The organism is Acinetobacter sp., assembly GCF_039596015.1.
Classification (GTDB): Bacteria; Pseudomonadota; Gammaproteobacteria; order Pseudomonadales; family Moraxellaceae; genus Acinetobacter.
On the sequence record NZ_JBCNKN010000001.1, the window covers coordinates 1 to 115,343 of the forward strand.

At 39.5% G+C, this 115,343-nt stretch carries 86 protein-coding genes, 1 tRNA gene and 1 CRISPR repeat array (1 of these 88 running past the window's edge); of the genes, 50 read left to right on the plus strand and 37 right to left on the minus strand.

Annotation, left to right across the window (positions count from 1 at the left end):
• Window positions 1-551: 551 nt before the first annotated feature.
• Both htpX and ABDV70_RS00010 read right to left on the minus strand, forming a co-directional pair.
• Entirely contained in the window at window positions 552-1,457 is a 906-nt protein-coding gene (htpX, locus tag ABDV70_RS00005; RefSeq protein WP_343594451.1) for a protease HtpX, read from the minus strand.
• A 155-nt stretch (window positions 1,458-1,612) separates the two neighbouring features.
• Window positions 1,613-2,407 (minus strand): lytic transglycosylase domain-containing protein, encoded by a 795-nt coding sequence (locus ABDV70_RS00010; RefSeq protein ID WP_343594893.1) that lies wholly within the window; start codon window positions 2,405-2,407, stop codon window positions 1,613-1,615.
• A 528-nt stretch (window positions 2,408-2,935) separates the two neighbouring features.
• Between ABDV70_RS00010 and ttcA the strand changes: the two genes are divergently transcribed.
• A complete protein-coding gene (gene ttcA, locus ABDV70_RS00015; protein WP_343594452.1) occupies window positions 2,936-3,841 on the plus strand; it encodes a tRNA 2-thiocytidine(32) synthetase TtcA in 906 nt (301 codons plus the stop codon).
• Window positions 3,842-4,105: 264 nt separating this feature from the next.
• Window positions 4,106-4,489 (plus strand): SCP2 sterol-binding domain-containing protein, encoded by a 384-nt coding sequence (locus ABDV70_RS00020; RefSeq protein ID WP_343594454.1) that lies wholly within the window; start codon window positions 4,106-4,108, stop codon window positions 4,487-4,489.
• A 39-nt stretch (window positions 4,490-4,528) separates the two neighbouring features.
• Here ABDV70_RS00020 and ABDV70_RS00025 read toward each other — a convergent pair whose 3' ends face one another.
• Window positions 4,529-5,641, minus strand: coding sequence for a transglycosylase SLT domain-containing protein (locus ABDV70_RS00025; protein ID WP_343594456.1), 1,113 nt, complete (start codon window positions 5,639-5,641; stop codon window positions 4,529-4,531).
• A gap of 379 nt (window positions 5,642-6,020) precedes the next feature.
• Complete coding sequence (crp, locus tag ABDV70_RS00030; RefSeq protein WP_343594457.1) at window positions 6,021-6,710, minus strand: cAMP-activated global transcriptional regulator CRP; 690 nt, start codon at window positions 6,708-6,710, stop codon at window positions 6,021-6,023.
• 136 nt (window positions 6,711-6,846) lie between these two features.
• On the opposite strand from crp, the gene ABDV70_RS00035 reads away from it, so the two are divergent.
• A complete protein-coding gene (locus tag ABDV70_RS00035; RefSeq protein WP_343594458.1) occupies window positions 6,847-7,269 on the plus strand; it encodes an OsmC family protein in 423 nt (140 codons plus the stop codon).
• A 260-nt stretch (window positions 7,270-7,529) separates the two neighbouring features.
• Here ABDV70_RS00035 and ABDV70_RS00040 read toward each other — a convergent pair whose 3' ends face one another.
• Window positions 7,530-8,345: a peptidoglycan DD-metalloendopeptidase family protein gene (locus ABDV70_RS00040; RefSeq protein WP_343594459.1), complete on the minus strand. Its 816-nt coding sequence runs from the start codon at window positions 8,343-8,345 to the stop codon at window positions 7,530-7,532.
• Between the two features lie 351 nt (window positions 8,346-8,696).
• Between ABDV70_RS00040 and clpB the strand changes: the two genes are divergently transcribed.
• Window positions 8,697-11,276: an ATP-dependent chaperone ClpB gene (clpB, locus tag ABDV70_RS00045; RefSeq protein ID WP_343594460.1), complete on the plus strand. Its 2,580-nt coding sequence runs from the start codon at window positions 8,697-8,699 to the stop codon at window positions 11,274-11,276.
• Between the two features lie 132 nt (window positions 11,277-11,408).
• The gene (locus ABDV70_RS00050) at window positions 11,409-12,710 is read left to right on the plus strand and encodes a DUF945 family protein (RefSeq protein WP_343594462.1); all 1,302 of its coding nucleotides are present in this window, start codon (window positions 11,409-11,411) and stop codon (window positions 12,708-12,710) included.
• Between the two features lie 92 nt (window positions 12,711-12,802).
• Here the strand turns inward: ABDV70_RS00050 and rlmKL are convergent, their stop codons facing one another.
• Window positions 12,803-15,004 carry a bifunctional 23S rRNA (guanine(2069)-N(7))-methyltransferase RlmK/23S rRNA (guanine(2445)-N(2))-methyltransferase RlmL gene (gene rlmKL / locus ABDV70_RS00055; RefSeq protein WP_343594464.1) on the minus strand — a complete coding sequence of 734 codons (2,202 nt, stop codon included), beginning with the start codon at window positions 15,002-15,004 and terminating at the stop codon, window positions 12,803-12,805.
• A gap of 156 nt (window positions 15,005-15,160) precedes the next feature.
• Between rlmKL and ABDV70_RS00060 the strand changes: the two genes are divergently transcribed.
• A complete protein-coding gene (locus ABDV70_RS00060) occupies window positions 15,161-16,177 on the plus strand; it encodes an aspartate carbamoyltransferase catalytic subunit (protein ID WP_343594465.1) in 1,017 nt (338 codons plus the stop codon).
• A gap of 11 nt (window positions 16,178-16,188) precedes the next feature.
• The gene (locus ABDV70_RS00065; RefSeq protein WP_343594466.1) at window positions 16,189-17,430 is read left to right on the plus strand and encodes a dihydroorotase; all 1,242 of its coding nucleotides are present in this window, start codon (window positions 16,189-16,191) and stop codon (window positions 17,428-17,430) included.
• Window positions 17,431-17,559: 129 nt separating this feature from the next.
• Here the strand turns inward: ABDV70_RS00065 and ABDV70_RS00070 are convergent, their stop codons facing one another.
• Window positions 17,560-20,163, minus strand: a complete 2,604-nt coding sequence (locus ABDV70_RS00070) for an ATP-binding protein (protein ID WP_343594467.1) — start codon at window positions 20,161-20,163, stop codon at window positions 17,560-17,562.
• A 181-nt stretch (window positions 20,164-20,344) separates the two neighbouring features.
• On the opposite strand from ABDV70_RS00070, the gene ABDV70_RS00075 reads away from it, so the two are divergent.
• The 3 genes from ABDV70_RS00075 (at window position 20,345) to rpmE (ending at window position 23,342) form a co-directional block, all read left to right on the plus strand.
• Window positions 20,345-22,495, plus strand: coding sequence for an MFS transporter (locus ABDV70_RS00075; protein ID WP_343594468.1), 2,151 nt, complete (start codon window positions 20,345-20,347; stop codon window positions 22,493-22,495).
• 22 nt (window positions 22,496-22,517) lie between these two features.
• Window positions 22,518-22,919: a lactoylglutathione lyase gene (gloA, locus tag ABDV70_RS00080; RefSeq protein WP_343594469.1), complete on the plus strand. Its 402-nt coding sequence runs from the start codon at window positions 22,518-22,520 to the stop codon at window positions 22,917-22,919.
• A gap of 198 nt (window positions 22,920-23,117) precedes the next feature.
• Complete coding sequence (gene rpmE / locus ABDV70_RS00085; RefSeq protein ID WP_343594470.1) at window positions 23,118-23,342, plus strand: 50S ribosomal protein L31; 225 nt, start codon at window positions 23,118-23,120, stop codon at window positions 23,340-23,342.
• A 65-nt stretch (window positions 23,343-23,407) separates the two neighbouring features.
• On the opposite strand, the gene ABDV70_RS00090 is transcribed toward rpmE, so the two are convergent.
• The 3 genes from ABDV70_RS00090 to epmB are packed head-to-tail and all read right to left on the minus strand — an operon-like array spanning window position 23,408 to window position 28,287.
• The gene (locus tag ABDV70_RS00090; protein WP_343594471.1) at window positions 23,408-25,501 is read right to left on the minus strand and encodes an EAL domain-containing protein; all 2,094 of its coding nucleotides are present in this window, start codon (window positions 25,499-25,501) and stop codon (window positions 23,408-23,410) included.
• The gene (locus ABDV70_RS00095; protein WP_343594473.1) at window positions 25,498-27,255 is read right to left on the minus strand and encodes a GTPase; all 1,758 of its coding nucleotides are present in this window, start codon (window positions 27,253-27,255) and stop codon (window positions 25,498-25,500) included. Before ABDV70_RS00095 ends, ABDV70_RS00090 begins: the two co-directional genes overlap by 4 nt.
• A 15-nt stretch (window positions 27,256-27,270) precedes the next feature.
• Window positions 27,271-28,287, minus strand: coding sequence for an EF-P beta-lysylation protein EpmB (gene epmB, locus ABDV70_RS00100; protein WP_343594474.1), 1,017 nt, complete (start codon window positions 28,285-28,287; stop codon window positions 27,271-27,273).
• A gap of 70 nt (window positions 28,288-28,357) precedes the next feature.
• On the opposite strand from epmB, the gene efp reads away from it, so the two are divergent.
• From efp to ABDV70_RS00120, 4 genes are all read left to right on the plus strand, one after another.
• Window positions 28,358-28,927 (plus strand): elongation factor P, encoded by a 570-nt coding sequence (gene efp / locus ABDV70_RS00105; protein ID WP_343594475.1) that lies wholly within the window; start codon window positions 28,358-28,360, stop codon window positions 28,925-28,927.
• 161 nt (window positions 28,928-29,088) lie between these two features.
• Complete coding sequence (locus tag ABDV70_RS00110; protein ID WP_343594476.1) at window positions 29,089-31,209, plus strand: carbon starvation CstA family protein; 2,121 nt, start codon at window positions 29,089-29,091, stop codon at window positions 31,207-31,209.
• A complete protein-coding gene (locus ABDV70_RS00115) occupies window positions 31,206-31,505 on the plus strand; it encodes a YbdD/YjiX family protein (RefSeq protein WP_343594477.1) in 300 nt (99 codons plus the stop codon). Before ABDV70_RS00110 ends, ABDV70_RS00115 begins: the two co-directional genes overlap by 4 nt.
• A gap of 169 nt (window positions 31,506-31,674) precedes the next feature.
• Window positions 31,675-32,853: an aminotransferase class I/II-fold pyridoxal phosphate-dependent enzyme gene (locus tag ABDV70_RS00120; protein WP_343594478.1), complete on the plus strand. Its 1,179-nt coding sequence runs from the start codon at window positions 31,675-31,677 to the stop codon at window positions 32,851-32,853.
• 174 nt (window positions 32,854-33,027) lie between these two features.
• Here ABDV70_RS00120 and arsH read toward each other — a convergent pair whose 3' ends face one another.
• Genes arsH through ABDV70_RS00135 form a run of 3 tightly spaced genes read right to left on the minus strand, consistent with a single transcriptional unit; the run spans window position 33,028 to window position 35,100 of the window.
• On the minus strand, window positions 33,028-33,732 hold the full coding sequence (arsH, locus tag ABDV70_RS00125) for an arsenical resistance protein ArsH (protein ID WP_343594479.1): 705 nt from the start codon (window positions 33,730-33,732) through the stop codon (window positions 33,028-33,030).
• A 6-nt stretch (window positions 33,733-33,738) separates the two neighbouring features.
• Window positions 33,739-34,779 carry an ACR3 family arsenite efflux transporter gene (gene arsB, locus ABDV70_RS00130; RefSeq protein WP_343594480.1) on the minus strand — a complete coding sequence of 347 codons (1,041 nt, stop codon included), beginning with the start codon at window positions 34,777-34,779 and terminating at the stop codon, window positions 33,739-33,741.
• A gap of 3 nt (window positions 34,780-34,782) precedes the next feature.
• On the minus strand, window positions 34,783-35,100 hold the full coding sequence (locus ABDV70_RS00135) for a metalloregulator ArsR/SmtB family transcription factor (protein ID WP_343594481.1): 318 nt from the start codon (window positions 35,098-35,100) through the stop codon (window positions 34,783-34,785).
• Window positions 35,101-35,182: 82 nt separating this feature from the next.
• Here ABDV70_RS00135 and arsC point away from each other — a divergent pair, with 82 nt between their 5' ends.
• Window positions 35,183-35,620: an arsenate reductase (glutaredoxin) gene (gene arsC / locus ABDV70_RS00140; protein ID WP_343594482.1), complete on the plus strand. Its 438-nt coding sequence runs from the start codon at window positions 35,183-35,185 to the stop codon at window positions 35,618-35,620.
• Between the two features lie 84 nt (window positions 35,621-35,704).
• The gene (locus ABDV70_RS00145; RefSeq protein WP_343594483.1) at window positions 35,705-36,340 is read left to right on the plus strand and encodes a CatB-related O-acetyltransferase; all 636 of its coding nucleotides are present in this window, start codon (window positions 35,705-35,707) and stop codon (window positions 36,338-36,340) included.
• A gap of 104 nt (window positions 36,341-36,444) precedes the next feature.
• On the opposite strand, the gene ABDV70_RS00150 is transcribed toward ABDV70_RS00145, so the two are convergent.
• Both ABDV70_RS00150 and ABDV70_RS00155 read right to left on the minus strand, forming a co-directional pair.
• Window positions 36,445-37,434 (minus strand): ABC transporter substrate-binding protein, encoded by a 990-nt coding sequence (locus tag ABDV70_RS00150; protein ID WP_343594485.1) that lies wholly within the window; start codon window positions 37,432-37,434, stop codon window positions 36,445-36,447.
• 3 nt (window positions 37,435-37,437) lie between these two features.
• Window positions 37,438-38,025 carry an ANTAR domain-containing protein gene (locus ABDV70_RS00155; protein ID WP_343594486.1) on the minus strand — a complete coding sequence of 196 codons (588 nt, stop codon included), beginning with the start codon at window positions 38,023-38,025 and terminating at the stop codon, window positions 37,438-37,440.
• A 577-nt stretch (window positions 38,026-38,602) separates the two neighbouring features.
• Here ABDV70_RS00155 and ABDV70_RS00160 point away from each other — a divergent pair.
• The 3 genes from ABDV70_RS00160 to nirD are packed head-to-tail and all read left to right on the plus strand — an operon-like array spanning window position 38,603 to window position 44,142.
• On the plus strand, window positions 38,603-39,943 hold the full coding sequence (locus ABDV70_RS00160) for an MFS transporter (RefSeq protein ID WP_343594488.1): 1,341 nt from the start codon (window positions 38,603-38,605) through the stop codon (window positions 39,941-39,943).
• A gap of 27 nt (window positions 39,944-39,970) precedes the next feature.
• Window positions 39,971-42,508, plus strand: a complete 2,538-nt coding sequence (gene nirB, locus ABDV70_RS00165; protein ID WP_343594490.1) for a nitrite reductase large subunit NirB — start codon at window positions 39,971-39,973, stop codon at window positions 42,506-42,508.
• A gap of 29 nt (window positions 42,509-42,537) precedes the next feature.
• Window positions 42,538-44,142, plus strand: coding sequence for a nitrite reductase small subunit NirD (gene nirD, locus ABDV70_RS00170; RefSeq protein ID WP_343594491.1), 1,605 nt, complete (start codon window positions 42,538-42,540; stop codon window positions 44,140-44,142).
• Between the two features lie 241 nt (window positions 44,143-44,383).
• Here nirD and ABDV70_RS00175 read toward each other — a convergent pair whose 3' ends face one another.
• Window positions 44,384-48,550: a bifunctional nitrate reductase/sulfite reductase flavoprotein subunit alpha gene (locus tag ABDV70_RS00175; RefSeq protein WP_343594492.1), complete on the minus strand. Its 4,167-nt coding sequence runs from the start codon at window positions 48,548-48,550 to the stop codon at window positions 44,384-44,386.
• Window positions 48,551-49,010: 460 nt separating this feature from the next.
• On the opposite strand from ABDV70_RS00175, the gene ABDV70_RS00180 reads away from it, so the two are divergent.
• Window positions 49,011-49,595 (plus strand): YceI family protein, encoded by a 585-nt coding sequence (locus ABDV70_RS00180; RefSeq protein ID WP_343594493.1) that lies wholly within the window; start codon window positions 49,011-49,013, stop codon window positions 49,593-49,595.
• Between the two features lie 310 nt (window positions 49,596-49,905).
• Here ABDV70_RS00180 and ABDV70_RS00185 read toward each other — a convergent pair whose 3' ends face one another.
• The 3 genes from ABDV70_RS00185 to ABDV70_RS00195 all read right to left on the minus strand — a co-directional run bounded on the left by ABDV70_RS00185 (window position 49,906) and on the right by ABDV70_RS00195 (window position 52,823).
• Window positions 49,906-50,883 carry a ketoacyl-ACP synthase III gene (locus ABDV70_RS00185; protein WP_343594494.1) on the minus strand — a complete coding sequence of 326 codons (978 nt, stop codon included), beginning with the start codon at window positions 50,881-50,883 and terminating at the stop codon, window positions 49,906-49,908.
• A 244-nt stretch (window positions 50,884-51,127) separates the two neighbouring features.
• Entirely contained in the window at window positions 51,128-51,847 is a 720-nt protein-coding gene (locus ABDV70_RS00190; RefSeq protein WP_343594496.1) for a glutamine amidotransferase, read from the minus strand.
• A gap of 163 nt (window positions 51,848-52,010) precedes the next feature.
• Window positions 52,011-52,823: a 5'-methylthioadenosine/S-adenosylhomocysteine nucleosidase gene (locus tag ABDV70_RS00195; RefSeq protein ID WP_343594498.1), complete on the minus strand. Its 813-nt coding sequence runs from the start codon at window positions 52,821-52,823 to the stop codon at window positions 52,011-52,013.
• A gap of 629 nt (window positions 52,824-53,452) precedes the next feature.
• Between ABDV70_RS00195 and tsx the strand changes: the two genes are divergently transcribed.
• Entirely contained in the window at window positions 53,453-54,304 is an 852-nt protein-coding gene (tsx, locus tag ABDV70_RS00200; protein ID WP_343594499.1) for a nucleoside-specific channel-forming protein Tsx, read from the plus strand.
• 208 nt (window positions 54,305-54,512) lie between these two features.
• On the opposite strand, the gene ABDV70_RS00205 is transcribed toward tsx, so the two are convergent.
• Window positions 54,513-56,024 carry an aldehyde dehydrogenase family protein gene (locus ABDV70_RS00205; RefSeq protein WP_343594500.1) on the minus strand — a complete coding sequence of 504 codons (1,512 nt, stop codon included), beginning with the start codon at window positions 56,022-56,024 and terminating at the stop codon, window positions 54,513-54,515.
• Between the two features lie 156 nt (window positions 56,025-56,180).
• On the opposite strand from ABDV70_RS00205, the gene ABDV70_RS00210 reads away from it, so the two are divergent.
• Window positions 56,181-57,362 carry a transcriptional regulator gene (locus tag ABDV70_RS00210; protein WP_343594501.1) on the plus strand — a complete coding sequence of 394 codons (1,182 nt, stop codon included), beginning with the start codon at window positions 56,181-56,183 and terminating at the stop codon, window positions 57,360-57,362.
• A gap of 375 nt (window positions 57,363-57,737) precedes the next feature.
• Here ABDV70_RS00210 and ABDV70_RS00215 read toward each other — a convergent pair whose 3' ends face one another.
• Window positions 57,738-58,910, minus strand: coding sequence for an iron-containing alcohol dehydrogenase (locus tag ABDV70_RS00215; RefSeq protein ID WP_343594502.1), 1,173 nt, complete (start codon window positions 58,908-58,910; stop codon window positions 57,738-57,740).
• A gap of 313 nt (window positions 58,911-59,223) precedes the next feature.
• Between ABDV70_RS00215 and ABDV70_RS00220 the strand changes: the two genes are divergently transcribed.
• Together ABDV70_RS00220 and ABDV70_RS00225 are read left to right on the plus strand one after the other, a co-directional pair.
• Window positions 59,224-60,939: an AAA family ATPase gene (locus ABDV70_RS00220; protein WP_343594504.1), complete on the plus strand. Its 1,716-nt coding sequence runs from the start codon at window positions 59,224-59,226 to the stop codon at window positions 60,937-60,939.
• A gap of 15 nt (window positions 60,940-60,954) precedes the next feature.
• Complete coding sequence (locus ABDV70_RS00225; RefSeq protein ID WP_343594505.1) at window positions 60,955-61,320, plus strand: 5-carboxymethyl-2-hydroxymuconate Delta-isomerase; 366 nt, start codon at window positions 60,955-60,957, stop codon at window positions 61,318-61,320.
• A gap of 66 nt (window positions 61,321-61,386) precedes the next feature.
• Here the strand turns inward: ABDV70_RS00225 and thiM are convergent, their stop codons facing one another.
• The 4 genes from thiM to ABDV70_RS00245 form a co-directional block, all read right to left on the minus strand.
• Complete coding sequence (gene thiM / locus ABDV70_RS00230) at window positions 61,387-62,205, minus strand: hydroxyethylthiazole kinase (protein ID WP_343594506.1); 819 nt, start codon at window positions 62,203-62,205, stop codon at window positions 61,387-61,389.
• 106 nt (window positions 62,206-62,311) lie between these two features.
• Window positions 62,312-62,785: a LysE family translocator gene (locus tag ABDV70_RS00235; protein ID WP_343594895.1), complete on the minus strand. Its 474-nt coding sequence runs from the start codon at window positions 62,783-62,785 to the stop codon at window positions 62,312-62,314.
• A gap of 44 nt (window positions 62,786-62,829) precedes the next feature.
• Window positions 62,830-63,987 carry a hypothetical protein gene (locus tag ABDV70_RS00240; RefSeq protein ID WP_343594507.1) on the minus strand — a complete coding sequence of 386 codons (1,158 nt, stop codon included), beginning with the start codon at window positions 63,985-63,987 and terminating at the stop codon, window positions 62,830-62,832.
• A gap of 217 nt (window positions 63,988-64,204) precedes the next feature.
• Window positions 64,205-64,459, minus strand: a complete 255-nt coding sequence (locus tag ABDV70_RS00245; protein ID WP_343594508.1) for a hypothetical protein — start codon at window positions 64,457-64,459, stop codon at window positions 64,205-64,207.
• 315 nt (window positions 64,460-64,774) lie between these two features.
• On the opposite strand from ABDV70_RS00245, the gene pepN reads away from it, so the two are divergent.
• The 6 genes from pepN (at window position 64,775) to ABDV70_RS00275 (ending at window position 69,607) form a co-directional block, all read left to right on the plus strand.
• A complete protein-coding gene (gene pepN / locus ABDV70_RS00250; RefSeq protein WP_343594509.1) occupies window positions 64,775-67,381 on the plus strand; it encodes an aminopeptidase N in 2,607 nt (868 codons plus the stop codon).
• Between the two features lie 432 nt (window positions 67,382-67,813).
• The gene (locus tag ABDV70_RS00255; RefSeq protein ID WP_343594511.1) at window positions 67,814-67,993 is read left to right on the plus strand and encodes a hypothetical protein; all 180 of its coding nucleotides are present in this window, start codon (window positions 67,814-67,816) and stop codon (window positions 67,991-67,993) included.
• 189 nt (window positions 67,994-68,182) lie between these two features.
• A tRNA-Met gene (locus tag ABDV70_RS00260) sits at window positions 68,183-68,259 on the plus strand.
• Between the two features lie 184 nt (window positions 68,260-68,443).
• Entirely contained in the window at window positions 68,444-68,662 is a 219-nt protein-coding gene (locus ABDV70_RS00265; RefSeq protein ID WP_343594513.1) for a transposase, read from the plus strand.
• A gap of 177 nt (window positions 68,663-68,839) precedes the next feature.
• On the plus strand, window positions 68,840-69,058 hold the full coding sequence (locus ABDV70_RS00270; protein ID WP_343594514.1) for a cold-shock protein: 219 nt from the start codon (window positions 68,840-68,842) through the stop codon (window positions 69,056-69,058).
• A gap of 204 nt (window positions 69,059-69,262) precedes the next feature.
• On the plus strand, window positions 69,263-69,607 hold the full coding sequence (locus ABDV70_RS00275; protein ID WP_343594515.1) for an SMR family transporter: 345 nt from the start codon (window positions 69,263-69,265) through the stop codon (window positions 69,605-69,607).
• On the opposite strand, the gene leuE is transcribed toward ABDV70_RS00275, so the two are convergent.
• From leuE to ABDV70_RS00290, 3 genes are all read right to left on the minus strand, one after another.
• On the minus strand, window positions 69,604-70,263 hold the full coding sequence (gene leuE / locus ABDV70_RS00280) for a leucine efflux protein LeuE (RefSeq protein ID WP_343594516.1): 660 nt from the start codon (window positions 70,261-70,263) through the stop codon (window positions 69,604-69,606). The two genes, ABDV70_RS00275 and leuE, sit on opposite strands and share 4 nt — an antisense overlap.
• A 112-nt stretch (window positions 70,264-70,375) precedes the next feature.
• Window positions 70,376-71,356 carry a transaldolase gene (tal, locus tag ABDV70_RS00285; protein ID WP_343594517.1) on the minus strand — a complete coding sequence of 327 codons (981 nt, stop codon included), beginning with the start codon at window positions 71,354-71,356 and terminating at the stop codon, window positions 70,376-70,378.
• Window positions 71,357-71,452: 96 nt separating this feature from the next.
• Window positions 71,453-72,334, minus strand: a complete 882-nt coding sequence (locus ABDV70_RS00290; RefSeq protein WP_343594518.1) for a LysR family transcriptional regulator — start codon at window positions 72,332-72,334, stop codon at window positions 71,453-71,455.
• 96 nt (window positions 72,335-72,430) lie between these two features.
• Between ABDV70_RS00290 and aceI the strand changes: the two genes are divergently transcribed.
• Window positions 72,431-72,853 (plus strand): chlorhexidine efflux PACE transporter AceI, encoded by a 423-nt coding sequence (aceI, locus tag ABDV70_RS00295; RefSeq protein ID WP_343594519.1) that lies wholly within the window; start codon window positions 72,431-72,433, stop codon window positions 72,851-72,853.
• A 62-nt stretch (window positions 72,854-72,915) separates the two neighbouring features.
• On the opposite strand, the gene ahpC is transcribed toward aceI, so the two are convergent.
• On the minus strand, window positions 72,916-73,479 hold the full coding sequence (ahpC, locus tag ABDV70_RS00300; protein ID WP_343594521.1) for an alkyl hydroperoxide reductase subunit C: 564 nt from the start codon (window positions 73,477-73,479) through the stop codon (window positions 72,916-72,918).
• A 324-nt stretch (window positions 73,480-73,803) separates the two neighbouring features.
• Here ahpC and hrpA point away from each other — a divergent pair, with 324 nt between their 5' ends.
• Window positions 73,804-77,658 (plus strand): ATP-dependent RNA helicase HrpA, encoded by a 3,855-nt coding sequence (gene hrpA, locus ABDV70_RS00305; protein WP_343594523.1) that lies wholly within the window; start codon window positions 73,804-73,806, stop codon window positions 77,656-77,658.
• A 24-nt stretch (window positions 77,659-77,682) separates the two neighbouring features.
• Window positions 77,683-78,792, plus strand: a complete 1,110-nt coding sequence (locus ABDV70_RS00310; RefSeq protein ID WP_343594524.1) for a beta-ketoacyl-ACP synthase III — start codon at window positions 77,683-77,685, stop codon at window positions 78,790-78,792.
• A gap of 67 nt (window positions 78,793-78,859) precedes the next feature.
• On the opposite strand, the gene ABDV70_RS00315 is transcribed toward ABDV70_RS00310, so the two are convergent.
• Window positions 78,860-79,582 (minus strand): pirin family protein, encoded by a 723-nt coding sequence (locus tag ABDV70_RS00315; protein WP_343594526.1) that lies wholly within the window; start codon window positions 79,580-79,582, stop codon window positions 78,860-78,862.
• A gap of 247 nt (window positions 79,583-79,829) precedes the next feature.
• Between ABDV70_RS00315 and cas1f the strand changes: the two genes are divergently transcribed.
• The 5 genes from cas1f to cas6f all read left to right on the plus strand — a co-directional run bounded on the left by cas1f (window position 79,830) and on the right by cas6f (window position 86,662).
• Window positions 79,830-80,810, plus strand: a complete 981-nt coding sequence (cas1f, locus tag ABDV70_RS00320) for a type I-F CRISPR-associated endonuclease Cas1f (protein WP_343594528.1) — start codon at window positions 79,830-79,832, stop codon at window positions 80,808-80,810.
• Entirely contained in the window at window positions 80,807-83,857 is a 3,051-nt protein-coding gene (gene cas3 / locus ABDV70_RS00325; protein WP_343594529.1) for a CRISPR-associated helicase Cas3', read from the plus strand. Before cas1f ends, cas3 begins: the two co-directional genes overlap by 4 nt.
• A gap of 186 nt (window positions 83,858-84,043) precedes the next feature.
• Window positions 84,044-85,015: a type I-Fv CRISPR-associated protein Cas7fv gene (gene cas7fv, locus ABDV70_RS00330; protein WP_343594530.1), complete on the plus strand. Its 972-nt coding sequence runs from the start codon at window positions 84,044-84,046 to the stop codon at window positions 85,013-85,015.
• A 12-nt stretch (window positions 85,016-85,027) separates the two neighbouring features.
• A complete protein-coding gene (gene cas5fv / locus ABDV70_RS00335; protein ID WP_343594532.1) occupies window positions 85,028-86,050 on the plus strand; it encodes a type I-Fv CRISPR-associated protein Cas5fv in 1,023 nt (340 codons plus the stop codon).
• 9 nt (window positions 86,051-86,059) lie between these two features.
• A complete protein-coding gene (cas6f, locus tag ABDV70_RS00340; protein WP_343594533.1) occupies window positions 86,060-86,662 on the plus strand; it encodes a type I-F CRISPR-associated endoribonuclease Cas6/Csy4 in 603 nt (200 codons plus the stop codon).
• A 141-nt stretch (window positions 86,663-86,803) separates the two neighbouring features.
• Window positions 86,804-92,175: a CRISPR direct-repeat array (repeat unit 28 nt; unit sequence GTTTGACGCCGCACGGGCGTCTTAGAAA).
• A gap of 259 nt (window positions 92,176-92,434) precedes the next feature.
• Here the strand turns inward: cas6f and ABDV70_RS00345 are convergent.
• Window positions 92,435-92,878: a universal stress protein gene (locus ABDV70_RS00345; RefSeq protein WP_343594534.1), complete on the minus strand. Its 444-nt coding sequence runs from the start codon at window positions 92,876-92,878 to the stop codon at window positions 92,435-92,437.
• A 374-nt stretch (window positions 92,879-93,252) separates the two neighbouring features.
• Between ABDV70_RS00345 and ABDV70_RS00350 the strand changes: the two genes are divergently transcribed.
• The 10 genes from ABDV70_RS00350 (at window position 93,253) to ABDV70_RS00395 (ending at window position 105,082) form a co-directional block, all read left to right on the plus strand.
• A complete protein-coding gene (locus tag ABDV70_RS00350) occupies window positions 93,253-93,942 on the plus strand; it encodes a GntR family transcriptional regulator (protein WP_343594536.1) in 690 nt (229 codons plus the stop codon).
• Entirely contained in the window at window positions 93,942-94,826 is an 885-nt protein-coding gene (prpB, locus tag ABDV70_RS00355; protein WP_343594538.1) for a methylisocitrate lyase, read from the plus strand. Before ABDV70_RS00350 ends, prpB begins: the two co-directional genes overlap by 1 nt.
• Window positions 94,827-95,205: 379 nt before the next feature.
• Window positions 95,206-96,363, plus strand: coding sequence for a 2-methylcitrate synthase (gene prpC / locus ABDV70_RS00360; protein WP_004795430.1), 1,158 nt, complete (start codon window positions 95,206-95,208; stop codon window positions 96,361-96,363).
• Window positions 96,363-98,969 carry a Fe/S-dependent 2-methylisocitrate dehydratase AcnD gene (gene acnD / locus ABDV70_RS00365; protein ID WP_343594539.1) on the plus strand — a complete coding sequence of 869 codons (2,607 nt, stop codon included), beginning with the start codon at window positions 96,363-96,365 and terminating at the stop codon, window positions 98,967-98,969. The genes prpC and acnD overlap by 1 nt, the downstream gene beginning before the upstream one ends.
• Window positions 98,970-99,053: 84 nt before the next feature.
• The gene (locus ABDV70_RS00370) at window positions 99,054-100,613 is read left to right on the plus strand and encodes a DUF4365 domain-containing protein (protein WP_343594540.1); all 1,560 of its coding nucleotides are present in this window, start codon (window positions 99,054-99,056) and stop codon (window positions 100,611-100,613) included.
• Between the two features lie 300 nt (window positions 100,614-100,913).
• The gene (locus ABDV70_RS00375; protein ID WP_343594542.1) at window positions 100,914-101,801 is read left to right on the plus strand and encodes a DMT family transporter; all 888 of its coding nucleotides are present in this window, start codon (window positions 100,914-100,916) and stop codon (window positions 101,799-101,801) included.
• Between the two features lie 407 nt (window positions 101,802-102,208).
• Complete coding sequence (locus ABDV70_RS00380) at window positions 102,209-102,712, plus strand: DUF2867 domain-containing protein (RefSeq protein WP_343594543.1); 504 nt, start codon at window positions 102,209-102,211, stop codon at window positions 102,710-102,712.
• 82 nt (window positions 102,713-102,794) lie between these two features.
• The gene (locus ABDV70_RS00385; protein WP_343594545.1) at window positions 102,795-103,496 is read left to right on the plus strand and encodes a DUF1003 domain-containing protein; all 702 of its coding nucleotides are present in this window, start codon (window positions 102,795-102,797) and stop codon (window positions 103,494-103,496) included.
• Between the two features lie 244 nt (window positions 103,497-103,740).
• On the plus strand, window positions 103,741-104,406 hold the full coding sequence (locus ABDV70_RS00390) for an RluA family pseudouridine synthase (protein ID WP_343594896.1): 666 nt from the start codon (window positions 103,741-103,743) through the stop codon (window positions 104,404-104,406).
• 304 nt (window positions 104,407-104,710) lie between these two features.
• On the plus strand, window positions 104,711-105,082 hold the full coding sequence (locus tag ABDV70_RS00395; protein ID WP_343594547.1) for a ribonuclease E inhibitor RraB: 372 nt from the start codon (window positions 104,711-104,713) through the stop codon (window positions 105,080-105,082).
• 59 nt (window positions 105,083-105,141) lie between these two features.
• Here ABDV70_RS00395 and ABDV70_RS00400 read toward each other — a convergent pair whose 3' ends face one another.
• Complete coding sequence (locus ABDV70_RS00400; RefSeq protein ID WP_343594549.1) at window positions 105,142-106,449, minus strand: MFS transporter; 1,308 nt, start codon at window positions 106,447-106,449, stop codon at window positions 105,142-105,144.
• 339 nt (window positions 106,450-106,788) lie between these two features.
• On the opposite strand from ABDV70_RS00400, the gene ABDV70_RS00405 reads away from it, so the two are divergent.
• Complete coding sequence (locus ABDV70_RS00405; RefSeq protein WP_343594898.1) at window positions 106,789-108,039, plus strand: carbohydrate porin; 1,251 nt, start codon at window positions 106,789-106,791, stop codon at window positions 108,037-108,039.
• A 129-nt stretch (window positions 108,040-108,168) separates the two neighbouring features.
• Window positions 108,169-109,356: a 2-methylaconitate cis-trans isomerase PrpF gene (gene prpF / locus ABDV70_RS00410; RefSeq protein WP_343594550.1), complete on the plus strand. Its 1,188-nt coding sequence runs from the start codon at window positions 108,169-108,171 to the stop codon at window positions 109,354-109,356.
• 41 nt (window positions 109,357-109,397) lie between these two features.
• Here prpF and ABDV70_RS00415 read toward each other — a convergent pair whose 3' ends face one another.
• The 5 genes from ABDV70_RS00415 to dnaE all read right to left on the minus strand — a co-directional run.
• Window positions 109,398-111,410: an alpha/beta fold hydrolase gene (locus ABDV70_RS00415; protein WP_343594552.1), complete on the minus strand. Its 2,013-nt coding sequence runs from the start codon at window positions 111,408-111,410 to the stop codon at window positions 109,398-109,400.
• A 170-nt stretch (window positions 111,411-111,580) separates the two neighbouring features.
• The gene (locus ABDV70_RS00420; RefSeq protein ID WP_343594554.1) at window positions 111,581-112,504 is read right to left on the minus strand and encodes a hypothetical protein; all 924 of its coding nucleotides are present in this window, start codon (window positions 112,502-112,504) and stop codon (window positions 111,581-111,583) included.
• A gap of 104 nt (window positions 112,505-112,608) precedes the next feature.
• Window positions 112,609-113,415: a serine O-acetyltransferase gene (gene cysE / locus ABDV70_RS00425; protein WP_343594555.1), complete on the minus strand. Its 807-nt coding sequence runs from the start codon at window positions 113,413-113,415 to the stop codon at window positions 112,609-112,611.
• On the minus strand, window positions 113,408-114,250 hold the full coding sequence (locus ABDV70_RS00430; protein WP_343594556.1) for an RNA methyltransferase: 843 nt from the start codon (window positions 114,248-114,250) through the stop codon (window positions 113,408-113,410). The genes cysE and ABDV70_RS00430 overlap by 8 nt, the downstream gene beginning before the upstream one ends.
• A 13-nt stretch (window positions 114,251-114,263) precedes the next feature.
• Window positions 114,264-115,343 carry the end of a DNA polymerase III subunit alpha gene (gene dnaE / locus ABDV70_RS00435; protein WP_343594558.1) on the minus strand. 2,493 nt of this gene lie beyond the right edge of the window, so only the last 1,080 of its 3,573 coding nucleotides appear in the window; the start codon falls outside the window, past its right edge; the stop codon is at window positions 114,264-114,266.

Genomic DNA, 115,343 nt, shown 5'->3' on the forward strand with positions numbered 1-115,343 from the left:
TTAAATCAAATATTTAAACTTTGAACAACTGCGTGATTTTGATTATGTTATATAATTTATTATATTAATTATTGGTTTAGTGAGTATCTCTAATCGCATAATCTTCTACGTTATTTAAAAAAATTATGTCATATATATTAAAACAAAAGTGGAATTTAAAGCATGAATATGAAAAATGCATTGACCAATAAGATGTGCATATTAGAGAAAATGAGTAATCGTATTTAAAATAAGATTAATTCGCTCTTGTTCAAATTTTTTGAGCTAAACTTGTATATTAAATGAAAAATAAAAAGCAAAAAAAAAGCCATACTCTGTCAGTAAGGAGTATGGCCAAAATAGGAAACTACAGCAGAATTCCTATTTTTATAGGATAAAAGGATAAACTTAAAATATCCTTAATTTTTTATGAAATTAGGAATTAAATAAAATTTTTGTATATGTGAAAGGGAGTCGGTCGATCTTTATAATCTAAATGCGGAACAAGATAAAAAATGACGAAAATACTGAAAAGAAAAAAGCCTCCGAAGAGGCTTTCATACGAGGGCTATTTAAGGGCAATTTAATTGCTGCAAAGCCGCAACACGTTGTTCAATTGTTGGGTGGGTCTGAAAGAGGGCAGCCAAGCTAAATCCCTGTTCCTTACCTTCCGCAATTGCAAAGGCTTTCATTTCTTTTGGCATTTGATCAGGCATTTCAGATTCTGTTTGTAGTCGTAACAGTGCAGAAATCATCGCCTGTTTACCCGCTAAACGTGCGCCTGCTTCATCTGCACGGTATTCACGATAACGAGAGAACCACATCACAATAGCAGAGGCCAAAATACCAAATACAATATCAAGTACCATCGTGATGATGAAATAACCCATACCTGGGGCTTCATCATCTTGGCGACCAAAGACATTGCGGTCAATGAAATCACCTACAACACGTGCAAAGAACATTACGAAAGTGTTCACAACACCTTGTACCAGCGCAAGTGTAACCATATCGCCGTTGGCAACGTGACCAATTTCATGGGCTAAAACAGCGCGTAACTCATCTTTATTCATGCGTTCAAGCAAGCCTGACGACACTGCCACCAACGCATCATTTTTGTTCCAACCTGTTGCAAAGGCATTAGACTGGTAAGATGGGAAAATCCCAACCTCAGGCATACGAATATTAGAGCGTTGAGCCAAGTCTGAAACAGTTTGCAATAACCAAACCTCAGCTTGGTTACGAGGAGCGTTAGGGTCAAGCAGTTCTGTACCTGTGGTCTTTTTAGCCATCCATTTTGACATGAATAATGACATTAAAGAGCCAACCATACCGAATACAAAACACATTACGAGGAGATTACCTAAACGTAATCCTCCTGCGCCATGATAGCTTCCGACACCTAAGACTGACAAAATAAGACCAGCGACAACCAGTACCGCGAGGTTGGTAAGCAAAAACAAACCAATCCGCATCATTGAGAGAATCCTCTTATAATAAAAAGAAAATATAACTTATCTATCAGATAAATCATGGATTCTAATATGAGACCATACGTGCAGAAATTCAAGAATGAATCTGTGAAAACATGCAAAATATGTTGCGAATTGACAATGCTAGCTCTAGTTCACGATTAATTTCGCACGATCACATCGGTATATGTTCCATCAGACAGTTGAATAATATCACGTGATACAGGTTTTTTATTTTTGGCAGTCATGACTTTATCTGCTGTCTTGTTGTGAGTAGGCTGTGATGGTGAAATTGTACTGCTTACAGGTGTTTTATTTTCCGCTGTATTAATTTGAATATTGTTGGCATATAAATGGTTATAACGGTTTAAAACCCGATGTACATAATCTTGAGTTTCACGAAAGGGCGGAACTCCACCGTATTTGTCGACATTGCCCTCACCTGCATTATAGGCGGCTAATGCCAGTTGAGTATTTCCGTTATAGCGTTTTAATAAGAAACTCAGGTATTTTGCACCACCTAAAATGTTCTGTTGTGGATCAAAACTATTATTGACGTTAAATCGTTTTGCAGTAGCGGGCATAAGTTGCATTAGCCCCTGAGCGCCAACGGGCGATTTAGCATGAGTGTTAAAACCTGATTCAGTGTGCATCACCGCTTTAATTAAACCTGCTGCCAAGCCATGCTGTTGTGCTGCTTGGTGAATAATGTCATTAAAAGCATCTTTATTTTTACTAAAGCTTGGTAAAACCGATGACTCGCTAGATCCCCAATTTTGGTAATGATGGATATTGCTGTCGGCATAATAGGTCACTTTTACTTTTTTAAGATGTGACCCAATTTGTGGACGGTTGGTCAATAAAGGCACGCCATTACGATCTTCATAGGTATACATTTTTCCTGCATGTGCAGGCGAGATGATGATTGTTCCCCAAAAATAAATCGCAACAAACATGGCTTGATGGAGATTGAGTTTTTTCATTTTAATCGCTTTTACTTACAATCAAGCTTGATTCGTTCAAGTTTTAGATTTTAGCAGAAAGTTCACAAAAGGTGCTTAAAAAGTTAAAAGTTCTTTAACAATCCCATTTTAAAAAATCAAGCAATTTTGTTGGGGATTTAATCAAAAAAAAATTAAATTTTTTTTCATTAGATAAACTTGACTTGAGTAAGACATTGATTTTTATTAAATAAAACTTTAGGTTAAAAAATGATCAATTCGTATATAAGCCTTAATATTCGGACAAAACCTTTTGTCAACCCTAAACAAATCCACAAATTTATCCACAGCTTTTGTGGAAAAGCATAAAAGGGTTTAAATAATAGGCATTTGATGGGGAAAAGTGACTTATTTAGCATATCATTCATTTTCTACAGTGAGATGACATGAAAAAATATTACAAGAAAATGGAAACGATTAATGCGAAGACGAGCTGAATCGGCTAAAATTGGCCGACATTTTTTCTAAGGGTGAATCTTGTCTATGTACTCGCCGGTTGAGTCCAATCAAGGATTTAATTTCAAACCTGAACTTCCTACAAGTTCGGCATATTATCGCTTGTTGAAGAAACTGCGTCGCCAAGTGGGTCATGCCATTCGCGACTTTAAAATGATTGAAGATGGCGATAAAGTCATGGTTTGTATTTCCGGAGGGAAAGACAGCTATACCTTATTGGATATTCTGTTACAGTTTAAACGTATTGCACCGATTAACTTCGATGTTGTTGCAGTAAATCTGGATCAAAAACAACCCGGATTTCCTGAAGATGTTTTACCACGTTATTTAGAAGAAAATAATATTCCTTATTATATTCTGGAAAAAGACACGTATAGCATTACCAAGCGTTTAACTCCTGAAGGTAAAACATACTGTGCGGTATGTTCGCGTTTGCGCCGTGGTTCTTTATATGGTTTCGCACAAGAAATTGGCGCAACTAAAGTGGCTTTAGGTCATCATCGTGACGATATTATTGCGACATTCTTCTTAAATTTATTCCACGGTGGAAGTTTAAAAGCAATGCCACCGAAGCTGTTGTCATCGGATAAAAAGAATATCTTGATTCGTCCGTTGGCATATGTGGAAGAAAAAGACATCATCAAATACGCCGAAATGCGTAAATTCCCGATTATTCCATGTAACTTATGTGGTTCACAGGAAAATTTACAACGTGCAATGTTGAATGAAATGTTACGTGACTGGGATAAACAATATCCAAAACGTTTACATAGCATTTTTGGCGCACTTCAAAATGTTTCGCCGTCTCAGTTAGCAGACCGCGAATTATTCGATTTTGAAGCGCTTGATTCACAACGTGAGTTTGATTTGAAAGATCCAGAAGAAATGAAAAATCGTTTGGATGTTGTTAACTTGAGTTTTGCAGCAGAATAATCTTTTCAAATGAAAGATGAGAAAGCAGGATAGAAATATTCTGCTTTTTTATTGGCAGAATCATGTGATGATGAAACTTTACCCTAAAGAAGGTTTGCTGTTTATTTAAGGTATTAGCAGATTATGACTTGTGTGTAAATTGAACCATTAGTTTGCAAAAAAAGCATCATTATCGTCTGGTTCATGTTATAACAACTTTTAAGCTATTTAGTCGGCAACGTTGTTTGTACAACATTCAGAACATCATTATTTAGAGGATATATCATGCCTGCTTTTCTATCAGAAGATTGGTTTTCTACAGTAGAGCAACTGAGTGCACAAGCGGGGGATTTAAATTTACCACCAGCATTACAGAATTTGGCAGTCAACTTTGTAGTGTCTGATGCAGGACAGAATACAGAATTATCTCTTGCAGCAGGGAAAATTCAGAAAGGTTTGGTTGGCGATGCAAAAACCACATTAAATATGGATGCAGAAACTTTACGTAAAGTTTTTCTAGAGTTTGATTTAACTGCTGCAATGCAAGCGTTTATGACAGGCAAAATAAAAGTACAAGGGGATATGTCACAATTGATGGCATTACAAACAGCAAAACCAAGTACAGAACAAAAAAGCTTATATAAGCAAATTTTGCAGCAAACATCATAATATAGTTGTAAAGAAGGATGACGTTTAGGTCATCCTTTTTTAAATATCAATGACTTCGTTATTTTGAATACGTTCTAAATAAGCCCGAATTCGTACAACATACTGTATGGCTTGAATATAACGCGAATTTCTTGCCTTATGTTGCTGTAAAAATGCATAGAGGCTCACCCAATCATTTGGGTTTTTACCTTGTTGTGTCAATCGTTGCTGGATAGATGAGACAGCACCTGGCCCCATATTATAAGCGACCAACGCAAACCAGTATCGATCAGGTAGGGGAATATCTGCATATTGTGCCAATAGCTGGTCAAAATATTTTGCACCGCCTTGAATACTTTGCTCAGGGTCATTGCGGTTTTGAATTCCCATTTCCTTCGCTGTACCAGCAGTGAGCATCATTAAGCCACGAACACCTGTCGGGGAAATTGAGTCAGGTTTCAGGTAAGACTCCTGATATCCCATGGCAGCCAATATATGCCAGTCTAAATCGTACTGTTCTGCTGCACGTTTAAAACTTGCTTTATAAATTGGCATTCGCTTTTTCAAATCTTTTTCAATGCTATTCCATGATGTTTCAGACACAACATTATGGTTATAAAAAGAAGCTAAATGATTTAATGCGCCATTTTGTTTGGTCTGACAGATATAACCACTTGCAGTTTGAGTCAGCGGATCTTCAGCCTGTTTAAAAACAAGATTGAGCTGTGAGTCTAGCCCATTCTTTTGTAAAGTCTGATCATCGCCGCAACTCACAGAAAATGTGGTGAGTTTGCGCTGTTCTATCATAGATAGATCCGCATTGGTCAATGCCATATTGGCTTTACCTTTTGCAACCCACTGCAATGCTGTCGCATTATCATCTACAACTTTAAAGTTTAAGTTAACATTTAAACTTTGTGCATAGTTACGAATTAAGTCATATCCGAAACCATGTGAATATTGTCCATCATCAAAGACAGTGCTTGGGCTACGAACCGCAACGACAGTCAGTGTGTTTTGATGCATGACCTCTTCATATTGAGATGTAGGTTTACTTGCATTAATTGTAAAAGGTAACATTGCTGCACTAAATGCAAGCAGTTGAACTGGGAGATAATTAAAAAAGTTCTTTAGGCGTAAACGCCTCGTACTCTCTAAAGGTTGAGTGTGCATGGTGACTCCGAAACAGAGATTAACTACCCAAATAGGTGATGAAATAAACCAAAACCATTTAGTTTGCTAAGGTGCTGAGGGGGCAGTCAGAGCATCATTGATATGATGAATGAATAAAAAAATAACGGCATCTAGGGAGATGTAGTTTAAAAAACAAGCAAGGTTATAAAAGAGTCGCGCATATTATCGACATAAACAATAAAAGTCAAATTTTAAATTGAACTTTATATTGATCTGTACGTTGCGAAACGTGCTGAGATTTATACAGATAAATGATAGAAAAATTGTGTGGAAAATATATTTCTGTGTAATTTTTAATCGAAACTTATGTTGAAAAATAAAAAAAGCAAATTCGAAAATTTGCTTTAAGTTGCTGATTTTATTTTACATTGTGATCTGAGCTTTCAAGTGCACTATCGTAAATCAAAATTGCCTTACCTTCAGTTTGAATCATACCCTGATCTTCAAGTGATTTTAGAACACGCCCTACCATTTCACGGGAACATCCAACAATACGTCCAATTTCCTGACGGGTAATACGGATTTGTCGACCATTAGGTAAAAGCATTGCAGAAGGTTGATTTGCAAGATCAATTAAACAACGTGCAATACGCCCCGTGACATCGATAAATGCAAGATCTGTCATTTTACGGGTGGTATTTTTTAACCGACGTGCAAGCTGTGCAAATACTGCATAGTTTAGGTCTGGATATTGATGACTAAGCTCTATAAAGTCCTTATAAGAAATTTCAGCAATTTCGCTGATTTCACGTGTACGTACTTCTGCCGTACGATGTGGTTCTGTTTCAAAAAGCCCCATTTCGCCAAAAAAATCACCAGCATTTAAGTATGCGACGATGATTTCTCGTTCATCATCTTCTCTTAAGACAATGGATACTGAACCTTTTAAAATGAGATATAACGATAGTGATTCGCTGCCTGCTTCAACAATCGTTGTTCGCTTTGGGTAACGATTGATACTTGCTCGCTTTAATAATGCTTTCACTGACTCTGGGAGTTGATTCGGAGAGAGAGCATCATTAGCAAAAGGAAAAAGATTAGCCGCCATGATTTCTGTTCCAAAATAAGACAAAAAGGACAGGTTTGCTTTGCTGCCTATGCAAAATTAGAAAATTCCTTCTCTAAAAGAATTGTGTTACTGTACAAGTAACACAGTAATCTATATTTTTTTTAGGTAAGTTGCAATGCGATCAACGGTTCAATGGCTAGAGAATGTTGCATTTGAAGCAAAGTCAGAAAGTGGACATAGTGTAATGATGGATGGCTCTCCAGCATATGGTGGAGAAAACCGTGGTGCACGTCCAATGGAACTGATTTTGATGGGGCTTGGTGGATGTGCGTCATTTGATCTTGTGACCATTTTGAAAAAAGCACGTCAAGATGTAACCGATGTTCAATGCCAGTTACAGGCTGAACGTGCGGATGCAGTTCCAGCAGTTTTCACAAAAATTCATCTTCATTTTGTGGTAACAGGTAAGGGCATTAAAGAAAAGCAAGTTGCAAAAGCAATCGAGCTTTCGGCAGATAAATATTGTTCTGCAAGTAAAATGCTGTCAGAGGGTGGTGTTGAAATTACCCATGACTTTGAAATTATCGAAGCTGAGTAAGGTTACTAATATTTAGTTATTCTAAACAATATGTTTGGAATATAGAGTGTACTGGTTCTAAAAATAGGCTGACGCTGATTTTTATTCATACTTCATGGATTTGAACATGGTTAGTTTTGCTTTGGACTGAGTTATTAGGATCCCCCTAGATATTTTTGCAAATATTCAGGGGTGTCACGATTTTTCAAAACCTGAGTATGGAAAAAGACTCAATGCAGCTTTTTACGCTGTGTCGTATTTTAAATATATCTTTGCCTTAATTATTCGGAACTAAGGAATAATTGAGGATCGACACGAGCATCATTTAGGCTCATGCCCCAATGTAAATGTGGCCCTGTGACACGACCTGTTTTTCCAACAAGCCCAATTTCTTCGCCTTGATGGACGATTTGTCCTGGATGCACTTTAATTTTACTTAAATGACAGAACATGCTGATTAAACCTTGTCCATGATCAATTAAAATTGTATTGCCATTAAAGAAATAGTTTGCCGTACCGACCACAATGCCATTGGCTGGAGCAACGACTTTTTGACCAATAGGCGCTGGAATATCTAACCCAGAATGTGGTGCTCGTTCCTCGCCATTAAAAAAGCGTTTACGCCCGAAAGAATTACTGAATTTGCCTTGGGTCGGTCGAATAAACTTTGGAAAGTGTTGCCATTGGCTTGTGGTGAAACTTTGATAAATAGTGTTTTGTTCTTTCGCTTCGTGTTGGTAACGTGCCAGTTGTTCGGGTGATGGACTGACAAAATCCTGATTTTTTAAGGTAATGTGCTGCTCTGCGTAAGGATAGCTGTGAAGCTGAATGGAAATCGGTTGTTGGTTGGTGGTGAGCTGAATTTGACCACTGCTTGGTGCTGAAAGAGGAATCCCCAAAACGGCATATTTTTGTCCGTTTTCTTGTGTTATGAGTACTGGATGATTTTGATATTGAACATTTTGAACCTCTGACGCAAGTGGAATAACCGCAATGCCACCTGGTCTACGTGAATCTTGTGGAAGCTGTGCCAGAGTTTGGGCAGAGTAAATGAGCGCACAACAATAAAACACATTTTTAAGGATGGATTTTTGCATTGTTTCAATCAAAAGTAATAATATTGTTTTACATTAAATCATGCTATTTCTTAAACGAACTTAATCGCTGTAGATTTTTGTAGTTTGGATGCGTCAAAATGGTTAGCGCTAAAGAGGATTAGGTTTGGTCTAAATAAGGCGAATAGGTTATCTCATTGTGTATGTTGAAATAATGTACAATAAAAAGCCAATAAAGATCTTGAAAAAATAAAATTAGCGCTTATATTTATATAGAGCTCTATCTAAAAAATATTATTTAATATATTGAAAATTATCATTATTTTTCTTGAAAAAAACAATTGAACACCCATCTAGTAATCAAGTTAAAAATAATTGTGAGGTATAACAATAATGCGATTTGAAAAGTTTACGAATCGATTGCAACAGGCTCTCTCTGATGCACAGTCCCTTGCTGTAGGTAAGGATCATACTGCGATTGATGGCATTCATATTTTATCGATTTTGCTAGAAGAGCCTTCAAATTTAAGTTTATTGCAACAATCTGGCGCAAGACTGCCAGAGTTAAAACAATTGCTTGATCAGGCTTTAAAAGATGCACCAACACTGCAAAATCCGACAGGAGATATCAATTTAAACCCTGAGGCAGTAAAAGTACTGAATTTGGCAGACCGCTATGCCCAAAAGGTTGGAGATGAATTTCTTTCGACAGATTGGGTGCTGTTGGCATTAACAGAGTCTGGAACCACCAAAAGTATTTTGAACAAGGTTGGTGTTACCACTGAAAGTTTACGCAAAACCATTGATTCTATTCGAGGCAATGAAAAAGTTATGAGTAATAATCACGAAGACCAACGTGACTCTTTGAATAAATATACAATCGACTTAAATGAGCGTGCCTTGTCTGGGAAACTTGATCCTGTGATTGGTCGTGATGATGAAATTCGTCGTACTATTCAGGTGTTGTCACGCCGTACTAAGAACAATCCAGTCTTGATTGGTGAACCGGGTGTCGGTAAAACAGCGATTGTCGAAGGTCTGGCACAACGAATTGTGAAAGGTGAAGTACCAGAAAGCTTAAAAGGCAAACGTGTTTTATCACTAGATTTAGGCTCGTTATTGGCAGGTGCTAAATATCGTGGTGAGTTTGAAGAGCGTTTAAAAGCCGTGTTAACGGATTTGGCTAAACAAGATGGTCAGGTCATCTTATTTATTGACGAGTTGCATACGTTAGTTGGTGCAGGTAAAACCGACGGTGCAATGGATGCGGGGAATATGTTGAAACCTGCTTTGGCGCGTGGCGAGTTACGCTGTGTGGGTGCAACAACATTAGATGAATATCGCCAATATATTGAAAAAGATGCTGCGCTTGAACGCCGTTTCCAAAAGGTGTTGGTGGATGAACCTAGTGTAGAAGACACGATTGCGATTTTACGTGGTCTAAAAGAGAAATATGCGACCCATCATGGGGTGCAAATTTTAGACTCAGCAATTATTGCTGCGGCTAAAATGTCGCATCGTTACATTACAGACCGTCAATTGCCCGACAAAGCTATTGATTTAATTGATGAAGCAGCTTCACGGATTAAGATGGAGCTGGATTCAAAACCTGAGGCATTAGATCGGCTTGAAAGCCGCTTAATTCAGTTGAAAATGCAATTTGAACAGGTGAAAAAAGAGGAAGATTCAGGGTCTAAAGCACAAGCAGCATTGTTAGATCGCCAGATTACAGAAGCTCAGAGAGAATATAATGATCTTGAAGAGATCTGGCGTGCTGATAAAGCTTTGGTTGAGGGTAATAAAGATATCCAGATCAAACTGGATCAGGCTCGAATTGCGTTAGAAAAAGCACAACGTGAAGGTGATTTGGCAGAGGCGGGACGTTTGCAATATGGCGTTATTCCCGATTTGCAAAAGCAACTTGAACGAATTGAAGTGGCTGAAGAAAATGAAGCACCAAAACTGTTGCGTAATAAAGTCACTGAAAATGAAATCGCTGAGGTGGTGAGTGCTGCAACAGGGATTCCTGTCGCAAAAATGCTACAAGGTGAACGTGAAAAACTACTTCATATGGAAGAGTTTTTACATAACCGTGTAGTTGGGCAAGATGAAGCGGTCGTTGCGGTGTCTAATGCAGTGCGTCGTTCACGTGCTGGGTTATCTGATCCAAACCGTCCGAGTGGTTCATTCTTGTTCCTTGGACCAACTGGTGTGGGTAAAACAGAGTTAACCAAAGCGTTAGCAAACTTTATGTTTGACAGTGACGATGCCATGATTCGGATTGACATGAGTGAATTCATGGAAAAACATGCTGTGAGTCGTTTGGTGGGTGCACCTCCGGGCTATGTCGGTTATGAAGAAGGTGGTGTGTTAACCGAAGCTGTACGTCGTAAGCCTTATAGTGTGGTGCTGTTTGATGAGGTTGAAAAAGCACATCCAGACGTGTTCAACATCTTGCTACAAGTGTTGGATGACGGGCGTTTGACTGATTCGCAAGGTCGAGTGGTTGACTTTAAAAATACGGTGATTGTGATGACCTCAAACCTCGGTTCTCAAGATGTTCGAGAATTAGGTGAGAGTGCAAGTGATGATGAAGTGCGTACAGTTGTAATGTCCGCAGTGAGTCAACATTTCCGTCCTGAATTTATCAACCGTATTGATGAATTGGTAATTTTTCATTCACTCAAAAAAGCACAGATTCGTGGAATTGCAGATATCCAATTGGATCGTTTACGCTCTCGTTTATATGACCGTGAAATTGGTTTAACGATTGACGATAGTGCATTTGATTTGTTGATTGATGCAGGCTTTGACCCAATCTATGGTGCACGTCCTTTAAAACGTGCCATTCAACAACAAGTTGAAAATAGTCTGGCTCAAAAAATCTTGGCTGGTGATTTTCAGGCTGGAGATACCATTGTAGTGAAAGCCGAAGATGGTCATTTGGTGTTTGATAAAATAAAATTAAGTTAATTGTTTTTTTAATAACCAAAACTGCATACTTTTGAGTATGCAGTTTTTTTATATATTTGATTTTTTGTATAAAATAGATGTGCTTTAGATTAAAAATCGAAATTGATAAAAATGAAACAGAGAAGAAAGAGTATGGGTAAAAAAATTGTTATTTTGTCTGTGATTGGGATAATAATTACCGGTGGTATTGGCGTTAATTTATACGCAGATCAAAGATTGAAAAATTACTATCAAATGCCTGAAAAATTGAGTCAGTTGGTTGATAAACAACAGTCAGAATTCAAAATGGGGGTATTGTCTGGTGATGCACAGTGGGCATATCGTTTAAGACCTGATCCATGTCAGCCGAATAAAGAAATTATTCTTAAAGGGGTTGATCATATTCAGCGTAGTTGGAAGGGTTATGATATTACATCAAAGATAAATTTAGATATAAAAGGAAAGGATTTTCAGGAGTATAAAAAGATTCTAGGAGGTAAAGATCTATTTACTGTGAATTCAAATTTGAATTGGTTGGGGACGGTAAATATGAAAATTCAAAGTCCAGCCTTGGAAAAAAATGAAGGTCATGATCAGATTGTCTGGCAGGGGGGAGATGGAGCTGTAACATTTAGGATGCAAGATGGGGAATATATTATGACCAATGCAAATGTGCAGTTTCCAGGATTTGTTGCCCAAGATAAAAATTCCTATTTAAAATTTGAAGGCATTCGTTTTCAGACAGATCAATCCGTTTCAGGAGAGGCTTTAAGATCTGGTCAAAGTGAATTTTCATTGCAAAGAATGGTTATTCGTAGCCATAAATTATCTTCTTTAAATATTTCTAATATTGATTTAGATCAGTTATCACTGAAAACAAAATTGGACGTTCAAGACAAATTGTCTGCTATTCAGCTGCGTTGGAAACTGCAACAAATGCAGGTGAATCATCAAAATTTTAATAATATTAATTTTAATTTTGATATAAATGATATGGATACGCTGGCACTAAAAGAATTCGTTAAAATTGTAAATCAACAGCCTAGAGTGTGTGATAGTCAGCAACAAAATGCACAGGAAACGGTGTTAGAAACCCAGATGTTGGCTATTTTTAGACATGGATTTAGTTTTACATCTAATGACAACAATATTGAGCTTGGGCAAGGAAAAGCAACTTTAAATGTTCGGGGAAAATTCAAACAGAATCAGATTAAAAATATTCAGGATGCTAAATCAGAACTCTCACAGGTAGTGGAATATCAGGCAGATATGAAATTGGATAAACAATTTCTACAGAATTCGATACGTTTAACCAATCCATCAAGCCAAAGTTTGTCACCGCAAGAAACTGAACAGGTGATGATTCAAATTGCACAAAAAATGCATGGAAGAGTTCGTGGTAATCAAGTTGAGGTGGGTATTTCTTATCGCGATGGAAAATCGATGTATTACTAAAGATTTTATGATTCAAATAGGCATCGCAATTATACGTTCGTAATTAAATGCTAAAGTAAAAATCGAGCCATTTGGCTCGATTTTTAATTGGATTATACGGCTTGATGCTGAATTTTCCATGAACGGTGGATTTTTTGGTTTCGTTTAAAATCCAGACCAATGGTTTCATTGGTGATTTCCACCACATTAAACATAGCCTCGATTTCTTCATCCATCTCGAAACCACGGTAGTTGTTCGAGAAGTATAAGGTTCCATCTGAACTTAGGCGGTTCATCGCTCGTTTCAGCAATGACACATGGTCACGTTGTATGTCAAAAGTTCCATAGAACTTTTTCGAGTTAGAGAAGGTTGGTGGGTCAATAAAGATCAGGTCATAATTTTCATGACCTTCTTTTAGCCATTCAAAACAGTCACTGGTAAAGAACATGTGTTGTTCATCGGCATGGTCAACCGTTAAACCATTTAACACAAAGTTTTCTTTTGACCAGTTAATGTAAGTATTTGAAAGGTCAACACTGGTCGTACTTGCTGCACCACCGAGTGCTGCATGTAAGCTGGCGGTTGAGGTGTAGCTATATAAGTTCAGGAAATGCTTACCTTTAGCCTCGGCTGCAATACGTAAACGCATTTGGCGATGGTCAAGGAATAAACCGGTGTCTAAATAATCCGTTAGGTTAACCAAAATTTTGGCTTTACCTTCTTGTACCACAAAGCGTTTAGAGGCAGTACTTTGTTTTTCGTATTGGTTTTTACCTGTTTGACGGGCGCGAGTTTTAATGAAAATCGCATCACGAGGTAAGCCTGTTACGGCACGGATAGCGGCCAATCCCAAGTTAAAACGTTTTTTGGCTTTTTCTGGGTCAATGGTTTTAGGTGGTGCATATTCTTGAACATGCAGACGATCACCATATAAATCGACAGCCAAATTAAAGTCTGGTAAATCGGCATCGTACAGGCGTAGGCAATAAATATTTTCTTTAACAGCCCATTTTTTGAGTGCCTGAATATTTTTTTGCAAGCGGTTAGTAAAGTCTAACGCACCTTCAATTGCTTCAAATTCTTGCGGTTGCCATGTTGCTAAAAATGGCTGTGTTTGTGTTAGAGGTTTGATTTGCCCCAAACGGATGTAAATTGGCAACTTACCATTCATCAAACGGAGTGTTTCAGGCTGATTTACAGCCAGTACATCGGCTTGTTCAATTTGTGCGGCAATGATGGCTGCAAATTGATTTGGGAAGTTTTTTTGTAATAGGGCAGAAAGACCTAAATATAATGCACGGTTAGAGGCTTTTTCACCCAGACGCTCACCATAAGGTGGGTTGGTGACAATAAAAGCAGATTTGCTGCTGTCAAATTCAGGCCAGTCGGCAAGGGTACGTTCCTCAATTTGAATTTGATCGAGCAGTTTTTCAAAACCCGCAGCCATAATATTTTGTTTGGTGGCCTTAACGGCTTCCCAGTCGGCATCAAAGGCATAAAATTTTGGTAGTGGTTTTTCTAAAGCGGCTGCATGACGTTCAGCAGCTTCGGCTTTAATCGACATCCATAATTCATGGTCATGACCATGCCAACCGTTAAAACCAAAACGACGTACTAAACCAGGGGCACGGTCGGTTAAAATCATCAATGATTCGATGATAAATGTCCCTGAACCACACATTGGGTCTAAAATAATTTCAGGCTTACGTTCAACTAATTTTGCTTTATGCAAAATGGCTGCTGCCAAGTTTTCTTTAATTGGGGCATCGGTCATATAACGGCGATAGCCACGTTTATGTAACGAGTCACCTGATAAATCGAGGCAATAGGTGTGGGCATCTTTGCCTGCAACGACAAAGAGGGTGATTTCAGGTTGCTTGGTGTCAATGCTTGGACGTTTTCCAACAGCTTCCATAAAGCTGTCGACCACGCCATCTTTTACGCGTAGCGTTGCAAACTGTGTATTTACTTTAATTTCACGGTCTACATGCAGGCGAATAGCAAAGGTGCTTTGTGGTGCAAAAATGAGTGACCAGTCAAAGTTAATCGCACCTTCGTACAGTTCTTCAGCAACGTCACGGGCGTCGTGACTGAATTCAATCGGGTGCTCTAAAATAGGCGTCACTACACGCGATGCCAAACGTGACCACATACAAATGCGATATGCAGTTTCCAGTGTGCCTTTGAAAATAAGGCGCCCAGCCTTGCGCTCTACATTCGTTGCACCTAACTGAGCAATTTCTTCTTCTAACAGCAGCTCCAATCCATCGGCACAAGTAACCCAATATGTAGATAAGCGTTGCGAGGCATTCATCAAAAATTCCAAAAACAATCAAGCAAAGAAGAATTTTACCGTATTTTTCAGGTTTACGCTTTGAATTATTTGCAGCTTTTTTGCATCATCGTGACTGCGAAATTTTTTCAATTTCCGTTACAATAGGCGCACTTCGCATAGCTAAAGGAATCTCTCATGCATTTGGCCGCATTGCATACTCCGAGTCAGATTCAACTCAATCAAGATGGCAATCTTAAACATTTCCTGACCATTGAAGGTCTGTCAAAAGCGACGCTTACGCAAATTCTCGATACAGCCCAAACGTTTATCAATGAAAATAATCAGTTAATTACTTCGCCAGTGTTAGAAGGGCGCACAGTAATGAACCTGTTTTTTGAGAACTCTACTCGAACCAGAACGACATTTGAAGCTGCGGCAAAACGATTATCCGCCAACGTACTCAATATCGACATTGCTCGGTCTAGTACCTCCAAAGGGGAGACATTACGAGATACCCTCTGGAACCTAGAAGCGATGGCAGCAGACATTTTTGTGGTGCGCCACTCCTCATCGGGAGCGGCGCATTTTATTGCCAAGGATGTTTGTCCACATGTTGCAATTATTAATGCGGGTGATGGTCGTCACGCACATCCAACACAGGCGATGCTCGATATGTTGACCATTCGTCGTGAAACTAAAAAATCTTTTGAAGAGATGAGTATTGCCATTATTGGTGATATCAAACATTCACGTGTTGCCCGTTCGGATGTTGCTGCATTGCAAACATTGGGATGTAAAGATATTCGAGTGATTGCACCGAATACGTTGTTGCCATTTGGTTTTTCTGAATATGGTGAAGGTGTTCGTCTATTTAATAAAATGGATGAAGGGGTTAAAGACTGCGATGTCATTATTACCTTGCGTATTCAAAATGAACGGATTGATTCGCCTGCACTGGCATCCCAATCTGAATTTCACAAAATGTATGGGCTTAATGAAGCACGTTTGGCATTAGCAAAACCTGATTGTATTGTGATGCATCCCGGCCCGATGAACCGTGGTGTTGAAATCGCGTCAAGTATTGCTGATGGCCCACAGTCTGTCATTTTGCATCAAGTCACCAACGGTATTGCAGTGCGTATGGCTGTTTTGGCGTTGGCAATGCAAGGGCAGTTACAAGAAAAAGGTTTAATTGAAGCGATAGCGGTATAAGGAAAGATTTCATGAGCAGTGTAAAAATTGAAAATGTACGTGTCCTTGATCCGATCCAGCAGTTAGATCAAATTCAGACGGTTTACTTGCAAGAGGGTAAACGTGTCGAAGCACTTGACCATGTTGATGAAGTTATTGATGGTCAAGGACATTGGTTGATGCCAACGATGGTGGATTTATGCGCAAGAATGCGTGAACCAGGACAGCAACAACACGGGACGTTGGCCTCTGAAGGTAAAGCTGCGCGTGACAATGGGATTTTGCATGTCATGACACCACCAGATTCAAAACCGATTGTGCAAGACAACGGTGCATTGATTCATGGTTTGGTTGAAAAAGCGTGGCAAGATGGTCAAATCCATTTACATATCATTGGTGCACAGACCCAAGGCTTAAATGGCAAACAACCTGCCAACATGGCAGCGTTGAAAAAGGGTGGTTGTACAGCCGTTTCTAATGCCAATGCCGCATTTGAAGATGATGATGTTGTGATTCGTACCCTTGAATATGCAGCAGGGCTCGATTTAACCGTGGTGTTCTATCCAGAAGAACATCAAATTGCCAAAGATGGCTGCGTGCATGAAGGTTTTGTCGCATCTCGTCAGGGTTTACCGATGATCCCTGTGATGGCTGAAACAGTTGCCATTGCTAAATATTTAATCATGATTGAGGCGACAGGTGTTCGTGCTCATTTCAGTCTGATTTCAAGCGGTGCATCAGTTGACCTGATTGCCGCAGCAAAAGCCAAAGGGTTGCCTGTAACAGCCGATGTTGCGATGCACCAGTTGCATTTAACTGATGACTTGATTGATGGTTTTAACTCGCTTGCACATGTACGCCCGCCTTTACGTTCTGAGCAAGACAAACAGCAGTTGCGTGAAGGGCTAAAATCAGGCGTTATTGATGCAATTTGTACGCACCATGAACCACTAAGTGCTTCTGCTAAAATGATGCCATTTGCTGAAACTGAACCGGGCATTAGTGCTTTTGATAGCTATGTGGCGTTAGGAACGCAACTGGTTCGTGAAGGTGTATTTAGTCCGTTAGAATGGGTCGAGAAAGTCACCTTAGCACCTGCACAAGTGGCAAACATGACACAGAATTGGCAGTTGGAAGCGGGTTGGGTGTTGGTTAATCCAGAACAAGTTTGGACTTTAAGCAAAGAACAAATGTTGTCACAGGGTAAAAACACCCCGTTGATTGGTCAACAGTTACAAGGAAAAGTGATTGCAACATTTGCACCGCAAAAGTAATGTCACTCTTCTGAGTTTGAAATAGCTAAAATTTTTTGCGCTGTGTAACGCAACAAATATTTGTAAGCGATTCATAGGCTCGCAATAAAAAATGCCAATCATGATGATTGGCATTTTTTATATCAGGGCTTATCTATGACGATTTTTTAACGCTGTCATGGTCGGTTCTACCACAGCAGTTTCTTTCTCCTTTTTGGTTTTTTTCTTCTTTTTCTTTTTGGTTTTTTCTTCTTCGATTAAATCACCGTCTTCAATGGCTTGCCAATATTCGAGTTGCTGCATGACTGCGGCATAAATCGAATGTTTGCTGTAATTGCCTTTTTTATCTAGCTGCCCAACAGGGTGTGCCATCAAAATTTCCAGTGCTTGATCAATCGTATTAATGGCATGAATGTGGAATTGACCTTCTGCCACAGCATCGATTACATCTTGACGAAGCATTAAATGCTGCATGTTTTGACGAGGGATAATTACCCCTTGCTTACCTGTTAAACCTTGTAGTTTACAGGCATCGTAGAAACCTTCAATTTTGGCATTGACCCCACCAATTGGTTGTACTTGACCCAATTGGTTCATAGAACCTGTGATCGCCCAAGACTGGTCAATTGGCAATTGACTGATGGCTGAAAGGAGGGCTGACAGTTCTGCAACTGTGGCACTATCACCATCGACCTGACCATAACTTTGTTCAAACGCCAAAGCCGCAGAGAAGTGGAGAATCTGTTCACGACCAAAGTGTGCTTTGAGGAAGCTTGCCATTAACAACACACCTTTGGCATGTAGTGAGCCACCAAGTTCAACACTACGTTCAATATCTAAAATATCGCCACCGCCTTGATAGACCGAAGCGGTTAGACGCGAAGGCAGACCAAATTCGACATCGGCATAGTGAATCACAGAAAGTGCATTAATTTGTCCTAAACGATAGCCACGGGTTTCAATAAGTTGTGTACCACGGGATAAATCTTGCCAGTACAATTCTCTCAAATAACCCAAACGGTATTGGCGATGTTGTAAGGCCAAATTGATGTGTTTATCGGTTACGACTTTATCATCTGCTTGCGAGGCATGATGATGTGATTCTCGAATTAAATCACCCAATGTTAAGGCATGTAATGACAATGAACTTTGGTCTTCTGCTTGACGGCTCGAATCTGTGAGCAGTGCAGACAATGCAGAACGGTCAAATGGCAATAATTTATCTGCTTGAACATAGTCTGCAATCAGTTGCATGTAGGCTTGTTCGTTGTCTTCGGTGCGTTGCAATGTGTCGGTAAAGTCGGCACGAATTTTAAACACGCTGCCAAGTTCTGGTTCTAGCTCTAAAATTTCATAATAAATTTCAGGCTCTGCCAAAAGTACAACTTTGAGTTGTAATGGAATAGAGGCAGGCTCAATGGAGATACTTCCTGTCAGTGTAAGCATGTGCTCGAGTGAAGACAGTTTGAGCTGACCTGACTTTAATGCACGTTTGAGTCCTTGCCATGCATAAGGTTGTTCTAGAAGCTGTTCAGCTTCGAGCATGAGGAAACCGCCATTGGCGCGGTGTAATGCACCAGCACGAATGAGGGTGAAGTCTGTCGTAATAGTGCCATTTTGAGTCAGTTGTTCAACATGTCCCAACAAGTTGTAATGTGTTGGAAAGTCTTCAAAAATAACAGGCGCACCACTATTGGCTGTATTGCTAATAATGACATTGGCTTGGTATCTCGCGGGGATACGGCTGAACATTGCTGGTGCAAAGTCATCTTCATCCTGATCTAAAATCATTTCGACATTTTCAATAATGTCTGTTGCATAGTGTTTTAGATATTGTTCAAGCCCTTTGACATCTGGAAATTTATTGAGAATGAGTTCCATACGCGGGCTAACGACTTGGCGCGCGATGTCACGGTTCAAATCTGAAACCTGATCTCGGGCATCATCTTCTAACGTACCTAAATGTAAGCCGAGTCGCTCAAGTTTTTTATCCATGTGGCGGATATTGGCGTTAATTTCAGCACGTTGCTTGCTATTCAGTGCAGCCAAATCGTCCTGTGTCATTTCCTGAACGGTATCGTCTTTGGTATGAATCGGCACAAAACAATGTTGTTCATTGCGCGAAATTAGTTTTAGATTCAGACCTTCGCCTTCTTTGGTGAGTTCGACCAAAGCTTGTTGTTGTTCTAATCCGATATCCTGACGAATACGTTCAATACGGTTGTGGTAGGTCTCGGCACTAAAACGACGTTCTAGCTGTTTTAAAATGACTTGCCATGCCTGATGAAGGGCAGTCTGAAATTTTGTCCCTTGTCCTGCTGCAAAGCAAAGCGCGATTGGTTGTCGTGCATTTTGGAAATTGTTGACATAGACCCAGTCATTTGGTGTCGGCATAGACTTAGCGTGTTGTTTTAGTAAACGCTTAATCATGGTGCGTTTACCCAACCCCGCAGTACCAACGGCAAAGATATTATAACCAGAATAAGGCAGTGAAATCCCCGCTTCTACAGAGGCCTTAGCACGGTCTTGTCCCAAAAAATTATTTAGAGGTTTGATACGTCGTGTTGAAGCAGGGATTTTGTCTAGTTTTGGCGTGTGTGTGAGCTGTTCAGGTGAAAGCTTGGTTTGTTGCAGTGTTTCTTGTATTTCAGGTTGATCAAACGCAGAGATAAGTGTTTCCTGAGGTTGTTTTTGAGTTGAGTCTAATTTATTTGCTGATAGTACAGAATTCATTTGATCGAGTCTTTGGGTCACAGTGTTATTCCACAACAAATGTTGATTGGAAATTTAAAGGTATACAGGTTTAGTTTAAAAGATCAAGGGACGTACGTAATTTAACACGAAAAAAGAAGAATACTTCAGTTTCAATGTTGCAAGATGCGACGATAAGGTTTCAAATATCAGCGTTAAAAGAAAAATGGAATCTTTCCACGCAATGACTTCGCAACGCCAAGACTGGACGCAAGCCTTTCGTGCTTTTTTAGATCGTCGTGCTTTAATTATGCTGTTTTTAGGGTTCTCCGCAGGAATCCCGATTTTACTGATTTTTTCGAGCTTATCTTTGTGGTTAGGCGAGGCAGGTATTGATAAAAGTGCCGTCACTTTTTTTAGTTGGGCAGCATTAGGCTACTCTTTTAAATTTGTTTGGGCACCTTTAATTGATGAGCTGCCAGTCCCTGTTTTAACCAAAATGCTAGGGCATCGTCGTGCATGGTTATTGGTTGCTCAAATATTAATCATGTGTGCGATTAGCATCATGGCATTTTCTAATCCAGCTTTGGGACATCAAGCGCTGATCCAGATGGCAGTTGGTGCAGTCATGCTCGGCTTTTCTGCTGCAACGCAGGACATTGTGATTGATGCTTATCGTATTGAGCTTGCAGATACCAATATGCAGACGGTTTTGGCTTCAACCTATAATGCTGGTTATCGGATTGGGATGATTGTGGCGGGTGCTGGCGCATTATTTCTGGCTGCATCACTCGGGACATCAAAAGGTAACTACATTTATAGTGCATGGCAATATACCTATTTGACCATGGCCGCCGTCATGAGTGTGGGGTTGATTACGACACTTGTGATTCGCGAGCCAATCGTAACCAGAAAAAATAAACACTATCAAAAACAGGACTATTTCCGTCTGGTTTGTGTGTTTTTTCTGGCGGTTGCAAGTTTTGTTTTGAGTTATATTTTTCTTGGACAAGTGCTAAGTTCGCTTGAAAAAGCATGGGCGGTTCAAGACAATTTCTTACTATTTGGTTTTGAAGCTGTTCGCTTTATTGCTTCAGGATTGATGGCATTTGTTGTTGGAAGTGTATTGGTTAAACTGGGTGTTGTGCACCGTCAAATGGCAGTTGAAACGTGGGTCACACCAATTCAGGATTTCTTTGAACGCTATGGTGTCAAACTGGCCTTGTTTTTATTGTTACTGATAGGGTTTTATCGAATTTCCGATATTATTGCAGGCGTTATTTCAAACGTCTTTTATCAGGACTTAAATTTTACCAAGGAACAAATTGCAGCTGCGGTTAAAGTCTATGGGGTGATTTTTTCTTTACTCGGTGGCTTTGTTGGTGGCTTATTGGCACAACGTATGAACATCATGAAACTGATGTTTGTGGGTGCGGTGTTAGCCAGTTCGACCAATCTTATTTTTATCGGTTTAGTCAAATCGGGTGAACCATTAAGTCAGGTGAATGTGCAGGTTGGTCAACAGACGTATACAGCACAGCCTGATGACGTTGGGTATTGGTCAGTTCATGTTCCGAACCAGCAACTAAACACGGCACATCAACTGTCTATTCAGACGCAATACGCATCTTCTGAGCAGTCAAAAATTCAGGTTGATTTACCTTATTTGAATGAAACAGGCCAACCACAAATCCTGTTATTACCGATTCAGGCAAATCACTTTACTGCTGCAACTCAACAAAAGCAAAGTTTGGTTGTTACGGGGCAGGTTGTTGGCGTTAAACGCTCTGACTTAAATACAGATGCACCCATCAACATTACATTTTCTGGGAAAAACTATCCCGCTAAACTGGATGAAAATGGTGTATTTAGTACAGCAATTCCAAGTGATCAATTACAAAATACATCTTCTTCAAAGATCGAAGCACAAGTCAATTTTAAAGCTGCTAAAGCACCGCATGTCATGACAAGTTTGGCATTACCACGTGTGGAAAAAGTTGCTCGAGTATCGACGTTAGATGTTGACGTAACCCCGATTCATGCTGTCCCTCAACAACAAGGGACGACAGAAATTAAAGGTAAGGTGATTAAACCTTACAGTCAGTTATGGTTATATTTTGCGATTGTCGTGGATAATCTGGCGTCTGGGTTGGCAGGTGCGGCATTTATTGCCTTTTTATCAAGCTTAACCAGTGTATCTTTTACAGCAGTTCAATATGCAATTTTTAGTTCCTTAATGACACTGACACCTAAAATTTTAGGAGGATATTCTGGAACCATTGTGACGCATATTGGCTATCCAAAATTTTTCTTAATGACGACATTGATTGGTATTCCTGTACTGATACTTGTGGTTTGGGTTGGAAAATTACTGAAAGAACATCAAGCGAATTAGAAACTGAACAGAGGAAAAATCTATGCGAATGCTTCATACCATGTTACGTGTAGGCAATTTAGAACGCTCATTGGCGTTTTATACTGAAGTGCTCGGTATGCAACTTCTTCGAAAAAGAGACTATGAAGAAGGGCGTTTTACATTGGCATTTGTCGGTTATGGTGATGAAGAAAACCATACTGTACTTGAGTTAACGCATAACTGGGACACAGACCATTATGATCTAGGCAATGCCTATGGTCATATTGCGATTGGTGTCAATGATGCTTATAAGGCCTGTGAAGAAATCAAAGCGCGTGGCGGTAAGGTTGTACGTGAAGCTGGCCCAATGAAAGGTGGAATTACGGTGATTGCCTTCGTTGAAGACCCAGATGGCTACAAAGTTGAATTGATTCAACAAGATGAAAATGCACGGAATAACTGAGAAATTATTCGCAAAATACAGTCATTTCACGTATAATATGCCAAACTTGTTGAACCTAGCCCTAACATTATGTGTTTCGGTGGGTCAAAAGAATGGTCTGTTGTGGTGTTGATCTGCCTGAAAAGGCATTCCTTATTTTATAAGAGTGATCAATTGCGATGACAGCATAAGCCTTTCTTTAACTTAGGAGAATCGACCATGCGCGCCGATATTCACCCAAAATATGAAAAATTAGTTGCTACTTGCTCTTGCGGTAACGTTATCGAAACTCGCTCTGCGATTGGTAAAGAAACTCTTTACCTAGACGTATGTTCTGCTTGCCACCCGTTCTACACTGGTAAACAAAAGAACGTGGATACTGGTGGTCGTATCGACAAATTCAAACAACGTTTTGCTGGTATGTCACGTTCTATCAAACGTTAATCATACCTTTGAAACAAAAAAACGGGCATTTGCCCGTTTTTTAATGCCTGAAAAATGGCGAGGTCTTAATGACCTTGCACATCCACCAAAGCATCCATTTGTTTCTGGAAATAATCGCCCTGTAAATAACGCACATCGACATTCCACGCATTTGCAAAACTGCTCATGTCATTGAGTCGTGGCAAAATCATATCTACAGGATTAATAGATTTGTACTGTTCAATGGCCTGTTGGAACTCTTGTAAAGCAGCTTCATTGCCTAGTTTTTTGGTTAATCCTTCTTCTAGGCGGCATAGATCGAGTTTGATCTGTTGAAGCAGGGTTAAGCTTTCACGGTTCATGCCCAAATGGCGTACAGAAATTAAAATGCCTTGAGCCGCCAGTGTTTGCAGTGTATCTTTTACATGGTCGAGATGCTGAAATAATTCAATGGCAGGGAATTGTAAAACCAGCGCTGAATGTTTACTACGCACAATTGACAAAAGTTTATCGAGTAAACCAAATAACTGCTGTTGTTGATATAACAAAATATCAAGATTTAAATTAATAATGAGTTTGGTTTGTGGATACTGCGTAATAAAGTTATGTAATTGTTTACATGCTTCAACCAAAATCCAGCGATCAAGTTTAACCGATAATTCACGGTCTTTTTCGAGTTCAGTCAAATCTGCCAGATTTAACCATTGGTTTTCATGGATGATACCGCTGGTGACTTCATAGGTGTACAGTTCGGTATCTTGCTTATCATATAACTGTTGATATTTTAAGTGAATCTCGTTGTTTTCAATATGTTGGTTAATATCCACCAATAATTGTGACTCACGGTCTAACTGAATACCCAATGTTAAGTCAGGTTCAACAGTGGTTTGAATAATTGTCGGTTCTACTTCTATGGTCGAGAACTGAATCTCTTGTGTATCAGGACCTTGTAATTTTAGTGGATGTGCCAAAGCCTGTATAATCAGATACTCAAACTGTTCCTGATTTGTAATCGGTTGAGTCATATCTTTAGTCCCAATCTCGAATTGAGCAGGGTAATTATTATCATCAACACAAATGAGTTGTGGTTTGACTAAGGGCTGTAAGTTACGTAATTTAGACTCTAGTAGTTCACGTGAAGCAGCTTGGAATAGACATAAATAAACCGCAGGATTTAATCTTACAATAGGGGTTTGAATCTGTTCTTGTAAAAAGTGCTGAACATTTTTGAGATAGGCCGTTGTTGTTGCCTGATCCAGATTTGCAATATTTTCATGCGGATTTTCAAGTAAAAAGACAACAATTGCATTTTGATTGGCAGGTTCACTCAACATTCTGCGGTTTAACGGTTCATATACATGCGCAGCTAAACCTTCATTCTTGGTTATTTTTGAGGTACTTTCAGTCTCAATTGTTAATTGCAGTATATCTGGTGATGTTCCAGGTAAAAACTCAATTTTTAATAGAGGTGATTTGACCATTGGGTTTTGAGTGTGAATTTCAAAACGTGCTTGATCAAAGTGATATTGTGAAATACGTTTAAAGTTCTGTTTAAAACTTTGTACTTCCTGAGGCTGTAAAATATCTAAAAGTGGTAAACCAATAAGATCATCTTCACTTTTTAAACCAAATAAAGCCAAATATTCTGCATTTGCCTGAACATGAATACCTTCATGAATTTGAGCTATAGCAATATGATTTTCATTTGAATAGTTTTGTAGTCTGGTTTCAAATTGAGCCAGTTCTTCATTTAAATAATGTTGTGCCTGTAGTGAACGACTATAAGACAATGTTCGTACTAAACCAATGTAAAAACGATCTGGATAGTCCAGATTAAATAGGTCATAAACGCCTTTATTAATATAGTTCAGGTATTGAGACGGATTATAATCTTCGGGGTTAAGCAGCAGCAAAGGAAGCTGGGGTTGATGAGATGCACGAATTAAGGCAAGTGCTTGTTCAACTTTAAAATCATACGCTCGGCCAAACAGTACGACATCCCAATGCGTATTAATTTGTTTTTCAAAACTTTTTACATCATCGAGTAACCTTGCCTGAACCTGATGTCCTTTAGAGGTTAATAAATCAATGATCTGATTATAGCGAATTTGGTTATCATCAATAATGAGTAAGCGGGTATCAGCTTGCTTTAATTTGTTTGATAAAAAGGCATTTCTCATTTCAGACTTTCCCAGAGATCTTGTTTTTTCATGGTTTCAGCATGTTCTTGAATAAATTGGTCGAGTAGAATTTGCTCATCCCCATTAAGCAACTCAAAGTCCAATTGCGTAAAACTCTGACTGACCAATTTACATTCTGTCAGATAAATTTTAATTTGTTTTTTCCCAAAACGTAATGAAATTCCCTGTTGGGATTTAAACGTTTGAGACCCCGGCACTATAATAGACAAATGTGCAGTGTTTAACACCTCATTTTTTAAAATAAGCGCTGGATGGTAAAGCAAGGAATTTCGTTCAGCGCTGAGCTGTACCGAACACGGTGTCATTTCCTGAGATAGGATTTCAATACCAAATTCAAAATACCTGTCACTAGATTGCTTTAGCCAACGAATAACTCCACCGCGCCATGGACTTTTTTCACTTTCCTGCACCAGAATAAATTCGCCCGCACGTAATTGTTTGGGTGGCATATTAGACCAGCGAATGCGATAGCCATTAATACTAATATCCATAATGGTACAGCTATAAATTTGTTTCGCTTCCTGATCAAGCGTTTGATAATTATGCTGTGTTGTGATGACTTCACTATTCCATGTAGAAAGGAACTTTGAAGTGCTTTGTTGGACGTCTATGGCACTGTCTAACTGTAAAGTCTGGTTAAAGGGTGTCGCATGTGACAAATAAAAGTGTGCAGTTTGTAAACCAAAAACAAGTTGAATATTGGAAGTAAAATCATAGCGCTCATAACGCCGTTCAGGCATATTATTTAATAAATTTTGAACGTGAAAAATAAGTGAAGGGCTTAAATAATGTCGTTCGGTTGAAGAAATATGTTTATTATTCGGTAAATTGGCTAAGTTAATATGTTCGAGTAAAGACTGTGTTTCAACAAAAAAGATATTTTCATCTTTCTTAGGTTTAATATTATTGAATACAGGTGGAAAATCATTATCCGTCTGAATCACATAACGTGTAAGATTAGTTTGATGTCTTGAAATACGGGTAAGTTTTACCCATTGAAACGTGCATTGATAAAGCGCATGAATTTCAATTGGACGGATTTGATGGGTATTTAAAATATCCATCAGGGTAATTTGGCTATAAACTTGATCAATATTCTTGAGTGGATGTGCTGTGCCCTGTAAATGATTAATATCTTCCTGATAAAAATCATTTTGTTCAGCGAGATTAAATAAACGGTGACCAATACGCCACTGTCCAATGAGCGCATTTTTATACAGTACCATTTGTTGATATTTGAGTAGGCTAATTTGTTCTAATGCATAATAGGTACTGAGCGTTCGGATATTATGCAAGTTTTTCTTTTGCCTAAACGCAAATAAAGAAAATTTATTTTCATTTAATTGTTGGTCAACATTCAATGCAATATTGAGATAAATTCGGGCAAGATAGCAACGGAACTGTTGGGCGAGGTCGACGCTATGTTCATTGTAGTTCGTCACACTGTAAAGGCCGTCAAGAAAATGCTTTTCTAAAAGGCTCAGTGCTTGCTCTACAGATAAATGTAGGCTTTGAATAAAATCAAAACGGACAGAATCTTCACACTCAAGTTCTGAAATCTCAATGACGGCATGAAGTAAATTTTTGGAAGAATCTCCAAGCTGTATAGATGGTAATTGAGCAAGCCAGTATTGCAATGCAGCTAAGTTGGTATCACAAAAACTCAAAGACGCCCTGTCTTTTTCAACAGGCGTCATAAAAAAATCAGATGGATTGATACTAACAGCTGTCATAATTCCCCTCATTTTTTAAAAAACTTTTGTCCCATATAAGGGTGTTTTATTGTTTTCCCCAGCGACTTCTCTAACGAGTTTGGGAACCAAATACCCAGGAAGGGTAGCAAGTAATTCCGTATAAATCTGTTCGATTTTTTGTAGTTTTAAATCGAAGTGCTGAGCGCCTTTTACTTTATCTAAAACATGCAAATAATATGGCATGACCTGAGCATCAAATAGGCGATAACTCAACGCTGTCAAAACATCAGGGGAATCATTTACCCCTTTAAGTAAAACTGCCTGATTCAGCACAGTGATTTGATTATGAACAAGTTGGCCCAGTTTCTGAACCGTATAATCATCCAGCTCGGCAGCATGATTAGAGTGTATCACTACTATGATACGTAACCTACTGTTTTTTAAAATTGTGACAAATTCATCATCAATCCGACTTGGAATGACAACTGGGACACGGGAGTGGATGCGTAAAATTTTAAGTTGCGGAAGACTTTCCAGACGTTTTAACCAAATTTCGAGTTTAGCGTTAGAGAGGGTTAAAGGGTCACCGCCACTTAAAATCACTTCATTAATTTGAGGGTTTTGCTCGATATAGTTTTTGATTGCATCCCAATCATTATTTTTAGGTAGATTTTCTTGATAGGGGAAATGACGGCGGAAGCAGTAACGACAATGTACCGCACATGCGCCTGTGAGTGTGAGCAAGAAACGTGACTGGTATTTATGTAGTACACCGGGAAGCTGGTTGGCTTCTTTTTCACCAAGCGGATCTGTGACAAACTCTGGATGATCTTCTAATTCTAGATGATGGGGTAGAACCTGAAGTAAAAGTGGATCAAAAGCATCACCAATGTTCATTTTTGCAACAAATGCACGAGGAACACGTAATTTGAATTGTTCAGAAGCAAGGATTGCCCCTGATAATAATTGATCTGTTGAGAGCTGAAGTTGCTGAAGTAACTCTTTTGGATCAGTAATTAGATCACTAAGTTGCGTTTTCCAGTTTTGCTCTTGATACAAATAGTTTATCATGCCACTTGTTAAAAATAATGCTAGTCTAGCATTAATTGATTTAAGTTAGTAAGTTTGGAGTGTGCCAGTCATGGCCAATTATTCTACAAATGAATTTAAGCAAGGCTTAAAAGTCATGCTTGACGGTAACCCATGTTCAATCATGGAAAATGAATATGTAAAACCTGGTAAAGGTCAGGCATTTAACCGCGTTAAATTGCGTAACCTTAGAACAGGTAAAGTATTAGAAAAAACTTTTAAATCTGGCGACTCTCTAGAAGCGGCTGATATTGTAGAAGTAGAAATGGACTACTTATACAATGATGGTGAAATGTGGCACTTCATGGATCCAGAATCTTTTGAACAACTTGCTGCTGACAAAACCGCAATGGGTGATGCTGCAAAATGGTTAAAAGATGACTCTAATGCTAAATGTTCAGTGATGCTATTCAATGGTGTTCCATTGAATGTAAGCGCACCGAACTTTGTGATCTTAAAAATTGTTGAAACTGATCCGGGTGTGAAAGGTGATACGGCTGGTACTGGCGGTAAACCTGCGACACTTGAAACAGGTGCAGTTGTACGTGTTCCTTTATTCGTACAACAAGATGAAAGTATTCGCGTAGATACACGTACTGGTGAATATTTAGAACGTGCATAATGGTCGTAAAATAGACTATGATCAAAAGGGTGACACATGTTGCCCTTTTTTTATGCCAAAGTCGTAGATAAAAAAAAGGGTGTGGGGTGTAGAGTCACAAGGAAGAGAACAAATTGTAATAAAAACAATTGCGTTTTTATTAAAGATAGACGAGGGATGTCATGGATCGTGATCTACGTCAAGGTAAAGCATCAATTACTTCAATGTTTGTTTGGGTCATTGTTGCAATTATTGGTGCAGTTTCCTTTGGAATGCTCGCATTAAGTCGAGGCGAACAAGTCAATGCGGTATGGCTGGTGCTTGCCGCATTATGTACATACAGTATCGCTTACCGTTTTTATAGTCTGTATATTGCCAAGAACATTTTTGAAATCAATCCACGTCGTTTAACGCCTGCACATCGTTTGGCGGATGGTTTGGATTATGTCCCAACCAATAAATATGTTTTATATGGTCACCATTTTGCTGCTATTGCAGGTGCAGGTCCTCTAGTTGGGCCAATTCTGGCAGCACAAATGGGGTTCTTGCCAGGTACTATCTGGCTATTGGTGGGTGTCGTCTTTGCTGGCGCGGTACAAGATTTTCTGGTGTTGTTTATTTCTACTCGACGAGATGGTCGTTCGCTCGGTGAAATGGCAAAACAGGAACTCGGAACATTTGCAGGGATTGTGGTCATGCTTGGAACACTGGGCGTGATGATTATCATCCTTGCTGTTTTAGCTTTGGTTGTTGTAAAAGCTCTAGCACATAGTCCATGGGGTGTTTTTAGTATTGCTGCAACCATCCCGATTGCCTTGTTTATGGGCGTCTATATGCGTTTTATTCGTCCGGGTAAAATTGCAGAAGTATCGATCATTGGTTTTATCCTGATGATGCTTGCCATCGTTTACGGTGGTAATGTTGCGCAAGACCCATACTGGGGTGCATTCTTTACCTTAACAGGGACACAGTTGACATGGTGCTTGATTGTTTACGGATTTATTGCATCCGTTTTACCTGTTTGGCTATTACTTGCCCCTCGTGATTATCTGTCTACTTTCTTGAAAGTTGGTGTGATTGCAGGCTTAGCAGTTGCGATTGTAGTGGCATTGCCTGAACTCAAAATGCCAGCAGTAACACATTTTATTGATGGTACTGGCCCTGTATTTGCGGGTAGTTTATTTCCATTCTTATTTATTACCATTGCCTGTGGTGCAATTTCAGGTTTCCATGCTTTAGTTGCGAGTGGTACAACACCGAAATTAGTCGAAAATGAAAGTCATATCCGCATGATTGGTTATGGTGGTATGTTGACTGAGTCTTTTGTCGGCATCATGGCGCTGATCTGTGCAACAGTATTAGACCCAGGGATTTACTTCGCGATTAACTCGCCAGCTGCATTGCTCGGTACAGACCCGCAGACTGCTGCCGAAGCGATTCGTCAGATTGGTTTTGTGGTTACTCCAGATACATTGACTGTACTTGCCAAAGAAGTGGGGGAATCCAGCATTCTTTCTCGTGCAGGTGGTGCACCAACTTTTGCAATTGGAATGGCGCATATTTTGTCAGAACTGTTTAATAACCGTTCAATGATGGCATTTTGGTATCATTTCGCCATTTTATTCGAAGCGTTGTTTATCTTAACTGCTGTGGATGCGGGTACACGTGCCTGTCGTTTCATGGTGCAAGACACGCTTGGTATTGTTGTACCTGCAATGAAAACTTCACGCTCCTTTGTCGGGAATATGTTTGGTACTGCGATTGCCGTGGGTGGATGGGGATATTTCGTTTACCAAGGTGTAGTCGACCCGCTAGGTGGTGTTAACTCGTTGTGGCCGCTTTTCGGGATTGGTAACCAAATGCTTGCTGCAATGGCATTGATCTTGGGTACAGTCATTTTAATTAAAATGAAGAAAGAGAAATATGTTTGGGTGACGATTCTTCCAACAGTCTTTTTGGTTGTAACCTCAATGGTTGCTGGCTGGCAAAAGATCTTCCATACCAACCCTAAAATTGGTTTCTTGGCACAAGCGCATAAATTCTCTGATGCAATTGCCCGTGGTGAAGTGCTAAAACCTGCTAAAACATTAGAAGAGATGCAGACCATCGTATTGTCAAATCAGATTAATGCGGCTTTATGTGCATTCTTTATGATTGTACTGGTGGTGATGATTTTTGCCTCTATTGGTGTGGTACGTCGTGCTTTAGCAAGTAAGACACCAACAGTAAATGAAGCACCTGCGATTTATGCAGATGAATTACCCGAAGCAGATGTTGTCAATACACAAGGAGAACGTGTATGAAGCTTAAATATGCCAAACAGGGTGCAACGGTCTTGACCAATATCATTAAAATGACCGTATTGTCGCAAAAACACTTGGTTTTATCTCCTAAAAACTGGTCGAAGATTGCAACGCTTTGGCAACGATTACAGCAAAGTTTTCGTTTGATGGTTGGCGTGCCTGATTATGCGACCTATTTGCGACACATGCAGCAACATCATCCTGACTTAACACCGATGGATGCAAAAACCTTTTATCGTTATTGTGTTGATGCACGATACCCATCAAGTGGCAATTTGAAAAAATGCCCGTGTTAATCGATTAAATTAAGCTAAATCCGAATGGTATATGTCTCGGCATATACCATTTTTATATGAAAGATCGGACAGATGTATTTAAAGTAGAATAATAATTTGCTGATACTTTTCTATTAATTGAACGCTTTTTGCTTTAACTTTCTTTAATAATGAATCATTTGATAACACCATGAAAATATCTGAACGCGCACAGTCTATTTCACTTTTTTTTGCTATGGAATTTGGAAAAAGGGCAGCACAACTTTCACAGCAAGGCCACCATATTATTAAATTAAGTTTGGGTGAACCAGACTTTGGTGCGCCGCCTGAAGTGATCGAAGCAGGAAAAAACTTGATGGATGGTCGCCCATTGCCATATACCTCGGCTTTAGGATTGCCTGAATTACGTCAGAAAATTTCTGAGTTTTATCAAAAAACACATGGCGTTTATGTCGACCCTGCCCGAATTATTGTCACGGCTGGGGCATCTGCGGCATTACTTTTACTCACTGCGGCCTTAGTGGATGCGGAGGATGAAGTGATTGTCGGCGATCCATCCTATCCGTGTAATCGCCAATTTTTAAGTAGTTTTGGTGCCAAGGTGAAATTGGTAACGACCAATGCAGCATCAAAATATCAAGTCACAGCGCAATCGGTGAAAGACAATTGGTCGGATAAAACAACGGGACTGATGATTGCGACACCTTCAAATCCGACAGGAACATCGATTCCTGTTGCCGAGTTGAAACAAATTTGTGAATGGGCGCGTCAACGTCAGGCATGGCGAATTATCGATGAAATTTATTTAAATCTTGCAGACCATGATGAACAAGGACATGCGCCACAAACGGTACTTGCTTTTGACCCAGAAGCGATTGTGATTAATAGTTTTTCTAAATATTTTGGAATGACGGGTTGGCGTTTGGGCTGGTGTGTGGTTCCTGAGTCGATGGTTTCGATTATGGAAAACCTCGCTCAGAATTATTTTATTTGCCCTTCAACCATTGCTCAACATGCGGCATTGGCGTGTTTTAGCGATGCCTCTTTGGCGGTATGCGAGCAAAGACGCAATATTTTTCTTGAACGTCGTCAATTGGTTTTAGAGGGCTTAAAACGAATCGGGCTGTTTGTACCTGTGGAACCCAATGGTGCATTTTATGTTTATTTTGATGTCAGCAGTACAGGCTTAAGCTCTTGGGAGTTTTGTGAACGTGTTTTACAAGAGGCACATGTAGCCCTTACTCCGGGGCAAGATTTTGGTTTTTGTGACGCAAATACCCATGTAAGGCTGTCTTATGCGGCATCGGCAGAGGAATTAAAACAAGCTTTACAGCGCTTGGAAACATTTATGCAATCTTTAAGCGCATAATCATGTAAAATTTTTATTTTATTGATATTTTTTAAATGTTTGTGGTGGATAGATATGGTCTCTGGTGCAAGCTTTGAATGATATCAGGCATTTCGTATATAAAGTGGTACAGCGAATTTAAAAAGCGTGGGCAGGAAATTCTTTCACTGCCCATAAAAACGAGTTTGATAGTTTTTATAGTGATTTTTGGTTGACTCGTTTGGAGAGTTCTTCAGCACTTTCGACTCGTTCAGAATAGCGATCTGTGAAATATGCAGCTTGCCCTCTGGTCAGAAGTGTGAACTTATAAAGCTCCTCCATGACATCTACAATTCGGTTGTAATAAGAGGATGGCTTCATCCGATCATGTTCATCAAATTCTAAAAAAGCCTTTGGAATCGAAGATTGGTTTGGAATGGTGATCATCCGCATCCAACGACCAAGAATCCGCAGTTGATTGACAGTATTGAAAGACTGAGAACCTCCGCACACCTGCATGAGGGCAAGGGTTTTGCCCTGAGTCGCACGAATTGCACCTGCTGCTAAAGGAATCCAGTCGATTTGCGCTTTAAAAATTGAACTCATTGAACCATGACGTTCGGGGGAACACCAAACCATACCTTCAGACCAAGCCAATAGTGCATGGAGTTCTTTCACTTTTGGGTGATCCATGTCTGCATCTTCGGGTAACGGTAAGCCTTTGGGATGGTAAATTTTTACTTCGGCACCAAAGTATTCCAAAATTCGCCCTGCTTCTTGAACAGCCAGTCGGCTAAATGATTTGTCTCGATTTGAACCATAAAGCAGTAAAATACGAGGCGGATGTTCAAGTGCTTGTGCTTGAACTTTCTCAAGTGTAGGTTGTTCAAGTAAGTCTAAATGGATATTTGGGAGCGTCATTGGAGATTACACCTCTTTAAAATATTTTTTCTTTAGCCATAAAGACACACTGACCAAACTAATTAAAACAGGGACTTCAACCAGTGGGCCAATTACCGTTGTAAATGCAACAGGCGAAGCTAGACCAAAAGTTGCAATTGCAACCGCCAGTGCCAATTCAAAGTTATTGCCTGCGGCTGTAAAGGAGATAGCTGTGGTACGAGGATAGTCATTGCCCATCCATTTACTTAAGAAAAAACTGATAAAGAACATCGTGACAAAGTAAATGGTCAGAGGAATCGCAATTCTGAGTACATCGAAGGGTAGTTGAACAACCTGAGCACCTTTTAGACTAAACATGGCGACAATTGTGAATAAGAGAGCAATAAGGCTGAGCGGGCTAATTTTAGGAATAAATTGTGTTTGATACCATTGCATACCTTTTTGTTTAACCAAAATTAACCGAGTTAAAAATCCAAGTAAAAATGGAATGCCTAAATAAATAAGTACGGCATGGGTAATTGTCCAGAAATCGACCTGAATAACGTGCGCCTCTATCCCGAAATATGGGGGTAGAACTGTAAGGAATAACCACGCATAGGTACTAAAAAATAAGATTTGAAAGAGGCTGTTAAAGGCAACCAATGCAGCAACATACTGGTTATCTCCGCAGGCAAGACCATTCCAGACCAAAACCATTGCAATACAACGTGCTAAACCAATCAGAATTAAACCTGTCATATATTCAGGATAAGACTGTAAGAAAATAATGGCTAAAGCAAACATTAAACACGGTGCGATCAGCCAGTTCTGAATTAAAGATAAAGTCAACGTCCGTTTATCTTTGAAGACTTGAGGCAGCGTTGCATAATCGACTTTGGCAAGCGGTGGATACATCATCAAAATGAGTCCAATCGCAATAGGGATATTGACGGAATCCAGACTGAATTTGTTCAAAGCAACAGATGCTTGAGGAAAAAACACCCCAATGCCAATGCCGGCTGCCATTGCAATAAAAATCCATAGTGTTAGGTTACGGTCTAAAAAAGAAAGTTTTTTTGTGGACATGATTTACTCACAACAAACTGAAATTGAAGAATTTTCAGGTTGGTTTAGTCCATCATTTTGTTGGGCAATAATATTTAAAATGTCGGTTGCCCACGTTGGTAAATGAGGATTTAAACGGTAATAGACCCATTGTCCTTTTCGTTGATCTAACAAAATAGACAAATTACGAAGGAGTGCTAGATGTCTTGAAATTTTGGGTTGGCTGAGCCCTAGACGTTCAGTGAATTCGCAAACGCAAACATTTTGCTTGGCTAAAACCAGTTTTAAAATGTCCAGTCGTGTCGGGTCTGAAAGGCATTTAAAGAAATCAGTTTGATTCATGAGTCGAATCCTAAATATGCTATTGCGAATATACGGATATCCATATATAAAAGCAATATCAAGATTAAAGAGAAAAAGGCACATGTCTCATTCAATTAAAATTTATCACAACCCTGCCTGCGGTACTTCACGCAATACCTTGGCGTTGATTCGTAATACGGGACAAGAACCAGAAATTATTGAATATCTTGAAACACCACCGAGTCGCAATGAACTGTTGATGATGATAGAAAAATCAGGGCTTTGTGTGCGTGATGCTATCCGTCAAAATGTTGAACCTTATACGCATTTAAAACTGAGTGAGGCACATTGGACCGATGAGCAGCTGATTGATTTTATGCTTGAATATCCCATTTTAATTAATCGTCCATTTGTGGTGACTGAACTAGGGGTGAAGTTGTGCCGACCATCTGAACTTGTGTTGGATCTGTTATCTGCTCCGCAATTACACCCATTTCATAAAGAAGATGGGGAAATCATCATTGATGAGAATTTACAACGAGTAGATAAAAATATATGAGTCTTTAAAAATGCTCGGGCTTTTGCTTAGATCGTGGTTAGAACTCGCTATAATGATAGATTGTTTATTTTTATCATTGACCGTATGAACCCAGCCGCCACAAATTCTCCAGTTAAACATTGGTGTGAATTTGAGTTTATTTCGAAAACAGTCAAAAATCCCAATATTCATATTCAGGGAAATTACAGCTATTACAGCGCCTATTGGGACAGTGGTTTTGAACATAATGTCGTGCGTTATTTGCATGAAAAACCTTCAACGCCCGAAAAACCGATAGATCAGCTTTATATTGGTAATTTTGTCTGTTTTGGTGCAGAGTGCGTCATTATGATGGGGGGAAACCAGTTGCATCGCCCTGACTGGATTTCAACTTTCCCATTCGACACCCGTAGTTTTGTGCCTGCGGGGGATACTGTGATTGGAAGTGGCTGCTGGATTGGCAGTCGAGCCATGATTATGCAAGGTGTGAAATTAGGTGAGGGGGCAGTGGTCGCAACGGGCGCGGTGGTGACCAAAGATGTGCCACCTTATGCTGTGGTAGGTGGTGTGCCTGCAAAGGTGATTCAATATCGTTTTCCGCAAGTGCAAATTGAAAAACTGCTTTCAGTTCAGTTGTATGATCTGGATGAAAAGCAGATTTTAAAAATGCGTGAGGTATTACAAGGTGATGATATTGATGGCTTGCTTGAGTATGTCATGCAACTCAAAAAATCAGTTTAATGTTGTGATTGCTCTAAAATAGGCAAAAAGAACAATGATTTATTTTGGTCTTTGAAAAAATCTCTCATATTTTTACAGCATGAGAGATTTTTTTACGAGATAGTTTAGTGTGAATAAATACAGTTGTGTGCAATATATTTAAGGTCAAAATCGGAATCTTGGATTTGTCCCCATTTTTCCATTTGCGTCATAATCCATTGAAAATCATCTTGTTTAGGGATGGACGTATCGTGAATAAAATGTTGAATGATCTGCTGTATGGCATAGTAATGTTGCGTATGGACGGTATCTGAACTATGAAACCGTACAATTTGGTAATCCACCAAAAGTTGCCAAACCGCCTGAAAGTCTGACATTTGTTTTAAGTCTTGTTGTGCAGCAGAAATAGCCTTGGTCATGGCATGCACCGTGTTGGGGTGTTGGGCGGCCCACTCTTGAGTAAAGGCTAGAACTTTATCTGCTACAGGGGGAATAATGTCCTGACTTGATGCCACAATATGACTGACACCCAAAATCTCCCCTTGAATATTCCACGGTTCACCCACGCAAAAACCATCAATGGTATGGTTTGAAATAGCTTCGACCATGTAAGGTGGTGGGAAGGTTGCAAGTTTAATACTTTTTGCGGTGTCTAAATTGGCAAGTGCGAGCCATTCACGTAAACAATAATGGTGGATGGAATAGGGAAACACATGTGCCAGTTGGATGGTTTGCCCATGTTGCAATGCCTGAACAATTTTTTGTGCGGAAACAGTTGGTTGGTCTGCTGTACTGATGGATAAGTCATAACTGAGTTTTTGGCTCAGACTGATTTTGGCGCAGTTTTGACTCAGTACCAGAGAGGTTTGAAACGGGATGCCTATTTGGTCAGAACCAATCGATGCCGCAGGTAGCATGGCAGACAGACAGTGTGCGACATCCAGCATGCCAAAAGCCAAACGGTCACGTAAACTGGCCCAAGACACTTCTTTGACCAGTGTGACATCTAAACCTTGCGCTTCAAAAAAGCCCTGATGCTTGGCCCATAAAATAGCAATACAGTCGAGTAAAGGAATATAACCCAGTTCGATATGGTCTTTTTCTAAATGCGTCATGGCTTAGTCCTTTAACTGTGTATTCAAAAGTTCTTGGGCATCAAGTAAACGTCTGGACATTTCACCCATCGTCATGCGATGGCTCATGGCATTTTTACGCAATGACTGAAAGGCAGCATCTTCACTTAAGCCATGTAATTGCATGAGCAACACTTTTGCTTTTTCAATATCTTTTCGGTCTGCCAGTTTGGTTTTTGTTTCTTTTAAGTCGTCTTCGAGTTTTTTATGTTTTTTAAATTGTTCAATGGCAATGGCTAAAATAGAATCTAATTTGCTAGGTTCAATACCATCTAAAATATACGCCGTCACGCCTGCATCAATTGCATTTTTAATAGTGTCTTTATGGCTGTTTTTGGTGAAAAGTACCGTCGGCAGGTTAAATTGACTGACACAGTTTTCAATAATATCTCGGTGTGGATTATCCATATCCAATAAAATGACATCGGCATGTAAATGTTCAAGCCGTAGCATATTGACATAATCTAGCGTTAAACAGGCAACGACATCAAAACCATGTTCAATCAGCGACTCTTTGATAAAACGTGCACGATCAGAGTCTTCATCGAGCAGGGCAATTTTAAGTTTTGGCATATTTAGCTAAACAAGAAGACACGATAAATTTATTTTACATAGCTTGTGTGATAAGCAAATTAAATGCCAATTGGAATATTAAATAAGAATATAGCGTTGTCGTTGTAGCCTTGCTTTAAAATAAGGCATAACGGATTTTTTAGCATTGTAATAGCGCAAATATATAGAGCACGTTGCGTGTTTGTGACGTTATTAGAGATTCAAAATTGTATTGGGATGATCAAATCACGAAAGTGATGTTTGATATGCTTTCGGGTATTGTCATTGAGATCAATATAGCCAATGTTTGATTAAGTAGGATGATTAAAAAATACTCATTTTATATTCGATAGACATTTAAATAGGGTCTTTAGCAATTTAGGTTGATTTTGATTAAGTTCAATGAAAAATAATAAACAGGTATCGAGTAGCGATTTATTTTTTTAAACTGGCATGATCATTGCTAATTAAATTACAGGTCAAAGATGACTTTTAAACCCAGTTTTTAAATAGACGGTCAAAGGCGCCCGTTCTGACAACATCAAGTAAGTCGATGAACTTACCTGATTCGTTGAATATTCAGTTCAGGAGATGTCCGATGTCTGTTGATTTATCTGCAAAAAAAGCAACTTCAATCCAGCTTTTTAATTTTTCAACGCCCGCAATGCGCGCTTTCCATTTGACGTGGCTGGCATTTTTTGTCTGTTTCTTCGCATGGTTTGCCTGTGCGCCTCTCATGCCTGTGATCTCGGGCGAGTTTCATTTAAGCAAAGACCAGATTGCCAATATCAATATTGCAGCGGTTGCGATCACCATTTTAGTCCGTCTGATCATTGGCCCACTTTGTGACAAATATGGCCCGCGTCGGACTTATACGGCTTTATTGTTGATTGGCAGTTTGCCTGTTTTTGGCGTGGCTGCTGCAAACAGTTATGAATCGTTTCTTTTTTTCCGTTTATTGATTGGTGCCATTGGGGCAAGTTTTGTGATTACCCAATATCACACCAGTGTCATGTTTGCTTCAAATGTGGTTGGAACAGCAAATGCAACAACCGCAGGTTGGGGAAATGCAGGCGGTGGAGCAACACAGGCATTAATGCCATTGCTTATGGCTGGGTTAGTGATGATGGGTGTCGACAGCGCATTTGGATGGCGCGTGGCACTGTTAGTCCCAGGTATTCTGATGGTGATTGTGGGTATTTTATATTGGAAATGCACCCAAGACAGTCCACAAGGCGATTTTAAAGCGGTTCGTGCTTTAGGTGTAAATGTCGGAAGCGAGAAAAAAGGCGGGATTGCCATCTTAAAACAGGCCGCTAAAAACTATCGTGTCTGGATTTTATTTATCACTTATGGCGCATGTTTTGGGATCGAAATTTTTATCCATAACATCATTGCGATGTATTACGTCAATAACTTCGAGTTTAGTTTAAAACAAGCTGGTTTTACCGCAGGGATTTTTGGGTTGCTTGCATTATTTGCCCGTGCCTTGGGTGGCATTGTGTCTGACAAAGTTGCACTTAAAAAAGGTCTCGATGGTCGTACCAAAATCCTTTTCATCATGATTTTGGGTGAAGGTGTATTCCTGACGCTCTTTTCACAAATGCATGTGGCGAGCTTGGCGATCATGAGCATGACTGCTTTTGCACTCTTCACTCACATGGCGTGTGGTGCAACTTATGCGTTGGTTCCATTTATTGACCGCAATGCTTTAGGTGGTGTTGCAGGCATTATTGGTGCAGGCGGTAATGTGGGGGCAGTCGCTGCGGGTTTCTTGCTTAAGGGAATGCTAGATATTCAAAGCTGTTTGATGGTGTTGGGCATTTTGGTTGTGGTTGCTGCGGTATCGGTCATTTTTATTCGCTTTAGCCCTGAGCATAAACACAAAGAGCAAATGCTATTTGAACAAGCATTGGCTGAACGTAATAGCTTGGCTTAAGCCCATTGAAATAACAAGGAGAATAAGATGAAATTAGTCGTGATTGGTCATGGGATGGTGGGGCATAAGTTTTTAGAAACTTTACTGGATGTACCGCAACAAGAAATCGAAATTTGTCTGATTGCTGAAGAACCACGGTTGGCGTATGACCGTGTTCATTTAACCGAGTATTTTTCAGGAAAATCTGCCAAAGATTTATCACTTGCACGTCAGGACTTTGCAGAAGCGTATGGCATTGATTTACATCTAAATACTCAAGCTATTGCAATTGATCGTGATGCAAAAATCGTAACCACCAAAGCTGGGCATCAAATTGCCTATGATAAATTGATTTTGGCAACAGGGTCATATCCGTTTGTTCCGCCAATTGCTGGCAATGACCGTCCAAACTGTTTTGTTTATCGTACGCTTGAAGACCTCGACCAGATTCGTGCAGCAAGTTTAACCGCTAAAAATGGTGTGGTTATTGGTGGTGGTTTGCTGGGGTTGGAAGCAGCAAAAGCGTTAACGGACTTAAATTTAAAAACCCATGTAGTTGAATTTGCCCCACGTTTGATGGCAGTTCAAATTGATGAGTTGGGGGGTAAGGTTTTACGCAAAAAAATTGAAGATTTAGGCGTTGAAGTGCATACCCAAAAAGTCACTCAATGTATTTCACAAGGCGAAACGCATCTTCATGCCATGCAGTTTGCCGATGGGTCATCTCTTGAAACAGATTTGATTGTGTTTTCAGCAGGGATACGCCCACGTGATGAACTGGCACGCCAATCAGGTTTAGCCATTGGCGAACGTGGTGGTATCGTGATCAATGATGTCTGCCAAACTTCCGATGCGGATATTTATGCCGTTGGTGAATGTGCGTTATGGCAAGGGAAAATCTATGGTCTGGTTGCCCCTGGGTATGATATGGCACGTATTGCAGCCAAACATATCTTAAACATTGAAACATCAACATTTACAGGTGCGGACATGAGCACCAAGTTAAAGTTGATGGGTGTTGATGTGGCATCGATTGGGGATGCGCATGCGGTGGGTGCGACGGCTGCCAGTTATTTTTATAATGATGAACAACAACAAATTTATAAAAAAATTGTGGTATGTAAAGAAACCAATAAATTGCTTGGTGCAGTCTTGGTTGGGGATGCAACAGAGTACAGCGAACTGCTGCAAATGATGCTAAATGGTCTGGAATTACCAGAGCATCCAGACAGTTTAATTGTTCCACAATATGGTGGAAGCAACGTGAAAGCAGGTGGCACAGGGGTAGATTTATTGCCTGATTCAGCCACTATTTGTTCATGTAATAACGTCTCAAAAGCAGACTTGTGTGAGGCAATTTCAACGGGTGCAACCTCATTAGGCGCTTTAAAGAAATGTACCCAAGCGGCAACGGCTTGTGGTGGTTGTGCGCCACTGGTGACACAAGTTTTAAAATCTGAGTTGAAACGTCAAGGTGTTGCAGTCAACAACCACTTGTGTGAACACTTTGCTTATTCGCGTCAAGAGCTTTACCACTTGGTTCGTGTTCATGAAATTCATTCATTTGAAGCATTGATTGAGCAATTCGGGCATGGCTTAGGTTGCGACATTTGTAAACCGACAGTTGCCAATATTTTAGCGTCGTGCTGGAACGATTTTATCCTGAAAAAAGACCATGCAGGTTTACAAGACAGTAATGACTATTTCTTGGGCAATATCCAAAAAGATGGCTCTTACTCGGTTGTACCTCGGATGGCTGGTGGTGAAGTCACTCCTGATGGGCTGATTGCAGTTGGGCAAATTGCCAAAAAATATGGTTTATATACCAAAATTACTGGCGGTCAACGGGTGGATATGTTTGGTGCGCAAGTACATCAATTACCATTGATTTGGGAAGAATTAATTGCCGCAGGGTTTGAATCTGGACATGCCTACGGAAAATCATTACGTACAGTCAAATCTTGTGTGGGCAGTACGTGGTGCCGTTATGGGGTTGATGATTCGGTTGGCTTGGCGATCTTTTTAGAAAATCGTTACAAAGGTCTACGTTCACCGCATAAATTAAAAATGGCGGTTTCAGGATGTACGCGAGAATGTGCCGAAGCGCAAGGGAAAGATGTTGGTGTGATTGCCACTGAAAAAGGCTGGAACCTTTATGTGTGTGGTAATGGCGGTATGAAGCCACGTCATGCAGAACTGTTGGCGTCGGATTTAGATACACAAACCCTGATTCGTTATATCGACCGTTTCTTTATGTTCTATATCCAAACCGCAGACCGTTTACAACGTACCAGTGTTTGGCGCGACAACCTCGAAGGCGGGTTGGATTATTTAAAATCGGTCATTGTTGAAGACAGTTTGGGCATTGCCACAGAGCTTGAAAATCGTATGGCGCATGTGGTGGAAACCTATCAGGATGAATGGGAAACTGCGGTGACTGACCCAATGGTGCGCGCACGTTTCCAAACCTTTATTAACTCTAAACAAGCCGATCCGCATATTCAGTTTGCACCAGAACGTGGACAGATTCGTCCGTTAAAAGCACAAGAACGAGATGAAAAACGCATCTCGGTTGTGGGTGTATGAAGCTAAAGCGCGTGGATGAGGAAAACAAAATGAATCAATTAGAACATAATTTAGACTGGCAAAAGGTATGCCTCTTGAGTCAAATCCAGCCCAATACAGGCGTGTGTGCTTTAGTGAATGATGTGCAAATTGCCTTGTTTCGTGTTGGGGATGAACAGCGCATTTATGCCTTGAGCAACCACGACCCATTTAGCGGGGCGAATGTCATGTCACGTGGCATTTTGGGAGATATTCAGGGCGAGCGTGTGATTGCATCGCCTATCTATAAACAACACTTTAGCCTTGCAACAGGTCGTTGTCTTGAAGATGCCGAACATCATTTGAATGTTTATCCTTGTCAGGTGGTTGATGATGAAGTCTGGGTATCGGCACAGGCTCAAAAAACCTATTTGACCAATGTCGCTTCACAACAACAAAAGCATAAATTGGTGTTGGTCGGAAATGGACTTGCAGGGATGCGCTGTTTGGAAGACTTACTGGATATGGCACCTGACTTATATGATATTACAGTCATTGGTGAAGAACCATGGGGGAATTACAACCGCATTTTGTTATCGCCCGTGTTGTCTGGTGAAAAAACCATTGAGCAAATCATGCTGCATACACCTGAGTGGTATCGTGAAAAAAACATTCATTTCATTGCGGGGGATTTAGCCACACAGATTGACCGCCGTAACAAAAAAGTGATGACCAAATCAGGCGTGGCCGTTGACTATGACCGTCTCATTTTGGCGACAGGCTCACGTCCTTTTATTCCGCCTGTTCAAGGAAAAGACTTACAGGGTGTGGTGAGTTTTCGGGACATTTACGATGTTAACACCATGATCACACTTAGTCAGAGTAAGAAAAATGCAGTGGTGATTGGTGGTGGTTTGCTCGGTTTAGAAGCAGCCTATGGGCTAAAACAAAGGGGCATGAATGTCACGGTGCTGCATTTGATGGATCGGGTTATGGAGCGTCAGCTTGACCAGCGAGCCAGTGAAATGTTGCGCAGAAGTATTCAGCAAAAAGGAATTCAGATCAAGACTGAAGCTGTGACTGAAGAAATTATTGGACAAGATGGACATGTGGCTGCGGTAAGGTTGGCGGATGGTACTCAAATCGATGCGGATTTAGTGGTATTTGCAGTGGGGATTCGTGCCAATATGACTTTGGCGCAAAATGCAGGGTTACGCTGTAACCGAGGGGTTATTGTTAATGACACCATGCAAACCTATGACCCAAGTATTTATGCCGTGGGCGAATGTATTGAATATAAAGGCACAACTTTTGGTTTAGTCGAACCATTATGGGGACAGGCATTTGTCTGTGCAATGCATTTGGCAGAACATGGCAGTTTGACCTTTAAAACTTTACCAACACCAACGCAGCTCAAGGTGAGTGGCGTCGATGTCTTTTCCGCAGGCAATATCGAACCGCAAAGCCAATACGAAGATATTATTTTGCATGATGAAAAACGTCAAATTTACAAACGTCTGATTATTCGTGAAGATAAAATGATTGGTGCGGTATTGTTCGGTGATACCGAAGATGGTGCATGGTATTCAGAGTTGATTAGTGACCAGACCCCAATCTCTGCAATTCGGGACAGGTTGTTATATGGTCGAGACTTTGCATTAAAAAATGTGAGTTAAACCAGTACGATAAAAAATAATCGGTTAAGATAAATGCCAGTCAATTCAGAAATTGACTGGCATTTTTTTGCATATATTTAAAGGTTTTATCTTTATCCTTCGTGGAAGATATTCTTAGGTTAAGATGAATTCTGATTTATTCGGATTATCGACAGGGATCGATTGTTGAAGATTATTTTGGCTATTTGCATTATTTTAAATAAAAAAGAGGGGCAGTTTTGGTAACTTGCCCTCTTAAATATTAATACACATCTCGCAAATAACGCTTTTCCCGACTCATGTTCATGACATAGTCCGAAGCTTGCTCAGCATCCATTTGACCATATTGCATTACCACATCTTTTAACGCAGCATCGACATCTTTCGCCATACGGCTGGCATCACCACAAATGCAAAAATATGCCCCTTGTTCAAGCCACTGCCACATTTCAGCACCATGTTCACGAATTCGATCTTGTACATAAATTTTTTGTTCCTGATCCCGTGAAAAAGCCAAATCTAGCCGTGTGAGAAAACCATGCTTCAGATAGGTGCCGAGTTCCTCTTGATAGTAAAAATCAGTTCTGGAAAATTGTTCACCGAAAATCAGCCAGTTTTTACCTGTATGACCTTGTTTAAAACGTGCTTGTAAAAAACCACGAAATGGCGCAATGCCCGTACCGGGGCCAACCATAATTAAGGGCGTTTCGGCATCTTGAGGGGGATGGAAAGAGGCGGACTTTTGTACAAAAATTCCAATGGTTTCTTGTTCTGCACGGTCAGCGAGAAAAGTCGAAGATACACCTTTACGTTGTTTATTTTGCTGAGGATAACGCACTGCCGAAACTGTCAGATGAATTTGATCTGGATAGGCTTCGGGACTAGAGGAAATCGAATATAAACGGGGCTGCAATTTTGGCAAAATACTTAGTAATTCACTCACCGAAATCCGTGCAGGATATTCATGCAGAATATCGACCAGTTGTTTACCCCATAACCATTTTTTTAGTTCAGATTTGTCAGGTGACTCCAATAAAGCCTGTAAATAACTATAGTTACCTTTGTTGGCAATCAGTTGTAATGCTTTGATTTGAGGTTTGGCAATTTCAAAATATTCAATAAGTGCCTGACGTAAAGGCATTTCAACCAAATCGACTTTTGACACCAGATGATCACCTGAGAGTTTCGTGACACTGAGTAATTCTTCAACCAATTCAGGGCAGTTTTTCGGCCAAATCCCTAATGCATCACCTGCCTGATAACGAATTCCCGAACCTTGAATATCAAAGGCGAATAAGCGCACATCTTTATTTGAACCTTCTTGGCTGAGTTTTTGATTGGTAATTAGTCGTGCGTAAAACGGTTGGGCTTTACTGGGTTCATTCACCACAATTTGGCTTGGCTTTAATGGGGATGCCGTTTTTTCAATAGGTGAACTGGTTTGGGTATTTAATTTACCCAATAATTGATTGAACCATTGTTCGGCTTTTTCCTGAAAATCGGTATCACAATCAATACGGTCAAAAATCCGTGATGCGCCAAGCTCGGCTAATTTTTGGTCGAGGCGTTTGCCATGACCACAGAACTGATCATAATTTGGATCGCCCAAAGCCAATACGCTGTACTGTACCGATTTTAAATCGAGATCTTTTTGAGTATTTAAATCATTCCAGAAACCTTGTCCATTATCAGGCGCATCGCCATCCCCAAACGTACTGCTAATACAAAGTAAATATTGACTACGTTTTAAATGATCGACAGAAAATTCATTCATGTCATAGCAATGAACCGCCAGACCTGAAGATTTTACTTTTGCTGCAAAATCCTGTGCCAGTGTTTCGCAATTCCCTGTTTGCGATGCCCAGACAATGGTGATATTGGGTTGAGATGGAGCAGTGTCGGTTGGTCGTTGTTCGTCAGAGGGATGTGAAGGTGTTGCATCAAAATTTTGTCGTGCATAAAGCCCCGCAAGCATACCGTTGACCCAGACTTTATGGGTATCTGAAAAAGGGGCTTGTTCAGGTAAAACAGGCAAGGTATTGGCTGCGGGCGAAAGTGTTTGCAGTGCTGTTAAATAACCTGCCAGATAGTTTTTTTCCTGTTCATTGAGTTGTACAGGTACAAGGTTGGCAATACCGAGGGCTTGCATTACATGAGCGATGGCATTCATATCGGGTGACAGTGTTGGGTTAGTTGATGTTTCGGCAACAGTTGATGGAGTAGAAACAGTTGGAGCAACATCTTTAAAAAATGCCGAACCTGCTTCAACCTCAGTTGGGCACAGTTGTACGGCACAAATTTTAAATTCAGGTTGTTGCGAAAGCGGATCAATTGCATCGCTGGTCACGTGATTAATGGCAAGATTTTTGCCAAAAACATCATTCCAGTGAAAAGGTGCAAAACAGTTGCCTTGCATGACCCGTTCGCTAATCAGTGCGGGCAAAACAGCACATCCACGTTTAGAACGAATTTCAACAGCTTGTTGGTTGACAATATTGAGTCGCTTGGCATCTTCGGGGTGGATCTCTAAAAATGGCGCAGGGTTCAATTTATTGAGTGTAGGAACTTTTCCTGTTTTGGTGAGGGTATGCCATTGATGTTGCACACGCCCTGTATTCAAAATAAAAGGAAAATCATCGTTAGGCATTTCTGCGGGGTCTAAATGCGGACGTGCAAAAAAGTTGGCTCTACCATGTTCGGTTGGAAAAACCAAAGCAGGAACTTGGTTGTCTGGAGTGTGAAATAAAGGCTGACTCATGCCGTCGTTGAGGTAACGAATAGGGTGGCGGTCATGTTCACCTTGGGGCGTTTCTAATGGAGGACAAGGCCATTGGAGTGGCGTTTTTCTTAAACGTGCATAGCTTGCCCCACGTAGGTCATAGCCTGTTTTAGGATTGGAACACCCGCGAATTTCGTCAAAAATCTCGGCAGCCGAAGTATAGTTAAAGGCATTGGCATAGCCCATTTCACAGGCAACCTGGCAAATAATTTGCCAATCGGGTAGAGCCGCTTGGGGCGGTTCAACCGCTTTTTGCATGAGGGTCATGTTGCGTTCAGAGTTGATCATCACGCCTTCGGCTTCCGCCCAAAGTGCAGCAGGCAATAGAATATCGGCATAACGATTGGTTTCGGTGTCTAAAAAAGCATCTTGTGCAATCACCAGTTCAGCAGCAGTTAAACCATCAATTACATTTTGGCGATTGGCAACACTGGCAACAGGATTGGTACAGATTATCCAGCAGGCTTTAATTTCACCAGATTGCATACGCTGGAACATATCGACTGTCCCTTTACCCAGTTGGGTTTTGAGCTGTCCTTGAGGCAAGTTCCAGTAATTTTCGATAAAAGAACGATCTGATTCAGACAGAACACTGCGTTGTCCGGGTAGTCCTGGCCCCATATAACCCATTTCACGTCCACCCATAGCATTGGGTTGTCCTGTAAGGGAAAAAGGCCCTGCACCTAAATGGCAAATCGTACCTGTTGCCAAATGTAGATTACAAATGGCATTGGTATTCCACGTCCCATGTGTACTTTGGTTCAGCCCCATTGTCCAGCAGCTCATAAAGTTTGGTGTGGAGCCAATCCATTCTGCTGCTTGTAGAATATCCTGTTCAGCAAGCCCTGTTTTTTCGGCAACCCGTTCAAGCGGGTAATCTTCTAGAAATTCGGGCATTTGCGCCCAGCCTTCGGTGTATTGGGCGATGAAATCTGCATTGATTTTTTTATTTTTGACCAACAAATGTAATAAGCCATTGAGCAAATATAAATCTGTACCTGCTTTAATTTGTAAAAATAAATCGGCTTTTTCAGCAGTAGTGTTGCGACGTGGGTCAACCACAATCAGTTTGGCACCTTTTTTAACCCGATCCATCAATCTTAAAAATAAAATTGGATGACAATCTGCCATATTGGCACCCATCACTAAAAAGACATCCGCATGGTCGAAGTCTTGATAAGAACCAGTAGGCGCATCTGCCCCTAAAGAAAGTTTATAGCCCGTTCCCGCACTTGCCATACACAGCCGCGAGTTGGACTCGATGTTATTTGTGCCAATAAAACCTTTGGCAAGTTTGTTAATGAGATATTGAGCCTCAAGTGACATTTGCCCAGAAACGTAAAATGACAGGGCATCTGCACCATGTTGTTGCAAAATTTGTTTGAGTTTTTGTGCTATTTGCGAAATAGCAAAAGGCATGTCACATGCGACTTTTTCTGTTTGGCGGCTTGAACGATGATAGGCTTTTTCCATTCGTCCCGAATGGTGTAAGGCTTGATGGGCAGAAGAACCTTTTGTGCATAGACGACCAAAATTGGTTGGATGATCTTTATCCCCAATAATTTTCACCACTTGCTGGCCTTCAACCTGTAGCACCATGCCACATCCGACACCACAATATGGACAGACCGTTTTGATCATTTCAGCCATGGAATTACCTTTCACTTGATTTATGCGAGAGCATCTAAGGCTTAAACCAGATGTCATAATGCATATGGTTTAAACGCTATTTTCAAGCAGGCGTCGTTGGCTGCGGTGACACATATCTTTATGTCTCAATTGTATTAAGCAAAAAAAATGCCAAAAAATTTAATTGAAGTATTTTTATATGCAGTTGTTCTGAGATTGTTTTATTGAGGCTTTGAAAGAAAATCGGTTTATAAATAATCTAAACACTTAAGAACCTTGCAGTGTAAAGGGCGTGAGGCAAGCTTTTTGACGGGGCAACAGCACTTATTTTTAGAGCATGCACTTGATTTGTGGGGGTGAAGAAAATGCTAAATTTCGAATTGTTGCATGAATGCAACAAAACGTTTTATTGTTAATAATGTTTTTTATCCATAAAAGCTTATAATTAAAAAAATAATCACTTTTACATTGGAATAAGTAAATGAATTTTAAAGCATTATCTTTAGGTTTGGCTGTGGCGGTTGCAAGTTCTTTCACAATGGCTGCACCTGTTGCATACAAGATTGACCCAACACATACGCAAACAGTTTTCTCTTGGAATCACTTTGGCTTTTCAACACCAAGTGCTAACTTCACAGATATTCAAGGTGTGATTAATGTTGATAATGCAAAACCATCTGCATCTTCTGTTGACGTTACCATTCCTGTAAGCAGTGTAAACACAAGTGTGACTGCTTTGGATAAAGAATTCCAAACAGCAGACTGGTTCGATACTGCTAAATATCCAAACATTACATTCAAAAGTACCAAAGTAGAAACTAAAGATAAAAAACATTTCAAAATTACAGGTAACTTAACTGTTAAAGGTATTACTAAACCTGTTGTTTTAGATGCTGTATTGAACAAACAAGGTATTCATCCTATGACGAAATCACCTGCTGTTGGCTTCAATGCAACAACTTCATTTAGCCGTTCAGAGTTTGGTATCGCAAACTATGTACCGAACGTGGGCGACAAAATCACTGTAAACATTACAGCAGAAGCGCAAGTACCAGCAGCAAAATAATTGCAGTTTATGCGTTGCTAAAAGCCACCGAAAGGTGGCTTTGTGGTTTGTGGAAATCTTGAAAGAATAAAGTTACCAGTTTTGAAGACTATATTGACCTGAAAAAGAGCAATTTCTTCGAAATAGATATTCATTCATCACGAATTGAGTTTGAAATATTATAGGTTTAGCAGAAGTTTATGCTTTTTGTATTTGAAAAAAGCCAATGGTTTGTATAATCACTGGCTGAAATGGTTTTAATGAATAGAAAAATTTTTGAATAAAAATGAAAGGATTATCATATTAGACAACCTGTTTATATTTAAATTTTTTATAATTTCCAAAGCATAATCCCAGTTTGATAACCTGCCCCAAGTGTCCACAAAATAATAAAGTCCCCGTCTTTTAATAAGCCTTTTTTGAGCCGACTTTCATAAGCAATAAAAAGACTATTGGCACCCGTATATCCATATTGATCGCCAATATATTCAATTTTATTTTCATTTATTTTGGCACGTTCTCTTATGGTATCAATATTTGCTTTGGTAAATTGTGAAAATAAAAAACAAGAAATTTGTTCAATGGAAAGATTGTGTTTTTCCAATAATTGGTTTAATTGTTTAATAGCAAATTTCACACTATCTAAACCAGTAAAATTACCCCAATCGAGTTTTTTATTCTCTTCATTTCCTGTGTATGAAAATCCCTTTGGTGGATAAACAATCGTATCTTTAAAGTGACTATCTGTTTGATAAACACGGTCAATCAGACCTCCAAAATGTCCTTCGGTTTTTTCTAAAATGAGGGCTGCTGCTGCATCACCAATAATAGTCGATGGCATTGGGGTATGTTCATGTGAAATTCGACTCATTGAGTCTGCACCGATGACCAATGCACGTTTATATCGCTCATTCGATAACAGTAATAATACTGCTTGGTCTAAAGCTAGAAACATGCCCAAGCAGTTTGCATTTAAATCAAAACAAACACAATCTTTCTTCACATTAAGATGAGCATGCAAAATTAATGCATTTGTTGGACATAAATATTCAAATGTCGTGGATGCAAAAATAATAATATCAATATCGTTTCCAGATAAGTTTTTCTCATCTAATGCTTTGATTGAGGCAGTCGTTGCCATTGTAATGACAGTTTCATCTGGATCATGAACAATAAATCTCTTATTTCTTCCTGTTTTTTCAAGGAGATTGGTAATTTGTTCTTTATTATCAAATTTTTGAATATAATAATGGTTGTCCTTCTGGTTTTGTGGATGATGCACACCAATTGAAGCGATTTTTATATTCATCTTTTTTCCTTTTTTGTTTTTAAAAGCAGTCAACAATATCATGTTTTTTTAATTATATATTTATATTTTGAAAATAATTAGCATATATCTGGTTTTAATAAAGTCAAAATTTTTAGTTTTATTATGCTATTTCTAATAAAAATTATTTTCATACAAAAACATATTTTTATTAAAGTGCCAGATGTGTTTCTACATGAAAAAACATCCTTTGAAATGAATATTCAAGACAAAGAATGTTGATGTGTTAAATATGCCCAATCTGTGCAAGGAACTGAGTAAAAATTTGCTTTGTTGCTTGCATGAGTGCAGGTGCGTAGCGTTGGTTATCCGCTCTGAGTTGTACAATATCAATTTTTGCTTGGCGCAACTCACCAGTATGACCAATCAACCATTTTTCTAAATGCTCACTGTCGACTTCCAAGTGAAATTGTAGTGCAAGGATGTAATGTCCGACTTGAAAAGCTTGATTTGGATAAATAGCAGAACTAGCAAGCAGTGTTGATTTTTCTGGAAGGTCGAAAGTGTCGCCATGCCAGTGCAAGACTGGAATATCCTGTAGTGGAGCTAAGATATTATGCTGTGGGTGATGAATGGCCAGTGGACTCCAGCCAATTTCTTTTTGATGTCCCGCATAGACACGTGCACCTAAAGCATGTGCAATCAATTGTGCGCCTAAACAAATGCCAATGGTTGGCTTTCTTTGGGCAAGCCGTTGTTTTAACCCAAAAATTTCATCTTCTAAAAAAGGATAATCTTGCTGTTCATAGACCCCAATTGGCCCACCTAAAATAATGGTTAAACCATCATAATTCAGCGCAGGACTCAGGTCGTCAACGCCTGCTTCGAAATAACGGATACGAAATCCGAGTTGATAAAAGACATCTTCTAAAGAGCCGAGGTCTTCAAAAGCAAGATGTTGAATTGCATAAATGGTTTTGGGTAAAAGCGGATTAATTGTGGTCATTTTTATTCACATGTCGTTCATTCTGCTTCATGACAGCATTTCTCTTTTACAGCAAAATGGCAAGTAGAATTTAAAAAATTATGACGAAGAATGTAAGTAAAAAGGAGTGTGTTGGAGAAAGGCGACTGATAAATCGAGCAGATTTATCAGCCAAAAATGACAATTATTTCTTTTGTGCCGCTAAATAAGTTGTTGCAACGTCTAAAGCATAATCCTGACATGCTTCGCCTGTGTTTGGATTATAACCGCCGTTATTGGTTGCATTGTTCGATAAAACACGAATGCCAAGAAATGGTACTTTATAGAAAGATGCAACCTGTGCTGCTGAGGCTGTTTCCATTTCTTCTACAGAGGTTTTGTAATGGTCGTGGAAAAATTTAATGCGGTCTAATTCATTGTTCCAAACATCGGCTGAACCAATCACACCTTCAACCACACGGCCTTTGGTATAAGTTGTTTTGTTGGCTGCCTGAATCAGGTTATTGTCACCTGCAAACGTAAGATGGCGGCTGGCTTCTGCGTCAGAGTTATCATTAGGTAAAACATTAAATGGTTTATTCCAAGTCAAAGCATTAGAACCTTCACCCAATGCTTTTTTAGGGGTAATGAATGCACCAATATTTTCCGATGTTTTACCTAAAACAATATCGAATACTTTTAGTTCAGGGTCATGACCGCCAGATGTTCCCTGATTGATAATCGCAGCAGGGTGGTAATGTTCAATTGCTAGGGTTGTTGCAGCAGCAGCATCTGTCATCCCCATACGTGTACGTGAAATTACGATAGGATGGCCTTTATATTGACCTTCCCAGAACTGCCATCCGCCATACGTTTTGGTTTTTACATGACTCAACTTGCTAACCATGTGATCTGTTTCAATATCTAAAGCGCCTTGAATAACAACAGGTGCTTGAGCATAGAGGTGGGTTGCGCACAACAGACTTGTTGCAAGAAGGCTAGATTGCAGTAATTTCATGCCATATTTCCTTTTAATGGGAGATGATTTCAAATTTTTCAGCATATTGAATCAAAATGTAGAGAAGATGCTTTAAGCAAGCTATATGCCAAATCAAAGGTGAAAAAAAAGAATCGCAATTATTCATATTCTATACATGGGCTGCAAGCCATAATTATTAATGGATAGCATGTGTGATTTTAAAATTACAAAAATATATAAAAATTCAGTAGTTTATTAACAAAATGTTCTTTGGTAAAAATAAGTTGTTGTATTTTATGATTAAGAATATATAATCTGCGATTTTAAAAATGCAGGATTTAAAAAAATCATTCGGTTTTTAGTGTAAGTATTTCACTTTATTACTAGAAATATGATTTTTTGAAGATTTTTCGCATTTTTGCAATTAGACGATGACCATGTTTTGCATAGAGCATGGCATATAAATTGCTAAATTAAATATTTTTTATATTTGGGTTTGTTGATCTTTCACCGATGGTTACGGAAACTTACTTAAACTTTGTTTAGGTCGCTGTAGCTGAAAAATGCTGGGTCTGGATGAAAGATGAACACATCCGACATGCACTTATTTTTAAGGCGTGATCTCTCGAAATGATTGTTAATAGACCAAATGCATAGGAGCTATTGGTATGGGTTCAATGAAGACATTGAGTTGTGCAGTGCTTGCAGCACTCGCTGTTTGTGGCACACAAGCGGCAAATGCTGGCGATTTTGTAAATACAACGCTTTGGGGTATTTATAGTAACAATACAATGTTTGGACCTCGTCTAGCAGAAAATGGCTATCTTGAACTGGAATATTTTGGTCAAAAAGGCCCTGTAGATTTATATGGGTATTTTGATGCACCGAAATATTTTGGTGGCAATGAAAATATCAAAGGTGTTTGGGATAAAAACAGTTCTAAACTATTTGCAGAACAAGAACCTAAACTTTCTTTTAACCGCTTAACAGGTAAAGATTTATCTGTAGGTCCATTTAAAGACTGGTTCTTGGCTGCCGACTGGATTGTCGATGTCGGTTCAACAACTGATTCGCGTCAAAACACGTTGTATTACGGTGTAGGAACATCGATTGATACCCATACTAAATTAGGTATGAATGTTAACCTATATGCGAAACAGCAATGGGAAAACTACGGTGCAGCCAATGCGTATTCATCGAATGATGGTGGACGTTTACAAGTACAGTTCTTCTATCCACTTTACACTTTTGGCAATGGTGCGACTTTAAACTATTTTACCTTTAGCAACTATGACTTCGGTTCTAAATTAGGTGAAAAAACAGAAGGTAGTTACCGTACCAACGAAGCATTTGTATCAACCCATATTTTCTCTTATAACATGAAACATATGCGTTTTTATGGTGCAGCACGTTACTTCCACAACGGTGGTCAGTGGGATGATGGCGCAACAACACCGTGGGGTGTGCAGCTTAAAAACACAGGATGGGGTTACTACCTTGCGGCTGGTTACCAGTTCTAATTTAAGTTGTTAATGTAAAATAAAAAGCTGTCAGGTTTGGTGCCTTACAGCTTTTTTTATGCGGTTAAAAACAATCTCTGAATCTGTTTTGAACATTTGAAATGTCGACAGTGCGGACAGAAAAAGAAATTGATGATTGTAGAAATAGAATAAAAAAAATGCAGCAAACCGAAGTTTGCTGCACGATGGAGAACCGTTAAATCAGCAATTAGAAGAAGCCCATCGCTTTAGTTGAATAGCTGACAAGCAAGTTTTTGGTTTGTTGGTAATGATCAAGCATCATTTTATGGTTTTCACGACCAATACCTGATTTTTTATAACCACCAAACGCTGCATGGGCAGGGTAAATATGGTAACAGTTTGTCCAAACACGACCTGCTTCAATTGCACGACCTGCACGATATGATGTATGTGCTGAACGTGACCAAACACCCGCACCTAGACCATAAATGGTGTCATTGGCAATTTTGATTGCTTCATCAAAATCTTTAAATGTTGTTACAGACAACACAGGCCCGAAAATTTCTTCTTGGAAAATTTTCATGTCGTTGTTGCCTTTAAAGATGGTTGGCTCAATATAGAAACCTTTACCAACTTCATGACGTGCTTCACCACCTGTTAGCAGTTGAGCACCTTCGTTGCGACCTGTGTTGATGCAACCTAAGATTTTGTCTTGTTGCTCTAAAGATGCTTGAGCGCCAATCATGGTTTCAGTATCAAGTGGGTGACCTGTTTTGATACGTTTTACACGTTCAATGGCTTTTTCAAGGAATTTATCGGCAATACTTTCTTGAACTAATGCACGTGAAGGACAAGTACATACTTCGCCTTGGTTAAGGGCAAACATGGCAAAGCCTTCCAACGCTTTATCAAGATAGTCATCATCTTTGTCCATAACATCTTCAAAGAAAATGTTTGGAGATTTACCACCAAGTTCAAGTGTTACAGGAATGATGTTTTCAGTTGCATATTGCATAATCAACTGGCCAACCTGAGTTGAACCTGTGAATGCAATTTTGGCAATACGTGGGCTAGTTGCCAGTGGACGACCCACTTCTGCACCGTAACCATTCACAATGTTTAAGATACCCGCAGGTAGTAAGTCCTGAATCAGTTCAACCAGAACCAAAATACTAACAGGTGTTTGTTCAGCAGGTTTTAAAACAATACAGTTCCCCGCAGCCAACGCAGGTGCAAGTTTCCATGCTGCCATCAAGATTGGGAAGTTCCATGGAATGATTTGACCAACTACGCCCAATGGCTCATGGAAATGATAAGCGATGGTATCTTCATCAAGTTCAGAAATTCCACCTTCCTGAGCACGGATACAGCCAGCAAAGTAACGGAAATGGTCAATAGCTAATGGAATATCGGCTGCAAGGGTTTCACGAACAGGCTTACCATTGTCCCAAGTTTCAGCGACAGCAAGTAATTCAAGGTTTGCTTCTAGACGATCTGCAATTTTAAGCAGTAAGTTTGAGCGCGTTGTTGGAGATGATTTGTTCCAGTCTGCTTTTGCTTTATGAGCAGCATCCAATGCCAACTCGATATCTTCTACAGTAGAACGCGGAACTTTGGTAAAAACTTTACCATCTACAGGGGAAATATTATCAAAATATTCGCCTTTTACTGGGGCTACCCATTGCCCACCAATAAAGTTCTCATACTGAGATTTAAATTGAACTTTTGAACCAGGTTGATTAGGATCGATATAGCGCATGTCAGAATTCCTTTGCTTTAATTTTATTCACTTCAAAAGCACATCCACTTTTGTGATAAGATAAGTACAATATCAGAGTGCTCTATCAAGAATCATAAGCATAAATAGGTTGGAAAAAGGTTGGAATTTTCCACGCATGAGAATAGGGATAAGGAAATGTTTACAAAGACAGAACTCATACAACATAGAAGCATAATAGATCAGCTAAGGCACAATATTATGCTGTCCCCACAACATGCTCAGCGTATTGGACAGAGTATTTTAAGTTCGTGGCAACGCAGTATTTCGGCACATATTCCGAAAGAAAGAACAGCGGCCCCTTTAGCCGAAAAGACAGTGTTGAAGGGGATGAATACACTGGCAACCGCATTGCAATACTGTGAAAAAGAATTAAAACATATTGCAGAACAGTCTTCTATGGTGTTAGCCATAGGCGATATTGGCAGTACGATTGTCTGGACTGCTGCCAGTGGAAAAATGCAGGATGTTGCAGAAAAAGTACATTTTGTTTCTGGTGGAAAGTGGAGTGAGGATGTTGTCGGAACAAATGCTCTCGCTTTATCGCTCAAAACACAAGAATCATGCTGCGTATTTTCCAATGAGCATTATATGGAGTCGGTACATGATTGGGTGTGCTATGCCACGCCGATTATTGACCCTTATTCACATCGGGTTTTGGGTGTAGTGGATTTATCGACAACATGGGAAAATCACAATACATTGGGCGTATTGGCTGTAGAACGATGTGCCTCCATTATTCAAACTGCTTTATTAGAACAACAAAAACAGCATTTATATATCCATGCTTTTTCGGTGGCTCAAGTCCGTTTAAATGGAAAAATTTTGGTTTTAACCCCACGCCAGTTTGAAATTTTGACAATATTGGCGTTGTGCCCACAAGGCATGAATTTGGATAATCTGCACAATGCTTTGTATGGTGAGCGTAAAGTGAGTTTAGGAACCTTAAAAGCAGAAATGTCACAATTACGCGATTTATTAGGTGGACTGTTAGGTTCACGTCCTTATCGTTTATTGGCAAAAGTTGAAGCAGATTTTTTACAGGTTGAACAAGCCCTAGATGCAGGCTATTTAGACTCTGCATTAAAATTATATACGGGTACATTTTTACCTAAAACTGAAAGCCCATTTTTATGTGCATGGCGTGATTGTCTAGAGTCACGTTTAAGTGATGCCATTTTTAAGGCTAAAGATACCGATACCTTATTTCGACATATTGCCCATACACCAGACGCAATAGATGCCGTTGAGTGCTTAATGGATTTATTATCTGCAACACATCCAGCGCATCAGGTTTTGGCAAGATATAAAGAGGCTTAAGTTATTTAAAAATAATGTGATATTTAGTAAAGATCTAGAGTGGCTGATATTTCATTTATGATTGCTGTTATCAGCTAAAACCACTTAGACCAGACATTGAATTTGGGGAAATGTCTGCGCTATAGTTGAACTTTATAAAAAGTCTAAGGTTGTTTTGACCTTATTTATTCAAAATTTGGTGATTTGAAATATTTCTCTGTGAAAAATAATTGATTTGGATACTGCACTCAATCTTTAGTGTTCTGCTACCAAAGATAAAAAAACTGATGTCTCATCGTGATTTTATAGATATTGGTGAAATTTGAATAAACTTGAATAAAAAAATCCCTCACTCCAAAAGGAATGAGAGATGAAAAGATGGATTAAATCAGAGTATTAAAGTGCTGCTGTGAAAATTTCAACGACTTGGGCATGTGTCGCTTTACGTGGATTCGTTAACATACACGCATCTTTTTGTGCATTTTCAGACATCACTGCCAAATCTTCAGCTTTCACACCAAGTTCAGTTAAGCCTGATGGAATACCAATTGAAGATGAAAGCTCACGAATTGCATCAATTGCGGCATACGCTGCTTCTGTAACAGTTAATCCTTCAGTGTTTACACCGAGTAATTCTGCAATACGTGCATAACGATCAGGGCAGGCAATCAGGTTAAATTCACAAACATGTGGTAGTAAAACTGCGTTACAAACACCGTGCGGTAGGTTATAGAAACCACCTAACTGGTGTGCCATCGCATGAACATAACCTAGCGATGCATTGTTAAATGCCATACCTGCCAAGTACTGCGCATAGCTCATGGCATCACGCGCTTCAATGTTGTCACCATTTGCAACGGCAGGGCTTAACCATTGGCTGATCATGGTCATTGCTTTTTCAGCACACGCATCGGTAATTGGGTTTGCCGCAGTTGAAACATACGCTTCGATGGCATGTGTTAACGCATCCATACCTGTTGCTGCAGTTAAACCAGCAGGTTTTGCAACCATAAGTTTAGGGTCGTCAATGGCAATTAATGGTGTGCAACGCCAGTCAACAATTGCCATTTTTACGTGCGTATCTGTATTGGTGATAATACAGAAACGTGTCATTTCTGACGCTGTACCTGCTGTTGTATTAATCGCAATCAGTGGTGTCATTGGAACAGTACTTTTATCAATCCCTTCGTAATCACGAATATGGCCACCACCTGCTGTGACTAGACCAACCCCTTTGGCACAGTCATGTGAAGAACCACCACCTAATGAAACAATAAAGTCACATGCGTTATCGACGTACTCTTTTACGCCGTTATGTACATTAATGTCTGTTGGGTTTGGTTCTGCACCCGGAAAAATATGGCTGTCTACACCAGCATCTTTTAAATACTGTGCAATTTGGTTTGCGACACCAAATTTAAATAAGCCTTGATCGGTGACGATAAGTGCTTTTTTAGCCCCTAAATTATTTGCTTTAACGCCTACTTCTTTGGCACACCCTGGTCCAAATAGAGAAACACAAGGGATATAAAAGCCATTCGTTTGATCTGCGAGATTTTTAAAAGACATGGAGCGTTTCCTTCTTCCGATATTCCATTATTCTGTTTGATTATTGAGTGAATCTTTCACTCAAGCTTAGTATTGGAATTTATTTCATTTTTTCCTACCTACCAAATACCTACCAAGCATGTAGAATTAAAAACGTATTAAAAATAAAGAAATTATGTACATTTAAACCACAAATATTGAGGGAGTTTTAAGGTAAATGGGGCTGTGAAGATGAGGAGGATGCACAACAAAATGCTTAAAAAAAAGGCACAATTTTATTTCTATCTCAAAAATCGTTAAGCTATAGCAGTTAAATTGGATATTGATTTGGGCTATGAAACAAGAAACTGCATTAAATTTGTTAAAAGCGGGTGAAAATGTATTTTTAACCGGTTCCGCAGGTGCAGGAAAAACGTATACATTAAATCAATATATTCAATATCTTAAAGCAAGAAAAGTTTCGGTTGCGATTACTGCTTCTACGGGCATTGCTGCAACACATATGAATGGCATGACCATCCATACTTGGGCGGGGATTGGGATTAAAGATTATCTGTCCGATGATGATTTAAAACGCATGAAAGAGCGTAAATATCTCAAGGAACATCTTGAAAATACACAAGTTTTAATTATTGATGAAATTTCAATGCTACATGCCAAGCAGCTCAATTTAGTCAATCAGGTATTAAAATATTTTAAAGAAAGTGATGAAGCTTTTGGTGGGATACAGGTGATTGTTGCAGGGGACTTTTTCCAGCTTCCACCCGTTGGGCGTAATGGCGAATTAAACCGAGACAAATTTTGTTTTATGTCACAGGCATGGGTCGAGGCAAAATTTAGAGTCTGTTATTTAACGGAACAACATCGTCAGGATGATGAAATTCTGAATCAAATTTTAAATGCGATTCGTGCACAAAATATCCAGCCTGAACATACACAGGCATTACTTGAGTCTGCAAAACAAGATATTGGTGAAACATTCACACGTTTATATACCCATAATTTAGATGTGGATAGTTTAAATTTTAAACATCTTAATGCAATTGCAGGGGACTGCCACCAGTTTACCGCAGTGCTTGATGGTAATGACAAACTTATCGAAACGCTAAAATCTTCTGTTCGTGCGCCAGAAGAACTGACCTTAAAAAAACATGCCAAGGTGATGTTTGTTAAAAACAACTTTGATATGGGATATATCAATGGAAGTTTAGGTGAGATTATTGGATTTGAAGAAGATGATACGTATGGTATTTTGCCGAAAGTGAAATTAAATGATGGTTCGACCTTGGTGGTAGAACCTGAAACATGGTCAGTTGAAAATGATGCAGGCAAAGTGATTGCTAGTTTTCAGCAAATTCCTTTGCGTTTGGCATGGGCAATTACCATTCATAAAAGTCAGGGAATGACGTTGGAAGCCGCAGAAATTAACTTGAGTCATACTTTTGAAAATGGGCAAGGCTACGTGGCATTGTCCCGTTTAAAATCTTTGACAGGGTTACGACTGCTTGGATTCAATGATCAGGCTTTGCAACTAGATCGATTGGCAGTCAAGGCAGACCGACGTTTTCAGGAACTTTCGGAAGAGGCAGAAAGTCATTTTGCAGATACGGATCTCACTGCGCAGCATAAGGCCTTTATTCGACACTGTGGTGGAACATTAAATGAAACCGAGATTGCCAGAAATGAGAAAAAACTGGCGAAGTCGGGCAATAAAGCCAACTATAGTAGTGCCACACTTGAAGACACCAAAGAACTCTTTGAAAGCGGTTATGAAATTGGTGATATTGCACAGGAACGTAGTTTAACGCCTGCGACTATTATTAATCATTTAGGGCGTTTGCATAAAGAGCAAGGCTTGGATATTTCCGTTGCACATCCGGGGGATGAAGTGGTGGAGCAAGTACGTAAAATTTATAAACGGTTACAAAAATCCCAACGATCTGAACACTTTAATGATGATGGTTCAATAAAATTACGACCAATTGTAGAAGCAACGCAGCCCAAAATGGGATATGATCAAGTACGTTTAGCACTATTGTTTATTGAATAAAGACAAGGACATTCTATGCCACACCTTATTGTAGATTATTCACGCAATATCCATAACTTAGGACAAGAAAAACTTTTAAAACATTTAAATCAGGCGCTCATCACAACTGGGTTATTTATCGCATCAGATTTAAAATCTCGTATGTTTAAAGATGATGTTTTTGTCATTGGTGACAATGATGATTCTCAGGCATATATCCATGCCAGACTATTTATTTTGGCTGGACGCAGTGAAGCTGAGCGTGAGAAACTGAAAGACAGCTTATTTACAGCACTTAAAAACTTTAAAGGTTATGAAGCTTATACTTTAAATGTTCAGTTAAGTGTGGAATTGGTCGAAATCCCAACTGCGAACTATGCTAAAACTGAAGTTCAGCTTTAATGATGAAAAATTGCTAAAAAGTATTGAAGCCCTTGTTAAACAAGGGCTTTTCTTTGAGAGGTAAAATCAGTTAATAAAACGAATAGACATGTGTTGTTCTAGTTTTTCACGATTTAAACTAAAAAGTTCGTCCATAAAAGCAACACTAAAAGAACCGATAGATTGTGTTTTTGCAAAAGCCAACTGACCTGCAATTGCAAAATGAACATGTGCCGCAACTGTGGCAATCAAGGGCGAAGTGACTGCACAATAAGCTGCAATTAATGCTCCTAAAGCGCAGCCTGTTGCTGTCATTTTCGGTTGTAAGGCGCTTCCGCCATTTACTTCGATAATCTGGGGTGAATTGTGGGTCAGAATATAATCAGATTCACCCGAAATAGCGACACATTCACAATGTGCCAATAAACGGCTTGCCTGAGTGAAAACCTCTGAACTATTTAGTGTTGAATCGACGCCTTTTGATGAGCCATAACTCCCCGTTAAAGCATTCATTTCAGATGCATTACCACGAATGACGGTTGGGCGATATTGTAATAATTGATCTACCAGTTGACTGCGCCAAGCCAAAACAGCACCGTAACCAACAGGGTCAAGTACCCACGGTTTTTGAAGTTCTTGTGCGGTTTGCGCAGAAATTTGCGCTGCTTGTTGTTGAGCTTCTGTTGGCGTTCCCATATTGATATTTAAGGCAGCAACAACTTGAGTAAAACTTTTTGCTTCGAATGGATTGTCAATCATGGCAGGGGATGCACCACATGCCAGCAGTACATTGGCGACATATTGGCTTGCAACATGGTTAGTGATGCATTGTACCAACGGTGCCTGTTGTTGTAGTCGTTGCCAAGCGGTGATTACGTGTTGTTGTAGTTCAAAAAGAGAAGTCATATATTTTAACCAATGTACTAGGCCTTGGGATTTTTTAATATTTTATCAAATACTTAGATTATTAGCGAAATTATGTGTGATCGCCATTGACCAATGGTCAAAAACTCTAATCTTTAGATAATGCTAGACGCATACCAAGAGCAATAAAGATACTCCCACTCAAATATTGAAACAATTTCTGTGTATGATTTGACTGTTGTATAAATGTTTTAACCCATCCTGCAAAAAATGCACACACAATATCTGCTGAAGAAAAAATCAAATTGACGATTACGCCATATATTAAAAATTGTGCCCAAACGGGAATAGCAAATGAGTTAATAATAAATTGAGGTAAAAAAGCGATAAAAAACATAGCAGTTTTGGGATTTAAAACTTCAACAAGGATACTATTGAAGAAAGATTGTTTGGATAAGTCTGTCGTGTTTATATCTGCAATAGGAGAAATGCGTCGTCTAAATGCTTGAATCCCAAGCCAGATCAGCCACATTGCCCCCGCAATTTTAATGCACAGATACAAAGTAGGAACCAATTTAAGCAAAATAGCTAAACCTGCTGCGGCAGCAAATATTCTTTGAATTTATGATCAATTAATAGTATTAGAAATTGATCATAGTATAGACCTTATTGAGTGAAATAATGATCTTGATGTTGGCATTTTCGACAGGTTAGGGTGACATAACTGCCTGCATCGTACTCGACATCAAGTTGATTTGAACCGCAGTGCATACAGCGTTTGTCTGAATAAAAATGCAAACGAGGTTCGACCTTACGCCAAAGATGCTGAATCGGCTGGCTGAAAATACGTTGGTCATAGTTGAGAAAACGAAAATAAAAGATGCCACTCATGTGACTTAAAGGCAAATGTTCAGGACGTGGAAAATTTGAAGTTTCCCATTTTTCCGTGACCGCCCGTTCCCGATATTGCATCAGTGTTTTCTTTAGACGATGAGTATTTACAAAACCATCGTTACGCACCTCAAGTGCTTGTTGCTGATGTAAATAGGTTAATGCGGTGTGAATTAAGGAAAAAATTTGCTCAACAGCCAAGGTATCTAGCAAGCGGTAACATAATTGTTCAAAACTGGCATGGCCTGAAAACTGGACCTGCCAACTGCGGCAAACAGCCTGCGTAAATTGAATAATTTCCTGATACAACATCTGATAGAGTGTTTCTTTGACTTCACTACTTTGCTTAAAAGGTATGCCTTGGCTTAAATCTTCGTAAAACCAAGCTCGGAGACGTTGTGCCACACTAAACAGACTGGGTTCTGCATAACCATCTAAACGAAGATTTAAATAAAAAGTCGTGGGGTCATCAATCACTTGTGTCGGAATAAAAATCTGTTCTTTAATTAACTGTTTGAACAGAAATTGTTGAAACTGAAAGTTGGGTGAAATTGGGGCAAATTTTATTTTATCCCAATGGATGTATTCATCGTGTTGTACATCCTCACGGGCAATATCGTCTAATAACGCCAATAAAAATAATTTATGCAGCAAAGACAGTTTTTCAAGTGATCGAACTTCAATTTCTTTTTTAGACGAATGTCCCCGCCGTTCTTGCAAACGGGTTTCCTTCATCATTTTTTTACGTTTTTTTTGACAGTGATCACAGTGGCATGAATGACGGTCATTTTGAAAAACACGATGTTCGCAATGGCTACATTGGTGAAAAGACAATTCTTGATCAGAAAATTCAGCTTCTACCCAAAACATGGCTGCATGACACAAAGGACACAGTGTGCTGGCATCGAGTTGTTTTTGAAGAATTTGAATCACGTAATATTTACCTGCCAAGATGAAGTGAGTGATTATACATGCACAGGGTAGAAATGCTTCCGAAGTTCTTTTTTAACTTTCAAAATCAATTTTGCATTCTGTGGCATTGCGTCAGTTAAATGAATGAACTTTATACATGGGGACAATATTTCTGTGCACAAAAAACAAAAGATGGACAAAATGAAATTTATCCATCTTTTTTGCTATTGAATAGGTATTAAACAGGGCATGGCAACATTTCATCTTGTTGGCCAATGTCCTTGGCACGAATCATTGCCCGAATTTTTTTATGAGGAACTTTAAAGTGTCCACATTCATCGTAAATCGCCACTAAAGCTGAGACTTGTTCGGCTGAAATAGGTAAGCCTTCATGGGTCATAAATACAGCGATGACTTGATGATGAATGCCTGCATTATGCATTAAATGGATGGCTTTAAAACTCCCAACTCGATTGATTTGATCCTTAATCATCTCATCAACTCCTTTTTTACAGGAATCTTTACTGTGACATATTTTTGCGAACCGTGACTAGTGAAAATATGTAAGAGAAAAAATAGCAGACCATTGGTATGTGGTGATGAAAATGAATGTACTGAATCGTAGTCTAAAACAGGATAAAAATATCGTTGTTTAATGGTATAACAATATTATTTTCAACAAGTTCCAATTGAAAAAAGCATTTTTACCCAAATATACAACACATTGGCAGACAGTATATACAACATGGCGTATGATCAAAATCAAGAGATATGCCGTGGTAACGGTCAGAAAAGATTAGGATGAGATATGAATATTGCAGCGAATCCAGTGGTTGAAGCCGACGAAACGGTTTATTTAAAAGATTACCAAAAACCTGTTTTTTTAGTTGAATCAATTAACCTTGACATTCAGGTCTACGATGACCGTACTATGGTCGATTCATCATTGGTGATGACGCGTCAGACAGCAGGTGATTTGGTTCTACTCGGACGAGATTTAGAACTGCAATCTATTCAGTTAAATGGTCAAGTTTTAGCGTCAGATCAATATCAATTAGACAATGAAAAACTGGTAATTTTGAATGCACCAGATGAAGCATTGGTTCAAACACAAGTGGTGATTCACCCTGAAACCAACACCCAATTAGAAGGTTTATACAAAGCAGGTGATTTATTTGTTACGCAAAATGAACCAGAAGGTTTCCGTAAAATTACCTTTTACCCAGACCGCCCTGATGTATTGTCTGTTTTCACTACACGTGTAGAGGCCGATAAAAAATATCCAGTTTTGCTTGCCAATGGTAATTTGCTCGAAACTGGAGTGGTTGGAGATGATCGTCACTTTGCAATTTGGCAAGATCCAACCAAAAAACCAAGTTATTTATTTGCGTGTGTAGTGGGCGATCTCGCAGTTTTGAAAGACCGTTATGTGACCTCAGAAGGTCGTGATGTGGCTCTGGAAATCTATGCGATTGAAAAAGATATTCCAAAATGCAAAATTGCCATGCAAGCTTTGAAACATTCGATGCAATGGGACGAAGAGCACTATGGTCGAGCTTATGACCTTGATAATTATATGATTGTGGCGGTGAGTCAGTTCAACATGGGGGCAATGGAAAATAAAGGTTTAAATATCTTCAATACCTCATGCGTGCTTGCCGATGAAGAATACACTACTGACGCAGCCATTATGCGTGTACAGTCGGTGATTGCCCATGAATATTTCCATAACTGGACAGGAAACCGTATTACGTGCCGTGATTGGTTCCAGCTGTGTTTAAAAGAAGGCTTAACGGTTTTCCGTGACCAGTCTTTCTCTGAAGATTTACAATCTGCTGCGGTACAACGGATTGATGATGTTGCCGTACTTAAATCGCACCAGTTCCCAGAAGATGCTGGCCCATTGTCGCATCCGCCACGTCCAGACCACTTTGTTGAAATTAACAACTTTTATACCGCAACGGTTTATGAAAAAGGTGCGGAAATTAACCGCATGATGTCGACATTGTTGGGCAAAGAAAAATACCGTCAAGGGACAGATGAATACTTCCGCCGTCATGATGGGCAGGCTGTAACTGTAGAAGATTGGGTGAGTGCATTGTCGGCAGGTTCTGGGGTTGATTTATCGGCATTTTTACTCTGGTATAATCAACCGGGTACACCAAAGCTAGAAGCAAAAGGTGAATATGATGCAACTGCACAAACGTATCGTTTAAGCTTTAAACAAAGCCTAAAAGTACATCCAAAATATCCAAATCTAAAAGCAGTTCCGATTCCTGTTGCATTGGCACTGTTTAATGCCAAAACAGGTGAGCAATATACGCTGCAAAGTGCGGATTTGTTTGTAAATGGAGTGAAAGATGGGGTGTACTTGTTTGATCAAGACAGCGCAACCATCGAATTTACAGGTGTTACTGAACAGCCAGTGGTCTCATTGCTGCGTAATTTTTCAGCACCTGTCAATTTAGACTTTGATTACAGCAATGATGAGTTGGCATTTTTAATTCAGCATGAAACTAACGGTTTTAACCAGTGGCAAGCTGCACAAACTTTGCTTGAGCGTATCTTGTTACAAGACCATGAAGTGCAACCGTATATTCAAGCAATTAAAAATACAATTCCTGACTTAGTTGCTAAAGACCCGTTATTAGCATCACGTTTGCTGGATGTTCCAGCCGAAGGGTATTTAGGTAGTCGTATCGACAGTGCCTATGAACCTGAAGTTGTGCAAGAGAAACGAAATTCGGTACTTGAGACTTTGGCACGTGAGTTAGGTGATTTTTGGAAAGCGACTTACTTAACCCTTGACCCTGCATTGCAAAATGATTTTTCACAAGCAATGGGTGAACGTGCATTGAAAAATATTATGTTGAGCATGATGGCTCGCCAAGGCGATGACAGTGCCTTTACGTTGGCGTATGCACAATATCAACAAACATTGAACATGTCTGAACGCCTAGGTGCGTTACGTGTTTTAGTATGGAATGATGCACCGCAAGCAGAACAGGCATTGGCAGATTTTTATACGCGTTATAAAGATGAAGCTTTGTCTTTGGATCAGTGGTTTTTGGTGCAAGCTGCCAATCCGAATGCCACAGCACAAAGCATTCAGGCATTAACACAACATCCAGATTATGATTTGGGTACACCAAACCGTGTAAGGTCTGTTAGTGGTGGTTTAAGTAATAATCCTGTCAATGCGTGGAATTTTGGTGTTGCACATTTTGTTAGTTTGGCTGAATATCTTGATGAGAAAAACCCGATTTTAGGTTCTCGCTTATTACAAGTGCTTTCTCGTTGGTATACTTTGGCAGAACCACACCGTAGCCATGTTCAAAGTGAGTTGAAAGCACTGCAAACCCGTGTTAAATCTAAGAACGTGACTGAAACACTTAATAGTATGTTAAGTGTTTAAATTTCAGTAAACGAGGGTCTGCCGAAATTTCATAAATGTTTTCGGTAAACCCTATTAATTTTCCATTTAGATAGGGTGTTATTTTCTAAACTGGGGAATAGCACTTTTTTTAATGATAATGATAAAGCACAACAATTTACGATAGGTTCTTATAAAACGAATTTTATGTCATGTCGGCATGTGATTGTGTGATGTCAATACTCTACATTATTCTCGATAATGTCATGATGAATCGCATCAATGTTCTATCATCCTTTATGAACTATGTTTGATCCGTATCTGACTGTTTCTTATTCTCTAAAAAAGAGATGACTGTTTATAATAAATATACAAAATATGGCGTCTCTTTAGTTTATAAAATTAGAAGTAACAAATGATGTATAGAAAAGTTTAGTAAACCATTTTATTTTCATTGTTTTAAAGGAGTGATCAATGAAAAATTTATTACTTGTTGTTGCCATGTTAAGTGGTTTAGGTTTAACAGGATGTGCTGTTTATACGCCTGGCGGTGGTAGTCTTGTGGTTGATCCAGATGGACGTTATTCAGATGGTCATGGCAATGGTCATGGTAATTTCTGTCCTCCTGGGCAGGCGAAGAAAGGGAACTGTTGATTCGTTGAATAAGCAATTTCACTGAACCATACACTCTCTTTTTAGCGTGTAATGCCAACCTTATAAGCATGAAGTTGAATTTAATAACAAAAATTAAGGTTGGCTGGGTCAGTGGAGTGTTCTATTTTTGAGAAAAACAAATAAAATTTGCTTTATTGTATTAAATCACGTATAAATGCCACTCCTTAATGCGGGGTGGAGCAGTCTGGTAGCTCGTCGGGCTCATAACCCGAAGGTCGTTGGTTCAAATCCAACCCCCGCATCCAGTATTTATTTATGCTCTGTGAAAATATAAACTTCTCTCGATATGAGAAAAGGAATTAGCTTCCATAATTCAACTAAAGCTAATGTAATGATTATTAAAACCTAGAATTTATCGTTTTAAACCTAATCTAGTGATGCAATCAAAACTGTTAAAACACATGAGCTCATCTATGAGTCGATGTAATTGTGAAAAAATTAAATGAATGGCATGTTGCAACTGCAACCAATGGTCATGAAATATATGTAAAAGTGATTCCGCTTAAACGGATACAAAATTCTGTAGAAGGTCATCAATGGGTTGAGGTTGGAAAAATGATCCAACTGACATCTGGCGAAGAAATTGAATTCAATCTTGATCGTAAAAGCTTCTATACGTCGTATAATCAGCTATATCGATTAAATTAGTAAAGAAATAGGTTGTAAAAGACTTATAACCCTGTATAGTAAACGTCAACTAGAAAAATATTCGTGTTTCAGTAAATTCACCTTGCTTCGTAGTTTTATTATTTAATCCTTCGTTTGTAAAAGATTTATAAGGTTCATCGTATATTTTTTATAAGTTCCATTCATGAGGATTTTTAAATGAGTAATACAACTCTAGGTACAGTAAAGTGGTTTAACGAAACTAAAGGTTTCGGTTTTATTAGCACAGATGCAGGCGAAGACATTTTTGCGCATTTCAGCGAAATCGCAACTGAAGGCTTTAAAACATTACTTGAAGGCCAACGTGTAGAATTTACTGTTGTAAATGGTAAAAAAGGCCTACAAGCAAGCAACATTAGTGTTGTAAAAACTCGCTAAGATGCCAGTTTAAAAACTTTATATAAAGTTTATAACCTCATTCAAAATAGAATGAGGTTTTTTTTATTCTTTTTAAATAGATTTGAATAAATATTATGTATATTAAAATAATATTTTTGGTTTAAATATTTACTTTTAACACATATTGCAGAAAAAACTGAAAACTTATTAAAATGCGATAACCACTTAAAACCGAATCAGCTTATGAATCCATTATTACAGGCATATTTATTATTAGTATTCGCGATCATCACAGAGGTTTTAGGAACCGCATTTTTAGTTAAGTCTGAGGGATTTACACGTTTAGTTCCATCATTGTGTGTGATTTTGCTTTATGGCTGTTCTTTTTATAGTTTGTCACAAGTTACCAAAACGTTGAATATTGGTGTTGTGTACGCTATTTGGAGTGGTGTTGGTATTATTTTTACAGTTATTCTAGGCTACTATCTGTTTAAGCAGGTATTGGATACACCTGCATTAATCGGCATTGGATTTATTGTACTTGGGGTTTTAGTTATGAATCTGTTTTCAAAAACAATCGGTCATTAAACTGTTGAAAGCGCAAGTTTTAAGCTAAAGCCTAAAAATAAGAAACCAACCGTACAAATTGCGATGCTAGATAGGCGGTAGTGCTGAGAAAAATAACCTGCCAATTTGCGTCCACTAAAGATAAGCATGCTCAAATAACTAAAACTAATGGTTTGTAGAATTACAGCCAGACATAAAAAACTTAAGGCAGGAGAAGGTGCTTTTTCATCTACAAATTGCACGAAAAAAGACAAGAAAAATAAAATTGCTTTTGGGTTTAATAGGCTGATAGTTAATGCTGTACGATAGGGGTTTTGTGCTTTACTGAGTTCAGAAATATCTTCAGCAATGGTTGCTGATTCGACATGATTGCTTTTTTCCCATGTAGTAATACTATGTAAAAACAGTTTGATACCTAAATAACCGAGGTATAACGCACCGATAATTTTAAGTGCCAAAAAGGTAAAAGGGTAAGTGTGTAAGATGGATGCTGCACCAAGTACTGTTGCTAAAATAAGCAGGCTATCACCTGTAATAATTCCAAAAGCGGCATAATAACCTGCTCGGATGCCATATCTTGAAGCCGTTGCCAACAAATACAATGAATTTGGCCCAGGAAGTAAAACAATTAAAATTGTACCTACAATAAATGTAGAAAGATGAACAATGCCCAGCATGGAAAGCCTAAAATTAGATTTTGGTGAATAAATACAGGATGAAAAAAATAAAAGGTGTATTTTACAGCATAAAATACACCTTGGATGATTTAAAATCGGTTCAAATCATCTGTTATGGTTGTAGCTCTGCATCTTCTCCAAAGCTTTGGCGTAAAAGTAAATTCAGTTGATCACGGGCTTTGATAAAACCATCAATGCCTGATTGTAAAAGCTGAAATGCCATTAAATCATGTTCAAGTTGGTCTTTAAATTCAGCCTGACTGATTTCAGTTGTCGCATTTTGACCATGTTGAGTTGCAATTAGCTGAGCGGTGACATGGCGTTGCTCTTGTTCAAGCTGCGCCAACAAATTAGGGGCGACGGTCAACAGGTCACAACCTGCCAATGCCAACACCTGATCTACGCTACGGAAACTAGCACCCATCACTTCAGTTTGAATACCATGTGCTTTGTAGTAGTCATAAATTGCTTTAACAGAAAGCACACCTGGGTCTTTTTCAATTGGATATGCTGTTACGTTTTCGGCTTTTTTGTACCAATCTAGAATACGCCCTACAAATGGAGAAATTAACGTCACTTTAGCATCGGCACATGCCTTTGCTTGATGCAAACCAAAGAGTAAGGTGAGGTTACAGTGAATGCCTTCGGCTTCAAGGGCTTTTGCAGCTTGAATACCTTCCCATGTTGATGCGATTTTGATAAGAATATGATTTTGTTCAATACCATATTGCGCATACAGTGCCAATAACTCTTTGGCTTTAGCAATTGTTGCTTGGGTATCATAAGACAAACTTGCATCGACTTCGGTAGAAACGCGACCTTCGATTAATTTTAAAATTTCTACACCAAATTTAACGGTTAAAATATCAATAGTACGTTCAATCAGTGCATCAGCGGTATAGCCTTCTTGTTTTGCCTGAGTGTAGGCATCTTCAATTAGAGTTTTGTTTTCTGGCTGAGATGCTGCGGCTGTAATTAATGATGGATTTGTAGTCGCATCAAGTGGTCGGAATTTTTCAATGGCGGTGAGGTCACTGCTGTCGGCAACGATGGTTGTCAATGTTTTTAATTGGGATAATGCTGAACTTGTCATTACAAAAAGATCTTTTTTTGTCGATTAATAGATCTTTTATAGCATAACTTTTTTCTGAATATCGCGTAATAAATCAGCAAAAGCGTAGTATTTTCTTTACTGGCGTTGGCTGCGGAGATGATCGATTAAAAATCGTGCTGCTGAGCCAAGTTTACTTTCTCTATTCCAAACCAAGTCCACGAGGTATTCAAGGTTAGGGCTAAAATCTGTAATTTTTAAAATCGTTAATTCTTGTTCGAGTTGAGAATTTTCCTGAAAAATTTCCAGTGGCAATACGCCCCAACCTAAATGACGAGAGATCAATATTCTTGCAGAGTGATGATTATCTGTACGCCAGTAGTTTTTTGAAATTAATAACTCAGGTTTAATTTGTTGATTGCGGCTGGCAACAACAATTTGTCGTGTTTGTAACAGTTGTTCATAAGAAATCTGGGGTTCTTGCGCCAATGGATGATTCTTAGAGATGACGGGCACCAGCACTTCTTTTTTTAATTCAACAAATTGTTCTCTATAGTCGAGATGTTCTCGCTCAAACATTAGTGCTAGTTGAGCCGACTCATCAAGAAGCATTTGTAAGGCATCTTCTTGAGGGGCTGAGAAAATATTAATTTTCAGGCTTGGGAACTGCCGTTCAAGTAACGCAATATAATCAACCCAATTGGTATGGATGAGTTCAGATACAATGACAATATTTAATGCAGCTTCAAGCCCAGAGCCGAGTGCATACGCATGCTGTTTCCATTGTTGCATGTCAGTCAAAAGTTGTAAGGTGCGTTCATAGAGTTGATGTGCTGCTGCGGTAGCAACGGGTTCACGTCCGACGCGTTCAAAAAGTTTTAGATTTAAATCAATTTCTAAATTGGCAATCGACATGCTCACAGTTGAAGGAACTTTTCCCAATTGTCGTGCAGCAGCAGAGAAAGAGCCAGTTTCCATGACAACTTTAAAAATATTGAGTTGTTCTTGATTAATATTCATCTATCAATTTTTTTGAAAGAATCTGATTATAATAATCAAAATTATAAAAATATAATAGTCATTATTCAACAAGACAAGGTATGAAAGCGTGTCATTATGTTCATTTCAAAAAGAAGATTAATTCATGCAATGAGTTATGAAGGGATTTTATTACTGATCGTGACGTTTGGTTTGAGCCGCTTATTTGATCTTCCGACTGAACTAACGGGTACGTTGGCAGTTTTAATGGCAATTGTGGCGATGTTCTGGAACATGCTGTTTAATCATTTTTTTGAAAAACTGGAACATGCGTTTCAATTGAAACGTAGTTTGGGCTTGCGTGTGTTACATGCGCTGGGTTTTGAAGGCGGTTTGCTGGTGGTGAGTGTGCCGATGATTGCTTATATTATGCAGTTGGGCTTATGGAATGCTTTTTTATTGGATATCGGCTTAACGCTATGTATTTTAGTATATACCTTTATTTTTCAATGGTGTTTTGACAGTATCGAACAAAAATGGTTTCAAACAAAAATGGTATAATCGCTCAATAAAAAGAACCACGCAAAATGCGTGGTTCTTTTTGATTAAAATCTAGATTTAACTTAGATTTTACCTACTAGGTCGATTGAAGGTGCAAGTGTTGTTTCACCTTCTTTCCATTTTGCAGGGCAAACTTCACCTGGATGAGATGCAACATATTGTGCTGCTTTTACTTTACGAAGAAGTTCAGTTGCATCACGACCAATGCCGCCTGCATTTACTTCAACGATTTGGATTTTACCTTCAGGATCGATAACGAAAGTACCACGGTCTGCAAGACCAGCTTCTTCAATTAATACGTCGAAGTTTTTAGAAAGAATCCAAGTTGGATCTGCAACCATTGGGTATTGGATTTTTTTGATTGCTTCAGAAGTGTCATGCCAAGCTTTGTGCGTGAAATGTGTATCTGTTGAAACTGAGTAGATTTCTACACCTAATTTTTGGAATTCAGCGTAATTGTCTGCCAAATCTTCAAGTTCAGTTGGACATACGAAAGTGAAGTCAGCTGGATAGAAGAATACAACAGACCATTTACCTTTAAGGTCAGCTTCTGTTACTTCGATGAATTGACCTTTGTGAAATGCATTTGCTTTAAAAGGTTTAACTTCTGTATTAATTAAGCCCATTTTTATCTCCATTTAGTCGTTGAAGTCAGTGTTTGTTTACGAGATTTAGAATAAATAATTTTTATCTATTGAGGAAATAGTATTTTTTAATGCAAAGAATCGGAAAATTGAATGACGATTTTTTGCGACTATTTCCGTACCTTTGACAGTACTTTATATGAGATGAATGACAATATAAAGACTGTTCGATGACTGCCTATTTACATTGGGGGTGATCATCAAAATTCAAGGTTGAAAGGCTAAAAAAAATGAAAAAATCTATCGCTTTCTATCATGGGCAGAGTCGAGTAAAATGCCTTTTTTGATTGTGTAGGAAAGGTATCTGTGCAAAGTGGTTTAAATGTAGATCAATTGGTTATGGCGCGTGACCGACATCGTTTAAATCGGCTAGGTAGAGGTAAAGATGCAAATCCGAAACAATATCAGGAACTGTTTGATAAATCTCACGCTCAGGTTGTTGCACGTCTAGATCGCCTCCCTAATATTAAACTCAATCAGGATTTACCTGTCACCCAATATGCAGATCGCTTAATTACAGCAATACAAAAGCATCAAGTGATTATTGTGGCAGGGGAAACTGGCTCAGGTAAAACCACCCAGTTACCACAAATTGCCATGCTTGCAGGGCGTGGTTTAACAGGCATGATTGGACATACGCAGCCGCGCCGTTTGGCTGCCCGAAGCGTATCGCAACGGATTGCCGAAGAAGTAGGTGAAAAATTAGGTGAATCCATCAGTTTTAAAGTCCGTTTTAATGAGCAAGGCTCCAATGATTCAATCGTTCGTTTAATGACGGATGGTATTTTGCTTGCTGAATTGACGCATGATCGTTATTTAAGCAAGTACGATACAATTATTATTGATGAAGCGCATGAGCGTTCATTAAATATTGACTTTATTATGGGTTATTTAAAACAATTATTACCCAAACGCCCTGATTTAAAAGTCATTATTACGTCGGCAACCTTAGATGTAAATCGTTTTAGTGGCTACTTTAACAATGCGCCTATTTTTGAAGTTGAAGGGCGTAGTTTTCCTGTAGAAGTGCGTTATCGTCCTATTTCCGAATTAAATATTGGTGGTAGTGATGATGATGAATTTGATAATTTCGAGGAAAATTTACCTAGAGCCGTGGTACAGGCGGTTGAAGAGTGTTTTGCCGATGCTGCAGAAAAAGGGCATCCAGAACATGCGGATATTTTGATTTTTTCCAGTACTGAGCAGGAAATTCGAGAGCTTCAGGAAACTTTACAAAAATATGGCCCTCGCCATACCCAAATCTTACCGCTTTATGCCCGTTTAGCGTTGGCAGAACAACAAAAAATCTTTAATCCAACAGGCGGTGGTCGACGGATTATTATTGCGACCAACGTGGCGGAAACGGCTTTAACCGTTCCGAATATTCGTTATGTGATTGATGCAGGTTTTGCCCGTATTTCGCGCTATAATTATCGTTCACGGGTACAGCGTTTACCGATTGAAGCTGTTTCACAAGCGGCTGCAAATCAGCGTAAAGGACGATGTGGTCGTATTGCACCGGGGATGTGTATTCGACTGTACAGCGAGGAAGATTTTTTAAGCCGTCCAGAATTTACAGAACCCGAAATTAAACGTACCAATCTGGCTTCGGTGATTTTGCAGATGCAAAGTCTGGGATTGGGGCAGCTTGAACAGTTTGATTTTATTGAACCGCCTGACCATCGTTTGGTCAATGATGGGCGGAAATTGTTAATTGAACTAGGTGCGTTAAACGAGAAAAAAGGTGAACTCACCAAAGTTGGACAAATGATGGCGCATATGCCAATTGACCCACGTTTGGCTCGGATGTTGGTGGGCGGTGCGCATTTTGGTGTACTCAATGAAGTTTTGGTGATTGTCAGTGCCTTAGCTGTGCAAGACCCACGTGAACGTCCTGCTGATAAACAAACTCAAGCTGACCAAAAACATGCGCTGTTTAAAGAAGCTGACTCAGACTTTTTATTTTATTTAAAGCTGTGGGATACGATACAGAATAATCGTGAGCAAATGAGCGAAAATAAACGTCGTCAATTTGCAAAACAGCATTTTTTAAGTTGGTTGCGTTTGCGTGAATGGCGACAAACCCATAGCCAATTGCTTGATTTGGTAAAAGGTTTAAAATTAACCTTTAATGATAAGCCCGCAAGTTATGAAAATTTACATCGCGCTTTATTAACTGGGTTATTGTCTTTTATTGCCAATAAAACTGATGAACGCAATATTTTTATGGCGGTGCGTCAGCAAAAAGCCAAAGTTTTTCCTGCCAGTACTTTACACAAGACCAATACGCCGTGGATTATGGCATTTGAAATGGTCGAAACATCGCAAGTCTATTTACGGACTTTGGCAAAAATTGACCCTGAATGGATTTTGTTGGCGGCACGAGATTTATTGAAGCATCATTACTTTGAACCGCATTGGTCGAAAAAAGCAGGAATTGTAAATGCGTATGATCAAATTTCATTGTTTGGTTTGATTATTGAACCAAAACGCCTGATTAATTTTGAAAAAGTCGACCATCCTGCTGCCCATGAAATTTTTCTAAGAGATGCACTGACCACAGGTCACTTGGGCATCACGCCGCCATTTTTAAAACACAATTTGCTAAAACTTGAAGAAGTTGAGCGTGTTGAAGATAAATTGCGTCGTCGTGATTTGGTAGTGGACGAAGAAACCATTTACCAGTTTTATGCAGCACGTGTACCAATTGAAATTGCCAGTCGAAGTAGTTTTGAAGATTGGCGAGCCACCATCGAACCGAAACAACCGCGTTATTTATTTGTTGAGGATGATGCGCTTTGGCAAAGTGACCGACCAACCACGCAACAATTTCCAGATTATTTACACAATGGCGAGTTACGCCTTGCCACCAGTTACCGTTTTGACCCGAGCCATGACCAAGATGGTGCAACGGTTAAAATTCCTGTGCAGGCATTGGCACAGGTCGATGAAGATTTATGGTCGTGGGGAATTCCTGGGTGGCGTTTAGAGTTAATTGAAGCATTATTAAAAGCCTTACCTAAAGACAAACGCCGTAATTTGGTTCCAATTCCAGATACCGCACACAAGCTGATTAAAGGGATTGATGCGACTCATTTAAGAACGCATCTATTTAAATATTTAGCTTTTGCACTCCGTGGTGAGAATATCACTGAAAAGGATTTTTCTTTTGAGCGAATCGAACAATATTTGGTTCCGTTTATTATTGTTGTAGATGAAAAAGGGCGTACGCTTGAAAAAGGACGTGACTTAGCTGAACTTAAAGCCCGTTGCCGTACAGAAACGCACCGACCTGTGAAACAAATGAAAGGTGAGTTTAAAACTTTCCCTGACAGTTTTGTGTTTGAAGCCTCTCAAAAAGTGACAGGCGTGATTGTGAAGCAATATCAAGCCTTGGTGCCGACAAAAGCCTTTGCTGATTTGGAACAAAAAGATGAATCGGGTGTGGTGGTTCAAACTTTTAATGATCAGCAAGAGGCGATTCGCAAACACAAACAGGGGATTATCCGTTTAATTCATTTGCAATTGGGTGATGTGATTCGCCAATTGAAAAAGCAGATCTCTAAACCGATGGCGTTGGCATTTTCACCACTGGGTGATAAAGCAAAACTTGAGCAGATGCTGGTTTATGCGACGCTAGATCAGGCAATTCAAGAACTTCCTGTCGATTCAGACAGTTACCAACAAATGCTCATGATGGTCAAGCAGCAATTCTTGACACATGGACAACAGGTTTTGGCAGTTTTGAATGATATTTTTATTTCATGGCAAAATATCCGTCGCCAGTTGTTGAGTATCGATGGTGATATTTTTGGTAAAAGTATTGATGATATTGAAGATCAGTTGGATTTGATGCGTTTGGATAGCTTTGTCTATACACAACCTTTGGACGTTTGGCAAGCATTCCCACGCTTCTTAAAGGCACTGATTGTGCGACTGGAGCGTCTACCAAATAATCTCCAAAGAGATACTTCTGCCATTGATCAGATCGACCCTTGGATGGAAAAATTGTTTACTTTTAAACATGATCCTCGCTTAAATGAATTGTATTTAATGGTTGAAGAATTTCGGATTTCATTATTTTCCCAGCCGATGAAAACCAAAATCCCTGTTTCGGCAGCACGGTTGCAGAAATTATGGGAGCATTCTGCACTGAGTTAGAGGATCAAAATACAGGAGTTTTACATGAGCATTCGGATTACTGGCACAGGGTTGTATCATCCTGAAAGCTATATTACCAATGAAGAACTGGTGGCAAGCTTGAATGCCTATGTAGCACAATATAACCAGCAGAACGCTGACAAAATTGCAGCAGGTGAGTTGACTGAACTCCAAGGTTCAAGTGCCGAATTTATTGAAAAAGCTTCAGGTATTCAGCGTCGTTATGTTGTGGAAAAAGATGGGATTTTGGACATTAACCGCATGCGTCCAAAACTGCAACAGCGTTCAAATGATGAATTATCATTACAGGCAGAGTGGGGCGTAATTGCAGCAAAACGGGCAATGGAAAACGCCAATGTGACTGCTGAAGATATTGATGTGGTGATTTTAGCATGTTCCAATATGCAGCGTGCTTATCCTGCGATTTCGATTGAAATTCAATCGCAACTGGGGATTCAAGGTTATGCCTATGACATGAATGTGGCGTGTTCTTCGGCAACTTTTGCAATCCAACAAGCCTACAGTGCAATTAAAACAGGCGCACGCCGTGTATTATTGGTCAATGCTGAAATTACCTCGGGGCATTTGGATTTTACTCAGCGTGATAGCCATTTTATTTTTGGTGATGTGGCAACGGCTGCTATTCTTGAAGATACCGAAAACAAAACAGGTTATGAAGTTTTAGATATTCATTTACAAACTCAATTTTCAAATAATATTCGTAATAATTTTGGTTTTTTAAACCGTTGCGAAGATGCTTTTGGCGAAGGTTTACTGTTTAAACAAGACGGGCGAAAAGTCTTTAAAGAAGTTTGCCCATTGGTTGCAAAAATTATTACTCAACAACTTGAAAAAAATCAATTAACTGCTGAACAAATAAAGCGTTTTTGGTTGCATCAGGCAAATGCCAGCATGAATGAGTTGATCTTAAAATATGTGGCGGGTAAAGAGGCTGATTTGGCTCGTGCACCGATTATTTTAGATGAATTTGCCAATACCTCATCGGCTGGAGTGATCATTGCTTTGCATAAAACAGGACATGAAGTGCAGAATGATGAATATGCTGTTTTAAGTTCTTTTGGTGCAGGGTATTCAGTTGGGTCTGTTTTATTGCGTAAAAAAGTCGTCAGTTGAGTGAAGAATTGACTCAAATAAAAAAAGCTGGATGAAAAATTCCAGCCTTTTTAGTATTTACAATGATTTATAACATTGTTGGTAATTCATTTGGTCGCATATCAAAAACCAAGACTTCAGCATTGTTACCCTTGCTAAATGACAATGTGCCACCTTTGCGGATACGTGCAGCATCACCTGTATTAAAGGTTTTACCATTAATATCTAAGCGACCTTTGGCAACGTGAACATAAACGTAACGACCATCAGAAATGGTAAAATCAGCCGTTTCATCGCCATCAAACAAACCTGAATAAATATTGATATCCTGTTTAATTGCCAATGCTTTTTCACCACCATTGGGGGAAATCATCAAATGCAATTTGCCTCGTTTATCAGCTTCATCGATGTGTAGTTGTTGATATTCTGGTGTGGTACGTGCTTGATTTGGCACAACCCAAATTTGTAGAAAATGAACATTCTCTTGATTTGAATGATTAAATTCACTATGTGCTACACCGCGACCCGCACTCATCAATTGAATGTCCCCAGGGACAATAATTGAACCTGTTCCCATAGAGTCTTTATGTTCTAAAGCGCCTTCAAGCACATAAGAAATAATTTCCATGTTTTGATGCGGGTGGGTTCCAAAGCCTTTTGCTGGTGCAACAGTATCATCATTGATAACCAATAGGTCTGAAAAGCCAACTTGTTTTGGATCCCAATAATTGGCAAAAGAAAAACTATGACGAGATTGTAACCAGCCATGATGTGCTGCGCCACGCTCACCAGATAATCGCATATCAAACATGATCTGAACTCCTTCTATTTGTTTCAGTATATCCAAATTGTAAAAATGAATAAGCATCGAAATTAGGACTGTTCTATGTAACTTTTGCAACGATGTGGGGGATGTAAATTTTCTAAAGGAAAAATAGTTCAGTTTTGTATGAAAAAAAGATGACGACATACGGTGTCGTATTGAACTCATTATTCATTTTATTAAATGAAATAAGATGATAGATTAAAGATAAATAAACTGTATCTAGAAAAATAAAATGGAACAACTCAATCCATCTGATTTAAAAGCAATATTACATTCTAAACGGGCAAATTTGTATTATCTGGAACATGCCAGAGTGATGCAAAAAGATGGTCGGGTGCTGTACTTGACCGAAGCAAAAAATGAAAACCAATATTGGAACATCCCGATTGCCAATACCACAGTCATTTTACTTGGAACGGGGACATCCATTACTCAAGCCGCAATGCGAATGCTTTGTAGTGCTGGCGTATTGGTTGGGTTTTGTGGTGGTGGCGGTACGCCTTTATTTTCAGGGAGTGAAGTGGAATGGCTGACCCCACAAAGTGAATATCGTCCGACTGAGTACATGCAAGGGTGGATGAGTTTCTGGTTTGATGACAGCAAACGTTTAGAAGTCGCCAAGCAGTTTCAATTTTCCCGTATCGAATTTATTCGTAAAGTTTGGGCAAAAGATAAAGATTTAAAAGATGAAGGTTTTTATCTGGATGATCAAGATATTGAACTCGCTCTGAATCAGTTTGAAAAGAAAATTCCGCTACAAAGCAAAGTAGGCGATTTACTACTTACCGAAGCAGCAACTACTAAACTTTTATATAAAGCTGCGGCTAAACGCTGCGGTGCAAAAGACTTTAGCCGCAACCCAGAACAAGGTGACTTAGCCAATGATTTTCTCAATCATGGCAATTATTTGGCATACGGGCTTGCGGCAACCACACTTTGGGTGTTGGGAATTTCACATAGTTTTGCGGTAATGCACGGTAAAACCCGTCGGGGCGCTTTGGTTTTTGATGTTGCCGATTTGGTGAAAGATGCTGTGATTTTACCTTGGGCATTTATTTGTGCCAAAGAGGGTGCAACTGAGCAAGAGTTCCGTCAACAGGTGTTACAGAAGCTGACAGAGCATAAATGCTTGGATTGGATGTTTGATGCTGTGAAAGAGGTAGCTTTGAACACTAATCGTGTAGTGGGGAGCAAGGGAGAAGATCAACCATGATTGTCACCTTTATTTCTCAATGTGAAAAGAAAGCCTTAGCCAGAACCCGCCGTGTCTTAGATGCATTTGCAGATCGGATTGGGGATAACACATGGCAAACGGTTATTACAGAAGATGGTTTGTTGGCGGTTAAAAAATTATTGCTAAAAACTGCCAGTAAAAACACCGCCGTGAGCTGTCACCGAATCGCTACTCGAAGACGAACAGAGTTGGTCTGGATTGTGGGGAATCGTAGTAAATTTAGTAGTGAAGGTATTGTGCCTGTAAATTGGACGACAAAGGAATTATTTATGGATTTACCACTTGAAACAAAGAAAATTTTAGCAAATACACATGGTCAACCACTAAGTGAACATTTATTTGCAGTAGGTTACTTGGCTTATCAAATTATTGATCAATTAAAGATTGATAATCAAAATCTTGCGCAGTCTGCATTTATTGCTGGAATATTACATGATATAGGAAAATTAGATCCACAATTCCAACAATGGGTAAATAAAAAAATAGATAAGTCTGATGAAGATATCATACTTCCAGAAGACGGCGTACATATTGATACCAGTATTCGAGGTTTTAAAGAATTTTCTTTTGAAGAACATCCTCGTCACAATGAAATATCTTGGTTATTTGCCGAATCATTATTAACTAATAATACTCAACTCAATTATTCACAAATTAATCAGATTTTTCATGGTATTTACTGGCATCATACTCGTCCTTATCGTAAAGATGAAAAGTTTTTCAATAAAGCAGAAGGTGTTGATAAAAAATTTAAAAACTCATTAACTGAAATGACTATAGAAAAGGTAATTGATCAACTAGTTGCAGTTTTAAAAGATATTCAGTTTATTAGTAAAAATTTCAAGATTGATGAATTCGATTATGAAAATTTAGTACCCAAATGGTCGTATACTTACCAACTTACAAAGAATGATTTACCAAATTACAAGAATTACAATGATTTATCTCAAAAAATAGATGAGTTTGTTAAGGATATTCAACCCAATGCTCTAAATAATTTAGTACGGATGGCTGTAATTAGTGCAGATAGAGTTGTATCAGCAATGTCAGCTGAGGATTTAGCAGAATATCTAGTAGAAGGTACATTACATCATGCGTTAGATAATCTATTTCAAGAAAATAGTCAACTTTCTAATGATATTCGACATTGTATTGATGGATTTTTGAAAAAATATCCTGATAGTGAACGTAATATTTTACAGGCTCAAGCATCATCTAATCTTGCACAATTACAAGACAATGCAGATTTTGATGATTTGTCTAATGTGGCTGTATTACAAGGTCCCGCAGGCTGCGGTAAAACTAAGATTGCGTTAGAGTGGGCACTAAAAACAGATGTACAGAAAATCATTTGGGTTTGTCCACGAGTCCAAGTTTGTTTGGGATTACTACATGATTTAACAGAAGATAATTTTTTACCTAATAGTCGTATTGAAATTTTTACAGGTGAATATAAAAAAATATTAAAAGATGGTACAACTTTTGATCTAGCACCTGAGACAGAACCTAGTGATTATTTTACTGGAGATGTGGTGATTACAACGATTGATCAAGTCATAAATAATATTATTTCACATCAGAAAGCAACTGGTATGATCAATTTTATGCAGGCTCATGTTGTATTTGATGAGTTTCATGAGTTGATTTCAATGCCAGCTTTTAATTTGTTTTTTGCAGAATTGATTGAAGCAAAAAAAATGAAAAAGCAATTTGCAAATACACTCTTAGTTTCTGCTACGCCTCATGATTATTTTGTAGAAAATATTTTAAAAATAGACTCAAGTTATATCATACGCGTCCCTAGTTTTAACCAAGCTAATTATAAAATTGAGTTTTTAAATTATGATGAAACAAAGGAGGGTAGTCCTTTAGTTACACAAACTATGATTGATGAGAAGACAACTTTTATAATTACAAATACAGCACAAGATGCTCAATTAGGGTTTTTGCTACATCAAAATAAAGAAAACAGTATTTTATTACATTCTAAATATACTAAAAATGATAAATCAGAATGGTTTGATCAAGTATTTGATAGTTTTAAGCGTAATGGGAGTAGTAAATATAGAATTTTACGCAGTGGTCCTATTGTTCAAGCATCATTGAATATTAGTTGTGAGCGTATGTGGACTGATTTAACTAATGCGGAGAATTGGTTACAACGATTAGGGAGGTTAGATCGTTTTAATACCAATAAAGCAATTAATATTTATACAACTGTATTACCAAAATCTGCTGAAAATGGTAAACAGAATAGTAATAAAGCAAAATTTTTGGCAAATATGAATGTATGGCAAAGTACAGTTGCTTGGTTTGAATTTTTAAAAAAATCCCTATATGAAAAAAACAAAGATTTATTTAAAATTAATGAGTTATATGAGATTTATCAAAGTTTTTATGCTGATCAGGCTTGCCAAAGAAAAATTTCTGAAGATATACAAAAATCTTTATGTGAAAGCGTTCAACTCATCAATCAAAAAGTACTAGATCCTATTAGCATGCCTTGCCGCAATAAAAAGAATAAAGATAGCGTTGCAAAAATTGCAAGTGTTTCATTACGTGGTGATAATCGTTTTGTACAAATGGCAGTTTGTAATGTTAGTGATGACTTACAACCAACTTTTATCAATGAGTATGCTTATCCAGAAAATACTGATCATAGCAAAGTAAGTATTGGTTTAACTGAATCGACCGATAAGATTCAAGGTGGTCGCTTTGAGATGAGGGATAGTAATCGAAATTTACTGGCTTTTATGCACAGTAAACATCATAACGTCATGAAGGCAAAAAAATTGGATGATATAGAGTATAAAAAATCGAATCGTGATTTTGAGCTACTTAAATTAGCTCGTTCGCCTGAATATCCGATCTATCTCAGTTATACACCAGAAGATTTGGAGCCTATAGGTGGTGAAAGTGTCAGACATTCTTATGCTATGTACTATGTTCGAACAGTAAAACAGCCTGTAGGAATTATGAGTATTGATAAGTTGACTAACCCTCAAGTTGTTGAGAGTGAGTCATAAAATAAGCTGCCTGTACAGCAGAAAAGACATTTTAAAGTGCTACTTACTAAGCTGCTTTTACAACAGGTGGAAAGTATAGCATAATTAATTTTTATATAAAGTGCTACGGTAAAAAATATAGTACTGAGATGTTGTAATAAGTTGAGTGAAAACTCGTTGTTTAAACAATTCATGAGAGTATTAAAAATGGAAAAAGTAACAGGTATTAAAAGTGTTGATTTTAAAGTAATTGCTGTTGGTCATGGTGTTGTAAACTGGAATGGTCCAACAACAGTAAGTAATAATGGTGTTGAAATTAATAACCATACAATGCCAAAACTACGTGGCTATACCAATCTAACAGGAAAAGTTAAGGAAACTGGCTATAAATATAAAAAAGAAGCAACTGATATTAATTTTGAAGATAATCCGTTATATATCAGTCAAAACTGTATTCGCCATCACTTATTCCGTGACCAAGCGTTTGATCTACATTTTGCAGCAGAAAAGAGCTTGGATTTAGTTCTAGCTTCACTCACGGGGCTACTTCGTGGATATGTTGTTCCGGCCAGTCAATGCAAACGCACTAGCCCTTTGTTGCTTGAAGATTTTGTTGATACATTGGGTAATGGTAATTTTGAACAAATGGGTCGCTCAGGTTCTAAAGAAAAAGAAAAAAATAAGAAAGGTGAAGAATCTAGTAATTCATTTTTTTCTAAAACCACATTTGGAGATACTGAATATACCTCTTATGGTTCAATTAGCATTGAACAGTTAGAATTTATTTCTCTGGATAATAAATTTGATCGTGCTGCTATGATTATAAAGGATAATCAAGGTCAAGAAGTTGCACAAAAAGTACAAGACTTTATTCAGTCTCTTGCGCCAGAGCGTCAGCCTAAAGCTGTTTTTCATCCAAATTATGTACGTAAAGGTACAATCTACCAAGAAGGTGAAACTGGTATTTTACTAGATCAAGAGGCAATAGATATTTTAATCAAAACGGCACTTGATTTAATTACTAATTTATCTATTCGTCAGGCTAAAGGTTATATGTATGTTGATAGTATTGAAGTGGACTATAACGACAGTAATAAAATGATGCGAATCAAACGTAGTCCAGATGAGATTTCTCCTGAACCTAAAACAAATTATGCTGTGTATTTTGTAGCCAAATAAGTTGAGGATAATATGAGAATCATCATTGAATATGAATCCTCATGGCGAAATTCTTTTTTAGATGGCAGTAACGATGAGCCATTACCCAAAAAAGGACGCAATTTTATTGCATCCATGACTGAACTAAAAAAACCTGAGAATTTTTATCAACGAACTATCACAAAAAATACAGTGATGGGTATTTTAAGTCGTCTGATTGGTGACCAACGTAAGTTATATATAGCTCGTCAAAGTGAACATTATTACTTTGGTGATAAGGAACAATTGATTACTTTTGAAGATAAACCAAAAGTCATTAACCATGAAATTGCTTATATCCGTAATATGAAAGGTAGTACAGACCAGAATTCATTTACAGGTATGATTAAAGTTAATGACCCTATCTTTTTATCGGACTATTCTCAAGATTTTTGGGGCGTATTATCACTTAATGTTGAACAATTGTGTGACTTTATTTTAGATGGGAAATCAGTGAATCAATTTTCTATTGAAAATTCTATATCACTTGATCCTATATCTGTTTTAAATCGACTTGAAATTATTGGTAAATCTAAACCGTTAGAAGCTATAGATAGAGTTAAGGAGGCATCTAATAAACTCTTGACGCGATTTGAAAAGTATAAGCCATTCAATGCAAAAGGTTTACAACTTATTTTACCTATGTATTGTTCCGCTTTGTATCTACAGTTACAACGCCTAGAAACTAAATATGATATGGCTAGTGCAAAGTCAAAAATGGGTGGAATTAGTGGTATTTCAAATAATGGCTTTACCCCCAAAGACTTTATGGATAAATATACTACTGGGGAAAAAAAGCTGATTTATGGCAATCCTTATATACATGAGGAATTTATTAAAGGTGAAGGTAAAGTTAAGCATAATCTCACTAAAGCCAGTGGGCAACTTGAAATTACCCTTAATGTTGAAGTAAACATTGCTAAAGAGCTTAAAACCATGATTGAAGATGCAGGTGTTTCAGCTTTTTATATGGGTAAAAAGGGTCTGGCCTATGTGTCTGCTATGCACCTACGATAAGGAAAAAGGATGAATTATTATATTGAACTCACTTTAATTGATAGCTCAGATTTCTCTTTCTATGAAATATGGTCAAAATTCTACACCCAACTTCATCTTGCTTTGGTTGAGCAAAAAGATGAGAACGGTAATACGCCATTTGGGATGAGTTTTCCTGAATATAAAATTGGTCAAGATAAGAACGGAAAATCATTTTTTCATTTAGGTTCAAAGTTGCGTGTTTTTGCTCAGACTGAATTACAGCTTGAGCAGCTTAATTTAGACCATTGGTTAGAACGATTAACTGACTATGTGCATATTAAACGTGTTCGAGAAGTGCCCGCAGGGGCATATCCTGTGCATTATGAACGAGTGCGTCCCAAAGATAGTAAGTTAAAGCGAGCAGCTCATCAGGCACAACGTCGAAATACTTCTCTTGAAGAATCTTTAAAACATTTTGAAGGTTATCAAGAAGAAACATTAAATTTGCCATTTGTTCAGGTAAATAGCTTAACAAATAGCTCAAAATTTAACTTATTTATTCGACGTCATCAGTTGGCTGAGCCTGTCATGGGTAACTTTAATACTTATGGATTAAGCAAAAATGCGACTGTTCCTGAATGGTCGGATTAAGTAAAAATACCCAATATTTTTATGACTCTTTAACAGATTAATAAAATCAATAAGTTACAATAGTGAGGGGAAACTTGGGTCATTTTATGATTCTAGTACTTAAGTCGCTGTTGTAACTTAATTTTTTTGTGTTATTTTACTGTTTGACGCCACACAGGCGTCTTAGAAATCGCGTCAAGCTTGGTGCTGGCGACTTGTATGGTTTGACGCCACACAGGCGTCTTAGAAAAAAAGATCAAATTGCAATGCGCCTGTGTTGTTGTTTGACGCCACACAGGCGTCTTAGAAATGACATTCTGAATATGCATAACCCAACTATGGGTTTGACGCCACACAGGCGTCTTAGAAACGCAAACCCCTTTAAAAATTCTTCTTCAAAATGTTTGACGCCACACAGGCGTCTTAGAAACACGAGAGTCTACAACCGTCATTTCATCCTGATGTTTGACGCCACACAGGCGTCTTAGAAAGATGCACAAGCGGATGCTTATTTTAATAATGAGTTTGACGCCACACAGGCGTCTTAGAAATTGGGGGTCGGCTGTAATGCCGTTTAAGACCAGTTTGACGCCACACAGGCGTCTTAGAAAATTAATATCAATCGCTTTCTCCTGAGCATCGCGTTTGACGCCACACAGGCGTCTTAGAAATAAAAATTTCATTGATGCTCAACAATATAAATGTTTGACGCCACACAGGCGTCTTAGAAAAAACCAATTATTCCGTGGCAAGGTGGTAAAACGTTTGACGCCACACAGGCGTCTTAGAAATTTTAAATAAAAACCTCGATCTTCAAAAGGCTGTTTGACGCCACACAGGCGTCTTAGAAATTGTCATAGAGGACTTGGATTTAGGTAATATGGTTTGACGCCACACAGGCGTCTTAGAAATGCTCTGCTTTATCAAATACTTTTGCGTCCAAGTTTGACGCCACACAGGCGTCTTAGAAATTCTGAGTGGGCTGAGGCAAATATTACTATCCCGTTTGACGCCACACAGGCGTCTTAGAAATTCTACGTTGACCCGCTTATCTTTACACTTTTGTTTGACGCCACACAGGCGTCTTAGAAAAATGGTGCAGGCGAGCAACGGTGAGTATCAACGTTTGACGCCACACAGGCGTCTTAGAAATACAGTCTGAGTGACTTCTGCATCAAAACCAAGTTTGACGCCACACAGGCGTCTTAGAAAAAACCATGAAGACTTTTTAAAACCAAAGTATAGTTTGACGCCACACAGGCGTCTTAGAAATCAGTACTAGGTGCATTCCCCGCATCACCATGGTTTGACGCCACACAGGCGTCTTAGAAATGTCTTTAAGTTGACGATTTGAGAGAAGTAATGTTTGACGCCGCACGGGCGTCTTAGAAAGGCCGAATTTTTTGAAAGCGGTCACAAAATCGGTTTGACGCCGCACGGGCGTCTTAGAAACTATAGGAAAGTTGAGCACATGATCTACCCATGTTTGACGCCGCACGGGCGTCTTAGAAAATGTTTTCGACATCGATCTCATGAACAACAGTGTTTGACGCCGCACGGGCGTCTTAGAAAATTTAGAAAATCCTAATTTGAACTTTATCTGCGTTTGACGCCGCACGGGCGTCTTAGAAATCGCCAATTCCCCTGAAAGCCTGCTGTCAAAAGTTTGACGCCGCACGGGCGTCTTAGAAAAGGAAAGCAATGCGGATAACGAAAAAATAAATGTTTGACGCCGCACGGGCGTCTTAGAAAAATAAATCTGTGCGTATTCTCTTTTGAACTGAGTTTGACGCCGCACGGGCGTCTTAGAAATTGTCGGGGGATTCGCGCGCTCACCCCTCGCCGTTTGACGCCGCACGGGCGTCTTAGAAAAACATCTCACCTTCAAGGACTTGCTTGCCGTCGTTTGACGCCGCACGGGCGTCTTAGAAAACCACCACTTGCCGTTCTTGGTAGCACTTACTGTTTGACGCCGCACGGGCGTCTTAGAAATCGGTCTACAAGCTGATAATCGCCTGCTTTTAGTTTGACGCCGCACGGGCGTCTTAGAAAATACCCTCTTCCATCCGAATTTCGTTTGGAGAGTTTGACGCCGCACGGGCGTCTTAGAAAGTACAGCACTGGCACGGGATTGCCTTGAGCAAGTTTGACGCCGCACGGGCGTCTTAGAAATGAATATTCAAATACACCATCAATGACGTTGGGTTTGACGCCGCACGGGCGTCTTAGAAATCTAATATTTAAACAAATTTATTTTGGAGGTTGTTTGACGCCGCACGGGCGTCTTAGAAACTTATCTGATCTGCAAACTGGTGGGGATAAGGGTTTGACGCCGCACGGGCGTCTTAGAAAATGTGTTACTCCTCGGCATTTTGCCAGATAAAGTTTGACGCCGCACGGGCGTCTTAGAAAACCGGCACCCATCACTCGCGGCACAATGTGAAGTTTGACGCCGCACGGGCGTCTTAGAAAGATTACTGGCAATAACTCTGTAGAAGTACCTGGTTTGACGCCGCACGGGCGTCTTAGAAAAACATTCCTTATGAAACCGCGTTTTATTCATGGTTTGACGCCGCACGGGCGTCTTAGAAAAATAGCTCGGTGATATAGAGAAGCAACAACATGTTTGACGCCGCACGGGCGTCTTAGAAATCTAAAGCATAACCACTTTCATCATCATCACTGTTTGACGCCGCACGGGCGTCTTAGAAATTCATACATCTTAATGTCTATATCTGGTGCTTGTTTGACGCCGCACGGGCGTCTTAGAAATAAAGATGCAAGGTTGGACGGATGATAATATTGTTTGACGCCGCACGGGCGTCTTAGAAAATTGATTTACCAGAGTTGTGATTAACAATCCCGTTTGACGCCGCACGGGCGTCTTAGAAATTGCATAATTATCTCCTGTAAAATTAAACTTTGTTTGACGCCGCACGGGCGTCTTAGAAAGTTCTTAATCGGCGACCTAGACGCACCGTTCAGTTTGACGCCGCACGGGCGTCTTAGAAAATAGCATTTTTCATAAGACGTTTACAAACATCGTTTGACGCCGCACGGGCGTCTTAGAAACTTGACAGAAAAATCGTCTGGGTCGCTGCTGAGTTTGACGCCGCACGGGCGTCTTAGAAATGTTTGCTCTTTCCATAGCCCAATAAAAGCATGTTTGACGCCGCACGGGCGTCTTAGAAACTGAATAACAGGAGTCGACTTATCATACGCAGGTTTGACGCCGCACGGGCGTCTTAGAAAAGCAATTTGATGTCGTATATCTTGCTGCCCTTGTTTGACGCCGCACGGGCGTCTTAGAAAATCGAAAGAATGGATTAACGAGCTAGAAACTTGTTTGACGCCGCACGGGCGTCTTAGAAAAGATGGATGAATCAACTTTATCTCGGCCAATAGTTTGACGCCGCACGGGCGTCTTAGAAAGTATTTTCCTGAGCAAGACATTACTCAACCGAGTTTGACGCCGCACGGGCGTCTTAGAAAAGAAAATCTCGGCTGATTCACAACTTGATATTGTTTGACGCCGCACGGGCGTCTTAGAAAACTATCTCCATGTCGGTCTTTGTTGTTTGCATGTTTGACGCCGCACGGGCGTCTTAGAAAGTATCATTCGCAATAAGCGTGTAAGTCGGAGTGTTTGACGCCGCACGGGCGTCTTAGAAAGTGGACGACTAGCGTCTCACTGCCGCCGCCTAAGTTTGACGCCGCACGGGCGTCTTAGAAAAGTCATAGCAAAAGATTGGTTAGATAAGAACCGTTCGACGCCACGCAGGCGTCTTAGAAAAACCAGAAGCTGGTGCAGGATCACCAGACTTTGTTCGACGCCACGCAGGCGTCTTAGAAATGCTGGTTTCTCTTACGGTTCATCTCTAACACGTTCGACGCCACGCAGGCGTCTTAGAAATCTTCTTGGCGATTCGCTGCCGCATTACCGAAGTTCGACGCCACGCAGGCGTCTTAGAAAAATAGTTAGAGGGAAGTTCGCAAACTCTGAATGTTCGACGCCACGCAGGCGTCTTAGAAAAGCTTCATGCAAGATATTTGAGGCGGTGAAATGTTCGACGCCACACAGGCGTCTTAGAAATTCTGATAGCGCTGGTGATGGTGATGCCAACCGTTTGACGCCACACAGGCGTCTTAGAAAGTTATGCAGACCAGGTTGCGGTTATTGAAATGGTTTGACGCCACACAGGCGTCTTAGAAAGGACAATCAATAAAACCTTCAACCTTCGCCACGTTTGACGCCACACAGGCGTCTTAGAAATTGCTCATGCAGATACTTTAATGTTTCAATCAGTTTGACGCCACACAGGCGTCTTAGAAAAAGCATGGTACGAACCTGCGTTGAAAACACTGTGTTTGACGCCACACAGGCGTCTTAGAAATGCCGTTACAAGTCATGCCGCCATTCTTGATCGTTTGACGCCACACAGGCGTCTTAGAAAGTCTACACTGCTAACGGCGGCGACACGGTAGAGTTTGACGCCACACAGGCGTCTTAGAAATCGGAGCGGGAAATCTCGCAAGCTCAACGCTTGTTTGACGCCACACAGGCGTCTTAGAAACAGAGTCAAAAACATTCCAGAACGGCGGTTCAGTTTGACGCCACACAGGCGTCTTAGAAATTGCCATCGGTGCGGTCATTTCCAAACTTTCAGTTCGACGCCACGCAGGCGTCTTAGAAAACGTTCAACTCAATGAAACGTGAAAAGCTCAAGTTCGACGCCACGCAGGCGTCTTAGAAAATCGGCAAGTAGTGCTCTAAATTGTTCACGATGTTCGACGCCACGCAGGCGTCTTAGAAATTCAAAAATTTCAGGCACATTTTCCAGCACGTGTTCGACGCCACGCAGGCGTCTTAGAAAATATCCATCTCTTCCATGTCGTACTCCAAATAGTTCGACGCCACGCAGGCGTCTTAGAAAGATGAAAGGTCAACAATAGCTGATTGCTCCAGGTTCGACGCCACGCAGGCGTCTTAGAAAGCGCGCTTCGATCATCGCGTCAGCCATGCGGTGTTCGACGCCACGCAGGCGTCTTAGAAAAGTATGGGGAACGTGCCCAAATGGTTAAAATTGTTCGACGCCACGCAGGCGTCTTAGAAAGCTACAAAGTCCCCAATCTCATTCAAATGTGAGTTTGACGCCACACAGGCGTCTTAGAAAAAACACAATCAACACGGCGAAGCAGAACAGGTGTTTGACGCCACACAGGCGTCTTAGAAAAAGTATTTCGATTTGCAGTAAAAATGGGGTTGGTTTGACGCCACACAGGCGTCTTAGAAATTGATCGTAATCTGGCGGCTTGCGACTTTGCTGTTTGACGCCGCACGGGCGTCTTAGAAACGGGTAGCATGTTGAACCATTCCTGAATGGCTGTTTGACGCCGCACGGGCGTCTTAGAAAAATAACAAAAAATGGATCGGATGGTTTGTTTTGTTCGACGCCACGCAGGCGTCTTAGAAAGCGAGCCTAAATCGCCGACTATCGACGGCATGGTTTGACGCCACACGGGCGTCAGAAAATCGGGTGCGGCTAGTTAATTATTAACCATTAGAAGAGGGTATTATTAACCCAAAAAACAAGACCAAACATAAAGTATTGCTCGCTTATTATCTCTACCAATACAGACTGAACCGTCCAGAGAATAGCATTTTTGACTACGCGCTCTATTTATTATTGTTGACCTGCATTGCACTTGGAACTGGGTATTACTTTCTAAGACCAAGATGAACATTTATAACAAAAGCCATGTTATAGGAAAACCCATAACACGGCAGTAAGTTTATTCCTTAATTACTAGAACAGGAACGTGGGTTTCACCTAACAGCGCTTGTGTCACACTGCCCAAAACAAATTTTTTAAAGCCTTTACGACCATGAGAGCCAATGATAATTAGGTCTGCGTTTAATGTAGTGGCTGTGTCGACAATTTCTTTATGAATCGTTTGACCTTCTATAATTCGGGTTTCAATTGCAACACCTTCTTTGGCGAATAGGTTTTTTGTATCTACTAAAATCTGTTCGATTTCCTCTTTTACTTTATTGAGATATTCTTTTGAAAATTCATCACTATTAATAAATTCAACCGCCACAAAAGGATCAACAGTCAGTACACAAATTGCAGTTACTTTACTGCCAAAAGCTTTTGCCAGTTTGGCTGCATGTTGAATTGCGACCTGTGAGGTTGAAGACCCATCAACGGGTATAAGGATGTGGTGATAGCTCATTTTCTTTCTCCATTTTGTTTTATTTGGTTAAATACATTTTCATTGTTTTTTGCGGTTCATCAAGCTACGGATGATTGATGGTTATATCGTGTATATATTCATTTGAATATAAAACCTTCCTTACATCTGTTACAGACTAGCATATTTTTCGTAGGTATGAGCATACTTTATCCGAAGGTCTGTATCATTTTAGAACAAAGCAAACAGGTTAAATATAAATTTAAATTGTCGACAATAATTTAAATTATCATGCTTTTGGGTGGATTTATTCCACTATAGTCTTATAAATATTATTATATTGTTGACAATATGGCTAAAATTATTAAAAGATAAGCAACATCAAATGACAGTCAATAAAGTGATGAATAGGTAACATGAGTCAGGTTCTGCAAGAAAATAAAACGCCACAAACTTTAACTGACCAAATTTTTCATAAAATTCAGTCTGCTATTATTTGTGGGGAAATTGCAGCAGGTAGCAAAATTTCTGAGCCTGAACTGGCAAAGGCTTATGGCATTAGTCGGGGGCCGTTGCGTGAGGCAATTCATCGTCTTGAAGGTCAAAAACTGGTTGAACGTACTGCACATGTCGGTGCGCGTGTGGTGTCTTTATCACATCAACAACTTTTTGAACTTTATCAAATTCGAGAGTCACTTGAAGGTTTGGCCTGTCGTCTGGCAGCACAGCATATTGATAAAAAACAAATTTTACTTTTACGTGATGTTTTAAAACGTCATGCAGAAGATGATGCGTTTAAAGCAGGCAAAGGTTACTTTGTGCAGGAAGGGGAAGATGATTTCCATTATTGCATTATTAAAAGCAGTGGTAACACGACCTTAGAAAAAATGCTGTGTGATGAGTTGTATCATCTGATTCGTATGTACCGTATTCAGTTTTCTAAAACCCCTAACCGCCCACATCAGGCGTTTAGTGAACATATTCGAATTTTAGATGCGATTGCAGATGGAGATGCCGAATTGGCGGAGCTATTGATGCGAAGACATATTGCATCATCTTATAAAAATATCGAGTCGCACTGGATCGAATCACAAGGAGTTAAATAATGGCTAAACAATCCGCAGGCCAATTGTTTCGTGATGCTGTAGCCCAAGAAAAGCCATTACAAGTAGTGGGAACCATCAACGCCAATCATGCACTTTTGGCAAAACGAGCAGGCTACAAAGCAATCTATCTTTCAGGTGGTGGTGTAGCAGCAGGTTCTTTAGGCTTACCTGATTTGGGAATTAGTAACCTTGATGATGTGTTGACCGATGTCCGTCGGATTACCGATGTATGTGATCTGCCATTATTGGTCGATGCCGACACAGGTTTTGGTGCATCGGCTTTTAATATTGCTCGAACCACAAAAGCACTTATTAAGTTTGGTGCAGCGGCAATGCATATTGAAGACCAAGTGGGCGCAAAACGTTGTGGACACCGTCCGAACAAAGCCATTGTGACTCAAGAAGAAATGGTTGACCGTATTAAAGCCGCGGTTGATGCGCGTGGTGATGACAGTTTCGTGATTATGGCACGTACCGATGCATTGGCCGTAGATGGTTTACAAGCTGCAATTGACCGTGCAGGTGCTTACATTGAAGCGGGTGCAGACATGTTGTTCCCTGAAGCAATTACCGAGCTTGATATGTACAAGCAATTTGCTCAGACAACTGGCGCACCAATTTTGGCAAACATCACCGAGTTTGGTTCTACACCGCTGTTTACCACTGAAGAGTTAGCCTCTGCCGATGTCAGCCTTGCGCTTTATCCGCTTTCTGCTTTCCGTGCCATGAATAAGGCAGCCGAAACTGTGTATGAAACCTTACGTAAAGAAGGTACACAAAAGAACGTGGTTGATCTGATGCAAACGCGTAAAGAGCTATATGAACGCATTAATTACTATGCGTTTGAAGACTACTTAGATAACGCATTTGCGAAGAAGAAATAAATAAGTCCTCTTTTTAAAGAACACTCCAGAGATGGGGAGATGATGGCCTTTGCTATCGAGAGGGTGGCATGGATCCAAACATTGGGCTACCTTGCGTTGCTTTTAAAGCTGTGTTTTGAAGTTGCTCAGGATAGATCGTCAGGTGATGAGCAGTATCTAAAGTGGTGAAAGGTTCTTGCCTACTTTGCCAGAAATGAGAAACATCGTTTCGCAAGGTAGGTTGAACTTGAGCAAGTCAAAGCGGTTAAAGCTTTGACAAGGCGCAAGACGAAGTGGTTAATCAAAAAATTGGATGAGAACTCGGCAAGATGCTGCTGTGTTTTATCAAAATAAAGAATGAAACAACAACAAATTTAGATAAATGGAAAAGGACAATCTTATGAGCTCAAATGAAACAACAACAGGCTTCAAACCAAAAAAATCAGTTGCACTTAGTGGACAAGTTGCAGGCAACACAGCACTGTGTACCGTAGGACGTAGCGGTAACGACTTGCACTATCGTGGCTATGACATTCTTGACCTTGCAGCGGGTAGCCAGTTTGAAGAAGTTGCTCACTTGCTCGTACATGGCAAATTACCAAACAAAGCTGAACTCAAAGCCTATAAAGCAAAATTAAAAGCACTTCGTGGCTTACCGGCAGCACTTAAAACTGCACTTGAGCAATTACCTCCGTCTGCACACCCAATGGATGTCATGCGTACTGGTGTTTCAGTTCTTGGTTGTTTAACACCAGAACATGAAGACCACAATGAAGCGGGCGCAAAAGATATTGCTGACAAATTAATGGCAAGCCTAGGTTCAATGCTGCTTTATTGGTACCACTTCAGCAACAACGGTCGTCGCATTGAAGTTGAAACGGATGACGACTCAATTGCAGCGCATTTCTTACATTTACTTCATGGCGAAAAACCATCTGAAGAATGGATTCAAGCAATGCATACATCTCTGATTTTGTATGCTGAGCACGAGTTCAACGCATCAACATTTACCTCACGTGTGGTTGCAGGTACAGGTTCTGACATGTACTCGGCAATTACTGGTGGTATTGGCGCACTTCGCGGACCTAAGCACGGTGGTGCAAACGAAGTTGCATTCGTGATTCAACAGCGTTACGACAACGCAGACGAAGCAGAAGCTGACATCCGTAAACGTGTTGAAAATAAAGAAGTGGTGATTGGTTTTGGTCACCCTGTATATACAGTTTCTGACCCACGTAATGAAGTGATCAAGAAAGTTGCACACGACTTAGCTGAAGCACAAGAGAACACCAAAATGTACCTCATTGCTGAGCGTTTAGAAGCAGTGATGAAAGAAGTGAAAAACATGTTCCCGAACCTCGACTGGTTCAGTGCAGTGAGCTATCACTTAATGGGTGTTCCAACTGCAATGTTCACACCATTATTCGTGATTGCACGTACAGCAGGTTGGTCAGCGCACGTGATTGAACAACGTCAAGACGGCAAAATCATTCGTCCAAGCGCGAACTACACAGGCCCTGAAAACCTCGAATTTAAACCATTGGCGGAGCGTGGTTAATGAACACAAAATACCGTAAACCGCTGGCAGGCACCCAGCTTGAATATTACGACGTGCGTCAAGCCGTTGAAGATATTCAGCCAGGCGCATACGAAAAACTGCCTTACACCTCAAAAGTACTCGCAGAGCAATTGGTACGCCGTGCCGATGCCGAGAACTTAACTGCTTATTTAACGCAGTTAATTGAACGCCGTCAGGACTTAGACTTTCCTTGGTACCCTGCACGCGTGGTGTGTCATGATATTTTGGGTCAAACTGCATTGGTTGACCTTGCAGGTTTACGTGATGCGATTGCCGACAAAGGCGGTGACCCATCTAAAGTCAACCCAGTTGTACCAACACAGCTTATTGTTGACCACTCTTTAGCAGTGGAATACGGTGGTGCTGACCCAGACGCTTTTGCAAAAAACCGTGCTGTTGAAGACCGCCGTAACGAAGACCGTTTCCACTTTATTGAGTGGACCAAAACCGCATTTAAAAATGTCGATGTGATCCCTGCGGGGAACGGCATTATGCACCAGATTAACCTAGAGAAAATGTCTCCGGTGATTCAGGCACGTGATGGCGTAGCATTCCCAGACACATGCGTAGGTACAGACTCGCATACACCACATACAGACGCTTTGGGCGTAATTTCTGTGGGCGTGGGTGGCTTAGAAGCTGAAAATGTCATGTTGGGCCGCGCATCTTGGATGCGTCTACCAGACATTATTGGTGTTGAGTTTGTAGGTCAGCGTCAGGCAGGCATTACTGCAACAGATATCGTGTTGGCTCTAACAGAGTTCTTACGTAAAGAGCGTGTGGTGGGTGCTTACCTTGAGTTCTTTGGTGAAGGTGCTGACAGCATGTCTGTGGGCGACCGCGCCACCATTTCGAACATGACTCCAGAATATGGCGCTACTGCTGCGATGTTCTACATCGACCAAAACACAATCGACTACTTACGCCTCACAGGCCGTGAAGATGCTCAAGTGGCATTGGTTGAACAGTACGCAAAAGAAATCGGTCTTTGGGCATCTGATATGACCAAAGCAGAGTACCCACGTGTACTACGCTTTGATTTATCAAAAGTCACACGTAACATTGCTGGTCCATCAAACCCACATGCACGTGTTTCAACAAGCGATTTAAAAGAAAAAGGCATTGCAGGTGTTGTTGAAAACCGTTCTGATGGCTTAATGCCTGATGGTGCAATCATTATTGCTGCAATTACTTCGTGTACCAACACCTCTAACCCACGTAACACCGTGGCGGCAGGTTTGTTAGCACGTAAGGCAAATGAGCTAGGTTTGGTTCGTAAACCTTGGGTGAAATCATCATTTGCACCGGGCTCAAAAGCGGCTGCACTTTATCTTGAAGAAGCAGGTGTTCTAAAAGACTTAGAGCAACTTGGTTTTGGTATTGTGGCTTACGCTTGTACAACTTGTAATGGTATGTCGGGCGCGTTAGATCCAGTCATCCAACAAGAAATTATTGACCGTGACTTGTACGCAACAGCAGTACTGTCTGGTAACCGTAACTTCGATGGCCGTATCCATCCATATGCAAAACAAGCATTCCTAGCATCTCCACCGCTTGTCGTAGCTTATGCAATTGCGGGCACGATTCGTTTTGATATTGAAAAAGATGCTTTAGGTCATGACAAAGAAGGTAAGCCGATTTACCTGAAAGATATCTGGTCATCTGACGCTGAAATTGATGCCTTAGTTAAAGAAGCCGTGAAGCCTGAACAGTTCCGTAAAGTCTACATTCCAATGTTTGACTTGGGCGAAGTTGAGCAAGCGAAAAGCCCACTTTACGACTGGCGTCCGCAAAGTACTTACATCCGCCGTCCACCTTATTGGGAAGGAGCATTGGCTGCACCACGTACTTTAGCGAATATGCGTCCACTTGCAATTTTGGGTGACAACATCACCACCGATCATTTGTCGCCTTCAAACGCGATTTTGATGGACTCGGCTGCGGGTGAATATCTTCATAAAATGGGTCTACCAGAAGAAGACTTCAACTCTTATGCAACGCACCGTGGTGACCATTTGACTGCACAGCGTGCAACATTTGCTAACCCGAAACTCTATAACGAAATGGTAGTTCGTTCAGACGGTACCATTAAGCAAGGTTCAAAAGCACGTGTAGAACCAGAAGGCGAAGTGATGCGTATGTGGGAAGCAATTGAAACCTACATGAACCGTAAACAGCCATTAATTATTGTTGCGGGTGCTGACTACGGTCAGGGTTCAAGCCGTGACTGGGCTGCAAAAGGTGTACGCCTTGCAGGTGTTGAAGCGATTGTAGCAGAAGGCTTTGAACGTATTCACCGTACTAACTTGGTGGGTATGGGCGTGTTACCACTTGAGTTTAAAGCGGGTGTAAACCGCAAGACTTTAAAACTAGATGGTACAGAGCTTTATAGCGTGATTGGTCATATTGCACCGCGTTCGACTTTAACGTTAGTGATTGAGCGCTCAACTGCCGATGGTAAAAATGAAATTTTGGAAGTGCCTGTGACTTGCCGTTTAGATACAGAAGAAGAAGTTTCTGTATATGAAGCGGGCGGTGTATTACAGCGTTTTGCACAAGACTTTTTAGAAGGCCAAGTGGCTTAATATTTAGTCTATAACTGATTGAAAATTATTCTAAAAGACCCTATCTTGGTGATGGGGTTTTTTATAGTTTATATTTGAGTGTATATGCGAGATTTAGGACTATTAGGTGAAAGCACTTTTGCAATGTGGTGTGCTCAAGTTGGATTAATTGCTAATGGTTCAGCAATTGATAAGACAGGGTGGGACTACTATGTAGAATTCCCGATATCTTCAAATATAACCACTCATGAATTACATAAATCAGCTTTTGAATGTAAAGTTCAAGTTAAAGCAACGGATAAACGTGATAGAAAACTCGCTATTACAGTATCAAATCTTAGACGGATGGCAACTGTACAAATGCCAGCATTTTACGTTTTTCTAGAATTTGATGGGAAGAATGAAGTACAAAATACATTTATTTTACATATAGATAATGAGTTGGTTTATAAGATTCTTAAAAGAGTTCATCAAATAGAACAAAGTGGAAACAATAAGGATTTAAATAAAAAGACAATTACTCTTACTTATAGTGAAGAGCACAGGCTTGAAAAATTAGATGGTAAAAATCTAAAACAAAATCTATTGAAATATATCGGTGAAAACTATTCTGATTACATAGCTAGTAAAAATAAATATTTACAAGAGTGTGGTTTTGAAGATGGGTGTGGAATAGTTCAATTCTCCATTGAAGGGGAAGATGGTTTCCAGAAAATTATTGATGCTTCTTTAGGATTAGAGAAGGATGTAGATGTTCAAAATTTAATTAATATTGGAAAAAGATTTGGTATACCTTCTAAAAATTCTCATTTTGAAATATCTAACGCAAAATTAAGTGTGGGGATGCAACCACCAAAAAAAGGAAAAATTAGATTCAAAGAAGATAGTCTCTCTAGTGGATTGATTTTTGATATAGATTTATATAGCTCACCTTTTAGTTTTAATGAGTTTAGGAAATTTGCAAAATTTCGGATCGTTAGTGAATTCTTTGATATAAGTTTTGAACCATATGCAAGGAAATCTAATTGCAGTTTTAGTTTAGGTGATAACAGGAGACTCGAATTAAAAAAATTAAAAGATGCCATTGGTTTAATTGATCTGATGAGTAGAGATAATCAAAAGATTATTATAGAGCTGAAAATAGAAAAGTTTGAACCTTTAATATTTGATTTAAAAACTAAATTTGTAAAAAGAGAGTTAAGTATATTTGATGATTTATTGAATAAGGCATTAGAAATTTGTTTTCAAACGAAAATTTCTGATGAAATATGTATTTCTATAAAGGAATTATATAGTTATAGAGAAGAAGTTGAGCAGTTTCATACTTTAATTACTAAAACTAATAAGTGTGATTTTAGAGCTGAGTTTGAGGTAAACAGTAAACACGTATTTGAATTTGAAAAAACTTCATCAACTTCAGCTATATTTTGTAGGTTAGGTAGTCATACTATAGGTGCAATTGTAACTATTATTGGTAAACCTCAGGAAATAGCAGAAAATAAATTTAGAATTGATAATAGCGAACTAGTGATAGAAAGAACCCTTGTTTTTACTCAAAATAATGAAAATATTAATGAAGAAATTAGCAGAGTGATAAAAAAGACGATAAGCAAGTATACAGATGAATACGACGTTTTCTATAACTGGGATACAGATATTGGATAATAAGAACATAAAAAAAGCCCGACATCCTGTCGAGCTTTTTCGTATGGGGCTGTTAGATATGACTCCTGTCGTATCTCACGATCCTGATGCATGAACCTATTATTGTTGTTTTGTGTTCCGGAACATCCTGTTCCTGTATGAGTTCATATTAAGAAAAAAGCAGGGTGTAGCCAATCCGCAAAATCCTTAAAAGTTTGTAAGTTAAAGCGTACATGACTGGCTGAAATGGTTAGGAATACCTCGCCAATCTCTGCGAAAAAGCGTAAATTACACACACTTTAAACACCAAATACTTAAGTTATGGCAATCACTTGGGTTCTTTTTACGCTCATGGCTGCATTGATGCAGGCATGGCGCAATGCATTTCAAAAACAACTCAGCACAACGGTCGATGTTTACGGCACAACACTGGCACGGTTTTTATTTGCACCCATTTTTGCCTTTAGCTACCTTGCCTTTATATATCATCACCAACCTGTTAGCAGTACCGTCAGCTTTAGCCCTAAGTTTTGGCTATATGTGCTGATTGCCGGAATAAGCCAAATTTATGCCACCGCGTTAATGGTTAAACTGTTTCAGCAAAAGAACTATGCGATTGGGATTGGACTGGCGAAAAGTGAAGCGATTTTGGCGGCTCTGATTGGCGTGGTGTTTTTACATGAGCATTTAACTGGCTGGGGTTGGGTAGGTGTTTTGATTGGGGCAGTTGCAGTTTTTCTGCTGAGTAAAGGTCGGCATCAGACAGAACTTTCCATGAAAACCTTAATGATTGGACTGGGGAGTGGACTATGTTTTGCCATTACTTCACTGTTGGTGCGTGAAGCCAGTTTAGAACTGACCATGTTGCCGTTTTTACATCGGGCGGCTTGGGTGCTATGTAGTCTGATCAGCTTTCAATGTGTGATTTTACTGCTGTATCTCGGTTTATTTAGTCGGCAAACGCTTTATAAGATGTGGCAACGACTCGGCATGACCTTTAAGGTGAGTGTTTGTAGTTTTCTAGCGTCTTTGGGGTGGTTTAGTGCCATGAGTATGCAGTCTGTGGCGATTGTAAAAACACTTGGACAAATTGAGATTTTATTTAGTCTGCTTATTTCAGCGTTTTTCTTTAAAGAAAAGTTGGCAAAGTCTGACCATCTTGGGCTGTGGCTTGTGATTGTGGCAGCCATTATGGTGATTTGGGCTTAAACTTTTTTGGTAAAAAAAGTGAAAATAATGCTGAAATGTGGAAGATAAATGATATTAGTTTTACTTAAATGGTAAAAAATATCTCATATTTTTGCTTTTACGGGAAAAAATATTATAAATACTGAAAATTGCCGAATTTTAGAAAAACAATCCCATCCATTTCTTCCTAAACTATATCTCAAGGGTGTGATAGGGATCGAAAAGAGTAGCATGCACCAAAACGTATAACGTTAGTGTGTACTCACCCAAAAGGTCTCGATTCGGCTTAGGACGCTATAAATCAAGAGTTTATAGGCTAAGGTGACCACTTACAAAGTGTTAATTGTTGAAGCAAACCATAGATGTTTTCCCTTGACACCCTAAAAAATTCGATATAATAAAAACAATACTTTACAAGAAAATAATTCATGAATAAGCCTTATCTTTCTACCTTGCCAAGTGATAGTCAAATCTCATCTCAATTGAACAATGCTTACTTCCACGACTCGTGGAGTATTGTGCTTGGTGAGCCCAACCTGAATGTCTTTGGGCAGCTCATTAAACTGTTCCAACACACCCCACAGTGGATAGAGTGGAGCATGAACGTGCGCAATAAAATAACTTCAAAAATTGGACTTAAAGATTTAGGCAGTTTTAAGCAGATTGATACACATAAAAAAGAAAATGAGTATGTCACAGGCGACCGAATTGGAATTTTTACCTTGTTACAACGCACGGAAAATGAGCTAATTATTGGCGATGATGACAAGCATTTGAATGTGACTTTATCTATTTATAAAAATGAAAAAACTCAGGTGCTTACCGTGACCACGATTGTGCATATTAAGAATTGGCTTGGACGTCTTTATATGTTGCCGGTGATTCCTGCGCATCGAAAAATCGTACCCGCAACTTTACAGATATTAGGCTAGAGTACACGTTTTATTTACGATACGATAAGCCAAAATCGTTTATATAATATTCTTACTCTTCATCATCGCGAGCTGAAACAAAATGGAAAATAAAGACCAGTATCGCCAATGTGCCATTTGTGGAAAATCTTTTCCGCTAAAAAACCTTGTACCGGGGGAAGCCATTCGGGATAGTGTTGTCGAGGCAATTCGAAAAGACCATGCCGATTGGTCTGCATCGAGTTTTATTTGTCGGGCGGATTTGACCGAATACCGTATTCGCTATGTTCATTCGTTGCTAAGATCCGAAAAAGGTGAGTTGACCCATTTAGAGCATGAAGTGATTGATAGCATGCAGCATCATGAACTCATTAGTAAAAACATTGAAACGGAGTTCGACCAAAACTGGACATGGGGTGAAAGACTAGCAGATAAGATTGCAACTTTTGGGGGAAGTTGGACTTTTTTGATTTGTTTTTTTCTATTTTTGGTGGGATGGATTTTAGTGAATACAGTTGTTCTTATGACTCATCCTGTTGATCCGTATCCATTTATTCTACTTAACTTGGTGTTATCTTGTTTGGCAGCCATTCAGGCACCTATTATCATGATGAGCCAAAACCGACAAGAAGCCAAAGACCGCTTACGTTCGCAACATGATTATCAAATTAACTTAAAAGCAGAGTTAGAAATCCGCCATTTGCATGACAAAGTGGATCATTTATTGTCACATCAATGGGAGCGTTTGGCACAAATACAGGAAATCCAACTGGATTTGTTGTCTGAAATGAATAAAAAGCGATAATTTATCGATTTTGGATGAACAGTCGTTGTATGTCTGGCGGCTATCTTTATTGTGAGAAACGTCTATCTTGCCTATCAAAATCGTCTATTAGGAATTTTTACACATTAATGATTGGGCCAGAATGGTGAATTGAACAATTTTATTTTTGTGATGAGGTAGGTTTTTCATCAAGATTTATGATGGAGATTGACATGTTAAATCGGCATTGCTATGTTCCGCAAGCCTTGATTAAACAGACATGACCATGCCACCGAAAGACGAATTTATTTATCAGCCACCACAACAACCATTGTCTATTTTATTTGAAGATGAAGATTTGGTTATCATCGACAAGCCCGCAGGTCTGCTTTCTGTCATGGGGCGCAAGCCTGAACATCAGGACAGTGCTTATTTACGTATTTTAGAAAAATATCCTCAGGCAAAAGTCACGCATCGACTGGATATGGCAACGTCAGGCATTTTGATGTTTGCAAAACATCGTGATGCAGAAGTTGCTGTAAGTAAGATGTTTCAAGCTCGACAAGTCAAAAAGTATTATATCGCACTGGTACAAGGTCAAATTCAGGCGGAAGGCAGTGTAGACGTGCCGTTAATTACCGACTGGGAAAATCGTCCACGTCAAATTGTACATTTTGAATTGGGCAAGCAGGCAAAAACGCTGTATCAGTTACTTGAATACGATGCTGAAACAGACCAAAGTCGGGTTTGTCTAGAGCCGATTACAGGGCGTTCGCATCAACTTCGGGTTCACATGCAGCATATTGGGCACCCGATTATGGGGGATGAATTCTATCATCCTGAACCTGCCAAGTTTCATTTAAAGCGTATGGCGTTGCATGCTGCATCATTGTCATTTATTCACCCACTACAAGGGATTGAAATGAATATTGAATCGGTTGTTCCTTTTTAACTGTGATTATTTGAAATGCAAAAAATAAAAAACTTTATTCAGATTATTTGGAGCATTTCTTGGTTTAACAAATCTTGTAAAATTATTAAATTTCATCTTTCTTGCTGTGGAAATACTTAAAAGGACTTGGGCCATATCCTCTATGGCTTAAGTTACAGCTTATGGTGAATCGCCTACAAATCTTATATAAGTGAAGTATGGGCTGATCTGTACAGATAAAATAATCTACAAACAAATTGCAAAATTGAAATAATTTCGCATTATGATGGAATCGACCAAAGCAACAACAAATAAGGAACAAAGAATGAATCGTGATTATCAAAAATTCCCCGATGATGATAACGGCAATGTTTTGTGGCAGATGTTTGAAGATGGCGATGATCTTAGTCAACCGCATGAAATTGAATTTTTACTGGCTTTTAAGCAACAAAAAGATGCTCAGGCATGTGCATTATATTTGTTGGATCAAGAACAAAAAATTTCGTTACAACAGGATGATCAGAACGAACCAAATGAATGGTCAGTTTCGGTCTATATTTTGATTGAACCTGAGTATGAAGATATTGTTGATTTAGAAACATGGCTTTCAAAAATCGCACTCGAATTTCAGGGTGAATATGCAGGTTGGGAATGTAGCAGTTACTTTTTTGATTTTTTTGATGATGAGGACGAATAACGCTGAGTATTGTTAAAAAACGCCGTATTAGACGGCGTTTTTTTATGGAAAAATATGTTTTAAAGCTGATGATTAACATCAATATTTTTTGTTTCACGGATGCAGGCAAAGGCTAGCATAGACAACAAGGACGCTGCACATAAATATAAACCAACAGCACCGATACCATAGGTTTGTGCAAGTTTGGTTGCAATCAAGGGTGCAAAAGACGCGCCTAAAATACCCGCCAAGTTAAAGGTCAAGGCTGAACCTGTGTAACGTACCGATGTTGGGAAAATTTCAGATAATACAGTTCCAATTGGGCCATAGGTTAATCCCATAATGCCTAAACCGATAGACAAGAAACAAATAATGGCAATCGGGTTATTTGGCACCAAAAAGTATGGGAACACTAAACCGAAAACAGCAGTAAGGGCACAAATTGCAACAGATGTGGTTTTACGACCAAATTTTTCTGCCAAAATAGCTGAACAAGGAATAAAAATGGCAAAGAAAATGGTGGCAACCAGTTGCATTTTAAGAAAATCGCCACGGGTATATCCCAATGCTGTTGTTCCCCAATTTAAAGCAAAAACTGTCATTAAATAGAACAATACAAAAGTACATACTGCACCAATCGTACCTAAGAAAAGCATTTTGGTATGTTTGGTCACCACTTCTTTAAAGGGAATATTGGCTTCTTTTTGCTTATCTAAAACACGTTGGAACGCAGGTGTTTCGTGTAATTTAAGACGAATATAAAGCCCAATAATCACCAACAATGAACTGGCAATAAACGGTAAACGCCATCCCCATTGTAAAAAGGCATCGTTAGATAAAGTGGCGCTTAACAATAAAAATGAGCTGGCTGCAAAAATGAAACCGATTGGAGCACCGAGTTGCGGGAACATACCGTACCAAGCACGTTGACCTTCAGGTGCATTTTCGGTTGCCAATAAGACAGCGCCACTCCATTCACCACCCAAACCAAGTCCCTGACCTAAACGGCAAAGTGCAAGCAATAAAGGCGCAACAATCCCGATATGTGCATAAGTTGGAAGGAGACCAATACAGACAGTTGAAATTCCCATGAGCAAAAGTGCAGCGACCAGTGTTGCCTTCCGACCAATACGATCACCTAAATGACCAAAGAGTGCCGCACCAATTGGACGTGCAATAAATGCAATTGCAAAAGTTGCGAGGGATTGCAGGACAGCCGCCCCGTTGCTACTTTGTGGGAAAAATAAATGAGGAAAGACCAATACCGCCGCAGTGGCATAAATGTAAAAGTCAAAAAACTCGATTGTTGTTCCGACCAAACTTGCAAGCAAAACACGTGCTTTAGAATTTGGGTTTGCGGGAACATCTACTGTTTGGGAATACTCCATGATCAACCATACACTTTTCAAAAATCGCAAAGACGTTATTTAAATAACGATGAATAGACCACTCATTTGAATTGAACAAAATAAAGTGATCCGCCAGTTATGATGAATATCATTTACAGCACATGCTGTCACTTATATAAAAGTATGGCTTAGTATGCAGGTATTCAGATGGATATTCATACTAAAAAAGTCAGGTTTTTTGAAAAACTCTCTTAGGAAAATATCGGTTTAATGGCAAATATGGAAAATTTTTACGAATATCTGACGATAGAATGCAAACTTTCTGGTATTGAATGACTTTAAATGAAAAATAATTTTCAAAATGCACTTTGTGCTGCGATGATCTGTTCAATGATGGGATTTGCAAGTATTCAAGCACATGCAGAACAAGCTTTTGATCCTAAAGGTCAATATCTATTGGGGGATTGGAATGGACAACGTCAAACTTTAGAGCAAAAAGGGGTTAAATTTGACGCTAATTTATATGTAGACACCGACTATTTGGCCGATGGTGGATATAAACCACATGACGGTGTGACCTTTGCAAGCCAGCTTTGGTTGGGTACAACCCTCGATTTAGCAAAACTTTTGGGTTGGGACGGGATGTCTGTTCGAGCAATTGTCACAGCACGTCAGGGTGAAAGTACCAGTGTGGACAATATTTCATCTCCCGGCGCACCGCAAATGGCCAATACACAGGCGACGTATGGACGTGGAAATGTTGGGTCACGTTTAACTCAGTTCTCGGTTGAAAAAATTTTTGGGAACAGTGGATTGAGTGTGCGTGTTGGTCGTATTGGCATGGGGTCTTACTTTGACACCATGGGGTGTGATTTCCAAAGCACATCGTTTTGTACGGCACAAAATGGCAAGTGGCAAGGAAATATCTGGTATAACGAGCCCGTGGCGCAATGGGCTGCTATTGTGAAATACAAATTTACACCTGAATGGTCAGCACAAATTGGTGCATTTGAGTTTAACCCGACTAATATTAAAGAAAATCAGGGCTGGAATTTAAATTCAGATGAAGCTGAAGGTGTTTCGATTCCTGTGCAGGTCACTTATCAACCTAAACAAGGGTTGAATAATTTGCCTGCAACCTATCAGCTTGGTGCGTTTTATAACAATGCAGACAAGACTCAGAACAAAGATACCTTAACAGGTCAGCAAAGAGATCATACTTATTCGGTTTGGTTTGTAGGTGACCAGCAGTTGACCTCTGTTGATGGTGGGAAACGTGGTTTATATGGTTTTATGAATACTTCGTTTTACGATAAGACGACCAACAAAGTCGATAATATGCAGCAGTTGGGTATTCGTTATCTCGGTTTATCAGCCAATCATCCAAATGATATTTTAGGTTTTGGGGTGAATCGTATTCATGTGAGTGACCGTTACCGTGACGGTGTTTATAACAAACGTAAAGCGATCAATCAGGATGCTGAATATAATATGGAATTAAATTATTCGCATTATGTTACGCCGTGGTTGATGTTGCGTCCTGTGGTGCAATATGTGGTTCATCCGGGGGCAACGGATAATGTCGATAATGCGCTGGTTTTAGGATTAACCACAAAAATTGTTTTCTAAAGATGTGGGCCAAGCGCCCACTTTTTTGTTCACCATAGTCGAATGTTAAAACATCTGTGTTTGCTACATGATAGTTCAAATAAATTTTGAAATAAGAATGCAAAACGAGTAAAGAATAGGACATTCGAGATGACAGCACATAAACAAATTGAAATTCCTGCGACCTATATGCGTGGCGGTACCAGTAAAGGCGTTTTCTTTCGCTTAAAAGATTTACCACAACAGGCACAGGTTGCAGGCAAATATCGTGATCAACTTTTATTAAGAGTCATTGGGAGTCCAGACCCATACGCCAAGCAAATCGATGGTATGGGCGGGGCAACATCAAGTACCAGTAAAACCGTGATTGTGAGTAAAAGCCAAGTTCCCGAGCATGATGTAGATTATTTATTTGGTCAGGTTGCAATTGACCAACCCTTCGTGGACTGGAGTGGCAACTGTGGCAACTTATCTTCAGCCGTTGGGCCGTTTGCGATTCGTCAGGGATTAGTTGACCCTGAACGTATTCCTGAAAATGGAGTTTGTACAGTGCGAATTTGGCAAGCCAACATTGGGCAAACGATTTTGGCAGATGTCCCGATTGTCGATGGTGAAGTGCAGGAACTTGGTGATTTTGAACTTGATGGTGTCACCTTTCCCGCAGCAGAAATTACATTGTCTTTTTGTGAAAAAGTTGAGGAAGATGCTGCAAAAGTATTTCCAACGGGAAAATTAACAGAATGGTTAGATGTACCAGAGGTTGGGCATTTTGAAGTTACGATGGTGCAAACTGGTATTCCAACAGTCTTTTTAAGAGCAGAAGATTTGGGATATACAGGTACAGAATTACAGCAAGACATTAATAATGATGCTGATGCTTTAGAGAAACTAGAAAAAATAAGAGCTTATGCTGCCTTACAAATGGGGCTGATTTCAAATATTTCAGAAGCAGCAACGCGGCAACATACTCCTAAAATTGCATTTGTTGCACACGCAAAGGACTATACAAGTTCAAGTGGTCAGGCTGTTTTAGCCAAAGAAACGGATTTGCTGGTTCGTGCATTGTCTATGGGGAAATTACACCATGCGATGATGGGAACGGCTGCAATAGCCATTGCTGTGACAGCCAATATACCAGGGACTTTGTTATATCAATTACGTCGGTCCACCCAAGGTCAAAAAGTGACGTTTGGGCATCCATCTGGAACACTGACTGTGGGTGCAGACGTAATTGAGCAAGATGGCATTTGGCGAATGCACAAAGCTATCATGAGTCGCAGCGCCCGAGTGTTGATGAAAGGAACTGTTTTTGTTCCAGATGATTTTGCGCAAATCTAAAGGCGAAAGATAAAATCAGGTTAATTGCTCACAACCTGATTTTATTGAATCAATGGATTTGGTGATGGTTTATAAAGACCATGCTGAATTAGATGTAAACGCAAAATACGTCGTAACTCCAAAACTGCTTCGGGTGTTTCTTGAATGGAATGTCCGCCATGAATAATTTTTTCAGAAGCAGCACCATCTAAATGAGCACTTTCATAAGGTACAATGCCATCGGTCATCACTTTAGGGTCGTTACTCTTGGTAATATTGCCCATAATCGAGTGAAAAATAAAACCAGGCGGAGGATTTACATCTCGGGTGAGTTGCATAAATTTGGATTGATAACTGAGGTCGCTCGGCCCATTTTGTAAGAAACCATTATCAATTTGTTTCATGGCTTCTTTAATATTGACTTCGCCCTGAATGGTATCGGCTACAGCTCCTACAAAAGCGACAGGGAGTCGGATGATTCGCCTTGCCATCTTGGTAAACCAAAGGTCTGCAAAGGGCGTTCCTTTGTGCGGTGAAGAAAGAAAAATGGCTCTGTCAAAGTTATTGATAGGCTGGAATTGTAATCGTTCTACAACGATAGGATTATTTTTATGTTGTTGTAATTTATCTGATTTTATCAGTTTAAAAGTCGCTGGACGAATATCGGCATTGCTTACTAAAAGTCTGGTAATAATTCCTCCCATGCTGTGTCCAATCAAGACAGCGTCAGAATATGCAGGGGCTTTGGGGTCGACCTGAGCAAAGGATTGTCGCAACAGCGCATAGATTTGAAAACGACTTTCGATAATGGGCATATTGGTTGAATAAAAAATTTGCCAAACTTGATAATGCTCTCGTAAGACATTATCGCCCATAATATCATTTGTAAGACGAATCCATGCTTCGGGACTACTTGCTAAACCATGAACCAGAACAATAACTTTTTTATTCGGATTATAAGGTTCAAGCATATATAAATGCGGCATGTTGAGTTTTTGGTCACGGTCAATCAAACTTAAATATGCTGCTTTACCTAAATTATTTTGTGCTAGCCAAAGCCCATAAGGGGCAGAGAAGTTCGCGGCCAGAGGAAACGTCTTATGGTCGACTGTAATTGCATTAAATTGGTAAGGATCGTGAATCTTAACTGCCATTGGTGCATGGTCAAGTAACGCCGTAATACTTGTATCATTGCTCTCCGGTTCTATGGTAATGGTTGTTGCCAAATAGCGCGGATGGTGAATATTGGGATTACTGCCATTTTGAAAATTATAATTTAAAGGGTCTAAAATATATTTATTTTGTTCTGGATGAGGAGGGGCTGGTAAAATAGTGACAAACTCTGAACCAAAACCATCTCGGCGGTTAATTGAACGTAACCCAGAAAAGTTTAAATTGTAACTTGAGATATAGTTTTCAACTTCTTGATGGGCAAGCTCTGGAAAATCATCAAAGTTGAGATAATACGTAGATTGTCCAATGAAAAGTCGAGAGTTAAACAGCGGATTTTTTGTTTTTGGTCTTGGATAAATCATAAGTAATTTGGCCGTGGCCTGATTATAAAAGTCTCGGATTTGGACTTGACGGTTATCGAACAGGCGTTGTTGTGGGGCGCGGTTTGATTTAAATAAATAGGCATAACTATAACGAATACTTTTATCTAACATGCCTATTTCTTGATTTAAACAAGGTAAATTTTCAATTTTGTTTACGTCTGTTGTCTTAGCATCGTCTTTGCATTCTGAGGTTTTTTCTAGTTCTTTTGCTTTTGCCAGATAGAGTTCACTTGCTGTAGAAAAGAGTTGCTCATTTGTAATTTGGGGAATTTTTTGAATTTCTTTTAGACAGGCAGAGGGATCATTCATACATGCTTTCGATTCACTTCCAGTCATGGACAGAACATTTAAGCTGGCTTCACTGAGCTGATCTCTGGTGAGAATGCTGTCACGTTCATTGGCAATCGTGACATTAAAGGCTTGTTGTTTGACACTTACAACTTGGCAACCACTGAAAAGGAGTGGTGAGAAAATACATACAAATAATGTGTTCTTTGAAAGTGATGTAATTTTTGGCATAGGCAAGTAGAGAACTTAGAGTTATGTAAAAAATCATACTGGAGTCTTATTTTTTTTCAATGGAAAACAAAGTAATAAACCACCAAAATTGGTGGTTTATTGTAAAGCACTTTTTTTTAAGGAAAATAGATGAGGATCTGTGAATATTTCACAAACATTTTCATCAATGCTTAATATTTACCCTGTTTCATTGCTTCAAGATTTTCCCAGACATTGGTACGACCTTGTTTTTGAATTTCTAGTACAAGACGATCAACGACCTGAGCTTCCTGTGGATATTTCACTTTATAATTATGAAGTGTCGTAAGGGCATTTTTCTTTTGGTCAAGGAACAAGAAGTTATTTACTGTAGAAAGATAAGCCTCTTGTACACCCGCTTTCATTGCTTTATCTAGATATGGAATTGCTTCGCGTTGACCACCGCCCTCAGATAAATTAAAACCGAACCAGAAGTTTGTTTCAGGATCATTTGGGTTTATTTTTAATAAGCGCTGACCGTATTTCAGAGATTTTGTTGTGTACTGTTGACCTAAGTCCAGATTACGTGCCATCACAGTGGCTTTAAATGCACGAATAAGCACGTCATAAGAGGCATTATCTGGTGCAGCAAGAGCATCTAGCTGATTTGTAACTTCTCTGAGTTTAGTTTCATAGCCACGACGTTCATTTTTGTCAGTGAACTGTGGTGGATAATGACGTGCTTTCCCTTCAACCAATTGCAAGAAATCATCGACATTGGTAATGTCAATTTCATTTAAACCTGCAAGCGGGGTGTACTTCATGTCTGCACGGTTGCTATCAATGGTTGGGATAATCAGCTTGTTGACTTCAAATGTTGCAGATTTTCCAGGGTAGGATGTACTTGTTGCAATCATTTTAGTGACAGGTTGTGCTGCTGCTTTTTTAAGATCGACTTCGAAAGCAGGTGGCGCATCGTAATTAAATGGGTTTAGTGAATAAAATGCTGGAGTAGGATCAGGTTCAGTAAACACAATCGGTTCATTTGAAATATTATTCTTTTTGTGCGGTATCGCGCTACAAGCAGCCAGAATTGCTGTTGTGATCATGACTGTTGCAACTGGTTTTAAACGCATAAGTTCTTTTCCCAATTTATTGTTGATGGTGAGTTTATAAAGAAGCAGTCTAAGAAAAAGTGAAAACGCATGCAATGCTTAGCGTGTAACAGGATACTGCTTGCTTACACTTTAGACTGTTTACTTTGCGATTCACATTCACGGCGTATTTCTTCGAGGATTTTTAATTCTTCGTCACTATACGGTTGCTCATCTTTTTGCTTTTTAAATGTCGGATCAAGTAATGAAAGCCGTTGGCACAAGGTATTCATACGCACTTCGTTGTTTTGCATACGGTCTAACAAAACACGAATTCCTTCAAGTAAAGGATCTGTTTGGTTCTGTGAGGCAGCATAAGCTTCAAAACCAATATCTTGTGCATAATCACGACGGCGAACTTCTACGTCTGAAACCTGTTTGTCTTTTTGGATGTAACGAGCAGGGTTGCCTACAGCCGTCACACCTTCGGGAACTTCTTTGGTAACAACCGCATTTGAACCGACTTTTGCACCTTTACCCACGGTAAAAGGCCCTAAAATTTTGGCACCTGCACCCACCACTACACCATCTTCAAGTGTTGGGTGACGTTTGCCTTTGTTCCATGTTGTACCGCCTAACGTGACACCATGATAAAGCGTGACATCATCACCAATTTCGGCTGTTTCACCAATCACAACGCCCATGCCATGATCGATAAAGAAACGCTTTCCAATTTTTGCACCCGGATGAATTTCGATACCTGTTGCGAAGCGGCTAACCGATGACAAAATGCGGGCACTGGTTTTAAATTCTTTTTTCCAGAGTTCATGTGCCATGCGGTGCATGATCAGAGCATGAATCCCCGGATAAGTCGTTAAAACTTCAAATGTGTTTCGCGCAGCAGGATCTCGGGCAAAGACAGCCGCAATATCTTCTTTTAGCTGTTTAAACATGATCTTGATCCCCTTGTTTTGATGATTTCTTCCATGTTCCCTGACTTAAAGCCAATACTCGGCTAAAAATACCTCGAAGTAAATGGTATTCCATTTTATCGAGTTGGATTCTGCCAAATAAGCGGCGTAAGCGTAATGGTAATAGTCTTGGGTTATTTAGGTCTAAAAATTCAATTTCTTCAAGCATTTTTTCGATATGCGGATAAAATTTTTCCATTTCCGCTTGTGTCACCAATGGTTCATCCCACTGCATGGCAATATTGCTGCTGACAGGCATGGCTTGTTCGGCATTTTGTTCTTGTTGTTCGTAGTGCAGAGTTGACATGCGAAGTTCATAACAAATAATTTGAATGGCTTGTGCAACATTCAATACGCCGTAGTCTGAGTTAACAGGGATGGTGACATGATAGTTGGCAAGTGCCAGCTCTTCATTCGTTAGCCCTCGGTCTTCTCGACCAAAAACAATTGCAATGTCCTGTTTCTGTTCAACAACGGCATGTGCAATTTTTTCACTTGCAGGGCGAATATCCAATAAAGGCCAAGGAATAGTGCGACTACGGGCACTGGTTCCAAACACCAAATGACAGGGTGCAAGGGCTTCTTGTAATGTATCCACAATCTCGATGTGTTCAATCAGGTCAGTTGCGCCAGCAGCTAACGCGTCAATATCGGGATGAGGATAGGTTTTCGGTGCAACCAACACCAGTTTGCTTAAGCCCATGGTTTTCATGGCGCGTAATGCACTGCCAATATTTGCAGGGAGCGTGGTATTCACCATCACAATACGTACATGAGCAAGATGTGCAGAAACTGCCGCATTGTCAAATGTGTTCATAACTTTCCTAAATTTAAGAATATTGGTTGACTTCTGCCTGATACAGATCTATTGCATCATCCATGCTGCCTTGTTCGGAAGATGTAACAGTAGACGAGATGGTTTGGGCAGTTTGATAGTCTATGGTTTTAGCTGCTTTAGATTTCACATGATATTCAATTTGAATGGTTTCTTTACCAAAATAATCACGTAGCTGAATTAATGCCTCATCTAAAGGCGCGATGTGCCACTGTTCTGACAAGTGTAATTCGGCTTGCGCATAATCAAAATCCAGACCAAAAATGACAGGAATTCTTCGACATTGATCCATCTGGGCAAATGGAGTCAAAATGTGGTGAATATCTTTGACCAGTTCTTTGGTGAATACCGTTGGGGCGAGTTGAATTTGAATATTTTGAGCACGTTTTTGACGAATTTCATTTAAATCAAAGGCTTTACTCAAACGACCCATTGGGCGGTCAAAGCCTTCACGTTCATAAACTTCACCTTCAATCACTACCACGCGTTCAACTTGAACAATATCCTTAAAGCGTTGGAATCGTTCATGATTACAGCTGACTTCAATACGTGAGGTACTGTCATCAAGGGTGATGACCATACGGTTTGGAAAGTTGGCAACATCCATGACCAGTCCCGCAAAAACCGTGGTTTGCCCACGACGGGTAGAACTGAGTTCGTTTAATTTATTGGGAATAAAGTTTCTTAATTCGGCACGATAAACGTCAATTGGATGACCTGTCAGATATAATCCGAGCGTGTCTTTTTCGCCTTTTAAGCGAACTTCATCTGACCACGGTTTGACAGGTTTGGCTGGTTTGCGTTGTAACTCTTCCACTTCTCCAAACAAGTCCATCATGCCTGTTTCACGGTTTTGACGAGCCTGTTCAGCAGCTTGAACAGCTTCAGGGAGTTGCGCCATCAGACTTGCACGTTCAATACCCAAACAGTCCAATGCACCAGCACGGATTAACGCCTCAAGAGTACGTTTATTGATTTTCTTTAAATCGATACGATGGCAGAAATCGAATAAATCCTGATATGGGCCGTCATGAATGCGCGAGTCAATCACTGACTGCATGGCTTGTTCACCCAC

What these genes read in the sequence shown, in the direction of transcription:
- nirD (WP_343594491.1), top strand. Translation starts at nt 42,538, where the DNA reads ATGAATCAATTAGAACATAATTTAGACTGGCAAAAGGTATGCCTCTTG.
- htpX (WP_343594451.1), bottom strand. Translation starts at nt 1,457, where the DNA reads ATGATGCGGATTGGTTTGTTTTTGCTTACCAACCTCGCGGTACTGGTT.
- ABDV70_RS00150 (WP_343594485.1), bottom strand. Translation starts at nt 37,434, where the DNA reads ATGACGCATTTAGAAAAAGACCATATCGAACTGGGTTATATTCCTTTA.
- arsC (WP_343594482.1), top strand. Translation starts at nt 35,183, where the DNA reads ATGTCTCATTCAATTAAAATTTATCACAACCCTGCCTGCGGTACTTCA.
- ABDV70_RS00050 (WP_343594462.1), top strand. Translation starts at nt 11,409, where the DNA reads ATGGGTAAAAAAATTGTTATTTTGTCTGTGATTGGGATAATAATTACC.
- prpB (WP_343594538.1), top strand. Translation starts at nt 93,942, where the DNA reads ATGGCTAAACAATCCGCAGGCCAATTGTTTCGTGATGCTGTAGCCCAA.
- pepN (WP_343594509.1), top strand. Translation starts at nt 64,775, where the DNA reads ATGAATATTGCAGCGAATCCAGTGGTTGAAGCCGACGAAACGGTTTAT.
- ABDV70_RS00270 (WP_343594514.1), top strand. Translation starts at nt 68,840, where the DNA reads ATGAGTAATACAACTCTAGGTACAGTAAAGTGGTTTAACGAAACTAAA.
- ABDV70_RS00110 (WP_343594476.1), top strand. Translation starts at nt 29,089, where the DNA reads ATGGATCGTGATCTACGTCAAGGTAAAGCATCAATTACTTCAATGTTT.
- cas6f (WP_343594533.1), top strand. Translation starts at nt 86,060, where the DNA reads ATGAATTATTATATTGAACTCACTTTAATTGATAGCTCAGATTTCTCT.
- ABDV70_RS00040 (WP_343594459.1), bottom strand. Translation starts at nt 8,345, where the DNA reads ATGCAAAAATCCATCCTTAAAAATGTGTTTTATTGTTGTGCGCTCATT.
- ABDV70_RS00035 (WP_343594458.1), top strand. Translation starts at nt 6,847, where the DNA reads ATGCGATCAACGGTTCAATGGCTAGAGAATGTTGCATTTGAAGCAAAG.
- ABDV70_RS00215 (WP_343594502.1), bottom strand. Translation starts at nt 58,910, where the DNA reads ATGTCTTTTAAAAATCTCGCAGATCAAACGAATGGCTTTTATATCCCT.
- ABDV70_RS00255 (WP_343594511.1), top strand. Translation starts at nt 67,814, where the DNA reads ATGAAAAATTTATTACTTGTTGTTGCCATGTTAAGTGGTTTAGGTTTA.
- ABDV70_RS00315 (WP_343594526.1), bottom strand. Translation starts at nt 79,582, where the DNA reads ATGTTTGATATGCGATTATCTGGTGAGCGTGGCGCAGCACATCATGGC.
- ABDV70_RS00395 (WP_343594547.1), top strand. Translation starts at nt 104,711, where the DNA reads ATGAATCGTGATTATCAAAAATTCCCCGATGATGATAACGGCAATGTT.
- epmB (WP_343594474.1), bottom strand. Translation starts at nt 28,287, where the DNA reads ATGATAAACTATTTGTATCAAGAGCAAAACTGGAAAACGCAACTTAGT.
- ABDV70_RS00065 (WP_343594466.1), top strand. Translation starts at nt 16,189, where the DNA reads ATGAGCAGTGTAAAAATTGAAAATGTACGTGTCCTTGATCCGATCCAG.
- ABDV70_RS00195 (WP_343594498.1), bottom strand. Translation starts at nt 52,823, where the DNA reads ATGAAATTACTGCAATCTAGCCTTCTTGCAACAAGTCTGTTGTGCGCA.
- ABDV70_RS00405 (WP_343594898.1), top strand. Translation starts at nt 106,789, where the DNA reads ATGATCTGTTCAATGATGGGATTTGCAAGTATTCAAGCACATGCAGAA.
- ABDV70_RS00155 (WP_343594486.1), bottom strand. Translation starts at nt 38,025, where the DNA reads ATGCCAAAACTTAAAATTGCCCTGCTCGATGAAGACTCTGATCGTGCA.
- gloA (WP_343594469.1), top strand. Translation starts at nt 22,518, where the DNA reads ATGCGAATGCTTCATACCATGTTACGTGTAGGCAATTTAGAACGCTCA.
- ABDV70_RS00220 (WP_343594504.1), top strand. Translation starts at nt 59,224, where the DNA reads ATGAAACAAGAAACTGCATTAAATTTGTTAAAAGCGGGTGAAAATGTA.
- tal (WP_343594517.1), bottom strand. Translation starts at nt 71,356, where the DNA reads ATGACAAGTTCAGCATTATCCCAATTAAAAACATTGACAACCATCGTT.
- ahpC (WP_343594521.1), bottom strand. Translation starts at nt 73,479, where the DNA reads ATGGGCTTAATTAATACAGAAGTTAAACCTTTTAAAGCAAATGCATTT.
- ABDV70_RS00345 (WP_343594534.1), bottom strand. Translation starts at nt 92,878, where the DNA reads ATGAGCTATCACCACATCCTTATACCCGTTGATGGGTCTTCAACCTCA.
- ABDV70_RS00135 (WP_343594481.1), bottom strand. Translation starts at nt 35,100, where the DNA reads ATGAATCAAACTGATTTCTTTAAATGCCTTTCAGACCCGACACGACTG.
- ABDV70_RS00225 (WP_343594505.1), top strand. Translation starts at nt 60,955, where the DNA reads ATGCCACACCTTATTGTAGATTATTCACGCAATATCCATAACTTAGGA.
- crp (WP_343594457.1), bottom strand. Translation starts at nt 6,710, where the DNA reads ATGGCGGCTAATCTTTTTCCTTTTGCTAATGATGCTCTCTCTCCGAAT.
- clpB (WP_343594460.1), top strand. Translation starts at nt 8,697, where the DNA reads ATGCGATTTGAAAAGTTTACGAATCGATTGCAACAGGCTCTCTCTGAT.
- rpmE (WP_343594470.1), top strand. Translation starts at nt 23,118, where the DNA reads ATGCGCGCCGATATTCACCCAAAATATGAAAAATTAGTTGCTACTTGC.
- ABDV70_RS00275 (WP_343594515.1), top strand. Translation starts at nt 69,263, where the DNA reads ATGAATCCATTATTACAGGCATATTTATTATTAGTATTCGCGATCATC.
- arsB (WP_343594480.1), bottom strand. Translation starts at nt 34,779, where the DNA reads ATGTCCACAAAAAAACTTTCTTTTTTAGACCGTAACCTAACACTATGG.
- ttcA (WP_343594452.1), top strand. Translation starts at nt 2,936, where the DNA reads ATGTACTCGCCGGTTGAGTCCAATCAAGGATTTAATTTCAAACCTGAA.
- ABDV70_RS00400 (WP_343594549.1), bottom strand. Translation starts at nt 106,449, where the DNA reads ATGGAGTATTCCCAAACAGTAGATGTTCCCGCAAACCCAAATTCTAAA.
- nirB (WP_343594490.1), top strand. Translation starts at nt 39,971, where the DNA reads ATGAAATTAGTCGTGATTGGTCATGGGATGGTGGGGCATAAGTTTTTA.
- ABDV70_RS00390 (WP_343594896.1), top strand. Translation starts at nt 103,741, where the DNA reads ATGCCACCGAAAGACGAATTTATTTATCAGCCACCACAACAACCATTG.
- aceI (WP_343594519.1), top strand. Translation starts at nt 72,431, where the DNA reads ATGTTCATTTCAAAAAGAAGATTAATTCATGCAATGAGTTATGAAGGG.
- ABDV70_RS00120 (WP_343594478.1), top strand. Translation starts at nt 31,675, where the DNA reads ATGAAAATATCTGAACGCGCACAGTCTATTTCACTTTTTTTTGCTATG.
- tsx (WP_343594499.1), top strand. Translation starts at nt 53,453, where the DNA reads ATGGGTTCAATGAAGACATTGAGTTGTGCAGTGCTTGCAGCACTCGCT.
- ABDV70_RS00430 (WP_343594556.1), bottom strand. Translation starts at nt 114,250, where the DNA reads ATGAACACATTTGACAATGCGGCAGTTTCTGCACATCTTGCTCATGTA.
- ABDV70_RS00245 (WP_343594508.1), bottom strand. Translation starts at nt 64,459, where the DNA reads ATGATTAAGGATCAAATCAATCGAGTTGGGAGTTTTAAAGCCATCCAT.
- cas1f (WP_343594528.1), top strand. Translation starts at nt 79,830, where the DNA reads ATGGAACAACTCAATCCATCTGATTTAAAAGCAATATTACATTCTAAA.
- rlmKL (WP_343594464.1), bottom strand. Translation starts at nt 15,004, where the DNA reads ATGAATGCCTCGCAACGCTTATCTACATATTGGGTTACTTGTGCCGAT.
- ABDV70_RS00185 (WP_343594494.1), bottom strand. Translation starts at nt 50,883, where the DNA reads ATGAATATAAAAATCGCTTCAATTGGTGTGCATCATCCACAAAACCAG.
- ABDV70_RS00420 (WP_343594554.1), bottom strand. Translation starts at nt 112,504, where the DNA reads ATGCGTTTAAAACCAGTTGCAACAGTCATGATCACAACAGCAATTCTG.
- arsH (WP_343594479.1), bottom strand. Translation starts at nt 33,732, where the DNA reads ATGACGCTCCCAAATATCCATTTAGACTTACTTGAACAACCTACACTT.
- ABDV70_RS00025 (WP_343594456.1), bottom strand. Translation starts at nt 5,641, where the DNA reads ATGCACACTCAACCTTTAGAGAGTACGAGGCGTTTACGCCTAAAGAAC.
- efp (WP_343594475.1), top strand. Translation starts at nt 28,358, where the DNA reads ATGGCCAATTATTCTACAAATGAATTTAAGCAAGGCTTAAAAGTCATG.
- ABDV70_RS00205 (WP_343594500.1), bottom strand. Translation starts at nt 56,024, where the DNA reads ATGCGCTATATCGATCCTAATCAACCTGGTTCAAAAGTTCAATTTAAA.
- acnD (WP_343594539.1), top strand. Translation starts at nt 96,363, where the DNA reads ATGAACACAAAATACCGTAAACCGCTGGCAGGCACCCAGCTTGAATAT.
- thiM (WP_343594506.1), bottom strand. Translation starts at nt 62,205, where the DNA reads ATGACTTCTCTTTTTGAACTACAACAACACGTAATCACCGCTTGGCAA.
- ABDV70_RS00210 (WP_343594501.1), top strand. Translation starts at nt 56,181, where the DNA reads ATGTTTACAAAGACAGAACTCATACAACATAGAAGCATAATAGATCAG.
- ABDV70_RS00075 (WP_343594468.1), top strand. Translation starts at nt 20,345, where the DNA reads ATGACTTCGCAACGCCAAGACTGGACGCAAGCCTTTCGTGCTTTTTTA.
- ABDV70_RS00180 (WP_343594493.1), top strand. Translation starts at nt 49,011, where the DNA reads ATGAATTTTAAAGCATTATCTTTAGGTTTGGCTGTGGCGGTTGCAAGT.
- ABDV70_RS00190 (WP_343594496.1), bottom strand. Translation starts at nt 51,847, where the DNA reads ATGACCACAATTAATCCGCTTTTACCCAAAACCATTTATGCAATTCAA.
- ABDV70_RS00350 (WP_343594536.1), top strand. Translation starts at nt 93,253, where the DNA reads ATGAGTCAGGTTCTGCAAGAAAATAAAACGCCACAAACTTTAACTGAC.
- ABDV70_RS00010 (WP_343594893.1), bottom strand. Translation starts at nt 2,407, where the DNA reads ATGTTTGTTGCGATTTATTTTTGGGGAACAATCATCATCTCGCCTGCA.
- ABDV70_RS00115 (WP_343594477.1), top strand. Translation starts at nt 31,206, where the DNA reads ATGAAGCTTAAATATGCCAAACAGGGTGCAACGGTCTTGACCAATATC.
- prpF (WP_343594550.1), top strand. Translation starts at nt 108,169, where the DNA reads ATGACAGCACATAAACAAATTGAAATTCCTGCGACCTATATGCGTGGC.
- cas3 (WP_343594529.1), top strand. Translation starts at nt 80,807, where the DNA reads ATGATTGTCACCTTTATTTCTCAATGTGAAAAGAAAGCCTTAGCCAGA.
- cas7fv (WP_343594530.1), top strand. Translation starts at nt 84,044, where the DNA reads ATGGAAAAAGTAACAGGTATTAAAAGTGTTGATTTTAAAGTAATTGCT.
- ABDV70_RS00020 (WP_343594454.1), top strand. Translation starts at nt 4,106, where the DNA reads ATGCCTGCTTTTCTATCAGAAGATTGGTTTTCTACAGTAGAGCAACTG.
- ABDV70_RS00095 (WP_343594473.1), bottom strand. Translation starts at nt 27,255, where the DNA reads ATGACAGCTGTTAGTATCAATCCATCTGATTTTTTTATGACGCCTGTT.
- ABDV70_RS00380 (WP_343594543.1), top strand. Translation starts at nt 102,209, where the DNA reads ATGAATAAGCCTTATCTTTCTACCTTGCCAAGTGATAGTCAAATCTCA.
- ABDV70_RS00145 (WP_343594483.1), top strand. Translation starts at nt 35,705, where the DNA reads ATGAACCCAGCCGCCACAAATTCTCCAGTTAAACATTGGTGTGAATTT.
- ABDV70_RS00060 (WP_343594465.1), top strand. Translation starts at nt 15,161, where the DNA reads ATGCATTTGGCCGCATTGCATACTCCGAGTCAGATTCAACTCAATCAA.
- ABDV70_RS00375 (WP_343594542.1), top strand. Translation starts at nt 100,914, where the DNA reads ATGGCAATCACTTGGGTTCTTTTTACGCTCATGGCTGCATTGATGCAG.
- ABDV70_RS00290 (WP_343594518.1), bottom strand. Translation starts at nt 72,334, where the DNA reads ATGAATATTAATCAAGAACAACTCAATATTTTTAAAGTTGTCATGGAA.
- ABDV70_RS00415 (WP_343594552.1), bottom strand. Translation starts at nt 111,410, where the DNA reads ATGCCAAAAATTACATCACTTTCAAAGAACACATTATTTGTATGTATT.
- ABDV70_RS00090 (WP_343594471.1), bottom strand. Translation starts at nt 25,501, where the DNA reads ATGAGAAATGCCTTTTTATCAAACAAATTAAAGCAAGCTGATACCCGC.
- ABDV70_RS00385 (WP_343594545.1), top strand. Translation starts at nt 102,795, where the DNA reads ATGGAAAATAAAGACCAGTATCGCCAATGTGCCATTTGTGGAAAATCT.
- cysE (WP_343594555.1), bottom strand. Translation starts at nt 113,415, where the DNA reads ATGTTTAAACAGCTAAAAGAAGATATTGCGGCTGTCTTTGCCCGAGAT.
- ABDV70_RS00310 (WP_343594524.1), top strand. Translation starts at nt 77,683, where the DNA reads ATGAGCATTCGGATTACTGGCACAGGGTTGTATCATCCTGAAAGCTAT.
- prpC (WP_004795430.1), top strand. Translation starts at nt 95,206, where the DNA reads ATGAGCTCAAATGAAACAACAACAGGCTTCAAACCAAAAAAATCAGTT.
- ABDV70_RS00370 (WP_343594540.1), top strand. Translation starts at nt 99,054, where the DNA reads ATGCGAGATTTAGGACTATTAGGTGAAAGCACTTTTGCAATGTGGTGT.
- ABDV70_RS00160 (WP_343594488.1), top strand. Translation starts at nt 38,603, where the DNA reads ATGTCTGTTGATTTATCTGCAAAAAAAGCAACTTCAATCCAGCTTTTT.
- cas5fv (WP_343594532.1), top strand. Translation starts at nt 85,028, where the DNA reads ATGAGAATCATCATTGAATATGAATCCTCATGGCGAAATTCTTTTTTA.
- ABDV70_RS00175 (WP_343594492.1), bottom strand. Translation starts at nt 48,550, where the DNA reads ATGGCTGAAATGATCAAAACGGTCTGTCCATATTGTGGTGTCGGATGT.
- leuE (WP_343594516.1), bottom strand. Translation starts at nt 70,263, where the DNA reads ATGCTGGGCATTGTTCATCTTTCTACATTTATTGTAGGTACAATTTTA.